The sequence below is a fragment of the Streptomyces actuosus genome, assembly GCF_016921115.1.
GTDB lineage: Bacteria > Actinomycetota > Actinomycetes > Streptomycetales > Streptomycetaceae > Streptomyces > Streptomyces actuosus_A.
Genome location: NZ_JAFFZS010000008.1, coordinates 170552 through 262918, shown reverse-complemented (window position 1 = coordinate 262918; position 92367 = coordinate 170552). Strand labels below are relative to the sequence as shown.

Sequence of the window (92367 nt, the reverse complement as noted above, 5' to 3'; positions counted from 1 at the left end):
CACTTGATGGGGTAAGGCTCCCAGTAGACGACTGGGTTGATAGGCCGGATATGGAAGCCAGGTGACTGGTGGAGTTGACCGGTACTAATAGGCCGAGGGCTTGTCCTCAGTTGCTCGCGTCCACTGTGTTGGTTCTGAAACCACGAACAGCGTCCACCACTGTGTGTGGTGGGTCTGGTTGTCTGTTTCATAGTGTTTCGGTGGTCATAGCGTGAGGGAAACGCCCGGTTACATTCCGAACCCGGAAGCTAAGCCTTACAGCGCCGATGGTACTGCAGGGGGGACCCTGTGGGAGAGTAGGACGCCGCCGAACAAATTGTGAAAAAGGGCCCACACCGAAAATCGGTGTGGGCCCTTTTGTTTTTCCGTTAGCTTGAGTCGTATGAACTACGTCATCCGATCCATCCGTGCCGACGAGTGGCCCGCGGCCAAGGAGCTGCGGCTCGCCGCGCTGCAGGATCCGATCGCGCACCTCGCCTTTCTGGAGACGTACAACGAGGTTCTGGCCCAGCCGGACTCTTTCTGGGAGGGGCGGGCCGCCCGGGTCTGCGAGGGCGCGGAATCGGGGCAGCAGATCATTGCCGAGGGGCAGGACGGTCGGTGGGTCGGGACGCTGACCGTACTGCTCGAGGAGCCCGGGACGACCGACTGGGCCGGGTATCCGGTCGAGCGGAAGCAGGGGCACGTGGTCGGTGTGTTCGTACGGCCCGAGGAGCGGGGCAGCGGGCTGATCGAGGTGCTCGTCGACGCCGGCCTGGAGTGGGCCTGGGGGCGTGACGCCGAGCGGGTACGACTCATCGTGCATGAGGAGAACGGGCGGGCTCAACGGCTCTACCGGAAGGTGGGCTTCGTGCCGACCGGCCTTGTTGTGCCACTGTCCGCGAGGCCGGACGAGAGGGAGCTGGAGTTCGCCGTCGAGCGGCCGTAACGGGTGCAGCCGACCGCTTCGGCAATCCTCAGCAGGACCTTAGACCGGCAGTTCGTCGTGCGGCCAGCGGGCGCGGGCCTGTTCCCGTGATCGGAGCAGAGCCAGGGTCGGCAGGCCCCGGGCTGCTCCGGTGGCCAGCAGCTCCGGCAGCCGGGGAAGCGGAGCCACGGCGGCGACGTCGTCCAGGACGAGCGTCAGTGGTGGGTCGAGCCGACCGGAGGATGACCGTTCGGCCATGCGCCGGCCGCGCTCGACCACGCTGGAGACGAGGGCCGTCAGGAGCGGCATCGCGCCTGGGTTCGTCCTGGGGTCCTCGATGGATTGACCCACCACATAGAGCGTGCCCCCTTCCTGGACGAAGGAATCCAAGGCGAGGGCATCAGTTCGGTTGGGTGTGCAGGCCTCACGGACATGGACCGTGAGGAGCGCGGACAGAGCCCGGGCCACCAGTTCCTGGGCCATGTCACGGCGCTCCGGGTGCGCGGTGAGCGCGGCCTCCAGTTCGCCCGCTGCACCGAACGCGGCCTTCGGACTCGTCCGCAGGGTGCGCACGGCGTCCTGGATCTGGGTGCCCTGCGACCAGCGGTGGACATGGCGGATGGTGCGGCCGTCGACGGCGGCTGCGTGGAGGTAGCTGCGCAGCAGCAGGGCGGCGGTGTCGCCGACCGCCTGGTCCAGGCGGGAGGTGGGGCGCACGGGGGAGAGGAGCGCCGCGGCTCTCTCCTCCGCGGCCTGCTTGTCCTCGCAGGCGGCGGTGGGGGACCAGTGGAGGCGGGCCGGGGTGTCGCAGGCGTGGGTGGGGTCGTAGAGGTGGACCGGGCCGAGCTTGGCGCGGGCGTCCTTGGTGTCCTGCCACAGGGCCGGGTTCGAGGTGACGACGAGGGCGGGGCCCTCCGCCTCCCGGATGACCTCGGCCGCGGTGGTCCGGCGGATCTCCGCGGGCCCGTACAGCACCGGACCCTCCGTGCGACGGACGTCCCGCGCGGTCTCGCGGAGCTCCTCAGTCCTCGGCGGGGGGAGCGCCGGCTCGGCCTCCCTCGGACGGGAATCCGCCGGCCGTGCCGGGATTTGTGCCGGTGCCGCTGCTGTGGCCCGTTCGATGGCGGCCGTCCGCGCCGCGTCCCGCCCGGCTCGTCGCGATCGCCAGCGGGCCACCGTGCCGATGACGAAGACCGTCAGCACGAACAGGACCGTCAGCTGGCCGATGAACAGGCCCCAGAAGAGGCCGTAGCCGGACAGCTGGGCCTCGGGGCTCTCGGGCCAGGCGCCCGCGATGTCGTGGGGGCGGCCGATGAGGTGGCGCATGGCCAGGGGGGTACGGGTGAAGGAGACGCCGTGAGGCCACCCGCCGTGGGAGAACAGGCCCGCCAGGCCCGTGGCCGTCCACACCAGCAGGGTCATGCCGAGGAGGAACGCGAGTATGCCGACCAGCAGGCCGTCGGGGATGCCGCCCTGGCCGCCCGTCCGGCCGGCACCCTGCGCACGGCGGTTGTCCGGTCCCACGCTCCGTCCCCTCTACGCCACCGTCGACTCGGAGTCGCCCAGGTGCTGCTCCACGAACGCCGCCGCTCGCTCCTCCGCCTCCAGTTCGGCGGCGCGCAGGGCGTCGTCCGCGGGGTCGGTGGAGGACTCCGTCATCGCACGGTCGGTGAAGACCAGCGGGCGTTCGGACTCGGTGATCAGATGCTTGACGACCTGCACGTTGCCGTTGACGTCCCAGACCGCGATGCCCGGCGTCAACGTCGGGATGATCTCCACAGCCCATCGGGGCAGCCCCAGCACGCGGCCCGTGGCCCGTGCCTCGTCGGCCTTCTGCGCGTAGACCGTCCGTGTCGACGCCATCTTCAGGATCGCCGCCGCCTCCTTCGCCGCCGCGCCGTCCACCACGTCGGACAGGTGGTGGACGACCGCCACGAACGACAGACCCAGCCGGCGCCCGAACTTCAGCAGCCGCTGGAACAGCTGCGCCACGAAGGGGCTGTTGATGATGTGCCAGGCCTCCTCGACCAGGAAGATGCGCTTCTTGCGGTCCGGGCGGATCCAGGTGTGCTCCAGCCACACGCCGACGATCGCCATCAGGATCGGCATGGCGATGGAGTTGCGGTCGATGTGGGACAGGTCGAACACGGTGAGCGGGGCGTCGAGGTCGATGCCGACCGTCGTCGGACCGTCGAACATGCCCCGCAGGTCGCCGTCGACCAGGCGGTCCAGGACCAGGGCGACGTCCAGGCCCCATGCCCGCACATCGTCTATGGCGACGTTCATCGCCTCCGCCGACTCCGGTTCGGGGTGCCGCAGCTGCTCGACGATGTCGGACAGGACCGGCTGGCGTTCCACGATCGTCTCGTTGACGTAGGCGTGGGCGACCTTCAGGGCGAAGCCGGACCGCTCGTCCAGGCCGTGCCCCATCGCGACCTCGATGATCGTCCGCAGCAGCGCGAGCTGACCGGTGGTCGTGATCGACGGGTCCAGGGGGTTGAGCCGGATACCGTGGTCCAGGGCGGCCGTCGGGTCGAGCCGGATGGGTGTTATCCCCAGCTCCTGCGCGATCAGGTTCCACTCGCCGACCCCGTCCTCGCCCTGTGCGTCGAGGACGACGACCTGCCGGTCGCGGAAGCGGAGCTGGCGCAGGACGTATGTCTTCTCCAACGCCGACTTGCCGTTGCCGGACTCGCCGAGGACCAGCCAGTGCGGGGCCGGGAGCTGCTGCCCGTACAGCTGGAAGGGGTCGTAGACGTAGCCCTTGCCGGAGTACACCTCCCGGCCGATGATCACACCCGAGTCGCCGAGCCCGGGCGCGGCCGTCGGGAGGTAGACCGCCTGGGCCTGGCCCGTCGAGGTGCGCACCGGCAGGCGGGTCGTCTCGACCTTCCCGAACAGGAAGGAGGTGAAGGCGTCCGTGAGGACGGAGAGCGGGTCCCGCATCAGCGCATCAGCCCCTACCTTCGGATTCCGGTGGCGAACGGCAGCGTGTTCACGAACGCGCGGTGGTGCTCGCGGTCGCACCACTCCAGCTTCAGGTACGACTTTCCGGCCGAGGCCCTTATCGTCCGCTTGTCGCGGTTGAGGGCCTCCGGGGAGCGGGAGGAGACGGTGATGTAGCCGACCAGGTTGACGCCGGCGGCGCCGCTGGCGAGATCCTCGCCGCGCTGGTCGAGCCGGTTGTGGGCGGCGATGTCGCGCGGGTCGACCGTGCGGTTCATCTTGGCGGCGCGGGAGGCCTCGGCCTCGTCGTTGGTCTTCTCGGTCAGCATCCGCTCGATGGCGACCTCGGTCGGCTCCAGGTCCATGGTCACCGCCACCGTGCGGATCACGTCCGGGGTGTGCACCAGGAGGGGGGCCAGGAAGTTGACGCCGACGGGCGTCATCGGCCATTCCTTGACCCAGGCCGTGGCGTGGCACCAGGGGGCGCGGGTGGAGGACTCCCGGGTCTTGGCCTGGAGATAGGTGGGCTCGGTGGCGTCCAGCTCGGCCGGCCAGGCATTGCGCTTCGTCATCGCCTGGATGTGGTCGATCGGATGGTCCGGGTCGTACATCGAGTGGATGAGGGAGGCGAGCCGGCCCTGCCCCAGCGGCTGCCGGACGCGGATGTCGGCCTCCTGCAGGCGGGAGCAGATGTCGGTCAGCTCACGGGCCATGACGACGGCCAGACCGGCGTCCCGGTCGACCTTCCGGCCGCCGGCCTGCGGCCGGGCGGCGCGGGCCATGACGTTGGCCTCGGCGGCCAGTTCCCGGGTGTAGTGCATGCAGGCGACGAGGTAGGCGCGGTGCTGCTCGCTGCTCGTCGACACCATCGACAGCAGCTGGTCGTACGACTGCTGGAGCCACGGCGGTGTCTTGTCGTCGCCGCGGGCGGCGACGTCCTTGGCGTGGGCGTCGGGGTCGGCGGGGAGGGTGCGGGCGAGCATCTGCAGGCGGGTGACGAAGCCGTCGCCGTTGGCCACGTGCTTGAGCAGGGTGCCGAAACGGTCGACGAGGGCTTCCTGGTCCTCGGAGTCGCGCAGGCCGACACCGGGTCCCTCGATCTCGATGGCGGCGGTGACCGTCCGGCGGTCGGCGTGCAGCAGCACGGCGATCTCGTCGGGCCCGAAGGGCGCGGCCATCCAGCTCAGCCGTCCGATGCCGGGCGGGGACCCGACCTCGATCTCCCGCCCGTCGATGCGGGTCCCCGCCTCCATGGCTGCGGATCGGTAGGCGGCGCCCCGGCGCAGGGTCCGCCGGTAGCTCCGGTTGATCTCGAACCACTTGTAGAAGGTGCGGTTCCGGTAGGGCACGTAGACCGCGGCCAGCGCGATCAGCGGGAAGCCGGTCAGCAGCGCGATGCGCAGCGGGAGGACGGGGACGAGGAGACCGCACATCATGCCGAGGAACGCGCCCACGACGATCAGCGCGATCTCGCCGGTCTCGCGGTTGCGGCCGACGATCGCGTTCGGCCGGGCGCGGCCGATCAGATATGTACGGCGGGGCGTGACCGGATGGGACACGTGGGACTCGGTCGTCAACGCCCTTCACCTCCCGTGCGGTTGGTACTGCTGTTGCGGGTGTTGCTGGCGTGGGGAGTGTTGACGGTGGTGCTGGAGCGGGGCGGGGGTGCGGCGGAGGGGACAGATCCGCCGCCACCACCGGTCGAGGTGCGGCTGCCGTGGGCGGTGACGCCACCGGACGCCGGGTTGGCCGGGCGGGGGGTGCTCGTCGAGGCGGCCTGGCCGCCGCTGTTGCTGTCGGCCCGGCTGCTGTGGGTCTTGATGCCCTGGGCGACGAGGGTGGCCGGGGAGCTGATGACCGCGGCGGCCTTGCCCTCGGCGCCCTGCATGATGCGGTTGTTGCGGGAGTTGGCGATCTCGTCGCCGAAGCCGGGGACGAAACGGTAGATCATGCCGCTGGCGAAGATGGCGAGGAGGATGATGGCGAGCCCGGAGACGACGGCGGCCAGCGAGTCGGGCCCCTCGTCGGTGCTGAGCGCGCCGGCGAGCCCGAGGACGATCACGATGACCGGTTTCACCAGGATGACGGCGATCATGATCCCGGCCCAACGGCGCACGTGGCCCCACAGGTTCTTGTCGACGAGGCCGGCGTAGACGACGACGCCGAGCAGCGCGCCGACGTACAGGAGGACGGCGCGCAGGAACAGCTCCAGGTACAGCACGCCCGCGGCGAGGATGGAGACCAGCGACACCAGGATCAGCATGATCGGGCCGCCGCCGATGTCGTTGCCCTGTTTCAGGGCCGCCGAGAAGGTCCCGAAGAACGCGTCCGTCTGGTCCCCGGTCGCCGTCGCCAGCACGTCGCTGACCCCGTCCGTCGCTGAGACCACCGTGTACAGGATCAGCGGCGTGAAGGCGGAGGCCAGGACCGTCAGCCACAGGAAGCCGATGGCTTCCGAGACGGCGGTGGTGAACGGCACGCCGCGCACCGCGCGCTTGGCCACCGCCAGCAGCCAGAGCACCAGGGTGAGGATGGCCGACGCGGCGAAGACGATCGCGTACTGCTGGAGGAACCTCGGGTTCGTGAAGTCGACGCTCGCGGTCGCCTTCACGGCCTCACTGAGCTTGTCGACGGTCCAGGAAGCCGCACTGGCGAAGCCCTTGGCGAGCGAACTCAGCGGATCGAGGGTGCCGGTGGGATCGAGGGTGGGGGAGGTACCGGGGGAGCCTTTGGAGCCGTTGCCGCGCTCGCAGTAGTCCTTGGCGGGGCCGACGATGAGGTCACACTTGTCGTTGGACGACGTGGGTGTGGGAGACGGCGCTGCTGTCGCGCGGGTGGCAAGCAGCAGGGCCATGGTTTGTACGGCTGTGAAAGCAACGGTGGCTTTGAGCACGCGGTTCGGGCTACCGGGCATAAGTGAACCCTCCGTACTCCTGGACGGCCTTCGCCATCTCGTCGGCGGTGGACGCCTTCTCGTCGCCGGGCACGGGAGCAGGCCCGCTTTCCTGGGAGAAGCTGTCGACCTTCCAGTCGCCGTTCGCCCAACGGAGATGAAGCGTCAGGGTGAACCAGTCGCTGGTGACGGGATCGGTCGAGTTCTGCCCGGCTGTGCCGTACAGCCCGGTGCACCAGACCTCGGCCGTCGCCGTGGTGTCGGAATAGCTGGTGACCTTGGTACCGACCGGCACGGTGCGTGAGACGTAGGTGTGGTCGGGGGCCGCGTTGCCGTTCTCGTCCAGGCCGATGTTGCTGAGGAATTCCTTGGAGTACGCCTGGTTGAACTTCGTCTTCAACTCGGCCTGCTTGTCGGCGACGAAGACCTGCTGCACGATCTCTGTGCGTCTGTCGGGCTTGAGGATGTCAGCAGAGACCAGCACCACCGCATAGTTCGCCGCCGCGCTCTGCGCGCCCTGTTGGTCGTGGGCGAAGCCGGTCGGGATGGCCCCGGACGAGACCTCCACGGGGCGTACTCCGCTCGCGGCCGTGGCCGCGCCCTTCGGCTCGGAGCCGTTGGCGGGGCTGCCGCCGGCCGATGAGGAATCGTCTCCTCCACGGTTCGCGAAGGCGATCGCGGCGATGAGGAGGACGACGACGCCGACGACCGTGACCAGGCTGCGGGAGGAGGAGCGGGCGGTGCGCCTGGCGCCGCCGTAGGGGTCGCCCTCCGGTAGCCGGGTGCGGGTGTGGCCCGTACCGCCGTAACCGTGCTCGTCACCGGGACTCATGTCGTGGACGCCCCCCTCGACGTCGTGCCAGGACATGTGGACACGTAGATGTACGACGGTAGCCGTGCTGGTTCCCGCGCGGGCGCGGTGTGGTGACTCGACATCAGGGAGACGCAACCTCAGCCGGTGGGCACGACGGGCGGGTGGGATGGAGGGAACCGGACCGGGTGCGGCCGGAGAGGACGAAGTGGGAGGCCTGGTGCTGGCGGCGACGGGTGGGGCGGCCGGAGGGCTACACGGCCATGCCGTACACGATGGTGAACAGCGTGCCGAGCGAGCCGATGATGAAGACGCCGGTCAGCCCGGCGATGATGAGCCCCTTGCCCTGCTCCGCGCTGAAGGTGTCCCGCAGGGCCGTGGCGCCGATCCGCTGCTTCGCGGCGCCCCAGACGGCGATGCCGAGGCAGAGGAGGATGGCGACGGCCATCACCACCTCGATCATCACCTTGGCCTCGTTGCCCAGGCTGCCGAACGGGCCCCAGTCCGGAGCGATCCCGCCGATGATGGTGTTGATGTCTCCCTTGTCGGCTGCAAAGAGCATGTAAGTCACCGCCCCTGTTGGGTAGTTCCGCAGTCCCCTGCGGTGTGCAGAGGTCAGCCTCATTGTCGCCGACAATCTCGCCGTCGTATGTCGACTTGGCGTCATTGATTGGCGGGTTTCGCGCGAACAGCTTGCCAACACCACGTCACCGCTCCTCACCGGGACCGGTCTGCCGGTGTGGAGCGGTGTACGAGTGGTCGTATCGTCACTCTGTGTATCACGGCAGGTCACGCCGGGCAATGAGGACGGAGCGGAACCTGTCGTGTGGTTCCGTCGTTGACCCACTTCTACGAACACGCCCTGTTCTTGACGGCCGATCGGGTGAGGGGCCGTCACGATGTTCCCACGGTGCGGGGTGCGCGGTGCGCCCCCGGTTCAGCGGGGCCGGAGGCCGTACAGCAGGTGGTGGACCTGCTCGTCGAGGCCGGCGAGGGCCTCCTCGGGCGTGAGGGCGCAGCCGGCGACGAAGGCGGCGATGCCGTGCACGCTGGAGGCGACGACCATCATGATGCGCTCGGGGTCGCCCTCGACGATCTCGCCGCGCGCCTGGGCGTCGGTGATGATCCGGGTGAGGGAGCCGAAGGACTCCTCGACGGCGGCGGCGAGCCGGTCGGAGCTGTCGGGCTCGTGCTTGCGCGCGAACATCAGTTCCAGTAGCGCGGGGTTGTCGATGGCGAACCCGAGGTAGGCGCGGGCGAGCGTGCGCACGCGCTCGTCGACGGGCCGGTCGGTGGAGTCGGCGGTGGTGAGGTCGCGGAGCAGGCGCTCGTATCCGGCCAGGGCCAGGGCGTCCAGAAGGGCCTGCTTGTCCTTGAAGTGCCGGCCCGGTGCGGCATGGCTGACGCCGATGTCGCGGGCGAGTTCCCGCAGGGAGAGTGCGGCGGCGCCCTTGTCGCGGAGGGTGCGCTCGGCGCTCTTGAGCAGAGCGGCGCGCAGGTCTCCGTGGTGGTAGCGGCGGCTTGCGGGCATGGGCACCATCGTAACGCGATGTTGTCGTTGACATCATTGTTGGCGTTGCCTACATTGAGGGAATGGCGGATCAGAAGAAGGACTCGACGAGCACGAGCACGTGGACGGCGGCCTCGCTGCCCGACCTGTCCGGTCGTACGGCGGTGGTGACCGGCGCGAACAGTGGTATCGGCCTGGTGGCGGCCCGCGAGCTGGCCCGGGCGGGGGCACACGTGGTCCTCGCCGTACGGGACGAGGGGCGCGGCCGTGCCGCCGCGGCGCAGGCCGGCGGCAGCACGGAGGTGCGGCGGCTCGACCTGGCGGACCTGGCGTCGGTGCGCGACTTCGCGGCCGCCTGGGACGGCCCACTGGATCTGCTGATCAACAACGCCGGCGTGATGATGGTGCCGCAGCAGCGCACCCCGGACGGCTTCGAGCTGCAGTTCGGCACCAACCACCTGGGCCATTTCGCACTCACCAACCTGCTGCTGCCGTACGTGACGGACCGTGTGGTGACGGTGGCCTCGGGAGCGCACCGCTGGCGCGGCGCGGCGATCCACTTCGACGACCTCGACATGGCCGCCGACTACAACCCGCAGCGCGCCTACGCCCAGTCCAAGCTGGCGAACCTGCTCTTCACGCTGGAGCTCCAGCGCCGGCTGACGGAGTCCGGGTCGCCGGTGCGCGCCGTGGCGGCCCATCCGGGGTACGCGGCCACGAACCTCCAGAGCCACGCCGGGAACCCGGTGATGCGGGTGCTCATGCAGGCCGGCAACCGCCTGATCGCGCAGTCGGACCGGGCGGGCGCCCTGCCGACGCTGTACGCGGCCGTGGAGGACGTGCCGGGGGCGAGCTACGTGGGGCCCGACGGGTTCGGGGAGTTCCGCGGGGCGCCCACGCTGGTCGGCCGCTCCCGTGCCGCGAGCGACCCGGAGGTGGCGCGACGTCTGTGGGCCGTGTCGGAGGAGCTGACGGGAGTGGTCTTCCCCGTGGAGACGGGCGCAGCGGGCCCTTCGGCCGGGACGCGTGTCTGAGGTGAGCGCGGGCGGTTCGGCCGGGGCACGGGCCTGAGGCGATCGGGGGCCGCTGCACGGGGACGCGTGTCTGAGGGTGAGCGCGGGCTGTTCGACCGGGACATGAGTCTGAAGGATGGGGTCGATCACCCGGGGCCTGCGGCCCGCGCTCCGTCGCCGGCGCACCGCCCCCGCCCCTCGGGGCATGCCGACCGGGGCCCGCGGCGTGCCGTCCCGGGCCTGTGGGCGTGCCGCCCCGGCCCGGCGGCGGGTGCTCGTCGTTCCCCGGGACGCCTCGCCGCGTCCCGCCAACACCCCGTGCTCTGGAGGCGTTCGCGCGACGGGGCATGGGGTGATGCCGACGAGGGCGTCCCCGAGGCGGTCGTGCACGGGGGCGGCTACCGGGTGCGGGTCACCCGGGACGCGGAGACCGGCCGGGTCACCGCCCTGGACGTGCGGACACCGGACGCCCCCGTCCGCGTCGCCTCCTTCGGCTACGACGACTCCGGCCGCCGCCTGGTGGCCGTGTCGGGATCCCGCGGCGTGCCCCTGCGCTTCACCTACGACGACGAGCAGCGCGTGACGTCGTGGACCGACCGCAACGGCCACACCTACGGCTACGTCCACGACGCCACGGGCCGCGTCGTGGAGACGATCGGCCCCGACGGGGCGCTGTCCTCACGCTTCGCCTACGACTCCGCCGCGCGCGAGACCCGCTACACGGACTCCACCGGCGCGGTCACCGTCACCCGCTTCAACCGGCTCGGCCAGACGGTCCGCGAGACCGACCCGCTCGGCAACACGGTGCTCTTCGAGTGGGACCGCTACGACAACCTGTTGTCGCGCACCGACGAACTGGGGTACACGTCCCGCTTCGCCTACGACGACTCGGGCAACCTCCTCACCGTCCACCTCCCGGACGGGCGCCGGGCCTCCGCCACGTACGACGCGCTGCACCCGCCGGAGACGACGACCGGCCCGGACGGCACGGTGTGGCGGAACGTCTTCGACGAGCGGGGCAACCGCACTGCGATCGTCGCTCCCGACGGCACCTCGACGACGTTCACCCACGACGCAACGGGAGCCGTGGCCACCGTCGGCTACCCGACGGGTGAGACGGAGTCGCGGGGCAACGACCAGGCGGGCCTGGTCCTGTCGGTCTCCGACGGGCACGGCGCCACCCACACGGTGACCAGGGACGCCTTCGGACGCCCCCGCGAGTCCGTCGACCCGGCCGGATCCGTCACGCGCCTGGAGTGGACGGCGGACGGCTGGCCGATCCGGCGCACCGCCCCGGACGGTGCCGTCGAGCGGTGGACGTACGACGAGGAGGGCAACTGCCTCACCCACACCGACCCCTTGGGCGGCGTGACGCGCTTCGAGTACACCTGGTTCGACCTGCTCGCCGCCCGCACCGGCAAGGACGGAGCGCGGTACGAGTTCATGTACGACACCGAGCTGCGGATCACTTCGGTGCTCGACCCGCGTGGCAGGACGTGGAACTGCCGCTACGGCCTGTCGGGACTGACCGACTCCCAGACCGACTTCGACGGGCGCACCACGCACTGCACCCACGATGCCGCCGGCCGCCTCGTCGCCCGGACGACGCCGCTCGGCCAACGCATCGGCTTCACGTTCGACGCGGTCGGCAACGTGCTGGAGAAGGTCGCCGACGGTGTGGTCACCCGGTACACCTACGACAGCGGCGACCGGCTCACTTCCGCCGTTTCGCGCCTCTCCTCGCTCACCCTGGAACGCGACGCCCTGGGGCGGCTGCTCACGGAGACGGTCGACGGGCGCAGCATGCGCTACGGCTACGACGCGCACGGCGAACTCGTCTCACGCACGACACCGACCGGTGCCACCACCTCGTACGCCTACGACACCGCGGGCGACCGGGTGCGCGTCGACTGCGCCGGTCACACGCTCGGCTTCGCCCGGGACGAGCTGGGCCGGGAGACGCGGCGCACCCTCGGTCCCGCACACGCGCCGGTGACACTCACCTCGCAGGGGGACACGATCGGCCGGCTCGCGGCACGCTCGCTGACCACGCCCCACGGCACGCTCCGGGACCGCGCCTACGGATACCGAGCCGACGGCTTCCTGACCCGGATCACGGACCGGCGGGCCGGCTCCGGCCGGCGGTTCGAACTCGACCCGCTGGGACGCCCGCTCGGCGTCGACGCCGACGACTGGTCGGAGCGCTGTGCCTACGACTCCACCGGGAACCAGACCGACGCCCACTGGCCCGACCGAGCCCGGCACCCGGAGAGCCGCGGAAAGACGTTGTCGAGCCGGGCTTCTACATCGCGAACAAGCCGCACCGGAAGCAGAAGGTCGACAACGGCCCGGCGATCCGCATGATGAAGTCCGATCACGGTCAGCTCAACGGCACGGGGTCCAGCACCACAGCGACCAACTGGCACTCGACGCAGCGAGCGTTGATCAATCAGGGGCGCATCACCGAGGCGATGCGCAGGGACATCGACGACATCAAGACCAGGTTCCCCGGCCAGTACGACCAACACATCAAGGAGATGGTGGCGAGCCTGAAGCACAACACGCTGCTCCAGGACATGCTGGCCAAGCGCGGATGGACGATCGACGAAGCAGCGCTGTTGGCATGAGGCGGGAGAGCGACAACTGGCCGTAAGAGGGAGGCACAAGGGTGGATGTCGAACTGTTGCCGCATGTCGGCGTCGCATCGTTCCGGCTGGGCATGCCGTTCGACGACGCGATGACCGCGGCTCGGTCCTGGGGGCGGGTTTCTCCCGAAGGGCGGCGCCCACCGGGAAAGTACGTGGTCGCCAACGAGCTCTACCAGTTCGAGTTCGTACTGCTCTTCGAGTCGGAGGGGAAGGAACTCCTGACCGGTGTCGAGGTCTGGCGCTTCCGAGACGAGGCCACCGACATCCGTTTCCTCCTCGAAGGCGTGGACGTCTTCCGCACACCTGCGGACGATCTGCCGGAGATCCTGGAGGAACAAGGGCACGAGGTCGTCGAGAGCGATTACGGCTTCGACGAGGTCACCGACCTCGGCCTGCGCTTCGCCAACAACAGCTCCTTCGCGTACCCGGCCGACGAGGAGGGGGACCCCCTGTACTTCGACTACGTCCTCGTCAGCACGGAGCCCGTCGCCTGAGCCGCCCGGGGGCGAGGGCCGCGGCGCGCGGGGCTCGTGATGCCCGCGGCGGCAACGCGGGTGAGCGGTTGCGGTGTTTCTCTCAGGTTCGTCGGTCACAGTGGTTCCCGATGGACAGAGAATCCCGTTCCCCGGGCCACCGCCGCCTCGCGCTGTGCGCCGCGCTCGTGCTGCTGGTCGTCACCCCCTCGTCCCTCGCGGCCGCCGACGCCGGCACGGGTCCCCTCGGAGTGACCGCCGGGGCGGTGGTGAGCGAGCGCAGCGACCGGGTCGGGGTGCTGTTCCGCGACGGGGACGACATCGTCGGGGGCCACTTCTGCACGGCCTCCGTGGTCCACAGCCCGCGGCGCGATCTCGTCCTCACCGCCGCCCACTGCCTCAACGGCGACGGAGACCTGCTGTTCGCACCCGGGTACCGGGACGGGCTGGCACCGCACGGCGTCTGGAGGGTGGCCAGGCGGGTGCTGCCCGCAGAGTGGGTCGAGCGGCAGGACGAGGACAGCGACGTCGCCTTCGCCGTCGTCGAACCCGATCGGGAGGGGAACGGGATCGAGGACGTCGTCGGCGCGGAGCGGTTCGCCGCCGGGACGGCCACCGGTGCCACCGCCGTCACCGTCACCGGGTATCCGAGCGACCGCGAGACGCCGGTCACCTGCACGAACAAGCCGACCGCACACGGCCGCACCCAGCAGCGCATCGAGTGCCCCGGCTTCAGCGGGGGGACGAGCGGCAGCCCCTGGGTGAACGGGGACGGGAAGGTCGTCGGCGTCCTCGGCGGACACGAGCTGGGCGGGGACACCGACGACGTCTCCTACAGCGTCGCCCTCGGGACCGAGGCGGCTCGGCTGTACCGGGAGGCCCTCTCCGCGTCCTGACCGTGCGGGGCGACCGTTCTGACGAGACGTCAAAGCGCCCGTGGAGGGCGACCCGCCTCTACACTGACCTCGGCGTACTCCCGGGCGGCGAGGGGCGGTTGACGGTGCGGAAGGTGTGGATCGGGGCGACCGCCGCTGTGGCCGCAGCCGTCGGGTTCGTCATGGTGCTCGTCGCCGGCGTGTACATCGTCGCCGGGACGATGCTGGGAGGCCTCGGCGGAGTCGGCAAGGCGCTGGCCGAGGGGGCCGTACCCGCCGCGTACCAGACGCTGGTGCAGAAGTGGGGCAACCTGTGCCCGGCCCTCAACCCGGCGCTGCTCGCCGCGCAGCTGTACCAGGAGAGCGGGTTCAACCCGCGGGCGAAGAGCCCGGCGAAGGCGGAGGGGATTGCTCAGTTCATCCCGGGGACGTGGGCCACGCACGGGATCGACGGTGACGGGGACGGGGACCGCGACGTGTGGGACCCGAACGACGCGATTCCGTCGGCCGCGTCGTACGACTGCGAACTCGCCTCCTACGTCCAGGACGTGCCGGGCGACAGGACGAAGAACATGCTCGCCGCCTACAACGCCGGGGCGTACGCCGTCATCAAGTACGGGGGTGTGCCGCCGTACAAGGAGACCCGGAACTACGTGAGGATCATCACGACACTGGAGGACTCCTTCGCCGCACCGGTGAACCGCGTCGATCCGTCGAAGCAGGCCGCGGGCGCCATCTACTTCGCGCAGAAGAAGCTCGGCACCCCCTACCTCTGGGGCGGCAACGGCACGCCCGACCAGGACGGACGGTTCGACTGCTCGGGGCTCACCAAGGCCGCCTACGACAGCGTCGGGATCGACCTGCCCCGTGTCGCCAACGACCAGTACAACGCCGGACCGCACCCGCGACGGGAGGAACTGCTGCCCGGGGACCTGGTGTTCTTCTCCGACGACCTCACCGACTCCCGCGCCATCCGGCACGTGGGCATCTACGTGGGCGGCGGATACATGATCGACGCGCCGCGGCCGGGGGCCGTCATCCGGTTCGACCCGATCGACACGCCGGACTGGTTCGGGGCCACCCGGGTCACCGAGGATGGCGCGAAAGCGCTCCCCACCACCGTCTGACGCCGCCTGAGGTTCCACCCCCTGAGCTGCGGCGATGGATCTCTCTTCGATAACGTCTGCGTGATCATTCAGTGGAGGATGGAACGTATTCACAGGGGCCGTGCGTTCCTGTTGACGACCGATGATCCACGGGGGTGGGCAGAGGCGGCGCACTGATGGTGCGCCTGAGCGAACGACGTTAGGGGCCGCAGCACCATGGCTGGACTCGCCGAATCCGGGTCGAACCCCGACGTCGACCTGCTCTACGACATCAACGGCCTCGCCAAGGACGCACCCCACTGGTTCGACACGGTGATGGAATACGTCGGCGAGTACGGACTCCTGCTCGCCATGGTGCTGCTCGTGCTGTGGTGCTGGCGGACCGTCCGGCGCCGCGGCGCCGAGGACGCCGCGTCCTCCGTGGCCGGGCTGGTCTGGGCGCCGCTCGCCGCCGCGATCGCCGTGCTCGTCAACGTGCCCATCCGCGGCTTCGTGGAGCGGCCTCGGCCTTTCCTGGACCACCAGGGGCTGGACGTCCTCGTCTCCGGCAAGACCGACTACTCGTTCGTCAGCGACCACGCCACCCTCACCATGGCGATGGGCGTCGCCCTTTTCGTCGCCCACCGCAGGTTCGGGCTCGTCGGGATAGGGATCGCGCTGCTGGAGGGCTTCTGCCGGGTCTACATGGGCGTGCACTACCCGACCGACGTCGTCGGCGGCTTCGCCCTCGGCACGGCCGTCGCCCTGCTCCTGTCGCCCCTCGCCATGGCCCTGCTCACCCCGGTGCTGAAGGCCGTCGAGCGGTCGCCGCGGGCCGGTTGGATGGTGCGCAGCCGGTCGGTGGCGGGGACGCGCAGAGGCGTCGTCCCCGGCGCACACAGCGAGCACACCGTGGAGACCGAGGAGCGCGACCTGGCCGCCTGACGGCCCCGTCTCCGTGCGGCCGAACCGCCCCGGACCGCCGCCGCGCGGCCGCCCTACAGCGCCTGCGGACAGCTGAAGAAGCGCTCCGGGTCGTACTGCTTCTTCACCTGCGTCAGACGGGCCGCCGCCGCGCCGTAGTAGGCCGTGCGCCAGTCCTTCAGCGTGGGGTCCGTGTAGTTCTGGTAGGCCGCCCCCGAGGCGTACGGACGCATCGCCCGGTGCGCCGCCGTCAGCCAGGACCGGGCTGCCGTACCGTCCGTGCCCGCGCGCCAGGAGGCGATGTACTGGGCCAGCATCCGGGAACGGCGGTGGACGAACGCCGTCGCCGTCGGCGGGACCCGGTTCACCTCGCCGCCGAGGGCGGTGAGCATCACGGTGCCCGACCCGCCGCGGACGTTCTTCACCTGCGCCAGCAGAGCCTGGACGCCGTCGGCCGGAATCGAGCGGTCGAAGAAGTCGGAGCGGCCCGTGTACGTCTCCCGGTGCAGGGCCCCCTGCGGGGAGCGGCCCGGCGTGGAGCCCGGCAGGTGGCACTGGGCGTCGTCGGCGAAGGCCGAGCAGCCGGCGTAGATCTCCATGGCCTCCTCGTAGGAGCGGCGGCGCAGCGAGACGCCGGCCGCGTTCGCGCCGACGCGGGAGGCGAGGCGGTCGACGGCGTTCTGGAGTTCGCCGTAGGTGCCGAGGGAGAAGGCGGAGACGGTGACCGTCGGGGTGCCCGCGGTGTAGTTCGCCAGGTGCAGTGCCGACCAGATCTCGTCCGGCTGGGACGGGCCCCACTCCTGCCAGGCCTCCAGCACGGCGGCCGCCTCGGACCAGGGCCAGGACAGGTAGGCCGTGACGGCCTGCGGGGCGGGACGGGTGCGGAAGTGCAGTTCCGTGACGACGCCGAAATTGCCGTTGCCCGCGCCGCGCAGCGCCCAGAACAGGTCCGGGTGTTCGGTGGCGTCGGCGGTGAGCAGGCTGCCGTCCGCGGTGACCAGCGTCGCCCCGGTCAGGCTGTCGCAGGTCAGGCCATAGGCCCGGGACACCACGCCGTGGCCGCCGCCGAGGGTGAGACCGGAGACGCCCACGGTCGGGCAGGAGCCGGCGGGGATCGTCGCGCCCTTCGTGGCGAGCGCGCGGTAGACGTCGATGAGCTTGGCCCCGGCGCCGACCACGGCCGTGGTGCCGGAGGCGCGGACGGTGTCGAGCCGGTAGACGTCGATGATCAGGCGGCCGTCGCCGGAGGACCAGCCGGCGTAGGAGTGGCCGCCGTTGCGGATCGAGACGGCGACGCCATGGGCGCGGGCGTGGGTGAGGGCGGTGCTGATGTCGTCGGCGTGGGCGACGTAGGCGACGGCGGCGGGCTTCAGGGAGTCGAAGCGGGTGTTGTACAGCCGGCGGGCGGACTGCCAGTCGGCGTCGCCGGGCCGGACCAGCGAGCCGTCGAGGTCGCCGGCCAGCGCGGTCCAGTCGGCGGGGCCGGGGGAGGAGATGGTCCGCCCCGGGGACGCGGAGCCGGGTGCGCTGCCTGCGGTGCCCGTGCTGCCCGCGCCGCCGGGGGTGCCGGTCGCGGTGGGTGAGCAGGCGGTGGTGGTGAGTGCGGTGAGAGTGGCTGCCGCGCCGCCTATGAGTGTGCGCCGGTCCATGTGCTGGCCTCTTCCTGCCCCTGGGCTTGTGGGGAAAGGGACGGGATGTGGGGGGACGGGGGTTCCATGGTGGACCGGTGGCGGGAGGCGCGATCCGGCGGGGGCGTGCACTCCGGGGCGGCGGGGAGGGGGACCGACGCGGGGACCCGGGCCGTCGGGAGGATCCGGGCCGTCGAGGGGAGCGGGGCCGGTGGCAGTGGCGCCGGTGAGGGGGCCGGGAGCGGTGCCGGCCGGGCCCGGACCTGCCCGGTCTGTGGAGTGCCGCGTCTGTGGAGTGCCGCGTCTGTGGACTGCCGGGTCCGTCGGTGGTCGGTGGGGCTGGGGCCTGCCGAGTGCGGAACCCTCCGGGTTCGGTGCAGGCCGGGCCCCGGGGCTGCCGGGGAGGTTCGGTCCCGGTCGGCGGGGGCGTGGACCCCGAGCAGAGCGGGCAAGGTCCCTCGGTGTCCGTCAGCGCCCCGAAGGGGCGCGGCGCGGGGAACCGCGCGACCGGCCACGACGGCGCCGCGGCCGGCGGACGTCGTACCGCGGCACTTCCAGCGGAGCGCCTAGCACTGCGGGTGGCCCCCGGTGACCGCCCCCGGGTGCGCCTCCGCGTCGGCTCGCGCCAGGCTGCGTGCGCGGCGGGCCGGTCCGCGCCAGCCGCAGGTGCAGTGGGCCACGCAGAACCGGCCCTTTTCCATGGTGGTCGTGTGATGGTCCTGATCGGGGGCGACGGGGCCGTCCTGCTCGGTCACACCGTCAACGGTAGCGCGGGAAGCCCCCTGCGTGACGGGGGCACTTACCCGTCGTTAACCGGACGACAGGGGTCCAGTGGCGGACGTACCGGTGGTGGGCAGGCGATGGCTGAGCGGCGGAGGCGGCAACGGCGGCTGAGGGATGCGGGCGTCGCCGTCGGGGTGACGGCGTGCCTGTGCACCGGCGGGTGTTCCGGGCGCGGTGCCGCCGCTGAGGACGCGCGCGGCGGCGAGGATCCGGTGCAGACGCTCCGGGTCGCCGCCGACCGGCTGGTGGAGGCGGGCAGTTCGAAGGCCCGGACGTCCATGGAGATGGCCACCGGGGGGACCCGGGTGACCATCCGCGGGGCGGGGGTGTACGACTACCGCCGGCAGATGGGCCGGCTCACCGTGGTGCTGCCGCAGGATCCGGCGGGGACCAGCGGACATCGACCCATCACCGAACTCCTCGCCCCGGGGGCGTTGTTCATGAAGAACCGGGGTGCCGGGGTGCCCGCGGACAAGTGGGTGCGGGTGGAGACCGCCGGGCTGTCCGACGGGAACCTGGTCACCGGCGGGGCCACCGACCCGTACGCCGCAGCGGAGTTGCTGCGCGGGACGCGGTCGGCGACGTACCTCGGACGCACCGAGGTGGCGGGAGCCGAGGTGCGGCACTACCGCGGCACCGCCGATCTCGGGGAGGCCGCGAAGCGGGCGTCCGCGGCCGGAAGGGGGCCGCTGCGGGCCGCGGCGAAAGGGTTCGCCACCGCTGTCGTGCCGTTCGACGTGTACCTCGACGACGCGGGCCGCATCCGCAAGGTCCGGCACCGGTTCAGTTTCGTCAACGGGCAGCGGAAGGACGCCGTGGCCGTCGCCTCGACGACGCTGCTCTACGACTTCGGCGCCCTGGCCGACGTACGGCTGCCGAAGAGCCGGGACATCTACGCCGGGAAGATCGCCGAGTGAGTGGCCGGACGGCCGGGCCGCCGGGTGTGTGGCCAGGACTAGCCCTTCCGTGCCATGCGCGGCGCACCGGTCGCTCCCTACTCTAGGAAGCCGGTAACGGCAGAGATGAGGTGATGCATGTGGCTCCGGTCGGCGGTACGGCGGTTCAGGACCATGTGGCCCTCGCCGAGATCGAGCTGTGCGGAGAGCTGATCATCGCGGCCTCGGCCGCGGACGAGGACCGGCTCAGCCTGGCGAGCATCGACGAGGTGCTGAAGGTCGCCGAGGAGCGGGAGGGCGCTTCCGGGCGCTGAGTGTCAGGTCCGCAGCAGGCGGGCGATCGCCCTGGTCGCCTCTTCCACCTTGGCGTCGATCTCGTCGCCGCCCCTGAGGGCCGCGTCGGCGACGCAGTGCCGCAGGTGCTCCTCCAGCAGTTGCAGGGCGAAGGACTGCAGGGCCTTGGTGGAGGCGGAGACCTGGGTGAGTATGTCGATGCAGTAGACGTCCTCGTCGACCATCCGCTGCAGCCCGCGGATCTGGCCCTCGATCCGGCGCAGCCGCTTGAGGTGCTCGGCCTTCTGCTTGTGGTAGCCGTGCACGCCCCGGTCGTGGTCGGTCACCACCTCCGCACCGACCGCTTCCGCGTCGGTGGAGGGTGTACCTGCGCCGGCCTCGGTGGTCGTCATCGCGTCCTCCCCGGTGTACGGAAACGGGCATATACCCCTGGTGGGTATATAGTAGCGAAGTTCGCCGGTAAGAAGGGGCCGCAGCCCCCGTGCCGAACACTCTGCCCCATGGGCGACACTGGGGAACGGCCCGATAGCCGAGGCCGGATGATGCCCCTAGCATCAGCCTGACCGAAAACCGATGCATCCCGAGGACCCCACGTGCGCTTTCGTCTGACCCCCAGGGAGACGAGCTTCTACGACATGTTCGCCGCATCCGCGGACAACATCGTCACCGGCTCGAAGCTCCTGATGGAACTGCTCGGGGCGGACACCTCCGCCCGGGCCGAGATCGCAGAGCGTATGCGGGCCGCTGAACACGCAGGCGACGATGCCACGCACGCGATCTTCCATCAGCTGAACTCCTCGTTCATCACGCCGTTCGACCGTGAGGACATCTACTCCCTCGCATCGTCCCTCGACGACATCATGGACTTCATGGAGGAGGCCGTCGACCTGGTCGTCCTCTACAACGTCGAGGAACTGCCCAAGGGCGTCGAGCAGCAGATCGAGGTGCTGGCGCGGGCGGCGGACCTCACGGCCGAGGCCATGCCGCACCTGCGGACCATGGACAACCTCACCGAGTACTGGATCGAGGTCAACCGGCTGGAGAACCAGGCGGACCAGATCCACCGCAAGCTGCTCGCCCACCTCTTCAACGGCAAGTACGACGCCATCGAGGTCCTCAAGCTGAAGCAGATCGTGGATGTGCTGGAGGAGGCCGCCGACGCCTTCGAGCATGTGGCCAACACGGTGGAGACCATCGCGGTCAAGGAGTCCTGAGCGGCACCATGGACACCTTCGCCCTGGTCGTGACCATCACGGTCGCGCTCTTCTTCACGTACACCAACGGTTTCCACGACTCCGCCAACGCCATCGCCACCTCCGTCTCCACGCGGGCGCTGACCCCGCGGGCTGCCCTGGCGATGGCCGCCGTCATGAATCTGGCCGGTGCCTTCCTGGGCTCCGGGGTCGCCCACACGGTGAGCAGCGGCCTGATTCAGACGCCCGAGGGATCCAAGGGGATGGGCATCCTCTTCGCCGCCCTCGTCGGGGCGATCCTGTGGAACCTGATCACCTGGTACTTCGGTCTTCCGTCGTCCTCCTCGCACGCCCTGTTCGGAGGCCTGGTCGGCGCGGCTCTCGCCGGCGGTACGCAGGTCATCTGGTCCGGGGTCATCGACAAGGTGATCATCCCCATGGTGGTCTCCCCGGTGGTCGGCCTGATCGTCGGCTACCTCGTCATGTGCGCGATCATGTGGATCTTCCGGCGGACCAATCCGCACAAGGCCAAGCGCGGCTTCCGGATCGCCCAGACCGTCTCGGCGGCCGGAATGGCGCTCGGGCACGGCCTCCAGGACGCCCAGAAGACCATGGGTGTCGTGGTGATGGCGCTGGTCATCGCCGATGTGCAGGGTGCCGACGACCCGATCCCGGTCTGGGTGAAGGTCGCCTGCGCCGTGATGATGTCGCTCGGCACGTACGCGGGCGGCTGGCGCATCATGCGCACCCTGGGCCGCAAGATCATCGAACTCGACCCGCCGCAGGGGTTCGCCGCCGAGTCGACCGGCGCGTCGATCATGTTCGCCACCGCCTACATCTTCAAGGCGCCGATCTCCACGACCCACGTGATCACTTCCGCGATCATGGGCGTCGGGGCGACGAAGCGGCTGAACGCCGTGCGCTGGGGCGTGGCCAAGAACATCGTCATGGGCTGGTTCATCACCATGCCGGCGGCGGCGCTCGTGGCGGCCGGCGCCTTCGGCGTGGTGAACCTGGCGTTCCTCTAGGGCGGGGCCGTTCGACGCACCGGCGGTGCCGCGCGCCGGTCCGGTGGGGCCCACCGGCGCCCGGACCTCGCCGGTCACGACATCGGAACCCTCTCCAGCGCCTGCGGTGGTACCCCGCCGTGGGGGCTGTCGCCTCGCGGCACCCCGCCGCAGAGGGGTCCCGCCCCGGGCGCCGTCCACCGGTGAACTGGAGGACCTGCCCCGGCCCGCAGCCCCGACGCCGGTCCGGATCTCCGTGCGGCCTCTGCCGCGACGCCGCCCCTGCTCCTGCTCCGGGCCCTCCGCCCGGATCTCCGCGCCGGCCTCTGCCGCGACGCCGCCCCTGCTCCTGCTCCGGGCCCTCTGCCCGGATCTCCGCGCCGGCCTCTGCCGCGACGCCGCCCCTGCTCCTGCTCCGGGCCCTCTGCCCGGATCTCCGCGCCGGCCTCTGCCGCGACGCCGCCCCTGCTCCGGGCCCTCCGCCCGGACCTCCGCGCCGGCCTCTGCCGCAACTCCCCGTCCTCGCCGGCGCACCCTGCTCCACCGCGGCGGGTTCGGCCCGGTCGGCTCGACACACCCTGCTCCACCCCGTGTGGTCGGGCCCGGTCGGCCGACCGGTCGTTCGGGGTGAGGGCGGGGTGCTTCGGCCGGATCCAGGGCTCCAGCCGTTCCGCGTACGGTGACCGGTGCGGCCGTCTCGGCCGGAAAACGCAGGGGCCCGCCCCCCGGGAAACGGAGGGCGGGCCCTTCTGCGTCCCCGCGGTGGCACCGCCATGCAGCACCGCGGGGGGTCTTCACCGGCTTCGTCCGGTGCCGGCGACCCGCGCCGGCGGCCGGATCAGCCGAAGCGGCCGGAGATGTAGTCCTCGGTCGCCTGGACCGACGGGTTGGAGAAGATCCGCTCCGTGTCGTCGATCTCGATCAGCTTGCCGGGCTGGCCGACGGCGGCGAGGTTGAAGAACGCGGTGCGGTCCGAGACGCGGGCCGCCTGCTGCATGTTGTGCGTCACGATGACGATCGTGAAGCGCTCCTTCAGCTCACCGATCAGGTCCTCGATGGCGAGGGTGGAGATCGGGTCCAGGGCCGAGCAGGGCTCGTCCATCAGCAGGACCTTCGGCTCCACGGCGATCGCCCGCGCGATGCACAGGCGCTGCTGCTGACCGCCGGAGAGGCCGGAGCCCGGCTTGTTGAGGCGGTCCTTGACCTCGTTCCAGAGGTTGGCGCCCTTGAGCGACTTCTCGACGATGTCGTTCAGCTCGTTCTTGCGGTAGTTGCCGTTCAGACGCAGGCCCGCCGCCACGTTGTCGAAGATCGACATGGTGGGGAAGGGGTTGGGGCGCTGGAAGACCATGCCGACCTCGCGGCGGACGGAGACCGGATCCACGCCGGCGCCGTACAGGTCCTCGTCGTCCAGCAGCACCTTGCCCTCGACCCGGCCGCCCGGGGTGACCTCGTGCATGCGGTTGAGGGTGCGCAGGAACGTCGACTTGCCGCAGCCGGAGGGGCCGATGAACGCGGTCACCGTGCGCGGCTCGATGGTCATCGAGATGTCGTCGATGGCCTTGTGGGAGCCGTAGTAGGCGGACAGTCCGCTGACGTCGATTCGCTTCGCCATTGCTTCTTCACTTCCAAACAGTCGCTGTGGGGGTCGCCGTCAGCGACCGGCCCCGCGGCGGTAGCCGCTCAGTGTTGGCTCGGGGCCTTCCAGCGGGCGATACCGCGGGCCACCAGGTTGAGGATCATCACGAAGGCGATCAGGGCGAGTGCCGCCGCCCACGCGCGGTCGTACGCCGCGTTGGCGCCCGAGCTGTTCGCGTACTGCTGGTAGATGTACAGCGGCAGCGAAGCCTGCGGGCCCTCGAAGGGGTTGTTGTTGATGAAGTTCGTACCCCAGACCAGCAGCAGCATCGGAGCGGTCTCGCCGGTGATGCGCGCGACCGCGAGCATCACGCCCGTGGTGATGCCGCCGATGGAGGTCGGCAGGACCACCTTGAGGATGGTGCGCCACTTCGGCACGCCGAGCGCGAGGGATGCCTCGCGCAGCTCGTTCGGTACGAGCTTGAGCATCTCCTCGGTGGAGCGGACCACGACCGGCATCATCAGGATCGACAGGGCCAGCGAACCGGCGAAGCCGGAGTAGCCCATGTCGAGGATGAGGATCCAGAAGCTGAGGATGAACAGACCGGCGACGATCGACGGGATGCCCGTCATGACGTCGACGAAGAAGGTGATGGCCTTGGCGAGCTTGCCCTTGCCGTACTCGACCAGGTAGATCGCGGTGAGTACGCCGATCGGCACGGCGATCAGGCTGGCGAGGCCGACCTGCTCCAGGGTGCCGATGATCGCGTGGTAGATGCCGCCGCCGGGTTCGGTGTCGGCGACCACGCCCATGGAGTGCGTGAGGAAGTAGACGTCGAAGACCTTCACGCCGCGCTTGACGGTCTCCCAGACCAGGGAGGCCAGCGGGATGACGGCGAGGAGGAAGGCGACCCAGATGAGGCTGGTCGCGATGCGGTCCTTGGCCTGACGGCGGCCCTCGACCTTCGCGGCGATCCCGTAGGTGGCGACGACGAAGACGACCGCGGCGATCAGGGCCCACTGGATGGAGCTGTGCAGTCCGGCGGCCGCGCTGATGCCGAGGCCGGCCGCGACACTGCCGGCGATGATCGCCAAGGGGGACCACTTGGGCAGGTGGCCGCCGCGCAGCGTGCTGCGGTGCTTGCTCGTGAGGGTGGTGCTCATGCGTTGGCCCCCGAGTACTCGGCACGGCGGGCGATGATCAGGCGGGCCGCACCGTTGACCAGAAGGGTGATGACGAAGAGGACGAGACCGGAGGCGATCAGCGCGTCACGCCCCTGCTCGGTCGCCTCGCCGAACTTGCTGGCGATGTTCTGCGCGAACGTGCCGCCGCCCGGGTCGAGCAGGCTGGCCTTGATCTCGAAGGTGGGGGAGAGCACGGTGGCCACCGCGATCGTCTCGCCGAGCGCGCGGCCGAGGCCCAGCATCGAGGCCGAGATCACGCCGGAGCGGCCGAAGGGCAGCACCGACATGCGGACGACCTCCCAGCGGGTGGCGCCGAGGGCGAGCGCGGCCTCCTCGTGCATCCGGGGAACCTGGCGGAAGACCTCGCGGCTCACGTTGGTGATGATCGGCAGGATCATGATCGCGAGCAGGATGCCGACGGTGAGCAGGGAGCGCGGGGCGCCGCCCTGCCAGTCGAAGATGCCGGTCCAGCCGAGGTAGTCGTCGAGCCAGCCGTAGAGGCCGTCCAGGTTCGGGACGAGGATCAGGGCGCCCCACAGGCCGTAGACGATCGACGGTACGGCGGCGAGCAGGTCGATGACGTACGCGATGGGGCCGCTGAGGCGGCGGGGCGCGTAGTGCGTCAGGAAGAGAGCGATGCCGACGGCCACCGGGACCGCGAGGGCCATGGCGATGATCGAGGAGACGACCGTGCCGAAGACCAGGACCGCGATACCGAAGTCCGGCGGGGTGACGTTGGTGTTCCACTCGAAGGTGGTGAAGAAGTTGCCCGTGTCCTCGGGCAGGACCTTGAAGGCGCGGTAGGTGAGGAAGACCGCGATCGAGGCCATGATCAGCAGAAGCGCGATGCCCGAGCCGCGGGACAGACCGAGGAAGATCCGGTCACCGGGTCGGGTGGCGCCACGGACGGTGCGGTTCTCGGCCTGGCCGGGCCGTGGACTGGGCGGAGGTGCTGTCGGGGTGTGCGTCGATATGTCCATGAGGTTCTCCGGTCTGCGGAGCCGCTCGTGGTGGGCGGCTCGGGCGGGGCCGGGTGGCGGCCCCTGGCGGCGGTGCACCGGATGGTGCGGTCCGGACCCGGGTGGCGGATCCGGACCGCACGCTGGGTCAGCTCAGGTTCGCGATGGCCGCGCGGACCTTGGTGGCGATGTCGCCCGCGAGCGGGGCGTAGCCGGCGTCGGAGAGGATGCTCTGGCCGTCCTCGCTGGCGATGTAGGTGAGGAAGGACTTCACGGCCGGCAGGGTGTCGGCCTTGTTGCCCTTGTCGCAGACGATCTCGTACGTGACCAGGCTGATCGGGTACGCGCCCGGGGTGGACGGGTTGTAGTCCAGCTGGAGGGCGAGGTCGTTGCCCGTGCCGACGATCTTGGCGGCACCGATGGCCTTGGAGGCGTTCTCGGTGGTCGCCGCGACCGGCTCGGCGGCAGCGGTCTTGATCTCCACGGCCTTCATGCCGTCGGCGACGTAGGACAGCTCGAAGTACGAGATGGCGCCCTCGGTCTGCTTCACCTGCTGGGCCAGGCCGGAGGAGCCCTGCGCGGACTGGCCGCCCTTGGCCTTCCAGCTCTTGCCGGGCTCGTACTGCCAGTCGCCGGCGGCCTTGAGGTACTTGGTGAAGTTGTCGGTGGTGCCGGACTCGTCCGAGCGGTGGAAGGCCTGGATCTTCAGGTCGGGCAGCTTGACGCCGGGGTTCAGCGCCGCGATGGCCTTGTCGTTCCAGTTGGTGATCTCGCTGTTGAAGATCTTGGAGAGCGTCTTGGCGTCGAGGATCAGGGTGTCCACGCCCGGCACGTTGTAGCCGACCGCGATCGGGCCGCCGACCATGGGCAGGTCGATGGCCTGGCCGCCGGAGCAGACCTTCTTCGACTCGGTGATCTCGTCGGGCTTCAGCGCGGAGTCCGAACCGGCGAAGGCGGTCTGGCCCTGCAGGAAGTTCGTGATGCCGGCGCCGGAACCGTTGGCGTTGTAGTTGATCTGGACGCCGTTGCAGGCGGCCGTGTACTGCTTCACCCAGGCGTCGATGGCGTTCTTCTGCGCCGAGGAGCCGGCGGCCTGCAGCTGGCCCTTGGCGTCGTCGCACTTGATGTTGCCGGCCGGAGCGCTGGCGGCACCGCTGCTGTTGCCGCTGCTGTTCTTGTCGCCCGTGTCGTCCGAGCCGCACGCCGTGAGGGCCAGGGCGCCGGAGACGGCAAGTGCGCCGAGGGCGAGGGCCCGCCGGTTCATGCGCTGAAGCTTCACTGAGGAACGTCCTTCCGGGAGCCGCCGTCCTGAATTCGGCGGCGTGCGTTCTTTGGAGATGCGGGCGCGTCCTCGAGACCGCGGTCCGCACCGGGTAAGGCCGAAATTAGGCAGATCAGGTGAAGCCGCCTGTGGGCGCAAATGAACGGCGGGTGAACCCCTGTGGACGGTGCGGTTAGGTCACGGAAGGCTTACGCCGAGGACACGGCGGGGTTCCGGGCTCTGTTCGGCGCACGGCCGCGGTGCGGTCGCGGTACGGCCGCCTCGCGGGGCGTGCGGTACGGGCGTGGTCCGCGCCCGGTGCGGCCGTGGACGGGGCGTCGCGGGGTCGGGGTGCGGCCTGGGCGCGGCAGGGTGCCGCAGGTTGCGGCGGGGTTACGGCGGGGGAAGGTCGCGGGTGCGGACGGGGTCTGGGCTGTCGTCGGGGTCGTGGTCGGTTGTGAGCTGCTCGGGTGCCATGCGATCACGGCATGCCCGATATGTCCATCGGGTTCGTCCATCGAACCACTAGTGCCGCGCCTGGTGCGGCACTAGGTCGTGCGCAGCGCGTCCAGCAGCGCGTCGACCAGGTCGCGGTCCCTCGGCTGGGTGAGCCGCTTCCGGGCGGCCACCGGCGGCAGCCAGAGGAGGCGGTCCACCTCCGTGTTGGGCGTGAAACCGCCGCCCGCGGCCTCGGCGGCCCAGTACCGCACCCGCTTCGGACGGCCGTTCGCCGTGTAGTGCAAGGTGGTCAGCTCGCGGCCAGGCACGGCCCGGTGGCCGGTTTCCTCCGCCACCTCGCGCAGGGCGCCGGAGAGCGGGTCCTCCTCGCGCTTCAGCTTGCCCTTGGGATGCGACCAGTCGTCGTACTTGGGCCGGTGGACGAGGCAGATCTCCAGCCCGTCGTCCACCGGGGAGCGGCGCCACAGAACGCAGCCCGCCGCCTGCACCGTGCTGTCCTCGGGAGTGCTCACCGGGCGCTCACCGCCTCCTCGGTCCGGTCGCTCGGTCGGCCGGTCGCCTCGTCCGCCGTTCCGCCCCTTCCCCGGTCGGTGACGGCCGCCGGTCGGCGCGGGGCGCGCCCGCCTCAGGCGGTGCCCACCGCTTCCTTGTGCCAGGACTGCTGGAACGCGTACCGCGCCGCCTCCACCTCATGCCGCTGGTCGGCATGGAGCACGCCCAGCGCGTACGCCGTCGCCGGGGCGATCCGCGGCGTGCGGGCCGCCTGCGCGGCAGCCGCCGCGGCCTCCGAGGCGTCGCGGTGCCGGTTGAGGGCCTGGCCGGCCTGGAGGAGCCGCACGTCCACCGTCTCGTCGCCGGCCAGCACCTCCCCGGCGTACCGGTGCAGGCGCAGCAGCAGCCGCACCTGGTGCCAGGGCGCGTCCTGCGGATGCGGGGACGGATCCGGTGACAGACCGTGGATCAGTGCCTCCGCGTTGTACGGATGGCCCGCGGTGACCAGGGGCAGCGCGGCCACGGCGTCGGAGAGCCGCTCCACGGCCGCGGCGGCGTGGGGGCGCAGGGCAGTGGTGGCCGCGGCGGAGGTGAGGGGGACCTCGCTGGCCAGTAAGGCGACCTTGTCCGCGACGGCGTGGAAGCGGCTGCTGCCCAGGGCCTGGAGCGCCGTGGAGTGGGCCCGGGTCCGGGCGAGCGTGAGCTGGCGGTCGAGCAGCGCGCCCGCCTTCGCCGCGCCGACGGTGAGGTTGCCGCGTTCCGTGGCGGCCGCCGGGTGTGCGGGGCCCGCACTGGCGCCGGACGCCTCCCCGACGCCCGGAGGCGTGTGTGGCGCGGCACCACCACCGCCCGCCCGTTCCACGTCGGCGGCGCGGGCGGCCACCGGCGTGCCCGCGGCAGGCGTGTTCGCCTGCGCCGGTACCGCCGCCGCCCCCGACAGCCGCTGGAGGGCGCCCAGGAGCCGCTCCAGGCGGGCCTGGTACGCGTGCTCCAGGGCCAGCGTGCCCGACAGCCACGCCAGCTCGGGGCGGATCTCCTCGGACCAGTCGGGGTCGAGGAGGGGGCGGTAGGTGTGCAGGCTGCCGCTGATCCGGCGGGCCGACCGGCGCAGGGCGCGTGCCGCGTCGACGGAAGCCTGCGCACCGGAGGCCGCCCCCGTCCCCCCGGTCTCCCGGTGCAGGCGCAGCGCGCGCAGGAACTCCGTGGCCTGCGCCCGGAGGTACCCCGCGAGGGCTGTCCCGGTGGGGACGCTCTCCTGCCCGGGCGACCCGGGGGACGGCCCGACCCCGGGGTCCGTCAGGTCATGGTGTCGCATTGCCACGCCGGCGCCTCCGGGCGTCTATGAGCATCTCCTGGACATTGCGCAGGGGCTGGCCGTCCGCGTCGGTCGAGTGCCGGGTCCACTCGCCGTCCGGCCCGAGGTGCCAGGACACGGTGGTGTCGGCCATGCCCGTCTCCAGCAGCCGGTTGAGGGCGGCCCGGTGGGCGGGGTCGACGACCCGGACCAGGGCCTCGATACGGCGGTCCAGGTTGCGGTGCATCATGTCGGCGCTGCCGATCCACACCTCGGGCTCGCCGCCGTTGCCGAAGGCGAAGACCCGCGAGTGTTCCAGGAAGCGGCCGAGGACGGAGCGGACCCGGATGTTCTCCGACAGGCCCGCCACGCCCGGGCGCAGCGCGCAGATCCCGCGCACCCACACGTCGACGGGCACACCCGCCTGGGACGCCCGGTAGAGCGAGTCGACGACGGCCTCGTCGACCATCGAGTTGGCCTTGATGCGGATGTAGGCGGGCCGCCCGGCGCGGTGGTGCTGTATCTCCTTGTTGACCCGCGAGATCAGACCGTCGCGCAGCGACTTGGGGGCCACCAGCAGACGGCGGTAGGTCTCCCGGCGCGAGTAGCCCGACAGGCGGTTGAACAGGTCGGACAGGTCGGCGCCGACCTGCGGGTCGGCCGTCAGCAGGCCGAGGTCCTCGTACAGGCGCGCCGTCTTGGGGTGGTAGTTGCCGGTGCCGACGTGGCTGTAGCGCCTGAGCGTCTCGCCCTCCTGGCGGACGACGAGGGACAGTTTGCAGTGGGTCTTCAGTCCCACCAGGCCGTAGACGACGTGGCAGCCGGCCTCCTCCAGCTTGCGCGCCCACTTGATGTTGGCGTGCTCGTCGAAGCGCGCCTTGATCTCGACCAGCACCAGGACCTGCTTGCCGGCCTCCGCGGCGTCGATGAGCGCGTCGACTATCGGCGAGTCGCCGGAGGTGCGGTACAGGGTCTGCTTGATGGCCAGCACGTCCGGGTCTCCGGCAGCCTGCTCCAGGAAGGCCTGCACGGAGGTGGAGAAGGAGTCGTAGGGGTGGTGCAGCAGCACGTCCCGCTGGCGCAGCGCGGCGAAGATGTCGGGCGCGGACGCCGACTCGACCTCCGCGAGGTCGCGGTGGGTGCCGGCGACGAACTTCGGGTACTTCAGCTCCGGCCGGTCGAGGCTGTGGATGCGGAAGAGGCCCGTGAGGTCCAGGGGGCCGGGCAGCGGGTACACCTCGGCCTCGGAGATCTTCAGCTCGCGGACCAGCAGGTCCAGCACCTCGCGGTCGATGGACTCCTCGACCTCCAGGCGCACCGGCGGCCCGAAGCGGCGCCGCATGAGCTCCTTCTCCAGGGCCTGCAGCAGATTCTCGGCGTCGTCCTCCTCGACCTCCAGGTCCTCGTTCCGGGTGAGGCGGAAGGCGTGGTGCTCCAGCACCTCCATGCCCGGGAACAGCTCCTCCAGGTGCGCGGCGATGACGTCCTCGATGGGGACGTACCGGCCCGGGGAGGCCTCCAGGAAGCGCGACAGCAGCGGCGGCACCTTCACACGCGCGAAGTGCTTGTGCCCGCTGACCGGGTTGCGCACGACGACGGCGAGGTTGAGCGAGAGGCCGGAGATGTAGGGGAACGGGTGCGCGGGGTCGACCGCGAGCGGGGTGAGGACCGGGAAGATCTGGTGCCGGAAGAGCGTGAACAGCCGGGCCTGCTCCTTCTCGGCCAGCTCGTTCCAGCGGACCAGGTGGATGCCCTCCTCCGCGAGGGCGGGCGCCACGTCCTCGTGGAAGCACGCGGCGTGCCGGGCCATCAGCTCGCGCGAACGCGCCCAGATCATCTCCAGCACCTCGCGCGGCTGGAGCCCGGACGCGGAGCGGGTGGCGACGCCGGTGGCTATGCGCCGCTTCAGACCGGCGACGCGGACCATGAAGAACTCGTCCAGGTTGCTGGCGAAGATCGCCAGGAAGTTGGCGCGCTCCAGGAGGGGCGTGTTCGGGTCCTCGGCGAGTTCCAGAACGCGCTCGTTGAAGGCGAGCCAGCTGCGCTCCCGGTCGAGGAAGCGCCCCTGCGGCAACGGCACGCCGTCGGCCTGCGACTCCTCGTAGGTGTCGAGGTCGGCGTCGATGTCCGGTTCCAGGTCGGAGACCGCCCCCGCGGCGACCTGCGGGCGGTGCGCGGCGATGGAGCCCACGGAGGGCTGCGTGTGCGGGACCTGTGCCTGGGTGTCTGACTGACTCATGAACCCATTCTTCCGCGCCGGCAGCGATACGGGCGCGTCGGAAAGTGCGGGCGGGAGCGCGGCGGCGGTCCCCTCGGGGGGCGGCGAAGGCTCAGGCACGGCGGGCTTCATTCGCCGAGCGTCGCAAGCCCGTCTGAATCGATGGTTACGGAGACATGACGTACGGATAGCGGGGAGTGGCTCCGAAGGGGCGGGGAGCCGGGGCGGGGGAGCTCGACCGGAGGGCCGGAACCGGTCGGACGCGGGGGAGCGGAAGGGGCGCGCGGGACGTGCCCGGGACGTGCCCGGGAGGGGCCCGCCGGACGGGTTGCCCATCATGGTCGGCGAACCACCCGCACCCGGAGGGAGGAGCGCCTCGGGCGAGGGGCGGGACCGGGACGGAGAAGTCGTCGTCGGATGCGTGAACCGATCGGCGGGCCTCATCCGATGAGGAGATGTGAGCGAAACGAGAAGCGACGGGGAGCTGCTGCGGGCCATCGCGGCAGACGGGGACCGTCACGCCTTCGAGGAGCTGTACCGGCGGTACGCGCCGTGGCTCGCTGCGCGCATGCGCAGCCGCTGCGCCGACGCCGGGACGGTCGACGACGTCGTACAGGAGACGTTCCTCCAGGTGTGGCGGGGCAGCGCCCGCTATCGCGAGGAGGGCGACGTGGCCGGCTGGCTGTGGCGCATCGGTTCGCGCCGGCTGGTCGACGCGCTGCGCGGCGACGGCGCCCGCGGCCGGCTGCGGCAGGCGCTGGCGCGGCTGCGGCACCGGGACGAGGCGTCGGCGGAGGAACGCGTGCTCGCGGGGGTGGAGCACGGGGACCTCGCCGGCGCCCTCATCAGGCTGTCGCCCGAACTCCGCGCCGTTCTCCAGGCGACCGTCGTCGACGGGCTCAGCACCCGGGAGGCAGCCGTCGTCCTCGGCATTCCGCCCGGCACGGTCAAGACGCGGGCGCACAGGGCCCGCAAGCAACTGCGGGAGGCGCTGGCATGACGTGGCACGTGGCAGAAGAGGACCTGCGCGCGTACCTGCGGGGTGACCTCGCGCCGCCCCTGCTGTGGTCGGCCGACACCCACCTGACGGCCTGCGCCGGCTGCCGCGCCCTGCTGGCGGACCTGAGCGACCCGGTCGCGCTGGACACGGGCTGGGAGCGACTGGACGCCGAGCTCGACGCGCCCAGGCGAGGCGTGTTCGAGGGGCTGCTGGTGCGGTGCGGGGTCGCCGACCACTCCGCGCGGCTGCTGGCGGCCACCCCGGTGCTGCGCCGGTCGTGGATGCTGGCGGTGGTGTTCGTGCTGGCGATGACCGTGCTCATGGTCCGCCTCGCGGACAATCCGGGCCTTTTCCTGGGCCTGGCCCCGCTGCTGCCGCTGGCCGGGGTGGCCCTGTCCTACGGCCCCGTCCTCGACCCGACGTACGAGATGGCCGTCGTCGCGCCGCTGCACGGTTTCCGGCTGCTGATGCTGCGCACGGTCGCCGTGCTCGGCGCCGGTCTCGTCCTCAACGGTCTGGCCACGCTCGCGCTGCCGGCCTACGGGCTGCGGGCCCTGGCCTGGCTGCTGCCCGCGCTGGCCCTCACCGCGACGGGGCTCGCGCTCACCCCCCGCCTCGGCCCGGTCCTGGGCCCCGCGCTGGTCGGCACGGCCTGGACGGCGCTGCTGCTGATCGCCCGGGCGCGGGCCCACGGGACGCCCGCGCCGTTCACCGCGGGCGGCCAGCTGGCGGCCGCACTGGTCGCCGCCGCCGCCGTCTGGCTGCTGATCAGGCTCCGCGACCGCTTCGACTCCACCTCCGCCCACACACCGTTCGCCGGCTTCACCCACGGGAGCGCCGCATGACCGTCACCGTCTCCGCCTCCGGGCTGACCCTCCGCTACGGCGGCACCAGAGCCCTCGACGACGTCTCTCTGAGCCTGCGCGCCGGGGTGACCGGCCTGCTCGGGCCCAATGGCGCCGGCAAGACCACCCTGCTGCGGGTCCTCGCCACCGCCGTGCCCGCCGACGGGGGCTCCTTCACCGTCCTCGGGCACGCCCCCGGCAGCGCGGCCGGTCGGCAGAACCTCCGGCGCACCCTCGGCTACCTGCCGCAGAACCCCGGCTTCCACCCGGACTTCTCGGCGTTCGAGTTCGTCGACTACGTGGCGATCCTGAAGGAGCAGACCGATCGCACCGCCCGCCATCGCGAGGTGCGGCGGGTCCTCGACGCCGTCGACCTGTCCGACGTGCGCGGCCGGCGACTGAAGCGGCTGTCCGGCGGCATGAGACAGCGGGTCGCCCTGGCCGCCGCCCTTGTCGGGGAACCCGGCTTCCTCGTGCTGGACGAGCCCACCGTCGGCCTCGACCCCGAGCAGCGGGTGCGTTTCCGGGAGCTGATCGCCCAGGCGGGCGAGGGCCGCACGGTGCTGCTCTCCACCCACCAGACCGAGGACGTGGCGATGCTCTGCCACCGGGTGATCGTCCTGGCCTGCGGCCGGGTCCGCTTCGAGGGGACCCCGGCCGAGCTGACCGCACGGGCGGACGGCCGGGTGTGGAGCAGCGCCGCACGGGACCCGGGAGCCCGCGCCGGCTGGCGCACCGGCGCCGGAACCTTCCGCAACGTCGGGGACCCCCCGAAGGGCGCCGAACTTCTCGATCCCACCCTGGAGGACGGCTACCTTCTCACCCTCGACGACCCGGACGGTGCCGCCCCCGCGCAGCAGGGGGAGGCCGCCGCGTGAGCACGACGACGATGCCGCCCGCTCCCGAGGTCACCAGGCCGCCCGCCGACGGGGACCGCCCTTGGGCAGCGGTCCTCGCCCTCGCCCGCTTCGAGGCGCGCGAACTGCTGCTGAACATCCCGGTCCTCGTCCTGCTGGTCCTCTACCTCGGCTACACCGCCTACGGCCTGGTGGCGGCCGAGCAGGACGGCATGACCGACTACCCCGTGCTGCAGAACGCCGACCGGGCCTCCCAGACCGCCCCGCAACTCGTCGCCCTCGCCGTGCTGCTGTGCGTCAACCATGCGGTGCTGCGCTCCCGGCGCCACGGAACCGACCGGCACTTCGGCGTCCTGCCCCTGCAGCCCTGGCGGCGCACCCTCGCGCACGCCCTGTCGGCCGTGCCGTTGGCGGGCCTCGTCGCCGTCGTCGTCGGCGCCGAGTTCGCCTGGGCGGCGAGCAAACCGGGTGCGGTCGGGCACGGCTCCCTCTTCGAACTGGTGGTCGCCCCGCTGTCGGTACTGCTCGCCGGAGTCGTCGGGGTCCTGCTCGCCCGTCTGATCGGCTCCGCCTTCGCGGCCCCGCTCTTCGTGGTCGGCCTGTACGTCCTGCTGGCCGTGTTCTCCATCGCCACCAGCGGGTCCGACCCGCACTGGCTGCGCTGGCTGTCGCCCGTCGTCCCGGAGTCGGGCGGCGACCCGCTCCCCTCCGGCCTGCTGGGCCGCCCCGCCGCCTGGCACGCGCTGTACCTGGTGGGCCTGACCGTCGCGCTGCTGTGCGGTGCGGTGACGGCGAGCGGGCGGCGGACCCGCACGGTCGCCGTGGTGACCGCCGCGGCCCTCGCCGCCACGGCCGCGGGCATCGCCGGGCAGTCCCCCGGCGACTCGCGGGACCTGGCGGCGGCCAGGGAGACGGCTTCCGCCAGCCCGGAGACGGTGGAGTCCTGCACCGTCCGCGGCTCCGTCACGTACTGCGCCTTCCCGGAGTGGAGCGGTCGCACCGCCGACTGGGCCGCGGTGGTCGAGCGGGTGCAGCACCTGGCGGGCGACCGGCGCGACCGGCTGACCGTACGCCAGCGCGTCGAGGCGCGGTACGGCCTGACGAGCGACGCCGCACTCACCGCGCTGAGCGGGCCCGGCCAGGTCACCGTCGGCACCGCCTGGGGAGGCAACCGGATCCCCGAGTTCGCGGTCGGCGTCGCATCCGTCCTGGTGGCGGGCGACGAGCAGGCGGCGAGCGCGGTGTGCGACGCGCGGGCGGTGACGATCACATGGCTGGCGCTGGCCGCCCAGGCCGATCCGATGAGCGCCTTCGTCCACGTCCGCCTGGACGACCGCACGGAGGGATCCGGCCTCGTCCTCGCCCCCACCGACCCGCTCGGCATGAGCGCCGGAGAGACGGCCATGGTCCGCGCGCTGCTGGCCAAGCCGCGTGAGGTCGTCTCCGCGGCGGTGCGCGCCCACTGGGCGGAGCTCACCTCGCCGAAGACCTCCCTGGCACGGGTCGCTCAGCTGCTCGACGTGAAGGCTCCGGAGAAGGAGGACAGCCGTGACGCGTGCGAGGCGTAGCCGGGGGGAGGCACCCCCGGTGATCGGTCCCCTGCTTCGGCCCACCGCCCGGATGCTGCCCCGCGCAGCCCTGACCGCGGGCGTCGCGCTGGGGCTGCTGGTGGCGGCGCTGCCGAGGCTGCTGCCGGACACCGAGAGTCAGTTGTTCGGCCTGGCCCTGCTCAGAGCGACCGCGCTGGCCTTCGCACTGGGCCTCGCGTTCCTCCTGGACGACCCCGCCCGGCCCACGACGGAGACGGTGCCGACGGGACAGCCGGTCAGGACCTGGCTCCGTGCCGCCCTGGCCCTCCCGGCCGCGGCCCTCGGCTGGTGTGCCGCCCTGCTGCTCGTACCGCAGGCCGCGCGGCCCCCGCTGGGAGACGTCACGGCGGAGGCGGCGGCCCTCACCGCGACCGCGCTGGCGCTCGCCGCGGCCGCCGCCCGCCGCACCTCGGAGACCCAGCCGGGCAGGATCGCGGTCCAGGCACTGCCGGTGCTCGTCGTCGTCGGGCTCCTGCTTCCCGAACGGTGGGGCCTGTTCGTCGCCCCGGGCAGCCCGGAGTGGGACGCCGCGCATCACCGATGGGCCGCGGTCCTGCTCGTGGCCCTGGTCGTCTGGACGGCGAGCGTGCGTGAACCGATCCGGCGGAGGACCCTCCGCAACGGCTTCGGCATGGGCACGCTGCGGCCGTAGCCGGCGTGGACGGCGCCTCTCGGCGGCCCGGACGGCCTCACGTCTCCGTGCGGTACATGAGGTCCGCCTCGTAGGTGGTGAAGCCCATTCGCTCGTACACCGACACCGCCGCCTTGTTGTCCGCGTCGACGTAGAGCATCGCCGTCGGCAGGCCCTGGGCGGCCAGGTGCCGCAAGCCGACGACGGTGAGGGCCTTGCCGAGGCCGCCGCCCTGGTTGCCGGGGGCGACGCCGAGGACGTAGACCTCGCCGAGCTGCTCCTCCGCGTGGACCTTGGTCCAGTGGAAGCCGACGAGTTCGCGGTCGCCGTCGGTCTCCCGCTCGGCGAGGAAGAAACCGGCAGGGTCGAACCAGGGCTCGGCCTCACGGTCGTCGAGGTCGCGCTGGGTGAGCGAGCCCTGCTCGGGGTGGTGGGCGAAAGCGGCGGCGTTGACGGCGAGCCAGGCGGCGTCGTCCTGGCCGGGGACGAAGCTGCGGATGGTGACGCCCTCGGGCAGGACCGGCTCGGGCAGCGCCAGGGCGGTCAACGGAAGGCGCATCTGACGCAGTTCACGGAACAGCGTCAGGCCGAGGACCTGCGCCAGGTGCCGGGCGGCGGAGTGGCCGCCGTGCGCCCACACCCGCAGTCGCTTGCCGGAGGCGGCGAGCAGCGCGGAGCCGAGGGCACGGCCGTGCCCCTGGCCGCGGTGGGCGGGGTGGACCACGAGTTCGGCCGCGGGGGCCTCGATCGGGTCGGTGTCCTCCAGCTGGGCGTATCCGACGAGGACGCCGTCGACGGTGAGCAACAGGTGGGAGACGCCCTCCCGTTCGCCACCGCGCAGCTGCAGCCGGCCTTGCTCGGACACCGCCTGCTGGCCGTCGGTGCGGGTGGCGTCGGCGAGCAGGCCGAGCACGGCCTCGATCTGGTCCGGGGAGAGCGCGGTGACGGTCTCGATGGAGCGTGCGCCAGGGGGCCGTGCGGTGTCGTCGCTGGTCATGCGTACGAGCGTAAGGGGAGGAGCCCCCAAAGTGTCGGCAGGCGGAGGGCAAAGGGAAACCAGGATGTAACCCCGAACCCCCTGTCGCGCTACGCGCGTTGACTCTAGGCTGCGGGCCGGAACAGGGCCCGCCTCGGCATTTCCCGCAGGGCCCGGCAGAGCCACAGGACCTCGCGGCGCGCACCGCCGCACCCGGGTCCCGCAGGCGCAGACGACCCACAGGGGGGCGACTTTGTCAGCCACATCACAGCCGAAGCCCAGACGCCGTACATACCGCCGACTCGCCGCGGCTGCCGTCGGTCTCGTCACCGCCGGGGCGCTCGCCGCGGCGCTGCCCGGCACCGCGGCGGCGGGGGAGAACCACGGAAAGCCGGGCGGCCACAGGCCGGGCCGCTACCAGGACGTGCAACTGCTGTCCTTCAACGACCTGCACGGCAACCTCGAACCGCCGTCCGGATCCTCCGGCCGCGTCACCGAACTCCAGCCGGACGGCACGACGAAGACGGTCGACGCGGGCGGCGTGGAGTACCTGGCCACGCACCTCCGCGAGGCCCGCCAGGGCCACCGCTACTCCATCACCGCCGCGGGCGGTGACATGGTCGGCGCGTCGCCGCTGCTGTCGGGCCTGTTCCACGACGAACCCACCATCGAGGCGCTGAACAAGCTGGACCTGGACGTCACCTCCGTGGGCAACCACGAGTTCGACGAGGGCGCGACGGAGCTGGCCCGCCTGCAGAACGGCGGTTGCCACCCCACGGACGGCTGCTACACCGACGGGGGCTTCGCGGGCGCCGACTTCCCGTACCTCGCGGCGAACGTCCTCGACGACACCACGGGCAAGCCGATCCTCAAGCCCTACTGGGTCTGGCGGAAGGGCGGCGTCAAGATCGGGTTCATCGGCGTCACCCTGGAGGGCACCCCGGGCATCGTCTCCGCGGACGGCGTCAAGGGCCTGACCTTCAAGGACGAGGTCGAGACCATCAACAAGTACGCCAAGGTGCTGCAGCGCCAGGGCGTGCAGTCGATCGTGGCCCTCATCCACGAGGGCGGCTACCCGGCGTCCTCGTCGTACAACTACGACTGCGACGCGTCGGGCGCGGGCGGCGGGATCTCCGGCCCCATCGTCGACATCGCCAGGAACATCACGCCGGCGGTCGACGCGCTGGTGACGGGGCACACCCACCAGGCCTACGTCTGCACGATCCCCGACCCGGCGGGCCACCCCCGCATGGTCACGTCCGCAGCCTCCTACGGCCGCCTCTACACGGACACGACGCTGACGTACGACCGGCGGACGGGTGACATCGTCCGTACGGCGGTGAAGTCGGCGAATCGCGTGGTCACCCGTGACGTGCCCAAGGCGGCGGACATGACCTGCCTGATCGGCCGGTGGAACGCCCTTGCCGCCCCGATCGGCAACCGTCCCATCGGCTACGTCGCCGCGGACGTCCCCCACACGGGCACCGAGTCCCCGATGGGCGACCTGATCGCGGACGCCCAGCTCACCTACGCCAGGACCCTGGACCCGTCGACGGACCTGGCCCTGATGAACCCCGGCGGTGTCCGGGCCGGGCTGACCTACGCGGCCAAGGGCAGTGAGGGCGACGGCGTGGTGACGTACGCGGAGGGCTTCACGGTCCAGCCGTTCGCCAACACGGTGAACCTGCAGGACTTCACCGGCACACAGCTGATCCAGGTCCTCAAGGAGCAGGTCAGCGGTACCAACGCGGCTGCGCCGAGGATCCTTCAGCCCTCCACCGGCCTGACGTACACACTGGACCTGACCCGGACCGGCGAGGAGCGCGTGGTCACGGACACCGTTCGGCTGAACGGCGCCCCGATCGACCCGGCGGCCACCTACCGTGTCGCGACGAACAGCTTCCTCGCAGGCGGCGGCGACGGCTTCCCGACGCTGGGGCAGGGTACCGGCGACCTCGTCGGCACCGACGACCTGACGGCCCTGGAGCAGTACCTGACGGCCAACTCCTCGCCCACCAGCCCGATCGCACCGCCGGTCGCGAACCGGATCACGATCGTGCAGTAGGCGGGCGACGCCCCTCCACCGCGTGATCGGGGGCCCGGGAGACATCCTCCCGGGCCCCCGCCGCGGCCGGGGGCGGGCTCTCCGCCCCTCCCCTCGGCGCCGGGCCTCCCGGGCGGGCGCCGAGGGGAGGGCGCCTCCCTCCCCTCCACCGGGGCGGTGCCGGCCGGTGGCGGTGGCCGCCGCTGTTCACGCAACCTCCACACACCCGGCATCCGCAGCCGGATCGTCTCTGCTGCGGCGCGGCGGCCCGGTGATAGGTTCGGGCGCGTGAGGGAGGCTGGTTCATGACCGGGGGCGGGGAACAGCAGCAGGAGGTGCTGCGGCAGTTGACCGGAGCGGCGCCGCCGGCTCCCGTGGCGCCGTCGCCAACCATGGCCCCGGCCCCCCAGTCCCTGCCGACCATCGACCCCCGGCTCGCCGTCGCCCTCGGGCGGCCCCAGCACGGCGACTCGCTGCCCCAGCGGGCAGGACGCTCGCTGCGGAAGCTGGCCACGGTCGGAGGCCAGGACGCGGCGGAGGAGGCACGGCTCGCACAGGAGGTGCGGCAGCCGGTCGGGGTCGGGCGGATCGTCGCGGTGACCTCGATCCGGGGCGGGGTGGGGAAGTCGACCGTCGCCGCGCTGCTCGGTCGTACGTTCAACCACTACCGCCAGGATCCGGTGCTCACGCTGGAGGCGGACGCGGCCCTCGGCACGCTGCCGGTGCGGATGGGGGCGCAGACCGTGCGCTGGAGTGTCGCGGACCTTGCCCGGATCCTCAAGCCGCGCATGCAACTCACCGACATCATCGGCTACTTGGTACCGATCGCGGACGGTGGCTGGCTGCTGCCCGCGGGCCAGGGGCGGGTGGGTGCGCCGCTGGACGTGCGCACGTACCGGACGGTGACCCTGGGGCTCCAGCGGCACTTCGCGGTGACGGTCGCGGACTGCGAGACGCTGCCCGGCGAGGTGGCGCGCACCGCGATGGACACCGCGCACGCACGGGTGGTGGTGGCGCCCATGACCGCCGAAGGCATCCACGGCACGCGTCAGGTGCTGGACTGGCTGGCCCAGTTGCCGCACTCGGCGCTCGCCGCCACCGTCGTCGCCCTCATCGCCGGCTCACCGGACGCCACGCTCGACGCGAAGACCGCCGCCGCACATCTGCGGGAACCGGGCGTGCCGGTGGTGGCCCTGCCGTACGACCGGCACCTGGCCCAGGGCGGCCCCATCCACACCCCGATGCTGGGGCAGAGCACCCGCGACGCGGCCGTACGGCTGGCCGCCGAGGTGATGCAGCGGGCCGTCAGCGCAAGGGTGCGCTGAGCGGCCACCGCGTCACCGGTCCGGCGCCCGCCGTACGGCCCCGGCGGGGCCGCCGCATCGGCTCGGAGCCCGGCCCCACCGCCCCGGCTGCCCGGAACCCGGGCCGCACCGGCCCGGACGTCCACAGCGGGCATGCCCGCGGCTTATGCCGCTCCGTCGCTCCCGCTGTCGCGGCCGGGCCGCTGCATCACCTCGGCGGCCAGCCGTACGGCCCCCCCACCACCGACGCCCCGACCGGCGCCGCAGCCGCCCCGCCCCCTACGGGGCCGGATCCTGGGGCGGGGGTGTCTTCGCGCCCGGCAGCCGCACCGTCGCCACCGTGCCGCCGCCTTCCGCGCGGCCCAGTGCCACCGTGCCGCCCGCCTCCTGGACGGTGCGGGCGACGATGGACAGGCCCAGACCCGAGCCCGGGAGGGCCCGTGCGCCGGGGGAACGCCAGAAGCGGTCGAAGACGTGGGGGAGTTCGTCCTCGGGTACGCCGGGTCCGTGGTCGCGGACGGTGAGGACGCCCCCGGACAGCCGCACCTCCACCGAGCCGCCGTCGGGGCTGAACTTCACCGCGTTGTCGAGGATGTTGACCACAGCGCGTTCCAGCGCCGCCGGTTCCGCGCGGACGTACCAGGGTTCCAGCGACGCCGTGATCGTCAGTTCCGGGCCGCGCAGGCGGGCGCGGCGCAGGGCCGCCTCCACCGTCTCCTCCAGGGAGACGACCTGGACGCGTTCGCCGCGCTGGCCCTGGGAGCGGGACAGTTCCTGGAGGTCGCCGATCAGCGAGGCCAGCTCGGTCATCTGCGCCTTCACCGAGGCGAGCAGCGCCCTGCGGTCCGCGGGCGGGATCGGGCGGCCCGTCTCCTCGCTGCGGGTGAGCAGTTCGATGTTGGTGCGCAGCGACGTCAGGGGCGTGCGCAGCTCGTGGCCGGCGTCGGCGATCAGCTGCTGCTGCAGGTCGCGAGAACTGGCCAGGGCAGTCGTCATCGAGTTGAAGGAGCGGGACAGGCGGGCCACCTCGTCCTCGCTGTCGTCGTCGACCGGGATGCGGATGCTCAGGTCCTCGGTGCGGGCCACGTGCTCGACGGCCTCGGTGAGCCTGTCGACGGGCCGCAGGCCCGCGCGGGCCACGGCGAGGCCGGCCGCGCCTGCGCCGATGACGCCGATGCCGGAGAGGACGAGCAGCAGCAGTGCGAGCTCGTTGAGGGTGGCCTGGGTGCTGCGCAGCGGCACGGCGATGAGCAGGGCGGCGTTCTGCGCGGCGTAGCGGCCGGCGGCGCCGTCGACGACGAGTGCCGTGGTCAGCACGCGGACGGGATGGCCGTCGGTGTCGGTGCCGTTGCGGATCCGTTCGTGCTCCCGGTCCGGGTGCTGGGCCACGGTCTTGTCGCTCTCGGTGACCTGAACCGTGCCGTTGGCCCCGGGGAAGACGCAGACGGTCCCGTTGGCCTGCACGATCTGGGAGTAGCCGCGGACCCGGGGGCCGAACCGCGAGGCCGGGGGCGACTGCGAGCAGTTGCCGATGGCCTCCAGGAACAGGGCCTGCTGCACCGGGCGGGCCGCCGCCGAGTGCAGATCGCTGTCGAGCTCGCCGTACAGCTTGCCCTTCACGATGAACCAGCAGGTCACCGACACCGCTGCTACGGCGAACGCGACGGCCGCGGCGACCAGCAGGGCGAGCCGCGAGCGGATCGGGAGGGTCCGGAACCGGCGGACGACCCTGTTCACTCGGCCCCGCCCTGTCGCAGGACGTACCCGACGCCTCGCACGGTGTGCACCAGCCGCGGCTCGCCGCCCGCCTCGGTCTTGCGCCGCAGGTACATGACGTACACGTCCAGGGAGTTGGAGCTCGGCTCGAAGTCGAAGCCCCACACGGCCTTCAGGATCTGCTCGCGGGTGAGCACCTGGCGCGGGTGCGCCATGAACATCTCCAGCAGGGTGAACTCGGTGCGCGTCAGCTCCACCGGTCGGCCGCCCCGCGTGACCTCGCGGGTGGCGAGGTCCATGCGCAGGTCGTCGAAGGTGAGGGCGTCGTCGTCCTGGGCCACTGCCGCCTGGGCCGCGGCGTAGGAGCTGCGCCGCAGCAGCGCACGGATGCGGGCGAACAGCTCGTCCAGCTCGAACGGCTTGACCAGGTAGTCGTCGGCTCCGGCGTCCAGGCCGGTCACCCGGTCGCCGACGGTGTCGCGGGCCGTCAGCATCAGGATCGGGGTCGTGTCCCCGGCGCCGCGGATGCGGCGGGCCGCGGTCAGGCCGTCCATGCGGGGCATCTGGATGTCGAGGACGACCAGGTCGGGCCGGTACGCCGACGCCTTCGCCAGCGCGTCGGCGCCGTCGACGGCGACCTCCGTGTCGTACCCCTCGAAGGCGAGGCTGCGCTGGAGTGCTTCGCGCACCGCGGGCTCGTCGTCGACGATCAGGATGCGCTGGATGTCACGGTCGCCTTCGGCGGGGCTCATCGGTGGCGGTTCCTCGGGGTGCGGTGGGGTGGTCGGGGGCCGTTCTCAGCCTCGCATGCCGACGGTGCGCCCGGCGAAGGCCCGGGTGTGGCGCCGTGGGACGTCGGGGCGTCAGCCGCGGACCGCCGTCGGTCGCTTCAGCGGCACCTTGCGGCGGTGCGTCCGGGCCGCCGCGGCGGAGCGCAGTGCCGCCGGGACGAAGCCCGCGATCTCGGTGGGGCGTGGCTGCGCGGCCGGTGCGGTGGGCGGGGCCGGCGCCGTCGGGGCCGCGGATGCCGCGGGGGACGTGGACCCGGCTGACCCGGTGGGTGTGTGCAGGTCGCGGGCCACCTTCAGGGCCAGGGTGATGCCGGCCGGGTCGGTGCCGGGCACGGTGTGCGAAACCTGCTTGATCACGGGAGCCTCCTTCAGCTCTATGAGTCCGGGGCGCGTGGATCCGTCCTGCGGGTCCGGCTCCACGGGGTCCTTCTTTACGGGGTCCGGCTCCATGAGACCGGGGTGCACGGGTTCGGGGTGCACGGGTCAGGCCCTACGGGGCCGCCTCGGGGGCGGGCTCCACGGGGCCGGCTCCGGTGCCCGACCGGATCCACGAGTCCGACGGCGCGGATCCGGCTCTGGCCGTGGCGCGCTGCTCGTCGCCCGCTGCTCGTCACGCGTCGCTCGTTCAGCTCTGCGAGCCCGAGCGCAGTGCGGCCAGGTCCGCCTTGACGGTGTCGACCGGGATGGCGAAGCCGAGGCCCACACTGCCGGCGTCCGAGGAGGAGGAGCCCGCGCCGGCCGAGTACATCGCCGAGTTGATGCCGATGATGCGGCCGTTCATGTCGATCAGGGCGCCGCCGGAGTTGCCCGGGTTCAGGGACGCGTCGGTCTGGATCGCCTTGTACGTCGTCGTGGAGGAGCCGGTGTCGCCGTTGAACTGCCGACCGCCGAACTCGAACGGCCAGCGTCCGTCGCCGCCGCCCTGCCGCCCCGGGTTCTCGTCGGTCGAGACGGTCACGTCCCGGTCGAGTGCCGAGACGATGCCGCTGGTCACGGTTCCGGTCAGGCCTTCCGGGGAGCCGATCGCCACGACCGTGTCGCCGACCTGCACGTTGGCGGAGTCGCCGAGCGTCGCGGCCTTCAGGCCCGAGGCGCCCTGCAGCTTGATCAGCGCGAGGTCCTTCTTGCTGTCGGTGCCGAGGACGTCGGCGGTGTACTGCTTGCCGTCGCTGGTGGAGACCTTGATCTGCGATGCGCCGGAGACGACGTGGTGGTTGGTGAGGACCTCGCCGTCGGACGTGATGACCACACCGGAACCGGTGGAGGAGCCGTTGGACAGGGCGGCGTTGACCTCGACGATGCTCGGGGAGACCGCTGCGGCGATCGCCGCGATGTCGCCCTTCTTGCTGGAGGGCACGACGTTGGTGGCGGTGGCGCTCGCGCTGGTGTCGCCCTTGCTGCCGGTGAGCTCCTGGATGCCGTAGGCCGTGCCGCCGCCGATCGCCGCGGCCACGATCGCCACGGCGGCCAGCAGACCGACCGGACCGCGGGTGCGCCGCGTGCGGGAGGAGCGGGCGGCGGGTTCCGTCAGGAGCGCGCCGGGGGCGGTCGCGGGAGCCTCGGGCTCACCGGCCTGGGCCGCCGGCCGGTACGGCGGCGGGGGCGGCCACTCGGGGTCGACGGGCGAGGAGCCCTGCTGCCAGGCGCTCGGGTGGGGCTGCTGGACACCCTGGTAGGGGGAGTCGTGGTCGCCGCTGCGGCGGAAGCTGTCGGACATGTGACAGAGCTTCGTCACCGACCATGAGAGCTTCCTGAGTCCTGCCTGAGAAGCCCGGCAGAACCTCGTATGCCCGATATAAAGTCCGTCCTCGGTCGCCCGTGCGAGCTCTCGGACGCCTCTCAGAATGCGCCCCGGGCAAGCCCGGAACGAACCCGAAGCGCCGGCTGGGGCGGTCCCCGGAGCGGCAACCGGAGCGGCATGGGGAGCCGCTGCCGAAGCGGCCTCGGAACGGCCGGTACGGGACCCGCCGGGACCGCCTGGAAGGCCCCGGGAACCGGGAAGGGCTCCCGGACGCAGTTCCGGAGGAGTTCCCGGGCAGGTCCCCGAAGAGCCCCCGAAGAGCCCCCGAAGAGCCCCCGAAAAGCCCCCGCGCAAGGCGTGCGGTCGGCTCCGGGACGAGCGCCGTCGGGCCCTGTCGCGGGTCTCACCCGCAGCCGCAGGACCCCCGCACCACCAGCCGCGACGGGAACACCTTCAGCCGCTCGCGCCGTGATCCGGCCACCCTCAGCCCGTCGTCGAGGACGAGGTCGACCGCGGCCCGGGCCATCGCCGACCGGTCCGAGGCGACCGTCGTCAGCGGCGGGTCCGCCAGCGCCGCCTCCTTGATGTCGTCGAAGCCGGCCACCGCCAGCTCCCCCGGCACGTCGATGCGCAGCTCACGGGCGGCCCGGAGCAGGCCGAGCGCCTGGTCGTCGGTGGAGCAGAAGACGGCGGGCGGCCGGTTCGGGCCGGAGAGGATCTCCAGGGCGATCCGGTAGGCGTCGTAGCGGTTGTACGGGGCCTCGAACAGCCGGCCCTCGGTGGATATGCCCGCCTCGTCCATGGCGCGCCGCCAGCCCTCGACGTGGTCGGAGACCGGGTCGCCGACCGCCGGGGTCTCGGCGGTGCCGCCCACACAGGCCACGTACTCGTGACCGTGCTCCAGCAGGTGCCGTACCGCGAGCTGGGCGCCGCCGAGGTCGTCGGTGACCACCGCGACGTCGTCGATGGCCTCGGGCCGCTCGTGCAGCAGCACGACGCGGGCGTCCCAGGCCTCGATCTCGGCGGCGGCGAGGTCGTTCAGCGCGTGGGAGACGAGGATCAGGCCGGAGACCCGCATGCCCAGGAAGGCGCGCAGGTAGTGCACCTCGCGTTCGCCCACGTAGTCGGTGTTGCCGACCAGCACCATCTTTCCGCGCTCGGCGGCCGCCCACTCGACGGCGTGCGCCATCTCCCCGAAGAAGGGCTGGCGGGCGTCGGGGATGATCAGGCCTATGAGGTCGGTGCGCCGCGAGGCCATCGCCTGCGCGACCCGGTCGGGCCGGTACCCCAGTTCCTTGATCGCGGCGAGGACACGCTCGCGCGTGGCCGGGGCGACCGGCCGGGGTCCGTTGTTGATGACATAGCTGACCACGGCGGTGGAAGTACCCGCCAGTCGCGCCACATCGTCCCTAGTCACCTTGGCCACGCGCGGAGTCTACGCGGAGAGACCCGCCGTGGGCAGGGCGTATCAGAGCTTGGATGAGGGGCGGAGTGTGCGGAAGCAACGCCCCCGCACACCCGCCGCGCCCTCGATGAGAGCGCTTCCTAGGCTTCTGCGGTCACCTCGGCGGCACCCACGGACGCCTTGTTGTCCTTTTCCTCCACCTTTGCCCGCTCCGCCTTGGCCTTGGCCTCCTCGGCGGCGCGCTCCACCTTTTCAGGAGTAACGAATCGATAACCCACGTTCCGCACGGTTCCGATCAGCGACTCGTGCTCGGGGCCGAGCTTGGCGCGCAGCCGTCGTACGTGCACGTCGACGGTGCGGGTGCCGCCGAAGTAGTCGTAGCCCCAGACCTCCTGGAGCAGCTGGGCGCGGGTGAAGACCCGGCCGGGGTGCTGGGCCAGGTACTTCAGGAGCTCGAACTCCTTGAAGGTGAGGTCCAGCACGCGGCCCTTGAGCTTGGCCGAGTAGGTCGCCTCGTCCACCGACAGGTCGCCGTTGCGGATCTCCATCGGGGAGTCGTCGTTGACGATCTGCTGCCGGCCCATGGCCAGCCGCAGACGGGCTTCCACCTCGGCGGGACCCGCGGTGTCGAGCAGGACGTCGTCGATGCCCCAGTCGGCGGTGACGGCGGCGAGGCCTCCCTCGGTGACGATGAGGACGAGCGGACAGCCGGGTCCCGTGGAGCGCAGCAGCTGGCACAGGCTGCGCACCTGGGGCAGGTCGCGGCGGCCGTCGATCAGGATGACGTCGGCACCGGGGGTGTCGACGAGGGCGGGGCCCTCCGCCGGGGCGACCCGCACGTTGTGCAGCAGCAGGCCGAGAGCGGGGAGCACCTCCGTCGACGGCTGGAGGGCGTTGGTCAGGAGCAGCAGAGAACTCATCAGTCTGGTTCCTCCTCGGTCCCTGCGAGGACGTTGTTCGGCACAGCACCTGCTCTGCGATCCCGGGGCCCCGTACACCCGCGGTCACCTGAGGTTTCCCGCTTCGTATACAACGCTTCCGAAAGCACAAAAGGACCCGGGGGCCACGATGCCCGGATCCTCTGCCCAGCAGAATAGCCCACATGAGCTCAGGTCCGGCAGGTCATGTGGCGCGTTCCACCGTTCGTCCGAGGGGTGAGACGGGCGGGCGGAGCCCCGTCCGCACGTTTCTGCGCACGGCCGACGGCGTGACGATCGACGCCGTGTACGACCCGGGAGCGACCGCGGACGACGCCGCGGCGTCACCTGGAAGTGGCCCGGCGTTCGTGATCGCCCACGGGTTCACCGGCGACGCGGACCGGCCGCACGTACGCCGCATCGCGGCGGCGTTCGCGCGTCACGGTGCTGTGGTCACGTTCTCGTTCCGCGGTCACGGGGCGTCCGGCGGCCGGTCCACCGTGGGCGACCGCGAGGTGCTCGACCTGGCCGCAGCCGTCGCCTGGGCGCGCGGACTCGGGCACACGCGCGTGGTCACCGTCGGCTTCTCCATGGGCGGTTCCGTGGTGCTGCGGCACGCCGCGCTGTACGGCACCGGCGCCGGGCGGGAGCACGCGGCGCGCACGGACGCCGTCGTCTCCGTCAGTGCGCCCGCCCGCTGGTACTACCGGGGCACGGCCCCCATGCGCCGCCTCCACTGGCTGGTGACCCGGCCGGCGGGCCGGCTGGTGGGCCGCTACGGTTTCCGCACCCGCATCCACCCCCGGCAGTGGGCACCCGTCCCGCTCTCCCCGGTGGAGGCGGCGCGCCGGATCGCTCCGGCACCGCTCCTGGTCGTCCACGGCGACCGGGACGGCTACTTCCCCGTGGACCATCCGCGCATGCTGGCCGAGGCCGCGGGCGACCACGGAGAACTGTGGCTGGAGGCGGGCATGGGGCACGCCGAGCACGCGACCGGCGACGAGCTGCTGGGGCGTATCGCGCGCTGGGCCGCCGTACGGGGCGGCTAGCCTGACGGTGTTCACTGCCGAACCGACGTGAGGGACGAGATGGCAAAGGTCACGGTGCGCTACTGGGCCGCCGCCAAGGCCGCGGCCGGGGTCGCCGAGGAGCCGCACGACGCGGACACCCTCGCCGACGCGCTGGACGCGGCGCGGGCGCAGCACCCCGGCGAACTCGTGCGGGTGCTCCAGCGCTGCTCCTTCCTCGTCGACGGCGATCCCGTGGGCACGCGCGGGCACGAGACGGTACGGCTGACCGAGGGCGGCACGGTCGAGGTGCTCCCGCCCTTCGCAGGAGGGTGACCCACCGATGACCGACCGGCCGTACCAGGAGCAGCCGCATCAGCGGCCGTACCGGCAAGAGCATCAGCCGTATCAGCCGCAGCACCAGCCGAACGAGGGCCACGACCCGTACGCGCAGCAGCAGGGGTGGTCCCCGCAAGGGGAGTCCCCGCAGGAGGAGTGGGGCCGGCAGCAGGCGTGGCCCCAGCAGGGGCAGTGGCCGCAGCAGCAGGGGTGGGCCCAGCAGCCGCAGGCGCAGCCCGGCGACGATCCCCGGCAGCACACCCAGCAGTGGCAGGGGCAGACCTGGGAGACCCAGCTGCAGCAGCCGGTCGCCGCGCCCGAGGCGACGCAGACGGCGTATCTGCCGCCGCAGAACCCTGACGCCCCGCCGCAGCACGCCTACGCGCCCGCGTACCCCGCGCCCGGCGAGCCGCAGGCGCAGCACCGGGCCCCGCAGCGGCAGGCCCAGCCGTTGCCGGAGGAGCAGCAGCCGCGGCAGCCGCAGGCACCCGCCGGCGCCGTCGCCGGTGCGGCGTCCGGGCCCGCCTACGGCCCCGCCACGCTCTCCGGCAACACCCGCGTCACGGACGCCCAGCGGGCCCGTCTGGAGGGGCGTTCACCGATCATCGAGCCCGGCATGCAGCCCGCGGCACTCACCGCGCTGCTCGGCCTGCTGCTGTCGGGGGCCGCGGCGATCGGGTCGTACGCGCTGCTCGTCCCGCTGGTGGCGCTGCAGGCGGTCACGGCGGCGGGCTGGTTCCGGCTGAACGGCATGTGGCCGGCCCGGCAGGGCATCGCGCTGGCCTTCCTCGGTGCGCTGGCCGCCGACGCGGCGGTGTCTGCCGCGGGGCGCGAGCACGGGCCCGCCGCGATCCTCGGCACGCTCGGCGTCTGGGTGCTGCTCTGCCTCGTCCTCCAGCTGCGCTCGCACGCGGACCCGGACGAGCGCATGTACGGCCTCATGGCGACCGTCGTCTCGGCCGCCCTGGCGATCATCGCCACCGGATACCTCGCCGCCCCGCCGGAGGCTGTGTCGGTGGGCGCTCTCGCGGTCGCCGCCGCCGTGCTCGCGCGGGCGCTTCCGCTGGCCACCCCCGCCTCCGTCGTGGTCGCCCTGCTGGCCGCCACCGGCGCGGGCATCGCCGTCGGCGGGGCGACCGGCATGGGCACGGGAGGCGCGCTGCTCGGCGCGAGCGCCGCGGTGTGCGCGCTGATCGGGCACCGGGTGGCGAGCTTCGACTACCCCTCCCGTTTCGTGCACGTCACGGCGGGCGTGGCCCTGCCGCTGTCGGCGGCGGCGCCGGTGGTGTACGTGCTGGGCCGGGCGCTCGGGTAGGCGCTGCCGCCTCTGTCACAGCTGATCGACAAACCCGCGGAACGCTCCCCGCAGGGCGTTACCGTGGGTGGTCGTCGACCGTCGTCCGGGGGGCTGCACCACACATGCGCGCACTGCGAACACTGCTGATCGTCGTCGTGGTCCTCGGGGGCCTGTTCGTGCTGGCGGACCGGCTGGCCGTGCACTTCGCCGAGGGCGAGGCCGCCGACAAGCTGAGAAGCAGCGAGAACCTGGCCTCCACGCCGGACGTGTCGATCAAGGGCTTCCCCTTCCTCACCCAGCTGGCCGGCGGCTCGCTGGACGAGGTCGAGGTCGGCATCAAGGACTACCGGGCGGACACGGGCACGAACGGCCGCAGCATCCGCATCGACGACCTCGACGCCACCATGAAGGGCGTCGAGTTCTCCGGTGACTACAGCTCCGCCACGGCCGACTCCGCGAACGGCACCGCCTCGATCGGCTACGCCGAGCTGCTGAAGGCCGCCAGGACCGAGCCGAGGCAGGTGGGCCCGGCGACCGCCGAGGTGATCGGCCTGTCCGACGGCGGCAACGGCAAGATCAAGGTCAAGGTGAAGGTCTCCGCCCTGGGACTCGAGCGCACGGCGTACGTGCTGTCCTCCGTCACGGCCGAGGGCGACACGGTCCGCGTCCACGCCGACACCCTCCCCAGCTTCGGCGGTCTGCGCTTCGCGGAGAGCCAGGTCCGCTCGATCACCGACTTCGAGCAGCCGATCGAGAACCTCCCGGGCGGTATCAGGCTGGACAGGGTCGAGGCGGGGCCGGACGGGGTGCGGATCGGGGTGAAGGGCTCCCACGTCCGTCTGGCCGGGTAGGCCCGGCCCGACGGGCGAAGGCGCAGGTCGGACAGGCTGCGTCCAGTGGGTGAGACGCCGCTGTCCGCACCGTAGATGTGGCGCCGGAGGGACGTGTCCCGGACCCCCCTCGGGGTGTCTCGGGTGCATCACTTTTTCCAGAATGCGGACGATCGCGTCTCGCTATATGACACGCCGGTGACATGTCCGCCTGTCCCTCCCTACGATCGACGGCATGAAGCGACAGGCGGATCTCACGAAGCGGCGGGCAGTGGACCTGTGCCGCGTTGCCGCCATGCTCTGTCGCCCGTTCTGACCGGAAGGCATCGCCTTCCGTTTCCCGCGCCCTGTCCCAGGGCATTCGTGCGTTGCTCCGTCCTGAGCGCGCACCCCTCTCACTTTGCACACCCCCGCCGCGACTGCCCCGGAGGAGAACGAGCATGAGCCGCAGCGACGTCCTGGTCGACGCCGACTGGCTGCAGGAGCACCTGGACGACTCGACGATCGCCATCGTCGAGGTCGACGAGGACACCTCCGCCTACGAGAAGAACCACATCAAGAACGCGATCCGCATCGACTGGACCCAGGACCTCCAGGACCCGGTCCGCCGTGACTTCGTCGACCAGGAGGGCTTCGAGAAGCTCCTGTCCGACAAGGGCATCGCCAACGACCACACGGTGATCCTCTACGGCGGCAACAACAACTGGTTCGCCTCCTACGCGTACTGGTACTTCAAGCTCTACGGCCACGAGAACGTCAAGCTCCTCGACGGTGGCCGCAAGAAGTGGGAGCTCGACGCCCGCGAGCTCGTCGCCGGCGACGAGGTGCCCGAGCGTCCGAGGACGACGTACACGGCCAAGCCGCAGGACGCCTCGATCCGCGCCTTCCGCGACGACGTCGTGGCCGCCATCGGCTCGCACAACCTGGTCGACGTGCGCTCGCCCGACGAGTTCTCCGGCAAGCTGCTCGCCCCGGCCCACCTGCCGCAGGAGCAGTCCCAGCGCCCGGGCCACGTCCCGACCGCCCGCAACATCCCGTGGTCGAAGAACGCCAACGACGACGGCACGTTCAAGTCGGACGAGGACCTCAAGGCCCTCTACGCCGACGAGAAGGTCGACCTGGCCAAGGACACCATCGCCTACTGCCGCATCGGTGAGCGCTCCGCGCTGACCTGGTTCGTCCTGCACGAGCTGCTCGGCGTGGAGAACGTCAAGAACTACGACGGCTCCTGGACCGAGTACGGCTCCCTCGTCGGCGTGCCGATCGAGCTCGGCGCCGACAAGTAACCCGACCGATCGACCTTCTGGTCCAACACCCCTCTGGAGAAAGACATGTGCGGAGCGAAGGCCGGCGGCCCCGACGCCTCGACGATCAAGCCCGGTGAGACCACCATCCAGGGCCAGGTGACCCGCGACGGCGAGCCGGTGCAGGGTTACGTGCGCCTGCTCGACTCGACCGGCGAGTTCACCGCGGAGGTCCCGACCTCTGCCACCGGCCAGTTCCGTTTCTACGCGGCCGAGGGCACCTGGACCGTCCGCGCCCTCGTCCCCGGCGCCACCGCCGACCGCACGGTCGTCGCCCAGCAGGGTGGCCTGGCGGAGGTCGCGATCGCGGTCTGACGCGGGCCCCGAGCGGCACGCCACGAGTGGCCGGAGGGCCGCACCCCACGGGTTGGACGCCTGGGGTGCGGCCCTCCGGCGCGTCCGGCCCGTCCGCCGTACTCTGGAGCCATGTACGCCCGGCGCAGGCACGTGTATTTCGCCATGATGGGCATCTGCATCGCGCTGTTCGTCCTGGCGTGGGGCGTCGTGCGCATCTGGTCGGTGGCCGCCGCGGTCGTCATGTGCCTCGTGGCCATGGTGATCCCGCCGCTCGCCGCGATCGTCGCCAACCGGCGCGGCCCGGAGGACCGCTGGTGGGACGAACCCTCCGGGGACCCGCAGTCCGACGAGTGGTGGGACGAACTGGACGGCAAGAAGAAGCCCCGGTAGGGCGCCGCCCGCCCGCTCAGTAGACGAGTGCCTGCGTGTCGTCCGCGACCGCCTCCTGCACGAACACCTGCGCCCCGGCGATCCGCACCCCCTCGATCACGTCCTTCTCCGTGATCTCCCGGCGGGCCGCGCACTGGGTGCACAGAGTGACACGGCCGCCGGCGAGCAGGGAGTCGAGGAGATCGGGCAGGGGAGCGGCGTGCGGCAGTTCGAACTCCGCCGCGCGTCCGGGCAATGCGAACCAGGCCGACTCCCCGGTCAGCCACAGCGACACGTCCACCCCGCTGGCCACGGCCACGGCCGCCACCGTGAAGGCCTGCGAACAGCGCTCGGGGGCATCGGCCCCCGCGGTCACCTTGATCACGAGCTTCTTCGCCATGGCCGAATCGTAGTTAATTGCTTTACAACCCTTCGTGTTACCCGTGAGTCTCCTGTGGAGCGCGTGATTCGGAATCCGCGCTTCACGTCTGTGGGGGGACGTTGTGAACGAGTCATTCCATGAACCGGCGAAGAGACCGGAAGAGGCCGCGAAGGCACCGGAGGAACCCGCGAACGCGGTGAGGGAGCCCGAGCGGGCGCCGGTGGAGCCGCCGAACGCGGTGGCGGAGTCCGCGCAGGCACCGGACGAGCCCGCGCAGGGATCCACGAGTCCCCCGGACGCGGACCGGGGTTCTGCAGAGACGCCCGCCGAGCCCGCCGTGGCACCTGCCCGGCCCGCCGACCTGCCTGCGGCGCCCGCGGAGGCGCCCGCGGCTCCCGGGCAGGGGCCTGCCGCGCGTCGGCCCCGCCGCCGCGGCCGCACGGTCCTGCTGATCGGTGCCGCCGCCGTGCTCGGCCTGGTGGCCGGCACCTGCACCGGCTACCTCGTGCAGGCCGACCGCGAGCCGACCCGGCTGCCGCCGCTGTCCCAGCCGCTGCTCCGGCAGTCCGGCGGGAAGGCGCCGGCACCGCTGTCGGCCGCACAGGACCGGAAGGTCAGGACCGACGGCGACCTGCGCACGCTGCTGCTGAAGAAGCCGCGCGGGGCGAAGGACGTCGACTGGCTGCCGGGCTCCGACGGCTGGATCGACCTGGCCGATCACGCCGAGCAGTACAAGAAGCCGGCCGAGATGTTCGGGGAACTCGTCGGGCGCGAGTACCGGCGCGGGGCCGTCACCGGCTGGAACGCCGGCGGCAACCGGACGGTCGAGATCGAGCTGATCCAGTACCGGCAGCAGGAGAGCACCGCCGCCGCCGACATGAACGCCTCCGGCCAGTACTGGGCGGAGCACGAGGACCACATCGACAGCTGGCCGATCCCGGGCACCGGCAGCGGGACGGCGTACGTCCGCACCCGGCCCGACACCAAGCCCGGTTACCTGCCGCTGTACTCCGCGAGGGCGTTCGCGTACCGAGGGGACATCGTCATGGAGATCTGGGTCCACGACACCGAGCCGCTGCACAAGGCGGACATCCTGGACCTGGCCGAGCGGCAGATGGAGCGGCTGTGAACGACATGCGGAACGAGCAGCCGGTCCACGGCGACCCGTCCGCCGACGATCCGGCACCCGACGGGGCGGCGCCCACCGGGGCGGCCGCCGACGACACGGCTGCCACCGACGCGGCGCCCAGCGGGGCCGAAGCGGGCACCGGGCTCGGGACCGGGGGCGGGGCGAGCCCTTCGGCCGGGACCGAAAGCGAAACCGACGGCGAGGCCGAGGCCGAGACCGGCCGACCCGTCCCGGCGCCCGCCCGGCGGCGGTTCCGGCCCGGCCGTGTCGCCGCGGTCGTCGGCGCGCTGGCGCTGGCCGGGGCGGTCGTCGCCGGCGTGGGCTTCACCGTCGTGACCGTGCGTGACGCCGACCGGGACCCGGGCGCCCCGATCTGGAAGTTCCCGAAGGCCGGGAGCGCCGGGGACGACAAGGGCGGTGAGCACGCGGCGGCGTCCGCACGCGGACTCGGCGGGATGCTCGTGCCGTACGACGTCGACGGCTGGACCCGGGGCCCCGATCTCGGGGAGTACGGCTTTGACGCGGAGCTGACCGGCGCCCAGGCCGCCGCCCTGCGCAAGGAGTCGCTGCGGGACCTGCCCCGGACCCAGCGCAAGCGGCTGGAGAAGGAGATCGACAAGCAGCACATCAAGGGCATGGCGATGCGCAGCTACCTCAGCGCGGAGGGCCGCTCCGGCAGCGAGAACGAGGGGACGTACGAGGTGAGCGTCGTGCTGGCCCAGATGGACCGGGCCGCCGTCCGGGACGTCGTGACCTTCCAGAACGACGTCTTCGACGCCCTGGACGTGTTCCGCGAGGGACCCCGGATCAAGGGGCACGAGAAGGATGCCAAGTGCTTCCTGCCGCCCAAGGACACCGAGGAGGAGCTGGACACGATGTTCTGCTCCGCCCACATCGGGAACGTCCTCGTCACCGTGACCGCAGACGCCGCCAAACCGCTCGACACGCAAGGGGTCGCGGCGTTCGTGCGCGAGCAGCTCGACCGTATCTCGGAGCCCGGGGAGGCCGTGTGAGCGACCAGCCGACCATCGAGCAGCAGGGCGCACGCGCACCGCAGGCGGTGGAGGAGGAGCAGCAGTCCCCGCAGGACGCACGGCAGCCGCAGCCCGCCGCGGCCCCGCAGGACCCGCGACCTCCGCAGCAGCCGGAGGCGGCCCCGGACGCACCGCGGGAGCCGACCGCCGTGCGCGACGGCGCGGCGGCCGACGTGCCGCCCGGGCCTCCCGCCGCTGAGAAGGACCGCCGTGTCCTGCGCGCCTTCCTGCGCTGGACCGCTGCGGTCGTCGTCTTCGCGGCGGTGGGCGCCGGCACGGCGTACGGCATCACGCGCATGGAGCGCACCGAGGTACCCGGACTGGCGACGCAGCCGGACGGGCGCTGGGAGTACCCGGAGCTGACGAAGCCGCCGCTGCCCGCCGGCAGCCCCGGCCCGCTCGCCCCGGACAACGCGTCCGGCGCCCACTACGCCGACCTGCGCGCCCTCGTGCTGCCGGCGCCCGCGGGCGCCACGCAGGACACCGCCCTGCGGGGCAAGGACGGCTGGCTGGCCACGAAGGACTTCCTGGCGGAGTACGCGGACGAGGAGGAGCGGCAGGAGTTCTCGGACCGCCTCCTCGACGACGGCCTGCGGCACATCGCCGCCCGCGGCTGGACCACGCCCGACGGCACGAGGACCCGGATCTACCTGCTCCGGTTCGGGACCGCCGCCGTCGTGGACGGCATCATGGCGGACGACATGGTCCCCTACGGGACGCCCGCCTACCGCCTGCGCGGCACCGAGTACTCCGACTACGACGACGGCTTCCCGCAGGCGTCCGAGGTCAAGGGCGTCCAGCGCACCACGTACGCCGAGTCCGAGCCGTACGGCGACGAGATGGTGCGCCACGCCTACCTGGCGGCCGGGGACACCCTGGCGCTGGTGGTGCAGTCCCACAAGGGCGGCACCGTGGCGGAGGTCCCGTTCCGGCAGACGGTCGTCCTGCAGAGCCAGCTGCTCGGCTGACGGCGGAGGCGCGCCCCCGGGACGACCCCGAGGGCGTACCTCGCCGGGAGGGCCGGACCCCGGACGCGTAAGCTGGGGCCCGGCCTCGTGTACGCACCGCACCACCGCTCACCGCTAGGAGCACCCTGTGGAGATCTTCTTCGAAACCCTGCTGGCCCTGGTCTGCGTCGGCGTCCTCGCCTTCGCCGGGCTGACCGTGAAGAAGCTGTACCAGGGCCAGCGCTGACCCCTCTCTAGGAACCGCCGCTGATGATCGAGATCCCGTCCGACCTCCACAAGGACCTCGTCCCCCTCGCCTTCCTGCTCGGTAGCTGGGCAGGCGCGGGTGTGCACGACTTCCCCGGCTCCGAGAAGTGCAACTTCGGGCAGGAGGTCACCTTCACGCACGACGGCAGGGACTTCCTCGAGTACCACTCGCACACGTGGGTGCTCGACGAGAACGGCAACAAGGTGCGCCCCCTGGAGTCCGAGTCCGGCTTCTGGCGGATCGACGCCGACCGCAGGGTCGAGGTCACCATGACCCGCGACGACGGCACGGTCGAGATCTGGTACGGCGAGCTCGCCCACAAGAAGCCGCAGATCGACCTGGCCACCGACGCCGTCGCCCGCACCGTCGCCTCCAGCCCCTACAGCGGCGGCAAGCGGCTGTACGGCTACGTCAAGAGCGACCTGATGTGGGTCGGTGAGAAGCAGACCCCCGAGGTCGAGCTGCGCCCCTACATGTCGGCCCACCTGAAGAAGGTCGTCTCCCCGGAGGAGGTCGAGCGCTGGGCGAAGGCCCTGCCGGACGACCTCCCGGACGGGATCACCTTCTTCCAGTAGGCCCGCTGGAGGCCGCTTCCTGCCACGTGGCCGCGGAGCGACTGGTCCTAGACTTGGCGGTGTGGTGAGCACCGACTGGAAGACGGACCTGCGGCAGCGCGGCTACCGGCTGACCCCGCAGCGGCAACTCGTGCTCGAAGCCGTGGACGCCCTTGAGCACGCGACCCCCGACGACATCCTCGGCGAAGTGAGGAAGACGGCGTCGGGGGTCAACATCTCCACCGTCTACCGGACGCTGGAGCTGCTGGAGGAGCTGGGCCTGGTCAGCCACGCCCACCTGGGGCACGGGGCGCCGACCTACCACCTCGCCGACCGGCACCACCACATCCACCTGGTCTGCCGCGACTGCACCAACGTGATCGAGGCCGATGTGTCGGTCGCCGCCGAGTTCACCGCGAAGCTGCGCGAGCAGTTCGGCTTCGACACCGACATGAAGCACTTCGCGATCTTCGGCAGGTGCCAGAACTGCACCCTCAAGGGTTCAAGTACCACGTCGTAGGCTTGGACCCATGAAGAGCCCCCTGCTGTCCCTGCCCGGCGCCGTCCCCGCCGACGGCGCGGACGAAGGCGTCGCCGCCCACTACGGCGACCTGTTCCGCGAACAGCGCGCCCTCGCCGACGGCACCGGTTTCGTCGACCTCTCGCACCGCGGGGTCGTCACGGTCTCCGGTGAGGACCGGCTGGCCTGGCTGCACCTGCTGCTCACCCAGCACGTCAGCGACCTGCCCGCGGGCCGGGCCACGGAAGCGCTGATCCTGTCCGCGAACGGTCACATCGAGCACGCCCTGTACCTCGTCGACGACGGCGAGACGGTCTGGGCGCACGTCGAACCCGGCACCCAGGACGCGCTGATCGCCTACCTGGAGTCGATGAGGTTCTTCTACCGGGTCGAGGTCGCCGACCGCACCGCCGAGTACGCGGTCGTCCATCTGCCCGCCGGCTCCATCGCCTCGGTGCCCGGGGGCGTCGTCGTACGGGAGACGCCGTACGGCCGCGACCTGTTCCTGCCGCGCGCCGACCTGGAGGCCTACGCCGGGCAGGCGGGTCCGCCCGCCGGCATCCTCGCCCACGAGGCGCTGCGCGTGGAGCAGCACCGCCCGCGCCTCGGCTTCGAGACCGACCACCGCACCATCCCGCACGAGCTGGGCTGGATCGGCACGGCGGTGCATCTGCAGAAGGGCTGCTACCGCGGGCAGGAGACGGTCGCCCGGGTGCAGAACCTGGGCCGGCCGCCGCGTCGGCTGGTCTTCCTCCACCTCGACGGCAGCGAGGTCCACCTGCCGGCGCCGGGAACCGAGATCCGGCCGGCCGGCGAGGGCCCCGACGGCCGCAAGGTCGGCTTCGTGACGACGTCCGTGCGCCATCACGAACTCGGCCCGGTCGCCCTGGCCCTGGTCAAGCGGAACGTCCCCCTGGACGCCCCGCTCCTGGCCGGCACGACCGCCGCCGCGCAGGAAGTGGTCGTGGAGCCGTAGGGGCGCCGGCTCAGACCTCCAGCAGGACCGTGAACGGGCCGTCGTTCGCCAGCGAGACCCGCATCTTCGCGCCGAACCGGCCCGTCTCCACGGTCGCGCCCAGGGCGCGCAGCCGGGCGACCACCTCGTCCACCAGCGGCTCGGCGACGTCGCCGGGGGCGGCGGCGTTCCAGGTGGGGCGGCGGCCCTTGCGGGCGTCGCCGTAGAGCGTGAACTGGCTGATCACCAGCAGCGGGGCCGAGACGTCGCTGCACGACCGCTCGTCGGCCAGCATGCGGATCGACCAGAGCTTGCGGGCGAGCTGGGCCGCCTTCTCCCTGGTGTCCTCGTGCGTCACCCCGACGAGGACGCACAGGCCCTCGCCCTTGATCTCCCCGACGGTCTCGCCGTCCACGACGACGCTCGCGCCGTCCACCCTCTGCACCACTGCACGCATACGACCATCATGCCGGGCGACCGGACCGCGCCCGTAACGAGCCATTTTTCGGCGCCTAACCGCCCATGTGCGGCCGTTCGGGGGCACTCGGTCACATAGCGGCCACTTGGGGTGGCACGATGCTGCCCAGCACCGGTCGAGGGGACGGTAGAGGCACATGAGCACATCGAGTACCGGGCAGCCCCCTGGGGCTGTCCAGCTGACCCGTGCGGGGCACCGGGCAGCCGACCTCCGGCCGCCCGCGCAGCGCACCGACAGCCCACCTCTGCCCGCGGGGCTGCCCGAGCGCGACCTGGCCGCCCTGAGCCTGCACGAGCTGCGGACCGTGCGCCGGGACGCCCGGCGCGACGAGGCCGACCTCAGCTACGTACGGCGGCTCCTCCAGGGGCGGATCGACATCCTGCGGGCCGAACTCGCGCGGCGCGGCCCGACGGCCGTGGTGGCCGTCGGTGAGGCGGCCGCGGCGACCGCCGCCCCGGCGGGCCCCACCGCCAAGGTGCCCCGCGCACGCTCGGGAGGTGCGGAGGGCTCCGCGGGCCCGTCGGGCGCGGCACGGTCCGGGGGCGCCCCGGTCTCCGCGGGGGCCCCGGGTTCCGGGAGGCCGGCCGGTGCCGTGGGCTCGGTCGTGGAGTGGCTGCCGGGCGTCCTCGCCGACGCCCCGGCCCGGCACCGCTCCTCCGCCCGGCACGTCACGCTGAGCACCCCGCACGGTGAGGAGTACCGGCGGCTGGCGGCCGAGATGCTGTCCGACGTCGAACTGTCCGACCTGGCCGCCCGGACCGACCCGGAGCTGAGCGAGGCGATGGGCCGCCTCGTCCGGTACGAGCGGCACGTCTCCCGGCGCCGGCAGCGGATGCAGCGGACCGCGGACGACTGCTCCGCGGAGATCGGGCGCCGTTACCGCGAGGGGGAGGCACAGGTCGACGACCTGCTGGTGTGACCCGGCGGGCCCGTCGACGTCCGTACCGTGCGGGCCCGCGGCCGGCCCGGTGCCCGCGCAACGGCCTCTTCCGCCCGCCCGGGGGAACGCCACGGCGGTGGGCCCCGGGCGGCCCGGCCGGTCCCGGGGGGCGCCGGTTCCGACGGGGGCCGGCGCGCCCCGACCGCCGGGCACGTCACCGCCGGACGCGCTGCACCGCCGGCCGTGTGCGCACCGCACCACGCCTCCCGGCGAAGCAACCGCACGCCCCGGCGACGCGACCGGCCTCCGGCCCGAGGGCACACCCCGCCCGGCCACGATGCGACCGCCCGCGCCCACGGACGGGGTACTCGCCCGCCGCAGCCTCCCGCCGGGCTCCTCCACAGGCCTGTGGAGGAGCCCGGCGGGCACGGCGACCTCGCCGCACGAGAAATCCGCGCGACGCCGCCGCCCCCGCATGCCTACCGTGCCCTCATGAGCCACCCCGTCCCGCACGACATCGACGTCCGCCCGATCGCCGAGGACGAGTTCGCCGACTGGCAGCGCGCACTGAACACCGGATTCCTGCTGGAGCCGACCCTCCCCCCGGAGATCCTGGAGGTCCGCCGGAGGAACCTCGCGTCGGGCAGGCTGCTCGGCGCGTTCGACCGCGGACGATGCGTGGCGACGTTCCGCTCGTTCCCCCAGGAGGTGACCGCCGTCGGCGGCACGCCGGTGGCCGCCGACGCGATCACGAGCGTCACCGTCACCCCCACGCACCGCCGCCGCGGCCTGCTCACCCGGATGATGGGCAGCGACCTGACGGCGGCCAGGGAGCGCGGCGACGTCGTCGCGTCGCTGATCGCCGCCGAGTACCCGATCTACGGCCGGTTCGGCTTCGGCCCGGCGACCACGACGAACGAGTGGACGATCGACGTGCCGCGCGCCGGCTTCGGCCCGCGCGGGCCGGCGATGCCGGAGGACGGCGGCCGGGTCGACCTCGTGGACGCCGAGGACGTCCGCAAGCTCGGCCCGGAGCTGCACGAGCGGTTGCGCCGCGGCCAGCCCGGTGCGGTGAGCCGGGACGAGCTGTGGTGGCAGGTGAACACCGGCGCCGTGCGCTTCCACGCCGATCGGTGGAGGGAGCCCTGCTACGGCGTGTACCGCTCGGCCGACGGCGAGGTCGAGGGGATGGTGGCGTACCGGTGCGACGACACCTGGGGCGACGCCAAGCAGCCGCTGAACACGGCGACGGTGCTCGGGTTGATGACCGTGACACCGGCCGCCGAACGCGCCCTGTGGTACTACCTGTGCTCCATCGACTGGGTGGTGCGGGTCAAGAGCGGCTGGCGCTCCCCGGACGACGTGCTGCCGCTGCTCCTGCCGGACCCGCGGGCGGCGCGGCTCACCACGCAGGCCGACTGGCTGTGGCTGCGGCTGCTGGACGTCGCACGGGCGATGGAGGCCCGCAGCTACCCGTCTGCGGGCGAGCTGGTGCTGGAGGTGGCGGACGCCGCGGGGCTCGCCGGCGGGCGCTATCTGCTGGACGTCGCGCCGGACGGGGCGTCCTGCACGCCGACCTCCCGCAGCGCCGATCTGACGCTCGACGTGAGCGATCTGGCGCGGCTGTGGCTCGGCGACGAGTCGGCCGAACGGCTGGCCGTTCTGGGCCGGGTGCGGGAAGAACGAGCGGGCGCCGTCCGGGTGGCCGACGCCCTGCTGCGTACGTCCAGGCGACCATGGTGCCCGGACATGTTCTGAGGTGCTCCTTCCGCCGGTGACGGGGTCCGCTGCCCGCTGCCGGTCCGTAGCAGGCCGGGCAGCGGGCTGTTGGGTTGTCGTTGTGGTCGTAGTGGTTCCGGCCGACCGGGCTCCCGGCTCCCCTCCGGAAGGGAGCCCCGTCAGCCGGACTGGGCCAGCAGCATCACGAGGACGACCGCGCCGACGCCGCCGATCATGGCGTTCTTCGCCTTCACACCGATGGTCAGGGCCACGAGGGCGACGATGCCCAACGGGCCGAACCTCCACTGGACGAGTTGCTCGAATCCGACGGCCAGGGCGGCGAGGGCGATGGCGACGAGTGGCATGGCGGTCCCCCTTCGGTTGAGTCGGCAGCCAACCTTTCGGAATCTCGACCATGTTGTCGAAGTTGGCGACCAACTTCACAGTGGTTATCTCCGCTTGGAAGCGGCTCATAACCACCTTTCACAGAACTGCCGCAAGATGGCGGGAAGTTGTACCGTTTGGCTGTGGACCCGGAACACGCCTCCGCCAATGGACGGAACCGGCCCCAGAGGCCACGGCGGTCACAGCCGACCCATCGCGAGGTCGCCGACGAACTGCGCGCCCGGATCCTCTCGGGGCGCCTGCGGCCCGGCCAGCGCATGCCCACGCAGGCCAGGCTGGCCGAAGAGTTCGGGGTGGAGCGCGGCGCCGTGCGCCAGGCGCTGCGCATCCTGCAGTCCGAGCACCTGCTGAGCGACGTTTCCAAGGGTGCCCCCGCCGTCGTCGCCCGCGAAGCGGGCGCGGGCAGGATGCCCGCCGGCCCCGGCGTCCCGCCGCAGCCGACGACCGTGGCTCTGGCCCCGCGCATCGCCGAGGCCTTCGCGGCCCCGCACGTCGAGATCGACGCCCTGTGCCTGACAGCGGTCTCCCTCACCCTGGCGATCGGCGAACCGCTGCGCCGCATCCACGCCGGGGAACGGAAACCGGCCAAGGTCGACGTCAGGGTCCTGCTGCCGTCGCGGGACATCGAACTCGCCTTCCCGGCGCCGGTGGACCCCGGGGCCGACGGGCGGCTCCACAGACGCTGGCTGGCGCAGCGCAACGCCCAGGGCCAGGTGCTGCGGCACAACCTGCTGGCGCTGCGCTCCTCGCACGGCATCGACGTGCGGGTCACCTTCCGCGCGTTGCCGTTCACCCCGCCGGTGAAGCTGTACCTGCTCAACGGCACCGAGGCGCTGTTCGCCTACTACACGCTGCGGCAGCACCGGACGGAGATCGACCAGGAGGAGCTCCGGCTGTACGACGCGGAGGGCACCCGGTCGATGCTCTTCGCCTTCGCGCGGGGCCCGGTGCTGCGGGACGCCAGGTTCGTGGAGCAGGCGGGGCTGTGGTTCGACGGGCTGTGGGAGACGATCAGCTCGGACCTGCAGCTGTCGTGACCGGCCGGGCCCGGCTAGAGCGCGGGGCCGGTGACCAGCAGCGCGAGGACGACCGCCCCCAGAGAGCTGACGGCGGGGCTCTTGGCCTTCAGGCCGATGGTGAGGAGCAGCAGTCCGACGATGCCCATCGGGCCGTACTTCCATCGGACGGCCTGTTCGAAGGTGACGACGAGGACGGCGGAGAGGAGGGCGAGGGCAGGCATGTGGGTTTCCCCCTTCAGTCGGTGGATCTTCCTCCTTCTGGTTGCCAACTTGGCTGAGTTGGCAACCAACTCGGAATATCTCTAACGAGGTTGTCCCCACTTGGCCGCATCTCATAAACAGGTTTCAAACAACTCCCTGGAGATAGGTCAGAGTTGTAGCGTTTGGTCGTGACTCAGGAGAACGTGGCAGTGAACGGCAGCACCCGGCGCACGCCCCAGGAGATCGCCGACATCCTGCGCGAACGCATCCGCGTCGGCGAACTCAAGGCCGGCGACCGCCTGCCCACCCAGGCCGAGTTGGCGGGTGAGTTCGGTGTCGAGCGCGGCACCGTCCGCCAAGCCCTGCGCGCCCTCCAGGAGGACGGTCTGCTGACCAACATCAGCAAGGGCAGCCCGCCGCGTATCGCGGAGCCGACGCCGGCCGGCGAGCAGCCGCAGTCGACGCTGGTGGGCCTGGCGCCGCGGCTGACCGAGGCGTTCGCCGCCCGGCGGGTCACGATCGACGCCGTCTGCCTGACGGCGGAGTCGCTCATGATCGGCCTGGGGGAGCCCATGCGCCTGATCCACCAGGGCACACTCCGGCCGGAGTCCGTCGAGGCCCGCATCCTGCTGCCCTCGCGGGACATCTCCCTGGCCTTCCCCACCCCCGTGCAGGGCGACGACGACGCCGTCCACCGGCGCTGGCTGCAGATGCGCAACGCGCACGGCCAGGTGCTGCGGCACAACCTGCTGGCGCTGCGCTCCTCGCACGGCATCGACGTGCGGGTCACCTTCCGCGCGTTGCCGTTCACCCCGCCGGTGAAGCTGTACCTGCTCAACGGCACCGAGGCACTGTTCGCGTACTACATGATCGGGCGGCGCAGCGAGTACGTCGACCCCGGGACGGCCGCCACGGGGGCGACGACGGAGCTGTACGACGTGCTCGGTGCCGAGTCCCTGCTCTTCCCGTTCGCCCAGGACGCCGGCCGGGACGCACGGTTCGTCGAGGAGTCCCAGAAGTGGTTCGACGCCCTGTGGGAAACCATCACCACAGACCTGAACCTCGGCTGACCGGTGCACCGGACGGCCGCCGACACCACGACCGTCCCGGTGACGAACCAGGAGAACGCCGTGAACGGCAGCACCCGACACTCGCCCCAGGAGATCGCCGACGCCCTGCGCGCCCGCATCCGCGCCGGTGAGCTCAAGAAGGGCGACCGTCTGCCCACCCAGGCCGAGCTGGCGGGTGAGTTCGGTGTCGAGCGCGGCGCCGTCCGCCAGGCCCTGCGCGCCCTTCAGCAGGACGGACTGCTCACCCACGTCACCAAGGGCAGCCCGCCCCGGGTGGCCGACCTCCCGGCGCAGCGGCAGCCGGGCCAGGACGCCCGGGTGGTGCTGACCTCGTACCTGGAGGAGGCGTTCCAGGAGTCGGCGGTGCGGATCGACGCGGTGTGCTTCACGGCCGAGACCCTCATGTGGGCGCTGATCGACATGCACCGGATGGTCGCGGCCGGGAAGGTGCGCCCCGCGTCGGTCGAGGTGCGCTGCCTGCTGCCGGGCCCGGACGCCCTGCTGCTCTATCCCACGCCCGTGTCCCGGACCGACCTGACCGACCGGGTCCAGCAGGCACTCAGGGACCAGATCAGGAGCCAGAAGGCGGTCATCGAGGTCCAGATCCGCAGCCTCCGGCGCGATCACGGCATCGACGCCGTCGCGGACTTCCGGCCGCTGCCGTGCTCGCCGACGGTGAAGCAGTACGTGCTCAACGGCAGGCTGGGCCTGGAGGGCCGGTACACCAGCGCCCGGTACACGCGCGATCTGCCCGGCGAGGGACCGGTCGAGATCTTCGACGCCCACGGCACGGAGTCGCCCCTGTTCGAGTTCCGTCTGGAGGAGGGCGGACGGGGCGCGCAGTGCGTGCAGGACATGAGGAGACACCTGGACTCCCTCTGGGATTTGATGGCTCCCCGGCAGACACTCGCCTGGTGACTGCTGAGACGGGACGGGCCCACCGGGTGACCCGCGAGTCCGAGGGCCTTCGGGCACTGGTCGCGGGCGCTCGGCATGTGCTGTTCGACTTCGACGGGCCGATCTGCCTGCTGTTCCACGGGTGCCCGGCCGATCGGATCGCCGCGGAGCAGGTGGAGTGGCTGGACGAGCGGGGGCTCGGCTGGGTGCTCACCGACTCCGAACGCCGCAGCGAGGACCCGCACGGCGTGCTGAGCTCGATCGCGGAGCGCCACCCGGGCAGCGACCTCGTCGCCGAACTAGAGGAGCAGCTCACCCGACACGAGTTGAGGGCGGCCCGGCGGGCCCGTCCCACGGCGCACGCCGACGTCCTGATCCGCACCTGGGTGGCGGTGGGGGTGCAACTGGCGATCGTGACCAACAACTCGGCCCGGACGGTGTCCTCGTATCTGCGCGGACGCGGTCTGCTGCGCTGCTTCGACCCGCACATCTACGGCCGTACCCGGGACCTGAGCCTGCTCAAGCCGCACCCGAGAACCCTGAACACGGCGCTGACCGCCCTGGGCGCCGCGCCCGAGACCTCGCTGATGATCGGTGACAGCCTCTCCGACCACACCGCGGCCGTCCGCGCCGGCGTGCCGTTCGTCGGCTACGCGCGCCACGACGCGACGGCGGAACAGATGCAAAGGGCGGGTGTGCCCGAGCACAGCATCACGCGTTCCCTGGAGCCGCTCCTGGAAGCCGTGCGGCGATCCTGAGTCGCCACACCGGTCAGGCCACGAGGTTCAGCAGGACGAAGGCCAGGACGAGCGTGACGCCTGGCTTCGCCTTGACCAATCTCAGGCCAATTGACAGGGACAGCAGGGCGACCGGCGCGAGCAGGCCGTATCTCTGTTGCGCCCCTTGCTCCACGCAGGTCATCGCGATGCCCGCCAGTAACTCCCACCACTCCGACGCCTTCATGGTTCCCCCCGATGTCACCGGCCGATCGGACCAATTGATCTGGTCTTCCTGACTCATCTGTTCCCGGTCGGACAGATCGGTTAACTCGGCAGGCCTATTGGGGCGGTACCGCGACCCGACCCGGTGTCGCCCCGTCAGGAAAGCGGTAGGTTCGGGGTGTGACTTCATCGGGCAGCGGTGAGAGCGGCGGTCGGACCTTCAGCCGCGTGTACGACGCCATCCTGGGCCGGATCGCCGAGGGCCGTTATCCGGTCGGCGGCGTCCTGCCCACGCGCAGCGAACTGTCCGGAGAGCTGAACTGCTCCAAGGACACCCTGCAGCGGGTGATGGACAAGTTGGCCGTGGAGAAGTACATCCGCTCCCGGCAGGGCAGCAAGACCGTGGTGCTGCGGCGGCCGTCGTGGGCGTCCGGCGGCCCCCAGGAGCGCCCGCAGCTGTACAGCTTCCTGCACGAGCTGTTCGTCGGCCGCGAGCACGTCACCCTCGACGTCAGTGCCTTGACCGGGGAGTCGTTCGTCGGTCTGTTCAAGGCACAGGTGGGGCGGGTGCAGTACGGGGAGTTCCGCCCGCGGACGGTGCGCGTGCGGATCCTGCTGCCCGACGAGAGGGCGCCGCTGTACTACCCGCGCTCGCTGGACCCGGACGACGACAGCGGCCTCGGGGGATGGCGGGAGCGGGTGGCCGAGCATGTGGACGTCCTGCGGCAGTGCCACACCGAGCTGAGCGAGTGCGGCGTGGAGTCCGCGCTGGAGGTACGCCGACTGCCGATGACACCCGGCTTCAAGCTGTACGTGCTGAACGGCTCCGACGTCCTGCTCGGGTACTACCTGCCGGTGCGCAAGCCGGTGGGCCCCAGGGGGCGTACGCCCGTCCCGGGCCTGGACGTCATGGGCGTGGGGGCGCCGCTGCACCACCACCCGGCCGACCCGGACGAGCACTCGGAGTTCGCCGCGCTGAAGCACTGGTTCGAGGCGCAGTGGGACATGCTGGGCGACCCGCTGGCCTCCGCCTGACCCGGCGACGGGCGAGGTGACGCACCGTCGGACCAGGGGGAGAGGTGTCCACATGGCGGAAGAATGCGTCCGTAAACGTGAGAAGCATCACCTCGCGCTGTACTGTCTCCGTCCATGCGGCACCACCTGCCCCACCGGACCCACGCAGCGCTCGTGCGGTTCTTCGCGGGCCTGCGCCGAAGGAGGCGCGGCGAGGTGGCCGTCGGCCACCACAACAGCAACCACATCCTCCCGGTCGGCCGGCCCCTGGCCTTCCTTCTGGACCTGGAGTCCGGCCGGGTGCGCGCCAAGTTCCGCGTCCCCTCCGACACCGTGGAGGTCCTGCCCCGCCACTGGCGGGAGCCCGAGGTGCTGAGCGCGGTGTGCGCCCGACTCGACGGCGTCCCCCGCTGCCTGGCCGACCTCGGGCAGTGGTCGGTGCACGAGTACGTCGTCGGCACCGTCCTGGCCGAGGAGACACCGAAGGGCCCGGTCGGGCCGGTGCGCGCGGCCGAGCTCGCCGCGTTCTTCGCACGCCTCGCCGCCGTACCGGCCGACGCGCTGCCGCCGCGGCCGGCCGACTGGCCCGCGAGCGGTGACAGCCAGGGGTTCCTGGAGCGGCTGGCCCGCTTCACCGAGGAGCGGGTGCACCGGCGCAACCGGGAACGCTTCGGGGAACTGTTCGACGCGTTGGGGATCCCGGACGACCTCATGCGCCGCTTCCTGCGGTCGGTGCCGCACCTGACCGGCCGGCCCTTCGTCCTGCTGCACACGGACGTCCACCGGGCGAACGTGGTCGTGACGCGGACACCGGACGGGGAGCGCCTGTCGGTGCTGGACTGGGAACTCAGTCTCTACGGCGACCCGTTGCACGACCTGGCCACCCATCTGGTCCGCATGGCCTACGACGACGACGAGCGCGCACGCGTCACCGACCTGTGGGCCGAGGCGATGGAGCGGGCCGGGCACACGCCGCTGATCGCCGGGCTCGACCCGGACCTCACCGCCTATCTGCGGTTCGAGTACGTCCAGTCCGTCTTCCCGGACGTCATGCGGCCCGCCGTGGACCTGCCCCGCGCAGCGCTGACGGAGGACTACGCCCGGGCCGCCGAACGGATCGGTGACGCCCTGCGGCGGGCAGGGACCGCCCTCGACGGCGCGCTCGAACCGGTCGGCGGGGCCGACGTCGTCCGCGCGCTGCGCCGGTGGCACGCCGCGGACACCGCCCGCCGCCCCGGCGGTGGACCGGGCGGCGACCCGCGCACGGCCCCGCGGTGGTGGTCCGGCGCGCGCGGCTCCCGCGGGGACGCGGACCGGCCCGAGGGCCTGCCCGCCCGCTCCGCCCCCCTGCGGGGGCCTGCCGCGGGCCCCGGGCCCGCTCCGCAGTCGTCGGCCGCACCGGAGCCGCTTCCGGCACCGGGACCCTCGCCCCGGGACGCCGCCCGGCGGGGTGTCGTCGGCGGGGACGCCGCCGACGGACCGGAGCCGGCACGGAAGGGCAGGCTGGAGCCGCATGGATGTTGACGTCCTCGACCCCACGGACGCCCGGACGCTGCTCGCCGGGGCCCGGGGGGTCCTCTTCGACTTCGACGGGCCGCTGTGCCGGCTGTTCCCCCGCGGCTCCTCCCGGGAGGTCGCCGACGCCCTCCGGCTGCTGGTGGCCGGAGCCGGGGCCAGGAACGTGCTGACCGAGGGCGAACGGGACGACAAGGACCCGCACGTCGTCCTGCGGGCCGTGCACCGCGCGGTGCGGACCGGCCGGCTCGGCCGGGACGACGGCCTGGTCGGCGCGCTGGAGGCCAGGGTGACCGAGGGCGAGATCCTGGCCGCCGGCCGCGCGGAGCCGACCCCGGACGCGGCCCGGCTGATCAGCCGGCTGGCCGCACGGGGGGTCCGGCTCGCCGTGGTGACCAACAACTCCGCACGGGCCGCCTCCGCCTTCCTGGAGGCGCACGGGCTGCGGGGCTGCTTCGACGTCGTCCACGGACGCACCCGCGACGTCGACCGGATGAAACCCCACCCCGACGTCGTCAACCGGGCCCTGCGCAGCCTGGGCCTGCGCCGCGGCGACGCCGTGATGATCGGCGACTCCCCGGCGGACGTGGGCGCGGCGCGCCGGGCCGGCGTGGGTTTCATCGGGTACGGGCGCAACGCGGACAAGGAGACGCGGCTGCGCGGGGCGGGCGCCACCCTGGTGGTCCGCTCCTACGCGGGCCTCCTGGAGGAGAACGCCTGAGCCGGCCCGGCTCCCGACTGCTGCTTCTCCGGTCTCCGGGCCGCTCGGCGAGCGGTGGGACGCCGGATGCGAGGAGGAGGCAGCGAGCCGGCTACCGGGACCTGACACGTTGTTCCCCCTGCCGACGTCCGGCGAAGGGCGCGGGCCACGTACCCGTCGGTGTCCGGCTCGAAGGAGGACCGGGCGGATCCCTCGTCCGGGGAGGCTGAGCCGGCGCGTCAGTCCACCGTGTCGAAGGGCTCGTTGTGCCAGCGCCAGCCGGCGGTGCCGTCGTCGTGGAGGTGCAGCATGAACTCGGCGACCGGGCTGCCGTCGGGGAACGTCATGGTGAGCGCACTGCGGATCCGGGTGTAGCAGGCGTCGGCCCGCTCCCAGTCCTCCTCGTCGACGGCCCGTTCCTGCTCGGCGAAGAGGGCGCGGAACTCTTCGAACCCGGGAAGTGTCTCCGCCACGGCGTGAGTCCAGGGCATGTCGGTACCGGTCACGGACAGCCGGGCGATCTCGCGGTCGCCGTGGTGGAGCCGCCAGATGCTGCCTGCGGTCAGGTTCGGGTTGGCCATGCCGCCATGATGGCGATCAGCACTGACAGCCGGTCCCGGCCGCGCCCTTCGGCCGGCCTGCCGCGCGGGCGCCTCAGGAGTGGTCGTTGTCCGTACCGGGCCGGCCGACCCGTGGGCACTCCCCTCCGGGTCCCCGTCCGGTTCTTGGGAGAACGACCGGGGACCGCTGCTGCGGGAGAGGCCGGAGAGAGGCGGGTACAGGGCAGTGTGCGACATTCGCGCGCTGCTGCAAGCAAGGTGCTTGCAATAGTTAGCGGGGTCCGGCAAGGTGGAGGTATGGCATCGCTCAACGTCGGCAGTCTCGGTGAGTACCTGCGGGAGCAGAGGCGCAGTGCGCAGCTGTCGCTCAGGCAGCTCGCCGATGCGGCCGGCGTGTCCAATCCGTACCTGAGTCAGATCGAGCGCGGGCTGCGCAAGCCCAGCGCGGAGGTGCTCCAGCAGGTCGCCAAGGCGCTGCGGATCTCCGCCGAGACGCTGTACGTGCGCGCCGGCATCCTCGACGCCGAGCGGGACCGGGGGGAGATCGAGACCCGTGCGGTCATCCTCGCCGATCCCTCGCTCAACGAGCGGCAGAAGCAGGTGCTGCTGCAGATCTACGAGTCGTTCCGCAAGGAGAACGGCTTCACGGCAGCGGACGGAGACGACGGCGCGTCGGGCGAGGCCGCCGCAGACGACCCCCGCACGGTCGGCGGAACAGACGCCGATCCGCAGCAGACGGCCGGCTGACCGGACCAGGGAAAGACCGGCCGCCGGCTGCGGATCACCACAACCCTCATCCGAAGAGAATCCGGGAGGACCATCACCATGGCCATCACCGACGACCTGCGCAAGACCTTCAGCGACCCGACTCCGCTCTACTTCGCCGCCGGCACCGCCGACCTTGCGTACCAGCAGGCCAAGAAGGTGCCGGCCCTGGTCGAGCAGCTGCGCTCCGAGGCCCCGGCCCGTTTCGAGGCGGTCCGCGGCACCGACCCCAAGGCGGTCCAGGAGAAGGCCACCGCCCGCGCGAAGGAGGCCGGTGCCCGCGTCCGGGAGACGCAGGAGACGTTCCAGACCAGGGTCACGGAGTTCATCGGCTCCCTCGACTCCGACCTGAAGAAGTTCGGCGAGACCGCCCAGGACCTCGCCCTGCGCGGCGTCGGCGTCGCCGCCGAGTACGCCGTGAAGGCTCGCGAGACCTACGAGAAGGTCGCCGAGCACGGCGAGGAGACCGTGCGGACCTGGCGCGGCCAGGCGGCCGAGGGCATCGAGGACGTCGCCGAGGAGGTCGAGGAGCTGGCGATCGCCGTCGAGCCGAAGTCCGAGCCGGCCGAGGCGAAGGAGGAGCCGAAGCCGGCCGCCGCCGAGGCCGAGCCGTCCCCGGCCAGGAAGACCGCCCCCGCCAAGAAGCCCGCGGCGCGCAAGACCACCGCCAAGAAGACCACCCCGCCCGCCCAGTAGGGGAGAAGCGGGACCACGCGCGGGCCGGGCACTTCACGGGTGCCCGGCCCGTTGAATGGGTACGGTGGCGGCAGAGCAGACTCGAGAACGGGCGGTGGACGGCAATGCTGATCGCAGGTTTCAGCTGGGTGATGTTCCTGCTGAGCTTGGCGCTGGTCGTGTTCAGCGGGTTCGCGCTGATCGACGCCGCCATCCGCCGGGAGGACGCCTACCGGGCGGCGGACAAGCGGACCAAGCCGTTCTGGCTGGTCGTCCTCGGCCTGTCCTTCCTGGTGAACGTCATGAACGTGACGCTCGCCAGCATGTGGTTCCTGCTGATCATCGGCCTCATCGCGACGATCGTGTACATGGTCGACGTGCGGCCCGCCCTGCGCGGCATGTCCGGCGGCACGGGCTGGGGTCGCCGCGGCTCCAGCAGCGACGGGCCGTACGGCCCGTGGAACGGCGGTCGCTGACCCCCGGCGCCGCCCGCCGGGCCCGAGCGGGCCCGGAGCGCCGCGTCACGCCACGCGGTCCAGCAGGACCACGGCCACGTCGTCCGTCAGCTCGCCGCCGTTCAGCTCGCGGACCTCGTTGACCGCGGCCTGCAGCAGTTCCTCACCGCGCAGCCCCTGGGCCAGCTGCCGGCCGACCATGTCGACCATGCCCTCCTGGCCCAGCCGCTCCCGGCCCTCCCCGACCCGGCCCTCGATGAGGCCGTCGGTGTAGAGCATCAGGCTCCACTCGGCACCGAGCTCCACCTGCATCCGCGGCCACCGGGCGCCCGGCAGCAGGCCGAGGGCGGGGCCGTTGTTGTCGTACGGCAGCAGGCGCGGGCGGCGTCCGGGGCGCGCGATCAGCGGGGAGGGGTGACCCGCCAGGCACAGGCCGGCGCGGCGGCCGTCCGGCGCGATGTCCACCGTGCACAGGGTCGCGAAGATCTCGTCGTCGCCGCGTTCGTGCTCCAGCACCTGCTGGAGGGTGTTCAGCAGTTCGTCGCCGCACAGCCCGGCGAGCGTCAGCGCGCGCCAGGCGATCCGCAGTTCCACGCCGAGGGCGGCCTCGTCCGGGCCGTGCCCGCAGACGTCGCCGATCATGGCGTGCACCGTGCCGTCGGGGGTGCGGACGGTGTCGTAGAAGTCACCGCCCAGCAGGGCGCGCGAGCGTCCGGGGCGGTAGCGGGCGGCGAACCGCAGCGAGGAGCCGTCCAGCAGGGGCGTGGGCAGCAGGCCCCGCTCCAGGCGACGGTTCTCCTGCGCGCGCAGCCGGCCCTCGGCCAGCTTCCGCTCGGCCGTGTCGGAACGTTTCCGCTCGACGGCGTAGCGGATGGCACGGCTCAGCAGCCAGCCGTCCAGCTCGTCCCGGAACAGGTAGTCCTGGGCGCCGACGCGTACGGCCTCGGCGCCGCGCTCGGCATCGCCCGAGGCGGTCAGCGCGAGGACGGCGTGCCGGGGTGCGAGCTCCAGCACGTGCCGCAGCACGGCCAGCTCGTCCTCGCCGCCCTCCGCCCTGCCGGGCGCGGCCAGCGCGAGGTCCAGCAGGATGCAGTGGACGTCGTCGGTGAGCAGACGCTCGGCCTCGACGAGGTTGCGGGCGGTGCGGACACGGATCGGCTTGCCCGTCGTGTCCAGCAGGTCGGGCACGATCGGGGAGCCGCCGGGATCGTCCTCGATCAGCAGCAGTGTCAGGTTGGTGGCGGCGGCGTTGTTGTCGACCTTGGCTTCCTTGCGCGGGGTCTCTTCCTTGGAAGGGCCGCCCAGGTGGGCGACCTGCGCCTGACCACTCTCCACGGCCGGGATCGCCCTGGGCCGCGGTATGGGTACGGGCATTGTCGTCGGTTTCCTTCCCTCCCCCCGAGGGCACGGCGGAGCCGAGGGACCTCGGTTCACCGACGGGGACCTTAGCGGGTGGCGGCGCCCTAAAGGAATGGCGTGAGCCACCCCACCGACAGGCCGGCCCCTGTCATATGCCGCATTTGCTACCGCAGTTGGACGGGTCGCCGCCGGTACCGGGATGACGAAGGTCACGCCCCTGCCGGGTCCGACGGACGATCGACGTGCAGTGGGTCACGTGGCCCCGATCACGGGCGGGCCGTTGGGGAGTGCCGCCGGTCACGGGCGGGGTGTTGGGGTGTGCCGCCGGTCACGGGCGGACTGCCCCGCTGTGCCGCCGACCAGGGACGTGCGGTTGGGGTGTGCCGCCCGTCACGCGTCCGGCCGGACGACGCCCAGGATCGGCATCGAGCCCGCCCCCGTGACCGTCACCGTCCGCCCGGGGCGCGGGGCGTGCACGATCGTTCCGTCGCCGATGTACAGGCCCACATGGCTGGCGTCGTCGAAGTAGATGACCAGGTCCCCGGGGCGCATGTCCGCGACGTCGACGTGCTTCAGCTGCTTCCACTGTTCCTGCGAGGTGCGCGGGATGGGATGCCCGGCGTGCGCCCAGGCCTGCGACGTCAGCCCCGAGCAGTCGTACGTCTTCGGGCCCTCGGCGCCCCATTCGTACGGCTTGCCCATCTGTGCGGTGGCGTACTGCACGGCCTTCGTGCCCTTTTCGGACCCCTTGTCCTGGACGTCCTTCAGTACGCCCGTGTCCAGCCACGCCGTCTGCGCCTTCAGCGCGGCCTGCCGCTCCAACTCGGCGAGGCGCTCCTTCTCCTGCTGCTCCAGCTGGGATTCGAGCTTCTCCGCCTCGGCGATCTGCTTCTTGATCTTGTCCCGGGCGGCGTCCTTGGCCTTGCGGTTCTCCTCCAGCTTCCGCCACTGGGCGGAGGCGTCCGCGGCGTACTGCTTCAAGTCCTGCTGGGTGCGCGTCGTTTCCTCGATCAGCGCCTTGGTCGCGCGCTGGCCCTGTATGACACGGCCCGCGCCGTCGAGGAAGTGCTGCGGGTCGTCGCTGAGCACCAACTGCGCCCCGGGCGGCAGGCCGCCGCTGCGGTACTGCTGCCGGGCTGCCGCGCCGACGCGGTCCTTCAGCCGGTCCAGGCGCTCCTGCCCCGCCACGATCTTCCGGGCCAGGTCGACGATCTGCGCCGACTGCCGCTTCGCCTTCTCCTCGGCCGCGTTGTAGGCGTCGGTGGCCAGGGCCGCGTCGTGGTAGAGCGCGTCGAGCTTCTTGCGCACGGCCTCCAGGTCTCTGCCGGGCGGCGGAGCGGGCGAGGACGAGGGGGTGGCCGAGGGCGTCGGTACGGGGGAAGGGGCGGCGAACGCCGCGCCCGGCGCCGCCAGTACGGTGACCGCGCAGACCACGGTGATGCCCGCCGCGATCAGGCCGCGCTTGCCGGCCGTGCCCATACGTCTCCCCCAAACTGATTAACCGTCAGTAACATGCGGTGCCTGGGGGATCGTGCCATGTCCGCGCCGAAAGCGACAGAGGCCGTGCTCCGGTGGCAGGCGTGGCGCCTGCTTCCCGGGCGGCGCGGCCCGGCGGTCTCCCCGCCCCTGTGACGTACCACGCCCGAAGATCGTTCCCCGCAGGTCAGGGCGGACGTCGTGATGTCCGGGCCGGGGGTCGGACCGTGGATCGTGGGGCGGGGGAGTGGGGGTGGCCGACTCGGGGCGAGGGTGCGGCGTCTCGGGGTCTCCGGCGCGGACGGCGGGCGCGTCGCTCGCAGCGGCGAGGGCGGAGAGGCTCGCGGAGCGTCAGGGGCGGGCCGACGGTGCCAGCGCCGTCCAGTCCACCGTCACTTCGCCCTGACGCCACCGCGCCGGCCCGTCGGTCACCGGCCAGTCGGCGCTCAGGTCCCGCACCGTCCGGATCCACCGCTGCCGGGCGCCGTAGGAGGCGTAGGGGGCCGCGGCCGCCCAGGCGCGGTCGAAGTCGCGCAGGAAGGCGTGGACGGACTCGCCGGGGACATTGCGGTGGATCAGCGCCTTCGGCAGCCGTTCGGCGAGGTCGGAGGGGCGTTCCAGCGAGCCGAGGCGGGTGGCGAAGGTGACCGTGCGGGGTCCCTCGGGGCCGAGCGCCACCCACACGTGCCGCCGCCCGATCTCGTCGCAGGTCCCCTCCACCAGCAGTCCGCCGCGGGAGCCGTCCCCGGCCGGGGCCAGGCGGCTGCACAGCCGCTGCCAGACCGCGGCGACCGCCTCCTCGTCGTACTGCCGCAGGACGTTCGCCGCGCGGATCAGCGCCGGGCGCCCGGTTACCGGCACCTCGAAGCCGCCGTGCCGGAAGACCAGACCCTCGCGCTCGTAGGGTCGGGCCGCCGCGACCCGCGCCGGCTCGATCTCGATGCCGACCACGCGGGCGCGTGGCGCCGCGGTCCGCAGCCGTCCGAGCAGTTCCACAGCGGTCCAGGGCGCGGCCCCGTACCCCAGGTCGACGGCCACGGGGTCGTCCGCACGGCGCAACTCGGCGCCGTGCGCCGCCGCGATCCAGCGGTCCATGCGGCGCAGCCGGTTGGGATTGGTCGTCCCGCGCGTGACCGTGCCCACGGGGCGGGAGGCGGTGCGGGATGTCATGGGTACGAGGGTATGCGGCCCTGGGTGGGGGTCCTGCCTCCTCCGGAAGCGCGGCCCTGGAGGCGCGGCCCTTCGGGGCGCGGTCGCGGAGGCCGGGCCGCGGGGGCCACGGGGTGTGGCCGCGGCGGCGAGGTCGTGGAGGTGGTGGTGCGGGGGTGCCGCCGTGGAGGTCCGGCCGTCGAGGTGCGGTCCCGGCGCGGCTTCTCGGCGTGCGGTCCCGGTGTCGCGCCCCGCGGGGGCGCCCGGGGCGGGGAGCTCCAGGAGACGCATCCCGCGATCGAACGGTTGACCGATATTCGGTAACGCCTCGGCAAAAATCCCGTTGCCCGGAATGGGAATGACTCCCTCCGCTGTTGCCGCCCAGGAGGGTGCCGCACACCCTCCGACCGGCATGCCCGCAGTAAGGAGGACCGCCACGTGAGCCACTACGTCAGCAGGCTCGGGCGTCGCTCTACGGCAACCCCTTCACGGCTCCGGCTGCACCGCCGCCCGCGCCGTGTCGCCATGCTCTCGGTGCACACCTCCCCACTGCACCAGCCCGGGACCGGCGACGCCGGCGGCATGAACGTATACATCGTCGAGCTCGCGCAGCGCCTCGCCGCGATCAACATCGAGGTCGAGGTCTTCACCCGCGCGACCACGGCAGCCCTGCCGCCGGTCGTCGAACTGTCCCCCGGCGTCCTCGTCCGCCACGTCGACGCCGGCCCCTACGAGGGCCTGGCCAAGGAGGACCTGCCCGCCCAGCTGTGCGCCTTCACCCACGGCGTGATGCAGGCCTGGGCCGGCCAGCGCCCCGGCCACTACGACCTCGTCCACTCGCACTACTGGCTCTCCGGGCACGTCGGCTGGCTCGCCGCCCAGCGTTGGGGCGTCCCGCTCGTGCACGCCATGCACACCATGGCCAAGGTCAAGAACGCCAATCTGGCCGACGGTGACACCCCCGAGCCCGCCGCCCGCGTCATCGGCGAGACCCAGATCGTCGCCGCGGCGGACCGGCTGATCGCCAACACGGCCGAGGAGTCCGAGGAACTGGTACGGCACTACGCCGCCGACCCCGCCAAGGTCGCCGTCGTGCACCCGGGCGTCAACCTCGGCCGCTTCCGCCCGGCCGACGGCCGCGCCGCCGCGCGCGCTCGCCTGGGCCTGCCGCAGGACGCCCTGATCCCGCTGTTCGCCGGACGCATCCAGCCGCTGAAGGCTCCCGACGTGCTGCTGCGCGCGGTCGCCGCCCTGCTGGACGAACGCCCCGACCTGCGTCCGCGCATCGTCGTCCCGGTCGTCGGCGGACCCAGCGGCAGCGGCCTCGCCAAGCCGGAGGGGCTGCAGAAGCTCGCCGCGCGCCTCGGCATCGCCGACGTCGTCCGCTTCCACCCGCCCGTCGGGCAGGAACAGCTCGCGGACTGGTTCCGGGCTGCCTCGGTCCTCGTCGTCCCGTCCTACAGCGAGTCCTTCGGGCTCGTCGCCATAGAGGCCCAGGCCGCCGGCACGCCCGTGCTGGCCGCCGCGGTCGGCGGCCTCCCGGTCGCGGTCCGCGACGGCGAGACCGGCGTCCTGGTCCAGGGCCACGATCCGGCGGCGTACGCGCGCGTGCTGGCCCGGTTCGCGGACGACCCGGGCATGTCGCCCCGCATGGGAGCGGCCGCGGCCCGCCACGCCACCTCCTTCGGCTGGGACACCGCTGCCGGGGCCACCGCCGACGTGTACACGGCCGCGATGCAGGCCCACCGCCGTCGCGTACGCTCCCACCATGGGTGATGTCGAACAGGCCGACCGGACCGAGTCGGCGGCGCGGACCATCGAGGACGTCCTGAAGGACGCCGAACTGGAGTGGGAGAGCCCGCAGCCCGGCACCTACGTCGTCCAACTGCCCGGCACCCGCAAACTGTCCACGACCGTGCAGCTGATCGTGGGCCGCCACTCGCTGTCCCTGAACGCCTTCGTCATCCGCCACCCCGACGAGAACGAGCCGGGCGTCCACCGCTGGCTGCTGGAACGCAACCTCAAGCTGTACGGCGTCTCCTACGCCGTCGACCGGCTCGGCGACATCTACGTCACCGCCCGCCTGCCCCTCGCCTCCGTCACCCCCGACGAGATCGACCGCCTGCTGGGACAGGTGCTGGAGGCGGCGGACGGTGCCTTCAACACCCTCCTGGAACTGGGTTTCGCCTCCGCGATCCGCAAGGAGTACGCGTGGCGGGTCGCGCGCGGGGAACCGACGCGGAACCTGGACGCGTTCCGGCACCTGACCCGGCCGTCCGACTGACCCGCCCGGTCCGATTCCTCCATCCGGTCCGGCCGACCTACCCGGTCCGGCTGCTGTCCCCGGTCCCACTGCCGCTCCTGTCCGGCCGCCCGACGTCCCCCGCTCGGTGGGCGCGGGGCGTGCCGGCCCGGTAGCGGCCCGGCGTCACCCCGACCAGCCGCCGGAAATGGCGGGTGAGATGGGCCTGGTCGTGGAAGCCCGTCGCGGCGGCCGTCTCGGCCGTCGGGAGCCCGTCCAGCAGCAGCCGCCGGGCCCGGTCGATGCGCCGCGACGTCAGGTACTGGTGCGGTGCGATGCCGTAGGCGCCGCTGAACGCCCGTACCAGATGGGCGGGATGGGCCCGCAGGACGGCGGCGGCATCCGCCAGGGTGACCTTCTCGGCGACCCGCGCGTCGAGCAGTTCCCGCAGCCGCCGGGCCAGCACCGGGTCGGGCCGCGGAGGCGCGACGGCGACCCGCGGGCGCAGATGCTCCCGCAGCCGCTCCCCGACGAGGGCCAGCCTGCTCTCCGCCTCCAACTCCTCGCCGGGCCCGGTCAGGGCGGCGTGCACCTGCGCCACCCGGCGCCGCAACAACGGGTCCCGCAGATCGGGCCGGTCGACGGCTGCCCCGATCAGCGTCGCGGGCAGAAGCCGGCCGTCCAGGTACAGCACCCGCTTGCGGAAGCCGCCGTCGGTGGCGGACGAGCCGTTGTGCGGCACGTGCGGCGGCAGCAGCGTGACCGCGTCGTGCGGGGTGCCGTGCTCGTGCCGGTCCAGGTCGTACCGCACGGCCCCGGCGTCCACGATGAGCAGGGTCCACGCCTCGTGGACGTGCATCGGATAGGCGTACTCGGTGAAGCGGGCGTGGAAGACCTCCGTGACGCCCGGGACGCGGGGGCGCCACGCGGCGACATGCTGCCCGGCGGCCATGCAAAGAACGTACAAGACGCTGCCGTACGACGGCCGGCAGGCTGCCGCCATGACCGATGAACCCACCCGCTCCGGCATCCGCTCCGAGACGAAGATCGCCGTCCTGCTGCGCGCGGACCTGGAGCCCTGGCAGCGCCTGAACGTCACCGCCTTCCTGGTCAGCGGTCTCGGTACGGCGGTCCCCGAGGTGATCGGGGAGCCGTACGAGGACGCGGACGGGGTGGGCTACCTGCCGATGTTCCGGCAGCCGGTGCTGGTCCTGGAGGGCGCCGCGGAGACGCTGAGGGCGGCGCACGCGCGCGTTCTCTCCCGTGCGCTCCCGCGCGCGGTGTTCACCTCCGACCTGTTCGGCACGGGCAACGACCGGGACAACCGGGCGGCGGTGCGGGCCGTGCCGACGGGGGAGCTGGACCTGGTGGGGCTCGCCGTGCACGGCCCGCGGAACGCGGTGGACAAGGCACTCAAGGGGTCGCGGATGCATCCGTGACGGGCGCGGCGTCCGATCGCGGCCCCCGCACGGCCTCCTCCACGCCCTCGGCGGGCAGCCGCCGCATGAGCAGCGCGTACCCCACGCCGGCCACCGTCCCCACGGCGGCGGTGAGCCCCCACAGCCAGGCGGCGCCGAACCGGTCGATGACCGTGCCGGACATCAGTGGGGCGACGAGGGCGGCCACGGACCACGACATGGTGTACATGCCCTGATACCGCCCGCGGCCCCGGGCGGGGGAGAGCCGGACGACGAGCCCGGTCTGCGTGGGCGCGTTGACGATCTCCGCCAGGGTCCACACGCAGACGGTCAGCGCGAAGGCGCCGACGGACCCGGCGAAGGCGGTGAGTCCGAAGCCGTAGCCGGCGAGCAGCGAGGACACCACGAGCAGCCGCCGCGGATCGCGGTGCTCGATGAACCGGGTCACCGGGATCTGCAGAGCGACGATGAGGACGCCGTTGACGGCGACGGCCAAGCCGTAGTCGGCGGGGGTGAACCCGGCCGACCCCATCGCGACGGGCAGGCCCACCGAACCCTGCTGGAAGACCAGCGCGACGAGGAACGACAGCCCGACGACGCCCATGAACCGCCGGTCGGCGAGCACGGTGGACAGCCGCACGGAGTCGTCCCCGGCCGTCCCGGCGTGCTCCGCGACCGGCCGGGACTCGGGCACCCTGAAGAAGACGACGAGGGCGCAGACGAGTGTCATCCCGGCCTCGATGAGGAAACCGGCGAGATAGCTGACCTCGGCGATGAACCCGGCGGCCATGGACGACACGGCGAAACCCAGGTTGATCGCCCAGTAGTTCAACGAGAACGCCCGCACCCGGTCCTCGGGCCGCACGATGTCCGCCATCATCGCCTGCACGGCCGGCCGGGAGGCGTTGGAGGCCACACCGACGACGAACGCGACGGCGGCGATCGCGACCGGGTCCCGCACGAGACCGAGCAGCGCCACGGACCCCGCGGTCGCCAGCTGGGCGACGAGCATGGTGGGCCGCCGGCCCAGCCGGTCGGCCATCACGCCCCCGCCGAGCGCGGAGACGACCCCGCCGAGTCCGTGGAGAGAGGCCACGAGACCGGCGTAGGAGGCCGAGGCGCCCCGGTCGAGGGTGAGGTAGAGCGCCATGAACGTGGCGACGAAGGACCCCAGCCGGTTGACGAGGGTGCTGGTCCACAACCACCAGAACTCCCGGGGGAGACCGGAGACGGTCTCGCGGGCGGTGCGTCTGAGGGAGGCGGGTGACATGGGCGGGACCCCCGTGCGTGTGGCGGTGTGAGTAAGTGGCGCAAGCGGCAGGCACAACTTACGAGGGGAAGCTCACCGAGGCCACTCGATTAACGGGCCGGGCCCGGCGCGCGGGGCGGAGTCCGCCCTGTGAGCGCCCGCACCACCGCCCAGGGCCGTCGATTACGCTCATACGCATGGCCGACGCACCGTACAAGCTGATCCTCCTCCGCCACGGCGAGAGCGAGTGGAACGAGAAGAACCTGTTCACCGGCTGGGTGGACGTCAACCTGACCGCGAAGGGCGAGAAGGAGGCGACGCGCGGCGGCGAGCTGCTCAAGGACGCCGGCCTGCTCCCCGACGTCGTCCACACCTCCCTGCAGAAGCGCGCGATCCGCACCGCCCAGCTCGCGCTGGAGTCCGCCGACCGCCACTGGATCCCCGTCCACCGCTCCTGGCGCCTGAACGAGCGCCACTACGGCGCCCTCCAGGGCAAGGACAAGGCCCAGACCCTCGCCGAGTACGGCGAGGAGCAGTTCATGCTGTGGCGCCGCTCCTACGACACCCCGCCGCCGCCCCTCGCCGACGACGCCGAGTACTCCCAGGCGCACGACGCCCGCTACGCGACGATCCCGCCGGAGCTGCGCCCGAACACGGAGTGCCTCCAGGACGTGGTGGTCCGCATGCTCCCCTACTGGTACGACGGCATCGTCCCCGACCTCCTGGCGGGCCGCACGGTCCTCGTCGCCGCGCACGGCAACTCCCTGCGGGCCCTGGTCAAGCACCTCGACGGCATCTCCGACGCCGACATCGCGGGCCTGAACATCCCCACGGGCATCCCCCTGTCCTACGAGCTCGACGCCGACTTCAAGCCGGTCACCCCGGGCGGCACGTACCTGGACCCGGAGGCGGCCGCGGCAGCCATCGAAGCGGTCAAGAACCAGGGCAAGAAGAAGTAGCCGCCCACGCGCAAGCCCCCTGCCTGCGGTTTCTCCGCTGGGAGGGGGCTTTTCGCTGCCTCTGGGCCGTCTCTGGGCCGTCAGGTGCTGGGCCTGGCCGACTGGGCCGTGTCGAAGACGGAGGCGACCGCCTTGCGCGTGCGCTCCTGGCTCGACGGCATGAGGTGCGCGTACACGCGGAGCGTCAGGCCGGGGTCGGAGTGGCCGAGGTACTCGGCGAGGGCCTTGATGTTCTCTCCGGCCTCCAGGAGCACCGAGGCGTAGAAGTGGCGTAGGGCGTGCATGCCGTTCTCGCGGGACCCGGCGTACGACCCGCCCGGCTTCCGCTCGGGAATCACGCCGGCCGAGGCGAGGGCGCGCTTCCACACCTCCTCGTTGAGCGACGTACGCCAGACGTGCCCGCCGCGCGGTCCGGTGAAGACCAGCCGCTTGGTCACCGGAGGCCCGTCCGCCACCTTCCACGGCAAGGTGATCTCGACCGGCGGGAACCGCTTTATATGGATCCGCAGGGCGTCAGCGACTGGACCGGGGAGCGGTACGTCCCGGAGCTTGCCACCCTTCGGCGGGGCGAAGACAGGCTTGCTGCGACTCAGCTTGAGCTGCTGGACCACGTGGAGGGTGTCCGACTCGAAGCCGATCGCGTCGACGGCCACGCCCAGGATTCCGAGCACGGCAGGGGCGTGTTCGTCCGGCCGCGTCCGCCCGTGCGCAACTCGGCACCCCAGGCAGACAGATGGGTGGCGGTCACACTCCGCACGATCTCCCCCGCCCTGGACCCCGACGCCTCCGACCAGGCATGGGCCTGGCTCTACCAAGGTCGCGTAGCTACACGGCACGCCCTACTGCGATCCGAGCCCTGCACGGTCACCGTCACCCAGGACACCACCCGCATCACGTGGACCATCCGACCAGTGATCTTTCTGCCGCTCGCGCACCGACAGGGCATCGAACTCCCAGCCTGTGTTGACGGGTTCAAGCTCCTAGAGGCAGACGGTCCTCTGCCACGACGTCCTGACCTCCGTTAGGGTCCAGGCATGACCACAGGGAGGGGCGGGAGAGGACCCAGGCATCTGGGCGAACTGACAGACGTGTATGACTTCCTGGACGAAGTGAGGCTACGCCAGAGCATGTGGGTGCGGGGCCGGTCGCTGCTGCACCTGGAATCCATGGTGCTCGGATACCAGGCCGCCCTGGGCGTCCACGGGATCGATGAGAACTCAGATTTCTCCACTGGTAGCCAAGGACCGTTTGCTCAGTGGGTGTGGGACCGGCTCGACATGAGATACCCCAGCGCTCTGGGCTGGGCAGTGGAGATCGAGCGCGCTGCGGAACAGGCTGGCAAGCCTGCCCTTGAGATGTTCTTCGATCTCTTGGACGAGTTCCGAGCCTCCGGCCGCGGGAGGCAGCAGGCAGCACCTGCCCCGGCCGGACAGCCCCACGCGACCGACTGAGTTACAACCTTCTTTACTGGTTTAAGCCCCGGCTGCGCTCCGCTCCGCCGGGCGCGCTCCCGGCTCCGTTGCGCGCTGCGCTCCTGCCTTCGGCCCGCTCCGCGCACGCTGCGCCGACGCGCGCCCACACATGGATAGGGCCGAAGGCCATGAGGCGAGCACCGCAGAACGCGGACCACGGTCAAGACGATGCCTCCGGCGGGGGATCGACCGGCACCGGGGGGAGAGGGGCGCCGTTCCCGACCGCGGGTCCGTAGGGGCGTGCGGGGAGTGCTCCCGTCCCGTACGCCATCGACCCAGGCAGAGCCGAGCAGACGCGGCCCATGGCGTCCAGGTCGTTCGTACGGTGGCGCGCTCCACCTGGACGCCATGAACCACGCCCGCTCCACGGAGTGTGGGTCGACGGCGTACGGGACGGGAGCTGAGGTGAGTGGTGGGTTGAGGAGGCAGGATGCCGCCGTGGCAGAGATCAACGGATACGAGTCCGTAGGCGCCTCGCTGGACATCTATCGCCACAGTCGCGAGCCCGGAGTGAATCGACCCGCCTAGGGGTTGCCCGAGAGGAGGGCACCCAGAGGGTTCCCGGGAACACAACTGTGCGGCGCCACGCGCACCGAGTCACATGAACCGGAGCAGCGCTACCAGGGCAATCGGTACCAGGAACACAACACGCACCACGCGCCACCGGACGACCTCGCGCATGACGAGTGCCAGGAACGCGAGTGAGTACGGAGCCGCCAGCGGAATCGCCGAGATCAGGCCTACGGTCAGCGACACGTGATTACCGAAGACCAAGATCGCTCTCAGAGCGACCCACCCGGCTATCCCCGCCGTGAGTACCTGAACCGTGAGCAACCGGAGCCGGGTGCCACCTGTAGTCACGCGGGAATCGGCAATCGTTTCGCGGACGATCATGACGCCCGTCCATGCGAAGAGCGTTGCGACAGCCAGGATGATAAGCAGCCCGAAGGCGGCGAGCCCGCCGTCACCGAGGATCGAGTCCGGGTGCCAGAACGTCTCGATGAAGATCCAGACAGGAACACCCAAAATGATGCCTGCCGCCCATGTGGAGACGATCTCCTTACCGAGACGGTCCGACCACCACTCTTGCAGGGCCCGCCCCCACAGCAAGATCTTGCGCAGGCTCTCGCCCATACGTCCGCCCTCCCCTGACCGCTCGGCATCCTAGGCTGGCCTCTGAGAGCGTGGCGTATGCAGGGTGCGCATCTGTCAAGAGCACTTGCACTTGCTTGGGCTGACACCAGCGGCTGACGCCAACAAGCGCGAACGGCAGCGGTCGAGACCGGACCCCACTGAACGATCGGCCGAGGCGCAGAGGCGGTTGGTCGACGTTGGCAGACCCCTGTGATCGACCTGATAACGATGAGGCCGTACGGCAAAGTCCACGAGGTCATCCCGCGCCAGGGCTGGGCCAAGGTGCATGGTGCGCGCGCCGTCTACTGTTCCTCGACGTACTGTCCGTCGATCACTGCGAAGTCGCCCAGCCGGGCGGCCATTGCCGTCAGGTATCCGACGAAGTCACTCGCTTTGGGCCCGCTCGGCCCTGCTTCGTGGTCCATGTCGATGACCTGGCCGACCTTTCCCTCAGGACCTGGCGACAGGTCCAGCACCGCGCCGTTTCCCCCGCCGTCTGCATCAAGAGAGACCCAACCGATCTGCCACCAGCCAGCCTTCAGGGCCTCGCCGTCCGCAACGAAGTCCTTGAGGTCGTCAAAGTCGCCGCTGGTCAGGAGGTCGCGCCATACACTCACTTCTTGCAGTATGCCGTCGCAGGACAACAGCGTGCCCGTGGGCCAGCCCCCGTCCGCCGATCCGTTGTGTCGCCGCAGCGAGGCCGTGACCGCCTCAGGCAACTCGATGCCGAGCGTCTCCTCAAGGGCGGCGATCTGCTCACCGGAGGCAGGAGGCAGGATCAGATGCGCGGCACCCTGGGCCTCGTACCACCGTTCGATCTCATCCCACGTGTCCGCAACAGCCGCCGCGATCTCTCTTGCCATGAAGTTCCCCTGGTGGTTCTCTGCTCAGCCGCCAATGGCGGTGACCTTAGCGACACGCACTGACAGTGCCGCCGAGGGGCGCACCAGCACCGCACCACATCGACACCAGATCGAACGGGGAACAAGAGACGGGCCTCTCTCGAAGCCCCCAGCGGGCACACCCGCCGTTGTGGCTGACTGTCGTCGGTTGAGGCACAGACGACTTGAGTCCACGATGCACCGTGCGGTCGGCCTGAGGAGACGTCCCTGCCCTGCGTGATTCTGAGAGGTGGAAGGGGAATGCAGCCCTGTGGCGAAGTAAGGCCAGGGGAGGGGTGGACAGATGGCGCAACGGGGCAGCGGCCGAGGCAGCGACTATCAGCGGCAGCAGCAAGCTCTACGACGTGCCCAGGAGCAACAGGCACGACAAGCGGAGCGGGAACGCAAGGCCGCTGAGACGGCCACCAAACGGCGGGAACGTGAGCGGAAGGCCGCGTATCAGGAGCAGCAGGCCGAGCAGGCGCAGGTGCGCACGATCGGGGTCGAGCACGAGGTCGAGCAGCTCGGGCAGTTGCTCCGTGACGCGTTGGTGGGCGATCCGCCGACGACCTTCGAGCGCCGGCGGAGGACTCACACGCCAACAAAGTTAGACGAGCGTCCTTGGTCTCGTCCGGAGCCTTCACCACGCTGGGAGGAGTTCGCACCACCGGAGCCCGGCGGTCTGGCTGCTGTCCTGGGCCTTGGCAGGAAGCGCTATGAAGCTGAGGTTGCCGAGGCGCGCGTGCGGTCCGGCGAGGCACAAGAGCGCCACAGGCGAGCCGAGGAGAAGCGGCTGGTAACGCTGGAGCGGAAGCGTGCCGAGCACCGCCAGGCCGAAGCGCAGGCCCTTGACGAGGTGGCGGCTTTCAACGAGAAGCTGGACGAGCAGCGCGAGGCGTACAGAGCCGGGGAGCCCGCGGCGGTCGAGGCTCATCTGGGGGCTGTTCTGGATGCGTCGGAGTATCCATTGGGCTTCCCTCACGAGCATCGGATCGCCTTTCGACCTGCCACCGGTGACGTACTCGTTGAGATCCACCTGCCGCCTGAGGCGATCGTTCCAACCGCGCGGGGCTACCGGTACGTGAAGAACCGAGACGAGACGACCGTGCTGCCTCGTCCGGAGAAGGAGCGCAAAGAGATCTACGCCTCCGTCCTGGCTCAAGTCGCTCTGAGGACAGTGCACGAGGTCCTGACGAGCGATCCGGACCGGGTCGTCAATGGCGTGATCCTGAACGGCCATGTGAGAACCATCGACCGGGCCACTGGTCAGGAGGTCTCACCGTGTCTGGTGACCCTCAGCGCCAGCAGGGAGCAGTTCGGGAAGCTCCGTCTCAGTCAGGTTGATCCTGCGCAGTGCCTCAGAGGACTCAACGCTCTGGTGTCTCCCAACCCCTACGATCTCGAACCGATCCGCCCCATCGTCGAGTTCGACCGGTCGAAGTACCGGCTCATGGACAGCATGGATGTTGTCGCCGGCCTGGACAGCAGGCCCGTACTGGTGAAGCTGACGCCCACCGAATTCGAGCACCTGATTCGCCAACTGTTCGAGGCGATCGGCATGGAAGCCTGGAACACCCAGGCGTCCAAAGACGAGGGCGTCGACGCGGTGGCCGTCAGCAAGGACCCCGTCTTCAACGGTGAATGCATCATTCAGGCGAAGCGCTACAGCAAGCTCGTGGGCGTGGAGTCCGTCCAGGCGCTCGCCGGAGTGGTCGAGCACAAGCGTGCTGCCAAGGGGGTTCTGATCACCACATCGTGGTTCGGCAGGGCCAGCCACGACTTTGCCCGCCAACATGGCCGACTCCAGCTCATCGAAGGGCCGGAACTCAAGTACCTGATCAAGGAACACCTTGGCAAGGACGTGATCCCGGGCCCGGTCCCCCCCGAAGAGGCGCCCCTCGCGCTGAGGCCGGCGGACCGCCCACACAGACCGAGGAACTGGGCCGTCCCTGGGCCGTCCGAGGCCGCTCGACGGTGGCCAATGACGACCAACGACGACCACCAGGCGCACGAGCCCACAGCCCCTGACCAGCAAAAACCCAGCTCCCCAAGATCCCCGGCAAGACCCAGGGCAAGAAGAAGTAGGAACGGCGACCATGCCCCCGACCTGCGTGAACGGCGCGGAGCGGGGGCATTTTCGCGCCGTGGGGCCTCTCTGGGCCCTCAGCTCTCCGGCTCTCCTGGTCGGATGGCTCCCCGAGAGTTATCCGGGCCCGTTCTCGGCTGCTGGGCATGAGTTGCGCGCGCACCTTCGGAGTCAGGCCCGGGTCCGAGTGCCCGAGGCACTCGGCCAGAGTGTTACTGCGCGTGCACCCTTGATCACCATGGATGCCTGACTGTGCGATGCGGCCAACTTGCCATCCAGGGGCAGGAGTCGCTGCGCCGCCTACGGCTTCCGCTCAATGGTTGCGCACCAGGCGTCGGCTGAGGTGCGGCATGCGCCGGCGCGTGTCGGCGATGCCGAAGGGGTTTCCGGCCTCCTGGCGGTGGCTCTCGGGTGCGGGGCGGGCACGGGCGCGGCTGTGCGGGGTCCAGGGACGTCAGCGCGTGGCCGTCCAGGTGTAGGCGGCACCGCCCAGGGAGACGAGGACGCCCAGGGTCACCAGCGTCCGGGCGACGGGGCGCATCCAGGGCAGCCTCGACGGCTGATGCAGGACGCGTTCCCGTTCGACCAGGCGGAGGGCGTCGATGCCGAGCGTCGTCGCCAGCCGCTCCTGGATCTTCGTGATCGCGTCCTCGGCCAGCAGTGCCGACGCCTGGAGCCTCATGCTCTCGGAGTACGCCGCGACGATGACGACGGCCGTCAGCAGGCTGATCGCGCCCGCCGCGGCGTGCAGGTCCGCGTTCAGGGCCGTCGCGTACGCCGTGGCCATGACCGCGATGCAGACCAGCAGCGCGTTGAGTATCTGGTAGGCCCGCCCGCGGCGGTTCTCGAACCACCGCCAGGAGTGGTCGAGGGCCAGGGCCAGGGCCTCGTGTTCGGTCCCCCGTGACGTCATGAGGGCAAGATGGCAGGCGTCGTCGGTCGCGTCCAGAAGGCCTCTGCCCGCTCCCCCGGCGCGCACCGGAACGGGTGGGCGGCGGCGGGGCGTCACGGGGGTGGTGGTCGGTGGGCGGAGGAGCGCGTAGCGGCCGTTCCCCCGCGCCGGCCTCTCCGACGGCCGTCGGAGCGGGGCGGGCGGCCGGGCCGGAGGCGCGAGTCCGCTGCCCCTCCGTCGCTCGGACGCCGTCCGGGCGTCGCCCGGAGGGCAGGGTGGTTCACCGGGCGGCGTCGAAGGCGTGGGGCGGGAAAACCGCCTCGCGGGTGCGGGGTGTGCTGCGTATCGTCCGCCTCGGACCGAGGGGGAGCGTGAGCAGGTGGGCAGGAGACGTTATGTCGCCCGGGGCGTGCCGGGCGGTTACCGGATCTGGGACAACCGGGGGCGCCGCTGGTGGGGCGACCTCTACGAACTCTGCCCGGACGATCTGCTCGCCGAGCTCAACGGGCCGGCCGACCGGGAGCGGATCGTCACGCTGATGAAGCGGTACCGCGCGCAGAAGCGGTGACCGCCGGCCGCGCGCGTCCCGGGCCGGGGCGGCACGGTCACCCGGCCCGGCGTCCGGCCGGTGGGCCGGGCGCCGGTGTTCCGAGGACACCGCCCGGCCCGGTACGGGCAGGGTGTGAGGGCGGTACGGGTGAGGGCACCGGTGCCTGTCGGCGCACCCGGGCCCTCACCGTCGTATCCGCCCCGCGGTGTTCAGCCGCACTGGCAGGGGGCACCCGACTGGCATCCGCAGCCGCACCCGGAACCGCAGCCGCACGCACCGATCAGGGTCAGGTTCCTGATCTCGGCGGGCCGCTCGGTGGCGCGTTCCTGCGTGGGGTCGGGAGGCGTAGCGGGAGTGCTGGGGGATTCGGCCATGGTTTCTCCTCAAGGCTGGGCCTGTGCCCATTGCATGCCCACCAGGCCGGGCGCATCAACGGCGCACATCAGCGCGTGGCCGTTCCCTCGCGCCTCCGCGTGCACGCCGGTGGCACAGCCGTACGTACCCGGACGCCCCTCGTTCCGGTCGCCGGTGTGGCCGGTGGGGGAATGGACACGCCCTTCGTCCCGGCCGCTGGTTGTGCGGCAGGGGGCCCGCGGACGTCCTCTGCCCGGGTGGCCGGAGGTCGGCCGGAAGCACCCGGACGCCCTTTGTCCCGGCCGCCGGTGTGGTCGGCGGGGGAGCCGAGGACGCGCTGCGCCCGGGCGACCGGTGTGTGGCCGGAGGCGCCGGCATGCTCCTCCGCCCCCGGCGACCGGGGTACGTCCGGACGGCCTCGGCCTGCCCCGCCGCGGCCACCGGTGCGCCACCGGAGGGGCTCAGGCGCTCAGGCGCCTTCTGCCCGGCGCCGGCGTGCGGCCACAGGCCTCGGGGCGCGCTCCGACCCGGCGACCGGGGTACGGCCGCAGGCGCTCAGACGCCCTCCACCCCGGCGACCGGCTGCTGCCCGTCCGACTGGAGCTCGTCCGCGTGCTCGCCCGTCACCAGGTACACCACCCGCTTGGCGACCGCGACCGCGTGGTCGGCGTACCGCTCGTAGTAGCGACCCAGCAGGGTGACGTCGACGGCCGTCTCGATGCCGTGCTTCCAGCGGTCGTCCATCAGGTGCTGGAAGAGGGTCCGGTGCAGCAGGTCCATCGCGTCGTCGTCCTGCTCCAGCTGGAGCGCGAGGTCGACGTCCTTGGTGATGATGACCTCGGCCGCCTTGGCCATCAGGCGCTGCGCGAGCTGCCCCATCTCCAGGATGGTGGCGTGCAGGTCGCGCGGTACCGCCCGCTCAGGGAAGCGCAGCCGCGCCAGCTTCGCCACGTGCTGGGCGAGGTCGCCGGAGCGCTCCAGGTCGGCGGACATGCGCAGCGACGTGACGACGATCCGCAGGTCCGTCGCCACCGGCTGCTGCCGGGCCAGCAGCGCTATCGCCCGCGCCTCCAGGTCGTGGTGCAGTTCGTCGACCTTCTGGTCGGCCTCGATCACGCTCTCGGCCAGCTTCAGATCGGCGTCGAGGATGGCGGTCGTGGCGCGCCCGATCGCCGAGCCGACCAGCCTGGCCATCTCCACCAGACCGTCGCCGATCGAATCAAGTTCCTCGTGGTACGCGTCCCGCATCAGGGTCCCTCTCTCACGTCTGCCGCTGGGGTTCCGGGGGCCAGAAGACGGCCGCCAGGACCGGCTCGAACGGTTCTGCGACCGGGTCGAGACGGTCCGCGACCGGCACGGGACGGTGGTGACGTACCGGCCGTGCGAACCCCACGTTCCCACGTTCGGCCCCCGACGCGTCGGTTTCCGTCACCCGGAATGAACCAATACTGGCTCTGAGGTGAACTCTGGGCGACGAGTGTTCGAGGTCGCACGCGGACGGCTGTGGCCAGCGCCGATCCCGTGCCTAACCTGGAGGCATGGACGTGAACGCGGCGGTCGCCGCAGCGGCGGCGATCGCCGGGGTGCTCACCGGCGTGATCGCCATGCTGGCGTTCCGCTGGAGCGAGCGGGAGCTCAAGCGCCCGACCCGCACTTCTCTGCACACCGACCCGGTGCTCCCACCGGGTGTGGACACCGTCCTGTCGGTCCTGCGGTCCTCCGCCGTCGTCCTCGACGAGGGCGACACCGTGGTCAAGGCCAGCTCTGCGGCGTACGCGCTCGGCCTGGTACGCGGCGGCAGACTGGCCGTCGAACCGATGCTCCAGATGGCCCGGGACACGCGGCGCGACGGAGAGATACGGCAGGTCGAGCTGGACCTGCAGCGGCGCGGGACCGGGCGGGGCGAGGCCCTGGCGGTGTCCGCCCGCGTCGCCCCGCTCGGCTCCCGGCTGGTGCTCCTGCTCGTCGAGGACCTCACCGAGTCCCGGCGCATCGAGGCGGTCCGCCGGGACTTCGTCGCCAACGTGAGCCACGAGCTGAAGACCCCGGTCGGGGCTCTCTCGCTGCTCTCCGAGGCCGTCATGGACGCCTCCGACGACCCGGAGGCGGTGGAGCGCTTCGCCGGCCGCATGCAGATCGAGGCGACCCGGCTGACCAACCTGGTCCAGGAACTCATCGACCTCTCCCGGGTGCAGAACGACGACCCGCTGGAGGACGCCGAGCCGGTCGGCATCGACGAACTCGTCGACGAGGCCATCGACCGCTGCCGGCACGCGGCCGGCACCAAGCAGATCACCATGGCCACCGGCGGCACCGCCGACCTGCAGGTCCGGGGCAACCGCGGCCAGCTGGCCGCCGCTCTCGGCAACCTCGTCGAGAACGCCGTCAACTACTCCCCGGCCCGCACCCGCGTCGGCATCGCGGCCCGGCGGGTCACCGCACCCGGCGGCGACATGATCGAGATCGCCGTGACGGACCAGGGCATCGGCATCTCCGACCGGGACAAGGAGCGCATCTTCGAGCGCTTCTACCGGGTCGACCCGGCCCGGTCCCGCGCCACCGGAGGCACCGGCCTGGGCCTGGCCATCGTCAAGCACGTGGTCGCCTCGCACGGCGGGGAGGTCACGGTGTGGAGCGCAGAGGGGCAAGGCTCCACGTTCACGCTCCGGCTGCCGGAGGCCGGCGCGGCACGAGACCGCGCCCAGCAGCACCCCGACCTCGACGACGAGGAAGGGAACGGCGACGGCCACCGTTCGTCCCCCTCATCCCCCGACTCAACCGCGTACGAAACGCTTTCCGCCCCGGAGGTCCTTCCGTGACCCGTGTGCTCGTCGTCGAGGACGAGGAGTCCTTCTCCGACGCCCTGTCGTACATGCTCCGCAAGGAGGGCTTCGAGGTCGCCGTCGCGGCGACCGGCCCCGACGGACTCGACGAGTTCGAGCGCAACGGCGCCGACCTCGTTCTCCTCGACCTGATGCTGCCGGGGCTGCCCGGCACGGAGGTGTGCCGCCAGCTGCGCGGCCGCTCCAACGTCCCCGTGATCATGGTGACCGCCAAGGACAGCGAGATCGACAAGGTCGTCGGTCTGGAGATAGGAGCGGACGACTACGTCACCAAGCCCTTCTCCTCCCGCGAGCTGGTCGCGCGCATCCGCGCGGTGCTGCGCCGCCGAGGCGAGCCGGAGGAGGTCACACCGGCCGCGCTGGAGGCCGGCCCGGTCCGCATGGACGTCGACCGGCACGTGGTCACGGTCGGCGGCTCCAAGGTCGATCTGCCGCTGAAGGAGTTCGATCTGCTGGAGATGCTGCTGCGCAACGCCGGCCGTGTGCTCACCCGTATGCAGCTCATCGACCGCGTCTGGGGTGCCGACTACGTCGGCGACACCAAGACCCTCGACGTCCACGTCAAGCGCCTGCGCGCCAAGATCGAGCCGGACCCGGGCGCGCCGCGCTACCTGGTGACCGTGCGCGGC

94 protein-coding genes, 2 rRNA genes and 2 pseudogenes (1 of these 98 running past the window's edge) are annotated in these 92367 nt (G+C 71.9%); 57 read left to right on the top strand and 41 right to left on the bottom strand.

From position 1 onward, the window contains the following. The 3 genes from JS756_RS13810 to JS756_RS13800 form a co-directional block, all read left to right on the top strand. Positions 1–108: ribosomal RNA gene (locus JS756_RS13810) — 23S ribosomal RNA — on the top strand; the annotation flags it as partial. Between the two features lie 88 nt (positions 109–196). Then, positions 197–313 (top strand): 5S ribosomal RNA (gene rrf, locus JS756_RS13805). Between the two features lie 69 nt (positions 314–382). After that, the gene (locus JS756_RS13800) at positions 383–928 is read left to right on the top strand and encodes a GNAT family N-acetyltransferase (RefSeq protein ID WP_205383360.1); all 546 of its coding nucleotides are present in this window, start codon (positions 383–385) and stop codon (positions 926–928) included. A 39-nt stretch (positions 929–967) separates the two neighbouring features. Here JS756_RS13800 and JS756_RS13795 read toward each other — a convergent pair whose 3' ends face one another. From JS756_RS13795 to JS756_RS13765, 7 genes are all read right to left on the bottom strand, one after another. After that, positions 968–2431 (bottom strand): type IV secretory system conjugative DNA transfer family protein, encoded by a 1464-nt coding sequence (locus JS756_RS13795; protein WP_205383359.1) that lies wholly within the window; start codon positions 2429–2431, stop codon positions 968–970. Positions 2432–2443: 12 nt separating this feature from the next. Further along, positions 2444–3853, bottom strand: coding sequence for an ATP-binding protein (locus JS756_RS13790; protein WP_205383358.1), 1410 nt, complete (start codon positions 3851–3853; stop codon positions 2444–2446). A 14-nt stretch (positions 3854–3867) separates the two neighbouring features. Beyond that, positions 3868–5430, bottom strand: coding sequence for an SCO6880 family protein (locus tag JS756_RS13785; protein WP_205383357.1), 1563 nt, complete (start codon positions 5428–5430; stop codon positions 3868–3870). After that, positions 5427–6767, bottom strand: a complete 1341-nt coding sequence (locus JS756_RS13780; protein WP_205383356.1) for a hypothetical protein — start codon at positions 6765–6767, stop codon at positions 5427–5429. Before JS756_RS13780 ends, JS756_RS13785 begins: the two co-directional genes overlap by 4 nt. Then, positions 6757–7578, bottom strand: a complete 822-nt coding sequence (locus JS756_RS13775) for a DUF8175 domain-containg protein (RefSeq protein WP_205383383.1) — start codon at positions 7576–7578, stop codon at positions 6757–6759. The genes JS756_RS13780 and JS756_RS13775 overlap by 11 nt, the downstream gene beginning before the upstream one ends. A gap of 232 nt (positions 7579–7810) precedes the next feature. After that, entirely contained in the window at positions 7811–8119 is a 309-nt protein-coding gene (locus JS756_RS13770) for a DUF8827 family protein (RefSeq protein WP_014673544.1), read from the bottom strand. Positions 8120–8494: 375 nt separating this feature from the next. Then, a complete protein-coding gene (locus JS756_RS13765; RefSeq protein WP_205383355.1) occupies positions 8495–9097 on the bottom strand; it encodes a TetR/AcrR family transcriptional regulator in 603 nt (200 codons plus the stop codon). Between the two features lie 53 nt (positions 9098–9150). Here JS756_RS13765 and JS756_RS13760 point away from each other — a divergent pair, with 53 nt between their 5' ends. From JS756_RS13760 to JS756_RS13730, 7 genes are all read left to right on the top strand, one after another. Next, positions 9151–10101, top strand: coding sequence for an oxidoreductase (locus JS756_RS13760; protein WP_205383354.1), 951 nt, complete (start codon positions 9151–9153; stop codon positions 10099–10101). Positions 10102–10398: 297 nt separating this feature from the next. Continuing rightward, positions 10399–12444 carry an RHS repeat domain-containing protein gene (locus JS756_RS13755; RefSeq protein ID WP_205383353.1) on the top strand — a complete coding sequence of 682 codons (2046 nt, stop codon included), beginning with the start codon at positions 10399–10401 and terminating at the stop codon, positions 12442–12444. Between the two features lie 77 nt (positions 12445–12521). Continuing rightward, entirely contained in the window at positions 12522–12707 is a 186-nt protein-coding gene (locus JS756_RS13750; protein ID WP_205383352.1) for a hypothetical protein, read from the top strand. A 41-nt stretch (positions 12708–12748) separates the two neighbouring features. Continuing rightward, positions 12749–13222: a hypothetical protein gene (locus tag JS756_RS13745; RefSeq protein WP_307790602.1), complete on the top strand. Its 474-nt coding sequence runs from the start codon at positions 12749–12751 to the stop codon at positions 13220–13222. Between the two features lie 110 nt (positions 13223–13332). Further along, a complete protein-coding gene (locus JS756_RS13740) occupies positions 13333–14097 on the top strand; it encodes a trypsin-like serine peptidase (protein ID WP_205383351.1) in 765 nt (254 codons plus the stop codon). Positions 14098–14195: 98 nt separating this feature from the next. Next, positions 14196–15203, top strand: coding sequence for a C40 family peptidase (locus tag JS756_RS13735; protein ID WP_240203696.1), 1008 nt, complete (start codon positions 14196–14198; stop codon positions 15201–15203). Between the two features lie 195 nt (positions 15204–15398). After that, positions 15399–16106 (top strand): phosphatase PAP2 family protein, encoded by a 708-nt coding sequence (locus JS756_RS13730; protein WP_205383350.1) that lies wholly within the window; start codon positions 15399–15401, stop codon positions 16104–16106. A gap of 53 nt (positions 16107–16159) precedes the next feature. Here JS756_RS13730 and JS756_RS13725 read toward each other — a convergent pair whose 3' ends face one another. After that, a complete protein-coding gene (locus tag JS756_RS13725; RefSeq protein ID WP_205383349.1) occupies positions 16160–17734 on the bottom strand; it encodes an FAD-binding oxidoreductase in 1575 nt (524 codons plus the stop codon). A gap of 545 nt (positions 17735–18279) precedes the next feature. Next, positions 18280–18468 carry a hypothetical protein gene (locus tag JS756_RS13720; protein WP_205383384.1) on the bottom strand — a complete coding sequence of 63 codons (189 nt, stop codon included), beginning with the start codon at positions 18466–18468 and terminating at the stop codon, positions 18280–18282. A 105-nt stretch (positions 18469–18573) separates the two neighbouring features. On the opposite strand from JS756_RS13720, the gene JS756_RS13715 reads away from it, so the two are divergent. After that, the gene (locus JS756_RS13715) at positions 18574–19413 is read left to right on the top strand and encodes an SCO4651 family lipoprotein (RefSeq protein ID WP_205383348.1); all 840 of its coding nucleotides are present in this window, start codon (positions 18574–18576) and stop codon (positions 19411–19413) included. 113 nt (positions 19414–19526) lie between these two features. Beyond that, positions 19527–19706, top strand: a complete 180-nt coding sequence (locus JS756_RS13710) for a hypothetical protein (protein WP_205383347.1) — start codon at positions 19527–19529, stop codon at positions 19704–19706. A gap of 3 nt (positions 19707–19709) precedes the next feature. Here JS756_RS13710 and JS756_RS13705 read toward each other — a convergent pair whose 3' ends face one another. Beyond that, the gene (locus tag JS756_RS13705; RefSeq protein ID WP_205383346.1) at positions 19710–20078 is read right to left on the bottom strand and encodes a metal-sensitive transcriptional regulator; all 369 of its coding nucleotides are present in this window, start codon (positions 20076–20078) and stop codon (positions 19710–19712) included. 201 nt (positions 20079–20279) lie between these two features. Between JS756_RS13705 and JS756_RS13700 the strand changes: the two genes are divergently transcribed. Then, entirely contained in the window at positions 20280–20900 is a 621-nt protein-coding gene (locus JS756_RS13700; RefSeq protein ID WP_205383345.1) for a DUF47 domain-containing protein, read from the top strand. 8 nt (positions 20901–20908) lie between these two features. Continuing rightward, on the top strand, positions 20909–21907 hold the full coding sequence (locus tag JS756_RS13695; protein ID WP_205383344.1) for an inorganic phosphate transporter: 999 nt from the start codon (positions 20909–20911) through the stop codon (positions 21905–21907). Between the two features lie 817 nt (positions 21908–22724). On the opposite strand, the gene pstB is transcribed toward JS756_RS13695, so the two are convergent. The 7 genes from pstB to JS756_RS13660 form a co-directional block, all read right to left on the bottom strand. Then, positions 22725–23501: a phosphate ABC transporter ATP-binding protein PstB gene (gene pstB, locus JS756_RS13690; protein WP_205383343.1), complete on the bottom strand. Its 777-nt coding sequence runs from the start codon at positions 23499–23501 to the stop codon at positions 22725–22727. A 68-nt stretch (positions 23502–23569) separates the two neighbouring features. Continuing rightward, entirely contained in the window at positions 23570–24628 is a 1059-nt protein-coding gene (pstA, locus tag JS756_RS13685; RefSeq protein ID WP_205383342.1) for a phosphate ABC transporter permease PstA, read from the bottom strand. Next, complete coding sequence (gene pstC, locus JS756_RS13680; RefSeq protein WP_205383341.1) at positions 24625–25629, bottom strand: phosphate ABC transporter permease subunit PstC; 1005 nt, start codon at positions 25627–25629, stop codon at positions 24625–24627. Before pstC ends, pstA begins: the two co-directional genes overlap by 4 nt. A gap of 127 nt (positions 25630–25756) precedes the next feature. Then, positions 25757–26887 carry a phosphate ABC transporter substrate-binding protein PstS gene (gene pstS / locus JS756_RS13675; protein WP_205383340.1) on the bottom strand — a complete coding sequence of 377 codons (1131 nt, stop codon included), beginning with the start codon at positions 26885–26887 and terminating at the stop codon, positions 25757–25759. Positions 26888–27417: 530 nt separating this feature from the next. Next, the gene (locus JS756_RS13670) at positions 27418–27840 is read right to left on the bottom strand and encodes an NUDIX hydrolase (protein ID WP_205383339.1); all 423 of its coding nucleotides are present in this window, start codon (positions 27838–27840) and stop codon (positions 27418–27420) included. Between the two features lie 113 nt (positions 27841–27953). Beyond that, complete coding sequence (locus JS756_RS13665; RefSeq protein ID WP_307790599.1) at positions 27954–29141, bottom strand: CHAD domain-containing protein; 1188 nt, start codon at positions 29139–29141, stop codon at positions 27954–27956. Beyond that, positions 29122–31464: an RNA degradosome polyphosphate kinase gene (locus JS756_RS13660; RefSeq protein WP_205383337.1), complete on the bottom strand. Its 2343-nt coding sequence runs from the start codon at positions 31462–31464 to the stop codon at positions 29122–29124. The genes JS756_RS13665 and JS756_RS13660 overlap by 20 nt, the downstream gene beginning before the upstream one ends. Positions 31465–31789: 325 nt before the next feature. Here JS756_RS13660 and JS756_RS13655 point away from each other — a divergent pair, with 325 nt between their 5' ends. Genes JS756_RS13655 through JS756_RS13635 form a run of 5 tightly spaced genes read left to right on the top strand, consistent with a single transcriptional unit; the run spans position 31790 to position 36275 of the window. After that, positions 31790–32332: an RNA polymerase sigma factor gene (locus JS756_RS13655; RefSeq protein ID WP_205383336.1), complete on the top strand. Its 543-nt coding sequence runs from the start codon at positions 31790–31792 to the stop codon at positions 32330–32332. Then, positions 32329–33177: a zf-HC2 domain-containing protein gene (locus JS756_RS13650; protein WP_205383335.1), complete on the top strand. Its 849-nt coding sequence runs from the start codon at positions 32329–32331 to the stop codon at positions 33175–33177. Before JS756_RS13655 ends, JS756_RS13650 begins: the two co-directional genes overlap by 4 nt. Continuing rightward, the gene (locus JS756_RS13645; protein WP_205383334.1) at positions 33174–34055 is read left to right on the top strand and encodes an ABC transporter ATP-binding protein; all 882 of its coding nucleotides are present in this window, start codon (positions 33174–33176) and stop codon (positions 34053–34055) included. Before JS756_RS13650 ends, JS756_RS13645 begins: the two co-directional genes overlap by 4 nt. After that, entirely contained in the window at positions 34052–35602 is a 1551-nt protein-coding gene (locus JS756_RS13640) for an ABC transporter permease (protein ID WP_307790596.1), read from the top strand. The genes JS756_RS13645 and JS756_RS13640 overlap by 4 nt, the downstream gene beginning before the upstream one ends. A gap of 19 nt (positions 35603–35621) precedes the next feature. Then, positions 35622–36275: an ABC transporter gene (locus JS756_RS13635; protein ID WP_307790594.1), complete on the top strand. Its 654-nt coding sequence runs from the start codon at positions 35622–35624 to the stop codon at positions 36273–36275. 37 nt (positions 36276–36312) lie between these two features. Here JS756_RS13635 and mshD read toward each other — a convergent pair whose 3' ends face one another. Continuing rightward, positions 36313–37251, bottom strand: a complete 939-nt coding sequence (mshD, locus tag JS756_RS13630) for a mycothiol synthase (RefSeq protein ID WP_205383333.1) — start codon at positions 37249–37251, stop codon at positions 36313–36315. A gap of 232 nt (positions 37252–37483) precedes the next feature. Here mshD and JS756_RS13625 point away from each other — a divergent pair, with 232 nt between their 5' ends. Further along, positions 37484–39295, top strand: a complete 1812-nt coding sequence (locus tag JS756_RS13625; protein ID WP_205383332.1) for a bifunctional metallophosphatase/5'-nucleotidase — start codon at positions 37484–37486, stop codon at positions 39293–39295. 284 nt (positions 39296–39579) lie between these two features. Then, positions 39580–40599 (top strand): CpaE/TadZ family protein, encoded by a 1020-nt coding sequence (locus JS756_RS13620; RefSeq protein WP_240203695.1) that lies wholly within the window; start codon positions 39580–39582, stop codon positions 40597–40599. A 258-nt stretch (positions 40600–40857) separates the two neighbouring features. Here the strand turns inward: JS756_RS13620 and JS756_RS13615 are convergent, their stop codons facing one another. From JS756_RS13615 to JS756_RS13590, 6 genes are all read right to left on the bottom strand, one after another. Then, positions 40858–42315, bottom strand: coding sequence for a sensor histidine kinase (locus JS756_RS13615; protein WP_205383331.1), 1458 nt, complete (start codon positions 42313–42315; stop codon positions 40858–40860). After that, positions 42312–43046, bottom strand: a complete 735-nt coding sequence (locus tag JS756_RS13610) for a response regulator transcription factor (RefSeq protein ID WP_205383330.1) — start codon at positions 43044–43046, stop codon at positions 42312–42314. The genes JS756_RS13615 and JS756_RS13610 overlap by 4 nt, the downstream gene beginning before the upstream one ends. Before the next feature lie 111 nt (positions 43047–43157). Beyond that, positions 43158–43442, bottom strand: a complete 285-nt coding sequence (locus JS756_RS13605) for a hypothetical protein (protein ID WP_205383329.1) — start codon at positions 43440–43442, stop codon at positions 43158–43160. Positions 43443–43710: 268 nt separating this feature from the next. Beyond that, positions 43711–44802, bottom strand: coding sequence for a S1C family serine protease (locus tag JS756_RS13600; RefSeq protein ID WP_205383328.1), 1092 nt, complete (start codon positions 44800–44802; stop codon positions 43711–43713). 427 nt (positions 44803–45229) lie between these two features. Continuing rightward, complete coding sequence (locus JS756_RS13595) at positions 45230–46252, bottom strand: LacI family DNA-binding transcriptional regulator (RefSeq protein ID WP_205383327.1); 1023 nt, start codon at positions 46250–46252, stop codon at positions 45230–45232. Between the two features lie 119 nt (positions 46253–46371). Next, positions 46372–47151, bottom strand: coding sequence for a response regulator transcription factor (locus JS756_RS13590; protein ID WP_205383326.1), 780 nt, complete (start codon positions 47149–47151; stop codon positions 46372–46374). Between the two features lie 182 nt (positions 47152–47333). Between JS756_RS13590 and JS756_RS13585 the strand changes: the two genes are divergently transcribed. From JS756_RS13585 to JS756_RS13555, 8 genes are all read left to right on the top strand, one after another. Further along, a complete protein-coding gene (locus JS756_RS13585) occupies positions 47334–48197 on the top strand; it encodes an alpha/beta hydrolase (protein WP_205383325.1) in 864 nt (287 codons plus the stop codon). 39 nt (positions 48198–48236) lie between these two features. Continuing rightward, complete coding sequence (locus JS756_RS13580) at positions 48237–48491, top strand: MoaD/ThiS family protein (protein ID WP_205383324.1); 255 nt, start codon at positions 48237–48239, stop codon at positions 48489–48491. A gap of 7 nt (positions 48492–48498) precedes the next feature. Beyond that, positions 48499–49809 (top strand): hypothetical protein, encoded by a 1311-nt coding sequence (locus JS756_RS13575; protein ID WP_205383323.1) that lies wholly within the window; start codon positions 48499–48501, stop codon positions 49807–49809. A gap of 104 nt (positions 49810–49913) precedes the next feature. After that, positions 49914–50642, top strand: a complete 729-nt coding sequence (locus JS756_RS13570) for an LmeA family phospholipid-binding protein (RefSeq protein ID WP_205383322.1) — start codon at positions 49914–49916, stop codon at positions 50640–50642. A gap of 214 nt (positions 50643–50856) precedes the next feature. Next, entirely contained in the window at positions 50857–50937 is an 81-nt protein-coding gene (locus JS756_RS38050) for an Ms5788A family Cys-rich leader peptide (RefSeq protein ID WP_350751515.1), read from the top strand. Positions 50938–51061: 124 nt separating this feature from the next. Next, positions 51062–51907 carry a sulfurtransferase gene (locus JS756_RS13565; RefSeq protein WP_205383321.1) on the top strand — a complete coding sequence of 282 codons (846 nt, stop codon included), beginning with the start codon at positions 51062–51064 and terminating at the stop codon, positions 51905–51907. A gap of 45 nt (positions 51908–51952) precedes the next feature. Further along, positions 51953–52240 carry a DUF1416 domain-containing protein gene (locus tag JS756_RS13560; RefSeq protein ID WP_187825660.1) on the top strand — a complete coding sequence of 96 codons (288 nt, stop codon included), beginning with the start codon at positions 51953–51955 and terminating at the stop codon, positions 52238–52240. Positions 52241–52351: 111 nt separating this feature from the next. Then, positions 52352–52612 carry a DUF3099 domain-containing protein gene (locus JS756_RS13555; RefSeq protein WP_205383320.1) on the top strand — a complete coding sequence of 87 codons (261 nt, stop codon included), beginning with the start codon at positions 52352–52354 and terminating at the stop codon, positions 52610–52612. Positions 52613–52628: 16 nt separating this feature from the next. Here JS756_RS13555 and JS756_RS13550 read toward each other — a convergent pair whose 3' ends face one another. Continuing rightward, positions 52629–52991, bottom strand: a complete 363-nt coding sequence (locus JS756_RS13550; RefSeq protein WP_205383319.1) for a DsrE family protein — start codon at positions 52989–52991, stop codon at positions 52629–52631. 178 nt (positions 52992–53169) lie between these two features. Here JS756_RS13550 and JS756_RS13545 point away from each other — a divergent pair, with 178 nt between their 5' ends. From JS756_RS13545 to ygfZ, 6 genes are all read left to right on the top strand, one after another. Beyond that, complete coding sequence (locus JS756_RS13545) at positions 53170–54102, top strand: hypothetical protein (RefSeq protein WP_307790590.1); 933 nt, start codon at positions 53170–53172, stop codon at positions 54100–54102. Between the two features lie 5 nt (positions 54103–54107). After that, positions 54108–55115 (top strand): hypothetical protein, encoded by a 1008-nt coding sequence (locus tag JS756_RS13540; protein ID WP_307790607.1) that lies wholly within the window; start codon positions 54108–54110, stop codon positions 55113–55115. Beyond that, complete coding sequence (locus tag JS756_RS13535; protein ID WP_438817312.1) at positions 55112–56104, top strand: hypothetical protein; 993 nt, start codon at positions 55112–55114, stop codon at positions 56102–56104. Before JS756_RS13540 ends, JS756_RS13535 begins: the two co-directional genes overlap by 4 nt. 249 nt (positions 56105–56353) lie before the next feature. Further along, positions 56354–56926, top strand: a complete 573-nt coding sequence (locus JS756_RS13530; RefSeq protein ID WP_205383318.1) for a heme-binding beta-barrel domain-containing protein — start codon at positions 56354–56356, stop codon at positions 56924–56926. Between the two features lie 61 nt (positions 56927–56987). Further along, positions 56988–57425, top strand: a complete 438-nt coding sequence (locus tag JS756_RS13525) for a Fur family transcriptional regulator (protein ID WP_205383317.1) — start codon at positions 56988–56990, stop codon at positions 57423–57425. Positions 57426–57435: 10 nt separating this feature from the next. Then, complete coding sequence (gene ygfZ, locus JS756_RS13520) at positions 57436–58401, top strand: CAF17-like 4Fe-4S cluster assembly/insertion protein YgfZ (RefSeq protein ID WP_205383316.1); 966 nt, start codon at positions 57436–57438, stop codon at positions 58399–58401. A 10-nt stretch (positions 58402–58411) separates the two neighbouring features. Here ygfZ and dtd read toward each other — a convergent pair whose 3' ends face one another. Beyond that, on the bottom strand, positions 58412–58837 hold the full coding sequence (gene dtd / locus JS756_RS13515) for a D-aminoacyl-tRNA deacylase (RefSeq protein ID WP_205383315.1): 426 nt from the start codon (positions 58835–58837) through the stop codon (positions 58412–58414). Between the two features lie 157 nt (positions 58838–58994). On the opposite strand from dtd, the gene JS756_RS13510 reads away from it, so the two are divergent. Beyond that, entirely contained in the window at positions 58995–59777 is a 783-nt protein-coding gene (locus JS756_RS13510) for an RsiG family protein (protein ID WP_205383314.1), read from the top strand. A 453-nt stretch (positions 59778–60230) separates the two neighbouring features. Beyond that, the gene (locus JS756_RS13505) at positions 60231–61496 is read left to right on the top strand and encodes a GNAT family N-acetyltransferase (RefSeq protein ID WP_205383313.1); all 1266 of its coding nucleotides are present in this window, start codon (positions 60231–60233) and stop codon (positions 61494–61496) included. A gap of 140 nt (positions 61497–61636) precedes the next feature. Here the strand turns inward: JS756_RS13505 and JS756_RS13500 are convergent, their stop codons facing one another. Continuing rightward, positions 61637–61822, bottom strand: coding sequence for a hypothetical protein (locus tag JS756_RS13500; protein ID WP_205383312.1), 186 nt, complete (start codon positions 61820–61822; stop codon positions 61637–61639). Between the two features lie 156 nt (positions 61823–61978). On the opposite strand from JS756_RS13500, the gene JS756_RS13495 reads away from it, so the two are divergent. Continuing rightward, a complete protein-coding gene (locus JS756_RS13495) occupies positions 61979–62899 on the top strand; it encodes a winged helix-turn-helix domain-containing protein (protein ID WP_205383311.1) in 921 nt (306 codons plus the stop codon). Between the two features lie 14 nt (positions 62900–62913). On the opposite strand, the gene JS756_RS13490 is transcribed toward JS756_RS13495, so the two are convergent. After that, positions 62914–63102 (bottom strand): hypothetical protein, encoded by a 189-nt coding sequence (locus tag JS756_RS13490; RefSeq protein ID WP_205383310.1) that lies wholly within the window; start codon positions 63100–63102, stop codon positions 62914–62916. A 162-nt stretch (positions 63103–63264) separates the two neighbouring features. Between JS756_RS13490 and JS756_RS13485 the strand changes: the two genes are divergently transcribed. Genes JS756_RS13485 through JS756_RS13475 form a run of 3 tightly spaced genes read left to right on the top strand, consistent with a single transcriptional unit; the run spans position 63265 to position 65807 of the window. Further along, a complete protein-coding gene (locus tag JS756_RS13485) occupies positions 63265–64152 on the top strand; it encodes a GntR family transcriptional regulator (RefSeq protein ID WP_205383309.1) in 888 nt (295 codons plus the stop codon). A 60-nt stretch (positions 64153–64212) separates the two neighbouring features. Next, positions 64213–65070, top strand: coding sequence for a winged helix-turn-helix domain-containing protein (locus JS756_RS13480; RefSeq protein ID WP_205383308.1), 858 nt, complete (start codon positions 64213–64215; stop codon positions 65068–65070). Continuing rightward, entirely contained in the window at positions 65067–65807 is a 741-nt protein-coding gene (locus JS756_RS13475; protein WP_307790587.1) for an HAD hydrolase-like protein, read from the top strand. Before JS756_RS13480 ends, JS756_RS13475 begins: the two co-directional genes overlap by 4 nt. Positions 65808–65820: 13 nt before the next feature. Here the strand turns inward: JS756_RS13475 and JS756_RS13470 are convergent, their stop codons facing one another. Then, positions 65821–66069, bottom strand: coding sequence for a hypothetical protein (locus JS756_RS13470; RefSeq protein ID WP_205383307.1), 249 nt, complete (start codon positions 66067–66069; stop codon positions 65821–65823). Between the two features lie 149 nt (positions 66070–66218). On the opposite strand from JS756_RS13470, the gene JS756_RS13465 reads away from it, so the two are divergent. The 3 genes from JS756_RS13465 to JS756_RS13455 all read left to right on the top strand — a co-directional run bounded on the left by JS756_RS13465 (position 66219) and on the right by JS756_RS13455 (position 69240). Further along, positions 66219–67025 carry a GntR family transcriptional regulator gene (locus JS756_RS13465; RefSeq protein WP_205383306.1) on the top strand — a complete coding sequence of 269 codons (807 nt, stop codon included), beginning with the start codon at positions 66219–66221 and terminating at the stop codon, positions 67023–67025. Between the two features lie 114 nt (positions 67026–67139). Beyond that, entirely contained in the window at positions 67140–68528 is a 1389-nt protein-coding gene (locus JS756_RS13460; protein WP_240203694.1) for a phosphotransferase family protein, read from the top strand. Then, entirely contained in the window at positions 68518–69240 is a 723-nt protein-coding gene (locus tag JS756_RS13455; protein ID WP_205383305.1) for an HAD family hydrolase, read from the top strand. The genes JS756_RS13460 and JS756_RS13455 overlap by 11 nt, the downstream gene beginning before the upstream one ends. Before the next feature lie 218 nt (positions 69241–69458). Here the strand turns inward: JS756_RS13455 and JS756_RS13450 are convergent, their stop codons facing one another. After that, positions 69459–69800, bottom strand: a complete 342-nt coding sequence (locus JS756_RS13450; protein WP_205383304.1) for a hypothetical protein — start codon at positions 69798–69800, stop codon at positions 69459–69461. A 276-nt stretch (positions 69801–70076) separates the two neighbouring features. Between JS756_RS13450 and JS756_RS13445 the strand changes: the two genes are divergently transcribed. The 3 genes from JS756_RS13445 to JS756_RS13435 all read left to right on the top strand — a co-directional run bounded on the left by JS756_RS13445 (position 70077) and on the right by JS756_RS13435 (position 71695). Further along, the gene (locus tag JS756_RS13445) at positions 70077–70526 is read left to right on the top strand and encodes a helix-turn-helix domain-containing protein (protein WP_205383303.1); all 450 of its coding nucleotides are present in this window, start codon (positions 70077–70079) and stop codon (positions 70524–70526) included. A gap of 78 nt (positions 70527–70604) precedes the next feature. Next, positions 70605–71240, top strand: a complete 636-nt coding sequence (locus tag JS756_RS13440; RefSeq protein ID WP_205383302.1) for a hypothetical protein — start codon at positions 70605–70607, stop codon at positions 71238–71240. Positions 71241–71344: 104 nt separating this feature from the next. Then, entirely contained in the window at positions 71345–71695 is a 351-nt protein-coding gene (locus JS756_RS13435) for a DUF2516 family protein (protein ID WP_205383301.1), read from the top strand. A 45-nt stretch (positions 71696–71740) separates the two neighbouring features. Here the strand turns inward: JS756_RS13435 and JS756_RS13430 are convergent, their stop codons facing one another. From JS756_RS13430 to JS756_RS13420, 3 genes are all read right to left on the bottom strand, one after another. Beyond that, on the bottom strand, positions 71741–73048 hold the full coding sequence (locus JS756_RS13430; protein WP_205383300.1) for a PP2C family protein-serine/threonine phosphatase: 1308 nt from the start codon (positions 73046–73048) through the stop codon (positions 71741–71743). A 375-nt stretch (positions 73049–73423) separates the two neighbouring features. Further along, complete coding sequence (locus JS756_RS13425) at positions 73424–74512, bottom strand: C40 family peptidase (RefSeq protein ID WP_205383299.1); 1089 nt, start codon at positions 74510–74512, stop codon at positions 73424–73426. Between the two features lie 348 nt (positions 74513–74860). Then, positions 74861–75679 (bottom strand): class I SAM-dependent methyltransferase, encoded by an 819-nt coding sequence (locus JS756_RS13420; protein ID WP_205383298.1) that lies wholly within the window; start codon positions 75677–75679, stop codon positions 74861–74863. A gap of 417 nt (positions 75680–76096) precedes the next feature. Between JS756_RS13420 and mshA the strand changes: the two genes are divergently transcribed. Together mshA and JS756_RS13410 are read left to right on the top strand one after the other, a co-directional pair. Further along, a complete protein-coding gene (gene mshA / locus JS756_RS13415) occupies positions 76097–77434 on the top strand; it encodes a D-inositol-3-phosphate glycosyltransferase (RefSeq protein WP_205383297.1) in 1338 nt (445 codons plus the stop codon). After that, positions 77427–77942: a type III secretion system chaperone family protein gene (locus JS756_RS13410; RefSeq protein ID WP_205383296.1), complete on the top strand. Its 516-nt coding sequence runs from the start codon at positions 77427–77429 to the stop codon at positions 77940–77942. Before mshA ends, JS756_RS13410 begins: the two co-directional genes overlap by 8 nt. Before the next feature lie 37 nt (positions 77943–77979). Here JS756_RS13410 and JS756_RS13405 read toward each other — a convergent pair whose 3' ends face one another. Further along, the gene (locus JS756_RS13405; RefSeq protein WP_205383295.1) at positions 77980–78852 is read right to left on the bottom strand and encodes a helix-turn-helix transcriptional regulator; all 873 of its coding nucleotides are present in this window, start codon (positions 78850–78852) and stop codon (positions 77980–77982) included. Between JS756_RS13405 and JS756_RS13400 the strand changes: the two genes are divergently transcribed. Beyond that, complete coding sequence (locus tag JS756_RS13400; RefSeq protein WP_205383294.1) at positions 78851–79339, top strand: DUF2000 family protein; 489 nt, start codon at positions 78851–78853, stop codon at positions 79337–79339. The genes JS756_RS13405 and JS756_RS13400 overlap by 2 nt on opposite strands. Here the strand turns inward: JS756_RS13400 and JS756_RS13395 are convergent. Beyond that, positions 79314–80588: an MDR family MFS transporter gene (locus JS756_RS13395; RefSeq protein ID WP_205383293.1), complete on the bottom strand. Its 1275-nt coding sequence runs from the start codon at positions 80586–80588 to the stop codon at positions 79314–79316. The two genes, JS756_RS13400 and JS756_RS13395, sit on opposite strands and share 26 nt — an antisense overlap. Positions 80589–80764: 176 nt before the next feature. On the opposite strand from JS756_RS13395, the gene JS756_RS13390 reads away from it, so the two are divergent. Beyond that, the gene (locus tag JS756_RS13390) at positions 80765–81526 is read left to right on the top strand and encodes a phosphoglyceromutase (protein ID WP_205383292.1); all 762 of its coding nucleotides are present in this window, start codon (positions 80765–80767) and stop codon (positions 81524–81526) included. 80 nt (positions 81527–81606) lie between these two features. Here JS756_RS13390 and JS756_RS13385 read toward each other — a convergent pair. Continuing rightward, positions 81607–82188 (bottom strand): annotated as a pseudogene (locus JS756_RS13385) (tyrosine-type recombinase/integrase); the annotation flags it as partial. A gap of 51 nt (positions 82189–82239) precedes the next feature. Here JS756_RS13385 and JS756_RS36745 point away from each other — a divergent pair. Continuing rightward, positions 82240–82551, top strand: a pseudogene (locus JS756_RS36745) (hypothetical protein); the annotation flags it as partial. 9 nt (positions 82552–82560) lie between these two features. Then, positions 82561–82977, top strand: coding sequence for a hypothetical protein (locus JS756_RS13380; RefSeq protein ID WP_205383291.1), 417 nt, complete (start codon positions 82561–82563; stop codon positions 82975–82977). Between the two features lie 618 nt (positions 82978–83595). Here the strand turns inward: JS756_RS13380 and JS756_RS13375 are convergent. After that, positions 83596–84132 (bottom strand): hypothetical protein, encoded by a 537-nt coding sequence (locus tag JS756_RS13375; RefSeq protein ID WP_205383290.1) that lies wholly within the window; start codon positions 84130–84132, stop codon positions 83596–83598. Between the two features lie 302 nt (positions 84133–84434). Next, positions 84435–84995 (bottom strand): SMI1/KNR4 family protein, encoded by a 561-nt coding sequence (locus JS756_RS13370; protein WP_205383289.1) that lies wholly within the window; start codon positions 84993–84995, stop codon positions 84435–84437. A 322-nt stretch (positions 84996–85317) separates the two neighbouring features. Between JS756_RS13370 and JS756_RS37795 the strand changes: the two genes are divergently transcribed. Further along, positions 85318–87249 carry a restriction endonuclease gene (locus JS756_RS37795; RefSeq protein ID WP_307790582.1) on the top strand — a complete coding sequence of 644 codons (1932 nt, stop codon included), beginning with the start codon at positions 85318–85320 and terminating at the stop codon, positions 87247–87249. 304 nt (positions 87250–87553) lie between these two features. Here JS756_RS37795 and JS756_RS13360 read toward each other — a convergent pair whose 3' ends face one another. After that, complete coding sequence (locus tag JS756_RS13360; RefSeq protein WP_240203692.1) at positions 87554–88012, bottom strand: hypothetical protein; 459 nt, start codon at positions 88010–88012, stop codon at positions 87554–87556. Between the two features lie 358 nt (positions 88013–88370). On the opposite strand from JS756_RS13360, the gene JS756_RS13355 reads away from it, so the two are divergent. Next, positions 88371–88559, top strand: a complete 189-nt coding sequence (locus JS756_RS13355; protein WP_205383287.1) for a hypothetical protein — start codon at positions 88371–88373, stop codon at positions 88557–88559. Positions 88560–88750: 191 nt separating this feature from the next. On the opposite strand, the gene JS756_RS13350 is transcribed toward JS756_RS13355, so the two are convergent. Continuing rightward, positions 88751–88915 (bottom strand): hypothetical protein, encoded by a 165-nt coding sequence (locus JS756_RS13350; RefSeq protein ID WP_205383286.1) that lies wholly within the window; start codon positions 88913–88915, stop codon positions 88751–88753. Positions 88916–89450: 535 nt separating this feature from the next. Continuing rightward, positions 89451–90143 carry a phosphate signaling complex protein PhoU gene (gene phoU, locus JS756_RS13345; protein ID WP_205383285.1) on the bottom strand — a complete coding sequence of 231 codons (693 nt, stop codon included), beginning with the start codon at positions 90141–90143 and terminating at the stop codon, positions 89451–89453. Between the two features lie 290 nt (positions 90144–90433). On the opposite strand from phoU, the gene phoR reads away from it, so the two are divergent. Then, the gene (gene phoR, locus JS756_RS13340; protein ID WP_205383284.1) at positions 90434–91714 is read left to right on the top strand and encodes a two-component system sensor histidine kinase PhoR; all 1281 of its coding nucleotides are present in this window, start codon (positions 90434–90436) and stop codon (positions 91712–91714) included. Next, on the top strand, positions 91711–92367 hold the 5' portion of the coding sequence (phoP, locus tag JS756_RS13335; RefSeq protein ID WP_014673455.1) for a two-component system response regulator PhoP. Its footprint extends 24 nt past the window's final position; the window shows 657 of its 681 coding nt (coding positions 1–657); it begins with the start codon at positions 91711–91713; its stop codon lies beyond the right edge, outside the window. Before phoR ends, phoP begins: the two co-directional genes overlap by 4 nt.

What these genes read in the sequence shown, in the direction of transcription:
- JS756_RS13460 (WP_240203694.1), top strand. Translation starts at nt 67,140, where the DNA reads ATGCGGCACCACCTGCCCCACCGGACCCACGCAGCGCTCGTGCGGTTC.
- JS756_RS13560 (WP_187825660.1), top strand. Translation starts at nt 51,953, where the DNA reads ATGTGCGGAGCGAAGGCCGGCGGCCCCGACGCCTCGACGATCAAGCCC.
- JS756_RS13550 (WP_205383319.1), bottom strand. Translation starts at nt 52,991, where the DNA reads ATGGCGAAGAAGCTCGTGATCAAGGTGACCGCGGGGGCCGATGCCCCC.
- pstC (WP_205383341.1), bottom strand. Translation starts at nt 25,629, where the DNA reads ATGGACATATCGACGCACACCCCGACAGCACCTCCGCCCAGTCCACGG.
- JS756_RS13425 (WP_205383299.1), bottom strand. Translation starts at nt 74,512, where the DNA reads ATGGGCACGGCCGGCAAGCGCGGCCTGATCGCGGCGGGCATCACCGTG.
- JS756_RS37795 (WP_307790582.1), top strand. Translation starts at nt 85,318, where the DNA reads ATGGCGCAACGGGGCAGCGGCCGAGGCAGCGACTATCAGCGGCAGCAG.
- JS756_RS13380 (WP_205383291.1), top strand. Translation starts at nt 82,561, where the DNA reads ATGACCACAGGGAGGGGCGGGAGAGGACCCAGGCATCTGGGCGAACTG.
- JS756_RS13435 (WP_205383301.1), top strand. Translation starts at nt 71,345, where the DNA reads ATGCTGATCGCAGGTTTCAGCTGGGTGATGTTCCTGCTGAGCTTGGCG.
- JS756_RS13500 (WP_205383312.1), bottom strand. Translation starts at nt 61,822, where the DNA reads ATGCCACTCGTCGCCATCGCCCTCGCCGCCCTGGCCGTCGGATTCGAG.
- JS756_RS13370 (WP_205383289.1), bottom strand. Translation starts at nt 84,995, where the DNA reads ATGGCAAGAGAGATCGCGGCGGCTGTTGCGGACACGTGGGATGAGATC.
- JS756_RS13360 (WP_240203692.1), bottom strand. Translation starts at nt 88,012, where the DNA reads ATGACGTCACGGGGGACCGAACACGAGGCCCTGGCCCTGGCCCTCGAC.
- JS756_RS13450 (WP_205383304.1), bottom strand. Translation starts at nt 69,800, where the DNA reads ATGGCCAACCCGAACCTGACCGCAGGCAGCATCTGGCGGCTCCACCAC.
- JS756_RS13800 (WP_205383360.1), top strand. Translation starts at nt 383, where the DNA reads ATGAACTACGTCATCCGATCCATCCGTGCCGACGAGTGGCCCGCGGCC.
- JS756_RS13395 (WP_205383293.1), bottom strand. Translation starts at nt 80,588, where the DNA reads ATGTCACCCGCCTCCCTCAGACGCACCGCCCGCGAGACCGTCTCCGGT.
- JS756_RS13570 (WP_205383322.1), top strand. Translation starts at nt 49,914, where the DNA reads ATGCGCGCACTGCGAACACTGCTGATCGTCGTCGTGGTCCTCGGGGGC.
- JS756_RS13580 (WP_205383324.1), top strand. Translation starts at nt 48,237, where the DNA reads ATGGCAAAGGTCACGGTGCGCTACTGGGCCGCCGCCAAGGCCGCGGCC.
- ygfZ (WP_205383316.1), top strand. Translation starts at nt 57,436, where the DNA reads ATGAAGAGCCCCCTGCTGTCCCTGCCCGGCGCCGTCCCCGCCGACGGC.
- JS756_RS13705 (WP_205383346.1), bottom strand. Translation starts at nt 20,078, where the DNA reads ATGACGACCACCGAGGCCGGCGCAGGTACACCCTCCACCGACGCGGAA.
- JS756_RS13610 (WP_205383330.1), bottom strand. Translation starts at nt 43,046, where the DNA reads ATGAGCCCCGCCGAAGGCGACCGTGACATCCAGCGCATCCTGATCGTC.
- JS756_RS13790 (WP_205383358.1), bottom strand. Translation starts at nt 3,853, where the DNA reads ATGCGGGACCCGCTCTCCGTCCTCACGGACGCCTTCACCTCCTTCCTG.
- JS756_RS13490 (WP_205383310.1), bottom strand. Translation starts at nt 63,102, where the DNA reads ATGCCTGCCCTCGCCCTCCTCTCCGCCGTCCTCGTCGTCACCTTCGAA.
- dtd (WP_205383315.1), bottom strand. Translation starts at nt 58,837, where the DNA reads ATGCGTGCAGTGGTGCAGAGGGTGGACGGCGCGAGCGTCGTCGTGGAC.
- JS756_RS13470 (WP_205383307.1), bottom strand. Translation starts at nt 66,069, where the DNA reads ATGAGTCAGGAAGACCAGATCAATTGGTCCGATCGGCCGGTGACATCG.
- JS756_RS13740 (WP_205383351.1), top strand. Translation starts at nt 13,333, where the DNA reads ATGGACAGAGAATCCCGTTCCCCGGGCCACCGCCGCCTCGCGCTGTGC.
- JS756_RS13455 (WP_205383305.1), top strand. Translation starts at nt 68,518, where the DNA reads ATGGATGTTGACGTCCTCGACCCCACGGACGCCCGGACGCTGCTCGCC.
- JS756_RS13350 (WP_205383286.1), bottom strand. Translation starts at nt 88,915, where the DNA reads ATGGCCGAATCCCCCAGCACTCCCGCTACGCCTCCCGACCCCACGCAG.
- JS756_RS13400 (WP_205383294.1), top strand. Translation starts at nt 78,851, where the DNA reads ATGCAAAGAACGTACAAGACGCTGCCGTACGACGGCCGGCAGGCTGCC.
- JS756_RS13650 (WP_205383335.1), top strand. Translation starts at nt 32,329, where the DNA reads ATGACGTGGCACGTGGCAGAAGAGGACCTGCGCGCGTACCTGCGGGGT.
- pstA (WP_205383342.1), bottom strand. Translation starts at nt 24,628, where the DNA reads ATGAGCACCACCCTCACGAGCAAGCACCGCAGCACGCTGCGCGGCGGC.
- JS756_RS13710 (WP_205383347.1), top strand. Translation starts at nt 19,527, where the DNA reads ATGCATGTGGCTCCGGTCGGCGGTACGGCGGTTCAGGACCATGTGGCC.
- JS756_RS13410 (WP_205383296.1), top strand. Translation starts at nt 77,427, where the DNA reads ATGGGTGATGTCGAACAGGCCGACCGGACCGAGTCGGCGGCGCGGACC.
- JS756_RS13390 (WP_205383292.1), top strand. Translation starts at nt 80,765, where the DNA reads ATGGCCGACGCACCGTACAAGCTGATCCTCCTCCGCCACGGCGAGAGC.
- JS756_RS13695 (WP_205383344.1), top strand. Translation starts at nt 20,909, where the DNA reads ATGGACACCTTCGCCCTGGTCGTGACCATCACGGTCGCGCTCTTCTTC.
- JS756_RS38050 (WP_350751515.1), top strand. Translation starts at nt 50,857, where the DNA reads ATGAAGCGACAGGCGGATCTCACGAAGCGGCGGGCAGTGGACCTGTGC.
- JS756_RS13440 (WP_205383302.1), top strand. Translation starts at nt 70,605, where the DNA reads ATGGCCATCACCGACGACCTGCGCAAGACCTTCAGCGACCCGACTCCG.
- JS756_RS13590 (WP_205383326.1), bottom strand. Translation starts at nt 47,151, where the DNA reads ATGAGTTCTCTGCTGCTCCTGACCAACGCCCTCCAGCCGTCGACGGAG.
- JS756_RS13585 (WP_205383325.1), top strand. Translation starts at nt 47,334, where the DNA reads ATGAGCTCAGGTCCGGCAGGTCATGTGGCGCGTTCCACCGTTCGTCCG.
- JS756_RS13405 (WP_205383295.1), bottom strand. Translation starts at nt 78,852, where the DNA reads ATGGCCGCCGGGCAGCATGTCGCCGCGTGGCGCCCCCGCGTCCCGGGC.
- JS756_RS13565 (WP_205383321.1), top strand. Translation starts at nt 51,062, where the DNA reads ATGAGCCGCAGCGACGTCCTGGTCGACGCCGACTGGCTGCAGGAGCAC.
- JS756_RS13780 (WP_205383356.1), bottom strand. Translation starts at nt 6,767, where the DNA reads ATGCCCGGTAGCCCGAACCGCGTGCTCAAAGCCACCGTTGCTTTCACA.
- JS756_RS13430 (WP_205383300.1), bottom strand. Translation starts at nt 73,048, where the DNA reads ATGCCCGTACCCATACCGCGGCCCAGGGCGATCCCGGCCGTGGAGAGT.
- JS756_RS13775 (WP_205383383.1), bottom strand. Translation starts at nt 7,578, where the DNA reads ATGAGTCCCGGTGACGAGCACGGTTACGGCGGTACGGGCCACACCCGC.
- JS756_RS13730 (WP_205383350.1), top strand. Translation starts at nt 15,399, where the DNA reads ATGGCTGGACTCGCCGAATCCGGGTCGAACCCCGACGTCGACCTGCTC.
- JS756_RS13445 (WP_205383303.1), top strand. Translation starts at nt 70,077, where the DNA reads ATGGCATCGCTCAACGTCGGCAGTCTCGGTGAGTACCTGCGGGAGCAG.
- phoU (WP_205383285.1), bottom strand. Translation starts at nt 90,143, where the DNA reads ATGCGGGACGCGTACCACGAGGAACTTGATTCGATCGGCGACGGTCTG.
- JS756_RS13725 (WP_205383349.1), bottom strand. Translation starts at nt 17,734, where the DNA reads ATGGACCGGCGCACACTCATAGGCGGCGCGGCAGCCACTCTCACCGCA.
- phoR (WP_205383284.1), top strand. Translation starts at nt 90,434, where the DNA reads ATGGACGTGAACGCGGCGGTCGCCGCAGCGGCGGCGATCGCCGGGGTG.
- JS756_RS13555 (WP_205383320.1), top strand. Translation starts at nt 52,352, where the DNA reads ATGTACGCCCGGCGCAGGCACGTGTATTTCGCCATGATGGGCATCTGC.
- JS756_RS13645 (WP_205383334.1), top strand. Translation starts at nt 33,174, where the DNA reads ATGACCGTCACCGTCTCCGCCTCCGGGCTGACCCTCCGCTACGGCGGC.
- mshD (WP_205383333.1), bottom strand. Translation starts at nt 37,251, where the DNA reads ATGACCAGCGACGACACCGCACGGCCCCCTGGCGCACGCTCCATCGAG.
- JS756_RS13765 (WP_205383355.1), bottom strand. Translation starts at nt 9,097, where the DNA reads ATGGTGCCCATGCCCGCAAGCCGCCGCTACCACCACGGAGACCTGCGC.
- JS756_RS13575 (WP_205383323.1), top strand. Translation starts at nt 48,499, where the DNA reads ATGACCGACCGGCCGTACCAGGAGCAGCCGCATCAGCGGCCGTACCGG.
- JS756_RS13715 (WP_205383348.1), top strand. Translation starts at nt 18,574, where the DNA reads ATGGCTGAGCGGCGGAGGCGGCAACGGCGGCTGAGGGATGCGGGCGTC.
- JS756_RS13770 (WP_014673544.1), bottom strand. Translation starts at nt 8,119, where the DNA reads ATGCTCTTTGCAGCCGACAAGGGAGACATCAACACCATCATCGGCGGG.
- JS756_RS13600 (WP_205383328.1), bottom strand. Translation starts at nt 44,802, where the DNA reads ATGTCCGACAGCTTCCGCCGCAGCGGCGACCACGACTCCCCCTACCAG.
- JS756_RS13530 (WP_205383318.1), top strand. Translation starts at nt 56,354, where the DNA reads ATGATCGAGATCCCGTCCGACCTCCACAAGGACCTCGTCCCCCTCGCC.
- JS756_RS13620 (WP_240203695.1), top strand. Translation starts at nt 39,580, where the DNA reads ATGACCGGGGGCGGGGAACAGCAGCAGGAGGTGCTGCGGCAGTTGACC.
- pstB (WP_205383343.1), bottom strand. Translation starts at nt 23,501, where the DNA reads ATGGCGAAGCGAATCGACGTCAGCGGACTGTCCGCCTACTACGGCTCC.
- JS756_RS13420 (WP_205383298.1), bottom strand. Translation starts at nt 75,679, where the DNA reads ATGACATCCCGCACCGCCTCCCGCCCCGTGGGCACGGTCACGCGCGGG.
- JS756_RS13540 (WP_307790607.1), top strand. Translation starts at nt 54,108, where the DNA reads ATGCGGAACGAGCAGCCGGTCCACGGCGACCCGTCCGCCGACGATCCG.
- JS756_RS13760 (WP_205383354.1), top strand. Translation starts at nt 9,151, where the DNA reads ATGGCGGATCAGAAGAAGGACTCGACGAGCACGAGCACGTGGACGGCG.
- JS756_RS13505 (WP_205383313.1), top strand. Translation starts at nt 60,231, where the DNA reads ATGAGCCACCCCGTCCCGCACGACATCGACGTCCGCCCGATCGCCGAG.
- JS756_RS13510 (WP_205383314.1), top strand. Translation starts at nt 58,995, where the DNA reads ATGAGCACATCGAGTACCGGGCAGCCCCCTGGGGCTGTCCAGCTGACC.
- JS756_RS13660 (WP_205383337.1), bottom strand. Translation starts at nt 31,464, where the DNA reads ATGAAGCCCGCCGTGCCTGAGCCTTCGCCGCCCCCCGAGGGGACCGCC.
- JS756_RS13375 (WP_205383290.1), bottom strand. Translation starts at nt 84,132, where the DNA reads ATGGGCGAGAGCCTGCGCAAGATCTTGCTGTGGGGGCGGGCCCTGCAA.